The organism is Aquabacterium sp., from assembly GCF_016195855.1.
GTDB lineage: Bacteria > Pseudomonadota > Gammaproteobacteria > Burkholderiales > Burkholderiaceae_C > Aquabacterium.
Genome location: NZ_JACPYU010000002.1, coordinates 173014 through 285663, shown reverse-complemented (window position 1 = coordinate 285663; position 112650 = coordinate 173014). Strand labels below are relative to the sequence as shown.

Annotated in this window: 106 protein-coding genes and 1 pseudogene (2 of these 107 cut by a window edge); 48 read left to right on the top strand and 59 right to left on the bottom strand. The window is 64.9% G+C overall.

All coding sequences use genetic code 11. The features are described from left to right. The 10 genes in view from HY019_RS01430 to HY019_RS01385 are tightly spaced (at most 32 nt apart) and all read right to left on the bottom strand, a layout consistent with a single transcriptional unit that may run on beyond the window. Positions 1 to 238, bottom strand: the 5' portion of a protein-coding gene (locus tag HY019_RS01430) for a GPW/gp25 family protein (protein ID WP_290687772.1). It extends 194 nt beyond the left edge of the window; only the first 238 of its 432 coding nucleotides appear in the window; the start codon lies at positions 236 to 238; the stop codon falls past the left edge of the window. Between the two features lie 18 nt (positions 239 to 256). Then, on the bottom strand, positions 257 to 529 hold the full coding sequence (locus tag HY019_RS01425; protein ID WP_290687770.1) for a PAAR domain-containing protein: 273 nt from the start codon (positions 527 to 529) through the stop codon (positions 257 to 259). Between the two features lie 32 nt (positions 530 to 561). After that, positions 562 to 2319, bottom strand: a complete 1758-nt coding sequence (vgrG, locus tag HY019_RS01420) for a type VI secretion system tip protein VgrG (RefSeq protein WP_290687768.1) — start codon at positions 2317 to 2319, stop codon at positions 562 to 564. Positions 2320 to 2321: 2 nt separating this feature from the next. Then, complete coding sequence (locus tag HY019_RS01415; protein ID WP_290687766.1) at positions 2322 to 2993, bottom strand: hypothetical protein; 672 nt, start codon at positions 2991 to 2993, stop codon at positions 2322 to 2324. Further along, positions 2993 to 3154: a DUF5908 family protein gene (locus tag HY019_RS01410; protein ID WP_290687764.1), complete on the bottom strand. Its 162-nt coding sequence runs from the start codon at positions 3152 to 3154 to the stop codon at positions 2993 to 2995. The genes HY019_RS01415 and HY019_RS01410 overlap by 1 nt, the downstream gene beginning before the upstream one ends. A gap of 30 nt (positions 3155 to 3184) precedes the next feature. Beyond that, positions 3185 to 3628, bottom strand: a complete 444-nt coding sequence (locus tag HY019_RS01405; RefSeq protein WP_290687762.1) for a phage tail protein — start codon at positions 3626 to 3628, stop codon at positions 3185 to 3187. 9 nt (positions 3629 to 3637) lie between these two features. Continuing rightward, on the bottom strand, positions 3638 to 4072 hold the full coding sequence (locus HY019_RS01400; RefSeq protein ID WP_290687760.1) for a phage tail protein: 435 nt from the start codon (positions 4070 to 4072) through the stop codon (positions 3638 to 3640). 32 nt (positions 4073 to 4104) lie between these two features. Next, the gene (locus tag HY019_RS01395) at positions 4105 to 6066 is read right to left on the bottom strand and encodes a phage tail sheath C-terminal domain-containing protein (protein ID WP_290687758.1); all 1962 of its coding nucleotides are present in this window, start codon (positions 6064 to 6066) and stop codon (positions 4105 to 4107) included. Positions 6067 to 6081: 15 nt separating this feature from the next. Continuing rightward, on the bottom strand, positions 6082 to 7089 hold the full coding sequence (locus HY019_RS01390; protein ID WP_290687756.1) for a hypothetical protein: 1008 nt from the start codon (positions 7087 to 7089) through the stop codon (positions 6082 to 6084). Then, on the bottom strand, positions 7086 to 7658 hold the full coding sequence (locus HY019_RS01385; RefSeq protein ID WP_290687754.1) for a DUF4255 domain-containing protein: 573 nt from the start codon (positions 7656 to 7658) through the stop codon (positions 7086 to 7088). The genes HY019_RS01390 and HY019_RS01385 overlap by 4 nt, the downstream gene beginning before the upstream one ends. A 330-nt stretch (positions 7659 to 7988) precedes the next feature. Between HY019_RS01385 and HY019_RS01380 the strand changes: the two genes are divergently transcribed. Beyond that, positions 7989 to 8123, top strand: a complete 135-nt coding sequence (locus HY019_RS01380; protein ID WP_290687752.1) for a hypothetical protein — start codon at positions 7989 to 7991, stop codon at positions 8121 to 8123. A 17-nt stretch (positions 8124 to 8140) separates the two neighbouring features. Here the strand turns inward: HY019_RS01380 and HY019_RS01375 are convergent, their stop codons facing one another. The 3 genes from HY019_RS01375 to HY019_RS01365 all read right to left on the bottom strand — a co-directional run bounded on the left by HY019_RS01375 (position 8141) and on the right by HY019_RS01365 (position 9405). After that, complete coding sequence (locus tag HY019_RS01375) at positions 8141 to 8458, bottom strand: Rieske 2Fe-2S domain-containing protein (RefSeq protein ID WP_290687750.1); 318 nt, start codon at positions 8456 to 8458, stop codon at positions 8141 to 8143. A gap of 11 nt (positions 8459 to 8469) precedes the next feature. Next, positions 8470 to 8937 (bottom strand): hypothetical protein, encoded by a 468-nt coding sequence (locus tag HY019_RS01370; RefSeq protein WP_290687748.1) that lies wholly within the window; start codon positions 8935 to 8937, stop codon positions 8470 to 8472. A 132-nt stretch (positions 8938 to 9069) separates the two neighbouring features. Continuing rightward, positions 9070 to 9405 carry a hypothetical protein gene (locus HY019_RS01365; protein WP_290687746.1) on the bottom strand — a complete coding sequence of 112 codons (336 nt, stop codon included), beginning with the start codon at positions 9403 to 9405 and terminating at the stop codon, positions 9070 to 9072. 83 nt (positions 9406 to 9488) lie between these two features. Here HY019_RS01365 and HY019_RS01360 point away from each other — a divergent pair, with 83 nt between their 5' ends. Then, on the top strand, positions 9489 to 10175 hold the full coding sequence (locus tag HY019_RS01360; protein ID WP_290687744.1) for a protein-L-isoaspartate(D-aspartate) O-methyltransferase: 687 nt from the start codon (positions 9489 to 9491) through the stop codon (positions 10173 to 10175). On the opposite strand, the gene HY019_RS01355 is transcribed toward HY019_RS01360, so the two are convergent. After that, positions 10172 to 10531 carry a nucleotide pyrophosphohydrolase gene (locus HY019_RS01355; protein WP_290687742.1) on the bottom strand — a complete coding sequence of 120 codons (360 nt, stop codon included), beginning with the start codon at positions 10529 to 10531 and terminating at the stop codon, positions 10172 to 10174. The two genes, HY019_RS01360 and HY019_RS01355, sit on opposite strands and share 4 nt — an antisense overlap. A 136-nt stretch (positions 10532 to 10667) precedes the next feature. Here HY019_RS01355 and HY019_RS01350 point away from each other — a divergent pair, with 136 nt between their 5' ends. Continuing rightward, positions 10668 to 11243 carry a hypothetical protein gene (locus HY019_RS01350; protein WP_290687741.1) on the top strand — a complete coding sequence of 192 codons (576 nt, stop codon included), beginning with the start codon at positions 10668 to 10670 and terminating at the stop codon, positions 11241 to 11243. A 39-nt stretch (positions 11244 to 11282) separates the two neighbouring features. Here HY019_RS01350 and HY019_RS01345 read toward each other — a convergent pair whose 3' ends face one another. Further along, the gene (locus HY019_RS01345) at positions 11283 to 11516 is read right to left on the bottom strand and encodes a hypothetical protein (protein ID WP_290687740.1); all 234 of its coding nucleotides are present in this window, start codon (positions 11514 to 11516) and stop codon (positions 11283 to 11285) included. A gap of 170 nt (positions 11517 to 11686) precedes the next feature. On the opposite strand from HY019_RS01345, the gene HY019_RS01340 reads away from it, so the two are divergent. Then, positions 11687 to 12028 (top strand): hypothetical protein, encoded by a 342-nt coding sequence (locus HY019_RS01340; RefSeq protein WP_290687738.1) that lies wholly within the window; start codon positions 11687 to 11689, stop codon positions 12026 to 12028. Between the two features lie 15 nt (positions 12029 to 12043). On the opposite strand, the gene HY019_RS01335 is transcribed toward HY019_RS01340, so the two are convergent. The 6 genes from HY019_RS01335 to HY019_RS01310 all read right to left on the bottom strand — a co-directional run bounded on the left by HY019_RS01335 (position 12044) and on the right by HY019_RS01310 (position 17518). Further along, positions 12044 to 12475 carry a hypothetical protein gene (locus HY019_RS01335; RefSeq protein ID WP_290687736.1) on the bottom strand — a complete coding sequence of 144 codons (432 nt, stop codon included), beginning with the start codon at positions 12473 to 12475 and terminating at the stop codon, positions 12044 to 12046. Positions 12476 to 12538: 63 nt separating this feature from the next. Further along, positions 12539 to 13525: a DUF2145 domain-containing protein gene (locus HY019_RS01330; protein ID WP_290687735.1), complete on the bottom strand. Its 987-nt coding sequence runs from the start codon at positions 13523 to 13525 to the stop codon at positions 12539 to 12541. Next, a complete protein-coding gene (locus HY019_RS01325; protein WP_290687733.1) occupies positions 13522 to 13989 on the bottom strand; it encodes a hypothetical protein in 468 nt (155 codons plus the stop codon). The genes HY019_RS01330 and HY019_RS01325 overlap by 4 nt, the downstream gene beginning before the upstream one ends. Positions 13990 to 14073: 84 nt before the next feature. Beyond that, complete coding sequence (locus HY019_RS01320) at positions 14074 to 14898, bottom strand: acetoacetate decarboxylase family protein (RefSeq protein WP_290687730.1); 825 nt, start codon at positions 14896 to 14898, stop codon at positions 14074 to 14076. After that, positions 14895 to 16325 (bottom strand): acyl-CoA dehydrogenase, encoded by a 1431-nt coding sequence (locus HY019_RS01315; RefSeq protein WP_290687728.1) that lies wholly within the window; start codon positions 16323 to 16325, stop codon positions 14895 to 14897. The genes HY019_RS01320 and HY019_RS01315 overlap by 4 nt, the downstream gene beginning before the upstream one ends. Beyond that, positions 16322 to 17518: an acyl-CoA dehydrogenase family protein gene (locus tag HY019_RS01310; RefSeq protein ID WP_290687727.1), complete on the bottom strand. Its 1197-nt coding sequence runs from the start codon at positions 17516 to 17518 to the stop codon at positions 16322 to 16324. The genes HY019_RS01315 and HY019_RS01310 overlap by 4 nt, the downstream gene beginning before the upstream one ends. Before the next feature lie 113 nt (positions 17519 to 17631). Here HY019_RS01310 and HY019_RS01305 point away from each other — a divergent pair, with 113 nt between their 5' ends. Beyond that, positions 17632 to 18711 (top strand): AraC family transcriptional regulator, encoded by a 1080-nt coding sequence (locus HY019_RS01305; RefSeq protein WP_290687725.1) that lies wholly within the window; start codon positions 17632 to 17634, stop codon positions 18709 to 18711. 1 nt (position 18712) lies between these two features. Here HY019_RS01305 and HY019_RS01300 read toward each other — a convergent pair whose 3' ends face one another. Next, a complete protein-coding gene (locus tag HY019_RS01300) occupies positions 18713 to 18943 on the bottom strand; it encodes a 4Fe-4S binding protein (protein ID WP_290687724.1) in 231 nt (76 codons plus the stop codon). A 36-nt stretch (positions 18944 to 18979) separates the two neighbouring features. Here HY019_RS01300 and HY019_RS01295 point away from each other — a divergent pair, with 36 nt between their 5' ends. From HY019_RS01295 to HY019_RS01285, 3 genes and pseudogenes are all read left to right on the top strand, one after another. Beyond that, on the top strand, positions 18980 to 19585 hold the full coding sequence (locus tag HY019_RS01295) for a DNA-3-methyladenine glycosylase I (protein WP_290687722.1): 606 nt from the start codon (positions 18980 to 18982) through the stop codon (positions 19583 to 19585). Positions 19586 to 19819: 234 nt separating this feature from the next. Beyond that, positions 19820 to 20329: a hypothetical protein gene (locus tag HY019_RS01290; RefSeq protein ID WP_290687721.1), complete on the top strand. Its 510-nt coding sequence runs from the start codon at positions 19820 to 19822 to the stop codon at positions 20327 to 20329. A gap of 118 nt (positions 20330 to 20447) precedes the next feature. Further along, positions 20448 to 23139: pseudogene (locus HY019_RS01285) on the top strand (bifunctional acetate--CoA ligase family protein/GNAT family N-acetyltransferase). 45 nt (positions 23140 to 23184) lie between these two features. Here the strand turns inward: HY019_RS01285 and HY019_RS01280 are convergent. Further along, positions 23185 to 24120 carry a LysR family transcriptional regulator gene (locus HY019_RS01280; protein WP_290687720.1) on the bottom strand — a complete coding sequence of 312 codons (936 nt, stop codon included), beginning with the start codon at positions 24118 to 24120 and terminating at the stop codon, positions 23185 to 23187. Between the two features lie 96 nt (positions 24121 to 24216). On the opposite strand from HY019_RS01280, the gene HY019_RS01275 reads away from it, so the two are divergent. Then, positions 24217 to 25449, top strand: a complete 1233-nt coding sequence (locus HY019_RS01275; RefSeq protein WP_290687719.1) for an MFS transporter — start codon at positions 24217 to 24219, stop codon at positions 25447 to 25449. Positions 25450 to 25454: 5 nt separating this feature from the next. On the opposite strand, the gene HY019_RS01270 is transcribed toward HY019_RS01275, so the two are convergent. Continuing rightward, complete coding sequence (locus HY019_RS01270; protein WP_290687718.1) at positions 25455 to 27464, bottom strand: response regulator; 2010 nt, start codon at positions 27462 to 27464, stop codon at positions 25455 to 25457. Positions 27465 to 27625: 161 nt separating this feature from the next. On the opposite strand from HY019_RS01270, the gene HY019_RS01265 reads away from it, so the two are divergent. Together HY019_RS01265 and HY019_RS01260 are read left to right on the top strand one after the other, a co-directional pair. Next, entirely contained in the window at positions 27626 to 29653 is a 2028-nt protein-coding gene (locus tag HY019_RS01265; RefSeq protein ID WP_290687716.1) for an ATP-binding protein, read from the top strand. A gap of 29 nt (positions 29654 to 29682) precedes the next feature. Then, positions 29683 to 30885: an aminotransferase class I/II-fold pyridoxal phosphate-dependent enzyme gene (locus HY019_RS01260; protein ID WP_290687714.1), complete on the top strand. Its 1203-nt coding sequence runs from the start codon at positions 29683 to 29685 to the stop codon at positions 30883 to 30885. Between the two features lie 17 nt (positions 30886 to 30902). Here the strand turns inward: HY019_RS01260 and HY019_RS01255 are convergent, their stop codons facing one another. Beyond that, positions 30903 to 31724, bottom strand: coding sequence for an ABC transporter substrate-binding protein (locus HY019_RS01255; RefSeq protein ID WP_290687837.1), 822 nt, complete (start codon positions 31722 to 31724; stop codon positions 30903 to 30905). A 51-nt stretch (positions 31725 to 31775) separates the two neighbouring features. On the opposite strand from HY019_RS01255, the gene HY019_RS01250 reads away from it, so the two are divergent. After that, positions 31776 to 32675 carry a PEP-CTERM sorting domain-containing protein gene (locus HY019_RS01250; protein WP_290687712.1) on the top strand — a complete coding sequence of 300 codons (900 nt, stop codon included), beginning with the start codon at positions 31776 to 31778 and terminating at the stop codon, positions 32673 to 32675. Positions 32676 to 32736: 61 nt separating this feature from the next. Here HY019_RS01250 and HY019_RS01245 read toward each other — a convergent pair whose 3' ends face one another. Beyond that, on the bottom strand, positions 32737 to 33849 hold the full coding sequence (locus tag HY019_RS01245) for a 6-carboxytetrahydropterin synthase (protein ID WP_290687711.1): 1113 nt from the start codon (positions 33847 to 33849) through the stop codon (positions 32737 to 32739). A gap of 192 nt (positions 33850 to 34041) precedes the next feature. On the opposite strand from HY019_RS01245, the gene HY019_RS01240 reads away from it, so the two are divergent. Continuing rightward, positions 34042 to 34914, top strand: coding sequence for a Sir2 family NAD-dependent protein deacetylase (locus HY019_RS01240; protein ID WP_290687710.1), 873 nt, complete (start codon positions 34042 to 34044; stop codon positions 34912 to 34914). A 54-nt stretch (positions 34915 to 34968) separates the two neighbouring features. On the opposite strand, the gene lldD is transcribed toward HY019_RS01240, so the two are convergent. Beyond that, complete coding sequence (lldD, locus tag HY019_RS01235) at positions 34969 to 36123, bottom strand: FMN-dependent L-lactate dehydrogenase LldD (RefSeq protein WP_290687709.1); 1155 nt, start codon at positions 36121 to 36123, stop codon at positions 34969 to 34971. Positions 36124 to 36298: 175 nt separating this feature from the next. On the opposite strand from lldD, the gene HY019_RS01230 reads away from it, so the two are divergent. Next, complete coding sequence (locus HY019_RS01230) at positions 36299 to 37033, top strand: hypothetical protein (RefSeq protein WP_290687707.1); 735 nt, start codon at positions 36299 to 36301, stop codon at positions 37031 to 37033. A 52-nt stretch (positions 37034 to 37085) separates the two neighbouring features. On the opposite strand, the gene HY019_RS01225 is transcribed toward HY019_RS01230, so the two are convergent. The 7 genes from HY019_RS01225 to HY019_RS01195 all read right to left on the bottom strand — a co-directional run bounded on the left by HY019_RS01225 (position 37086) and on the right by HY019_RS01195 (position 45942). Further along, positions 37086 to 37460 carry a hypothetical protein gene (locus HY019_RS01225; RefSeq protein ID WP_290687705.1) on the bottom strand — a complete coding sequence of 125 codons (375 nt, stop codon included), beginning with the start codon at positions 37458 to 37460 and terminating at the stop codon, positions 37086 to 37088. A 43-nt stretch (positions 37461 to 37503) separates the two neighbouring features. After that, positions 37504 to 38148, bottom strand: a complete 645-nt coding sequence (locus HY019_RS01220; protein ID WP_290687703.1) for a hypothetical protein — start codon at positions 38146 to 38148, stop codon at positions 37504 to 37506. A 45-nt stretch (positions 38149 to 38193) separates the two neighbouring features. Next, positions 38194 to 39894 carry a cellulase family glycosylhydrolase gene (locus HY019_RS01215; RefSeq protein WP_290687701.1) on the bottom strand — a complete coding sequence of 567 codons (1701 nt, stop codon included), beginning with the start codon at positions 39892 to 39894 and terminating at the stop codon, positions 38194 to 38196. 619 nt (positions 39895 to 40513) lie between these two features. Further along, positions 40514 to 41551 (bottom strand): RNA 3'-terminal phosphate cyclase, encoded by a 1038-nt coding sequence (rtcA, locus tag HY019_RS01210; RefSeq protein WP_290687699.1) that lies wholly within the window; start codon positions 41549 to 41551, stop codon positions 40514 to 40516. A gap of 24 nt (positions 41552 to 41575) precedes the next feature. Next, positions 41576 to 42391, bottom strand: a complete 816-nt coding sequence (locus tag HY019_RS01205; RefSeq protein ID WP_290687697.1) for a nucleotidyltransferase domain-containing protein — start codon at positions 42389 to 42391, stop codon at positions 41576 to 41578. 58 nt (positions 42392 to 42449) lie between these two features. Then, the gene (locus HY019_RS01200) at positions 42450 to 43676 is read right to left on the bottom strand and encodes an RtcB family protein (protein WP_290687696.1); all 1227 of its coding nucleotides are present in this window, start codon (positions 43674 to 43676) and stop codon (positions 42450 to 42452) included. Between the two features lie 691 nt (positions 43677 to 44367). After that, positions 44368 to 45942 (bottom strand): VWA domain-containing protein, encoded by a 1575-nt coding sequence (locus HY019_RS01195; protein ID WP_290687694.1) that lies wholly within the window; start codon positions 45940 to 45942, stop codon positions 44368 to 44370. Between the two features lie 206 nt (positions 45943 to 46148). On the opposite strand from HY019_RS01195, the gene rtcR reads away from it, so the two are divergent. Then, a complete protein-coding gene (gene rtcR, locus HY019_RS01190; RefSeq protein ID WP_290687693.1) occupies positions 46149 to 47762 on the top strand; it encodes an RNA repair transcriptional activator RtcR in 1614 nt (537 codons plus the stop codon). Here the strand turns inward: rtcR and gyrB are convergent. Further along, positions 47759 to 50287: a DNA topoisomerase (ATP-hydrolyzing) subunit B gene (gyrB, locus tag HY019_RS01185; protein ID WP_290687692.1), complete on the bottom strand. Its 2529-nt coding sequence runs from the start codon at positions 50285 to 50287 to the stop codon at positions 47759 to 47761. The two genes, rtcR and gyrB, sit on opposite strands and share 4 nt — an antisense overlap. A gap of 292 nt (positions 50288 to 50579) precedes the next feature. Here gyrB and HY019_RS01180 point away from each other — a divergent pair, with 292 nt between their 5' ends. Further along, positions 50580 to 51602: a GGDEF domain-containing protein gene (locus HY019_RS01180; RefSeq protein WP_290687691.1), complete on the top strand. Its 1023-nt coding sequence runs from the start codon at positions 50580 to 50582 to the stop codon at positions 51600 to 51602. Here the strand turns inward: HY019_RS01180 and HY019_RS01175 are convergent. The 4 genes from HY019_RS01175 to dnaA form a co-directional block, all read right to left on the bottom strand. Continuing rightward, positions 51590 to 52534 (bottom strand): PEP-CTERM sorting domain-containing protein, encoded by a 945-nt coding sequence (locus HY019_RS01175; RefSeq protein WP_290687690.1) that lies wholly within the window; start codon positions 52532 to 52534, stop codon positions 51590 to 51592. The two genes, HY019_RS01180 and HY019_RS01175, sit on opposite strands and share 13 nt — an antisense overlap. Before the next feature lie 101 nt (positions 52535 to 52635). Then, on the bottom strand, positions 52636 to 53595 hold the full coding sequence (locus tag HY019_RS01170) for a PEP-CTERM sorting domain-containing protein (protein WP_290687688.1): 960 nt from the start codon (positions 53593 to 53595) through the stop codon (positions 52636 to 52638). Positions 53596 to 53682: 87 nt separating this feature from the next. After that, complete coding sequence (dnaN, locus tag HY019_RS01165) at positions 53683 to 54825, bottom strand: DNA polymerase III subunit beta (RefSeq protein ID WP_290687687.1); 1143 nt, start codon at positions 54823 to 54825, stop codon at positions 53683 to 53685. A gap of 603 nt (positions 54826 to 55428) precedes the next feature. Next, entirely contained in the window at positions 55429 to 57018 is a 1590-nt protein-coding gene (gene dnaA, locus HY019_RS01160; RefSeq protein WP_290687685.1) for a chromosomal replication initiator protein DnaA, read from the bottom strand. 349 nt (positions 57019 to 57367) lie between these two features. On the opposite strand from dnaA, the gene rpmH reads away from it, so the two are divergent. From rpmH to yidC, 4 genes are all read left to right on the top strand, one after another. Beyond that, positions 57368 to 57502: a 50S ribosomal protein L34 gene (gene rpmH, locus HY019_RS01155; RefSeq protein WP_035037398.1), complete on the top strand. Its 135-nt coding sequence runs from the start codon at positions 57368 to 57370 to the stop codon at positions 57500 to 57502. A 368-nt stretch (positions 57503 to 57870) separates the two neighbouring features. Further along, positions 57871 to 58302: a ribonuclease P protein component gene (locus HY019_RS21500; RefSeq protein WP_363302051.1), complete on the top strand. Its 432-nt coding sequence runs from the start codon at positions 57871 to 57873 to the stop codon at positions 58300 to 58302. Further along, positions 58299 to 58595, top strand: coding sequence for a membrane protein insertion efficiency factor YidD (yidD, locus tag HY019_RS01145; protein ID WP_235333903.1), 297 nt, complete (start codon positions 58299 to 58301; stop codon positions 58593 to 58595). Before HY019_RS21500 ends, yidD begins: the two co-directional genes overlap by 4 nt. Beyond that, positions 58592 to 60307, top strand: a complete 1716-nt coding sequence (yidC, locus tag HY019_RS01140) for a membrane protein insertase YidC (protein ID WP_290687680.1) — start codon at positions 58592 to 58594, stop codon at positions 60305 to 60307. The genes yidD and yidC overlap by 4 nt, the downstream gene beginning before the upstream one ends. A gap of 190 nt (positions 60308 to 60497) precedes the next feature. On the opposite strand, the gene HY019_RS01135 is transcribed toward yidC, so the two are convergent. Further along, on the bottom strand, positions 60498 to 60629 hold the full coding sequence (locus HY019_RS01135; protein WP_290687678.1) for a hypothetical protein: 132 nt from the start codon (positions 60627 to 60629) through the stop codon (positions 60498 to 60500). Positions 60630 to 60739: 110 nt separating this feature from the next. Further along, on the bottom strand, positions 60740 to 61726 hold the full coding sequence (locus HY019_RS01130; RefSeq protein WP_290687676.1) for a sterol desaturase family protein: 987 nt from the start codon (positions 61724 to 61726) through the stop codon (positions 60740 to 60742). A gap of 201 nt (positions 61727 to 61927) precedes the next feature. Between HY019_RS01130 and mnmE the strand changes: the two genes are divergently transcribed. The 3 genes from mnmE to HY019_RS01115 all read left to right on the top strand — a co-directional run bounded on the left by mnmE (position 61928) and on the right by HY019_RS01115 (position 65185). After that, a complete protein-coding gene (gene mnmE, locus HY019_RS01125; RefSeq protein WP_290687674.1) occupies positions 61928 to 63358 on the top strand; it encodes a tRNA uridine-5-carboxymethylaminomethyl(34) synthesis GTPase MnmE in 1431 nt (476 codons plus the stop codon). Between the two features lie 219 nt (positions 63359 to 63577). Next, complete coding sequence (locus HY019_RS01120; protein ID WP_290687673.1) at positions 63578 to 64045, top strand: cyclic nucleotide-binding domain-containing protein; 468 nt, start codon at positions 63578 to 63580, stop codon at positions 64043 to 64045. A gap of 75 nt (positions 64046 to 64120) precedes the next feature. Then, entirely contained in the window at positions 64121 to 65185 is a 1065-nt protein-coding gene (locus HY019_RS01115) for an HD domain-containing phosphohydrolase (protein ID WP_290687672.1), read from the top strand. A gap of 27 nt (positions 65186 to 65212) precedes the next feature. Here HY019_RS01115 and HY019_RS01110 read toward each other — a convergent pair whose 3' ends face one another. Both HY019_RS01110 and HY019_RS01105 read right to left on the bottom strand, forming a co-directional pair. After that, positions 65213 to 69337, bottom strand: a complete 4125-nt coding sequence (locus HY019_RS01110; protein WP_290687670.1) for a response regulator — start codon at positions 69335 to 69337, stop codon at positions 65213 to 65215. A gap of 117 nt (positions 69338 to 69454) precedes the next feature. Further along, positions 69455 to 71470, bottom strand: a complete 2016-nt coding sequence (locus tag HY019_RS01105; RefSeq protein ID WP_290687668.1) for a monovalent cation:proton antiporter family protein — start codon at positions 71468 to 71470, stop codon at positions 69455 to 69457. A gap of 51 nt (positions 71471 to 71521) precedes the next feature. Between HY019_RS01105 and HY019_RS01100 the strand changes: the two genes are divergently transcribed. From HY019_RS01100 to HY019_RS01085, 4 genes are read left to right on the top strand one after another with little or no spacing between them, the layout of a single operon-like run. Further along, a complete protein-coding gene (locus HY019_RS01100; RefSeq protein ID WP_290687666.1) occupies positions 71522 to 72535 on the top strand; it encodes a KpsF/GutQ family sugar-phosphate isomerase in 1014 nt (337 codons plus the stop codon). Further along, positions 72535 to 73122: an HAD hydrolase family protein gene (locus HY019_RS01095; protein ID WP_290687664.1), complete on the top strand. Its 588-nt coding sequence runs from the start codon at positions 72535 to 72537 to the stop codon at positions 73120 to 73122. The genes HY019_RS01100 and HY019_RS01095 overlap by 1 nt, the downstream gene beginning before the upstream one ends. Next, a complete protein-coding gene (lptC, locus tag HY019_RS01090; RefSeq protein WP_290687663.1) occupies positions 73119 to 73736 on the top strand; it encodes an LPS export ABC transporter periplasmic protein LptC in 618 nt (205 codons plus the stop codon). Before HY019_RS01095 ends, lptC begins: the two co-directional genes overlap by 4 nt. After that, a complete protein-coding gene (locus tag HY019_RS01085) occupies positions 73733 to 74521 on the top strand; it encodes an SDR family oxidoreductase (protein ID WP_363302045.1) in 789 nt (262 codons plus the stop codon). Before lptC ends, HY019_RS01085 begins: the two co-directional genes overlap by 4 nt. A 41-nt stretch (positions 74522 to 74562) precedes the next feature. Here HY019_RS01085 and HY019_RS01080 read toward each other — a convergent pair whose 3' ends face one another. Together HY019_RS01080 and HY019_RS01075 are read right to left on the bottom strand one after the other, a co-directional pair. Further along, positions 74563 to 75060 carry a hypothetical protein gene (locus HY019_RS01080; protein WP_290687661.1) on the bottom strand — a complete coding sequence of 166 codons (498 nt, stop codon included), beginning with the start codon at positions 75058 to 75060 and terminating at the stop codon, positions 74563 to 74565. A gap of 190 nt (positions 75061 to 75250) precedes the next feature. After that, on the bottom strand, positions 75251 to 75739 hold the full coding sequence (locus HY019_RS01075; RefSeq protein WP_290687659.1) for an RNA-binding protein: 489 nt from the start codon (positions 75737 to 75739) through the stop codon (positions 75251 to 75253). Between the two features lie 262 nt (positions 75740 to 76001). On the opposite strand from HY019_RS01075, the gene HY019_RS01070 reads away from it, so the two are divergent. Beyond that, positions 76002 to 76991: a hypothetical protein gene (locus tag HY019_RS01070; protein WP_290687657.1), complete on the top strand. Its 990-nt coding sequence runs from the start codon at positions 76002 to 76004 to the stop codon at positions 76989 to 76991. A 32-nt stretch (positions 76992 to 77023) separates the two neighbouring features. Here HY019_RS01070 and HY019_RS01065 read toward each other — a convergent pair whose 3' ends face one another. Continuing rightward, positions 77024 to 77833, bottom strand: a complete 810-nt coding sequence (locus HY019_RS01065) for an SDR family oxidoreductase (RefSeq protein ID WP_290687655.1) — start codon at positions 77831 to 77833, stop codon at positions 77024 to 77026. Positions 77834 to 77851: 18 nt separating this feature from the next. Between HY019_RS01065 and HY019_RS01060 the strand changes: the two genes are divergently transcribed. Then, positions 77852 to 78256, top strand: coding sequence for a YchJ family metal-binding protein (locus HY019_RS01060; protein WP_290687653.1), 405 nt, complete (start codon positions 77852 to 77854; stop codon positions 78254 to 78256). Between the two features lie 147 nt (positions 78257 to 78403). Next, positions 78404 to 79432 (top strand): sterol desaturase family protein, encoded by a 1029-nt coding sequence (locus tag HY019_RS01055; RefSeq protein WP_290687651.1) that lies wholly within the window; start codon positions 78404 to 78406, stop codon positions 79430 to 79432. Here HY019_RS01055 and HY019_RS01050 read toward each other — a convergent pair. Next, the gene (locus HY019_RS01050; protein ID WP_290687649.1) at positions 79404 to 79655 is read right to left on the bottom strand and encodes a YkgJ family cysteine cluster protein; all 252 of its coding nucleotides are present in this window, start codon (positions 79653 to 79655) and stop codon (positions 79404 to 79406) included. The two genes, HY019_RS01055 and HY019_RS01050, sit on opposite strands and share 29 nt — an antisense overlap. A 241-nt stretch (positions 79656 to 79896) precedes the next feature. After that, entirely contained in the window at positions 79897 to 80427 is a 531-nt protein-coding gene (locus HY019_RS01045) for a PEP-CTERM sorting domain-containing protein (RefSeq protein WP_290687647.1), read from the bottom strand. A gap of 299 nt (positions 80428 to 80726) precedes the next feature. Here HY019_RS01045 and mnmG point away from each other — a divergent pair, with 299 nt between their 5' ends. The 4 genes from mnmG (at position 80727) to HY019_RS01025 (ending at position 85732) form a co-directional block, all read left to right on the top strand. Further along, positions 80727 to 82808 carry a tRNA uridine-5-carboxymethylaminomethyl(34) synthesis enzyme MnmG gene (mnmG, locus tag HY019_RS01040; RefSeq protein ID WP_290687646.1) on the top strand — a complete coding sequence of 694 codons (2082 nt, stop codon included), beginning with the start codon at positions 80727 to 80729 and terminating at the stop codon, positions 82806 to 82808. Between the two features lie 119 nt (positions 82809 to 82927). After that, entirely contained in the window at positions 82928 to 83758 is an 831-nt protein-coding gene (gene rsmG / locus HY019_RS01035) for a 16S rRNA (guanine(527)-N(7))-methyltransferase RsmG (protein WP_290687644.1), read from the top strand. Positions 83759 to 83930: 172 nt separating this feature from the next. Next, positions 83931 to 84872 carry a hypothetical protein gene (locus HY019_RS01030; RefSeq protein WP_290687642.1) on the top strand — a complete coding sequence of 314 codons (942 nt, stop codon included), beginning with the start codon at positions 83931 to 83933 and terminating at the stop codon, positions 84870 to 84872. 29 nt (positions 84873 to 84901) lie between these two features. After that, positions 84902 to 85732, top strand: a complete 831-nt coding sequence (locus tag HY019_RS01025) for a ParA family protein (protein ID WP_290687641.1) — start codon at positions 84902 to 84904, stop codon at positions 85730 to 85732. Positions 85733 to 85734: 2 nt separating this feature from the next. On the opposite strand, the gene HY019_RS01020 is transcribed toward HY019_RS01025, so the two are convergent. Then, entirely contained in the window at positions 85735 to 87408 is a 1674-nt protein-coding gene (locus HY019_RS01020; protein ID WP_290687640.1) for an ATP-binding protein, read from the bottom strand. Positions 87409 to 87473: 65 nt separating this feature from the next. Continuing rightward, positions 87474 to 88706, bottom strand: a complete 1233-nt coding sequence (locus HY019_RS01015; RefSeq protein ID WP_290687639.1) for a nucleotide disphospho-sugar-binding domain-containing protein — start codon at positions 88704 to 88706, stop codon at positions 87474 to 87476. A 69-nt stretch (positions 88707 to 88775) separates the two neighbouring features. Between HY019_RS01015 and HY019_RS01010 the strand changes: the two genes are divergently transcribed. Genes HY019_RS01010 through HY019_RS01000 form a run of 3 tightly spaced genes read left to right on the top strand, consistent with a single transcriptional unit; the run spans position 88776 to position 91042 of the window. Beyond that, positions 88776 to 89678, top strand: coding sequence for a ParB/RepB/Spo0J family partition protein (locus tag HY019_RS01010; RefSeq protein ID WP_290687638.1), 903 nt, complete (start codon positions 88776 to 88778; stop codon positions 89676 to 89678). Between the two features lie 24 nt (positions 89679 to 89702). Further along, positions 89703 to 90524: a class I SAM-dependent methyltransferase gene (locus tag HY019_RS01005; RefSeq protein WP_290687636.1), complete on the top strand. Its 822-nt coding sequence runs from the start codon at positions 89703 to 89705 to the stop codon at positions 90522 to 90524. Next, positions 90521 to 91042, top strand: coding sequence for a flavin reductase family protein (locus HY019_RS01000; protein WP_290687634.1), 522 nt, complete (start codon positions 90521 to 90523; stop codon positions 91040 to 91042). Before HY019_RS01005 ends, HY019_RS01000 begins: the two co-directional genes overlap by 4 nt. Before the next feature lie 45 nt (positions 91043 to 91087). On the opposite strand, the gene HY019_RS00995 is transcribed toward HY019_RS01000, so the two are convergent. The 3 genes from HY019_RS00995 to HY019_RS00985 all read right to left on the bottom strand — a co-directional run bounded on the left by HY019_RS00995 (position 91088) and on the right by HY019_RS00985 (position 95155). After that, on the bottom strand, positions 91088 to 92710 hold the full coding sequence (locus HY019_RS00995; protein WP_290687633.1) for a PAS domain-containing hybrid sensor histidine kinase/response regulator: 1623 nt from the start codon (positions 92708 to 92710) through the stop codon (positions 91088 to 91090). A 121-nt stretch (positions 92711 to 92831) separates the two neighbouring features. Then, complete coding sequence (locus HY019_RS00990) at positions 92832 to 93983, bottom strand: GGDEF domain-containing protein (RefSeq protein WP_290687632.1); 1152 nt, start codon at positions 93981 to 93983, stop codon at positions 92832 to 92834. Next, on the bottom strand, positions 93980 to 95155 hold the full coding sequence (locus HY019_RS00985; protein ID WP_290687631.1) for a GGDEF domain-containing protein: 1176 nt from the start codon (positions 95153 to 95155) through the stop codon (positions 93980 to 93982). Before HY019_RS00985 ends, HY019_RS00990 begins: the two co-directional genes overlap by 4 nt. Positions 95156 to 95359: 204 nt before the next feature. Here HY019_RS00985 and HY019_RS00980 point away from each other — a divergent pair, with 204 nt between their 5' ends. From HY019_RS00980 to HY019_RS00935, 10 genes are all read left to right on the top strand, one after another. Beyond that, positions 95360 to 95923: a cytochrome b gene (locus HY019_RS00980; RefSeq protein WP_290687629.1), complete on the top strand. Its 564-nt coding sequence runs from the start codon at positions 95360 to 95362 to the stop codon at positions 95921 to 95923. 41 nt (positions 95924 to 95964) lie between these two features. Continuing rightward, entirely contained in the window at positions 95965 to 96549 is a 585-nt protein-coding gene (locus tag HY019_RS00975; RefSeq protein WP_290687627.1) for a YceI family protein, read from the top strand. A gap of 71 nt (positions 96550 to 96620) precedes the next feature. Next, positions 96621 to 97196 carry a YceI family protein gene (locus HY019_RS00970; protein WP_290687625.1) on the top strand — a complete coding sequence of 192 codons (576 nt, stop codon included), beginning with the start codon at positions 96621 to 96623 and terminating at the stop codon, positions 97194 to 97196. Positions 97197 to 97401: 205 nt separating this feature from the next. Next, entirely contained in the window at positions 97402 to 98457 is a 1056-nt protein-coding gene (locus HY019_RS00965; RefSeq protein WP_290687623.1) for an ABC transporter ATP-binding protein, read from the top strand. A 56-nt stretch (positions 98458 to 98513) separates the two neighbouring features. After that, on the top strand, positions 98514 to 99845 hold the full coding sequence (locus HY019_RS00960) for a PotD/PotF family extracellular solute-binding protein (protein ID WP_290687621.1): 1332 nt from the start codon (positions 98514 to 98516) through the stop codon (positions 99843 to 99845). Positions 99846 to 100078: 233 nt separating this feature from the next. Then, complete coding sequence (locus HY019_RS00955; RefSeq protein ID WP_290687619.1) at positions 100079 to 101125, top strand: porin; 1047 nt, start codon at positions 100079 to 100081, stop codon at positions 101123 to 101125. A gap of 36 nt (positions 101126 to 101161) precedes the next feature. Continuing rightward, positions 101162 to 102040, top strand: coding sequence for an ABC transporter permease (locus HY019_RS00950; protein WP_290687617.1), 879 nt, complete (start codon positions 101162 to 101164; stop codon positions 102038 to 102040). A gap of 144 nt (positions 102041 to 102184) precedes the next feature. Next, positions 102185 to 103054: an ABC transporter permease gene (locus HY019_RS00945; RefSeq protein ID WP_290687615.1), complete on the top strand. Its 870-nt coding sequence runs from the start codon at positions 102185 to 102187 to the stop codon at positions 103052 to 103054. Positions 103055 to 103063: 9 nt separating this feature from the next. Continuing rightward, positions 103064 to 103861: a GntR family transcriptional regulator gene (locus HY019_RS00940; RefSeq protein WP_290687613.1), complete on the top strand. Its 798-nt coding sequence runs from the start codon at positions 103064 to 103066 to the stop codon at positions 103859 to 103861. Between the two features lie 28 nt (positions 103862 to 103889). Then, positions 103890 to 104630, top strand: coding sequence for an aspartate/glutamate racemase family protein (locus HY019_RS00935; protein WP_290687611.1), 741 nt, complete (start codon positions 103890 to 103892; stop codon positions 104628 to 104630). An 18-nt stretch (positions 104631 to 104648) separates the two neighbouring features. Here HY019_RS00935 and HY019_RS00930 read toward each other — a convergent pair whose 3' ends face one another. The 5 genes from HY019_RS00930 to HY019_RS00910 form a co-directional block, all read right to left on the bottom strand. Further along, a complete protein-coding gene (locus HY019_RS00930; protein ID WP_290687609.1) occupies positions 104649 to 105692 on the bottom strand; it encodes an ATP-binding protein in 1044 nt (347 codons plus the stop codon). 41 nt (positions 105693 to 105733) lie between these two features. Further along, on the bottom strand, positions 105734 to 106570 hold the full coding sequence (locus HY019_RS00925; protein WP_290687608.1) for a histidine kinase dimerization/phospho-acceptor domain-containing protein: 837 nt from the start codon (positions 106568 to 106570) through the stop codon (positions 105734 to 105736). A gap of 78 nt (positions 106571 to 106648) precedes the next feature. Next, positions 106649 to 107479, bottom strand: a complete 831-nt coding sequence (locus tag HY019_RS00920; protein WP_290687607.1) for an HDOD domain-containing protein — start codon at positions 107477 to 107479, stop codon at positions 106649 to 106651. Positions 107480 to 107633: 154 nt separating this feature from the next. Beyond that, positions 107634 to 108722: an AraC family transcriptional regulator gene (locus HY019_RS00915; RefSeq protein ID WP_290687606.1), complete on the bottom strand. Its 1089-nt coding sequence runs from the start codon at positions 108720 to 108722 to the stop codon at positions 107634 to 107636. Between the two features lie 109 nt (positions 108723 to 108831). Next, the gene (locus HY019_RS00910) at positions 108832 to 110034 is read right to left on the bottom strand and encodes a class I SAM-dependent methyltransferase (protein WP_290687605.1); all 1203 of its coding nucleotides are present in this window, start codon (positions 110032 to 110034) and stop codon (positions 108832 to 108834) included. A gap of 197 nt (positions 110035 to 110231) precedes the next feature. On the opposite strand from HY019_RS00910, the gene HY019_RS00905 reads away from it, so the two are divergent. Then, positions 110232 to 111941: a PAS domain-containing hybrid sensor histidine kinase/response regulator gene (locus HY019_RS00905; protein WP_290687604.1), complete on the top strand. Its 1710-nt coding sequence runs from the start codon at positions 110232 to 110234 to the stop codon at positions 111939 to 111941. 26 nt (positions 111942 to 111967) lie between these two features. On the opposite strand, the gene HY019_RS00900 is transcribed toward HY019_RS00905, so the two are convergent. After that, positions 111968 to 112650, bottom strand: the 3' portion of a protein-coding gene (locus HY019_RS00900; protein WP_290687603.1) for a tyrosine recombinase XerC. 325 nt of this gene lie beyond the right edge of the window; the window shows 683 of its 1008 coding nt (coding positions 326-1008); the start codon falls outside the window, past its right edge — the gene reads right to left on this strand; it ends in the stop codon at positions 111968 to 111970.

Sequence of the window (112650 nt, the reverse complement as noted above, 5' to 3'; positions counted from 1 at the left end):
CGGTGCGGATGCGGTCCAGCAGCAGGCTGCGCAAGGTGGTGCTCAGGGGCTCGAACATCAGCTCGCTGAGGTCCAGGCCATAGGTGGGGAAGAGCGGGCGCTCGCCGGGCTTGGTGCCAAACAGGATGCGCAGGCTGGCGTCGATGTCGGCCTCGTCCTGCGTCATGCGGGCGCCGGCCGAGCCAAAGGCGGGCGGGAAGGCCCAGCCGCGGCCGAGGAAGGGAGGGGTGTCGTTCATGGTGTGTGCGTCCCGGGCTCAGCCGATCATGACCGTGGGGGCGCCCACCGCGGGTGAGGCCCCGCAGGCGCTGCTGTCGCCCACGCGCAAGGCCGGCTTGCCGCCGATCAGCACGGTGGCGCTGCCGGCCACGAACGGCGTCACCGGGGGGTGGGGGGGCGGGATCACGCAGCTGTGCATGTCGCCCAGCACGGCCGCCGGCATGCCCCCGATCATCACGGTGGGCACACCGGGGCCGATCACGGTGCCCCCGTGGGTGCTGACATCGCTGACGCGGGCGGCGGCTGGCATGGTGGTGGTCCCTTGTGGTGGTGTGGTCAGCGTCAGTTGATGTTCACCAGCGAGCCGGCCACCTTGACCGTGGCCGCGCTTTGCAACTCGGCGCCGGCGCTGCCGCTGAGCTTGAGCTGGGTGCCCGCCTCGACCTTGAAGTCGGTGCTGGTCTTGATCTCACCCGCACCGCCGATGTCGTACTTCGTGTCGCCCGCGGTCTTCACCTTCAGGTCCTTGCAGCTCTCGATGGTGATGCCCTTGTCGTCCAGCACCAGGCTGTTGCCGTTGCTGTCCTTCAGGCTGACCGACGCCTTGTCGTCGTCCAGCACGAAGGTGTGGCCACCGGGTGTGGAGATGGTCAAGACGATCTTGTCGTCGTTGAAGTGCAGCTTCATGCCGCTGCGGCTGGTGTAGCCCTTTTCATGGTTGTCGTTGCTGCCGGCAATCGGCGCGGGCTTGGCGCTGCTGTGCAGCATGCCCAGCACCACAGGTGTGCGCGGGTCATCGTCCAGGAAACCGACCACGACCTCGTCGCCGATCTCGGGGCGCACCACGAAGCCGCGGTCCTTGCCGGCGTCCAGGCTGGCCAGGCGCGCCCACACGCCGTCGCTGCTGTCCACCAGGGGCAGTTGCACGCGGATGCGGAACTCGCTATCGGGGTCCTCGTTGTCGGTGACCACGCCGATCTGCAGGCCATGCACGGGCGCCAGCAGGCTGGGGGTGCGGGCCTGCGCCAGGCGGGCGCGGCGCTCGGGGTCTTCGGGCACGCCACCAAACTGGATGTGGGTCTTCCAGCCTTGCACCAGGTCCATCTCGTGGCGCACGCCCGTGACCAGGATCTGGCCATTGAAGCGCTCGCCCACGCCGGCCAGCTCGACCACGTCACCGGGTTGCACCTGGCCCAGGCCTTCGCACTTGGCGCGGCCCGTGGCCTTGCACAGGCGGGCCTGGGTGAAACGCGCATCGGCGGCCGCGGTGGCCTCGTCGTCGCTGAGCATGGCGTGGCGCAACTCCAGCGCGTCCACGGCCACGGCATCGGCCAGCTCATCGGGCGTCAGGTTGCCCGGGCCGGTGAAGGAGGGCGCGCTGCCATCCAGCGTGTGCACGGCCTGGTCGGCGGCGTTCCAGGTCAGGGTCTTGACGGCCTTGGTCTGCTCGCGCGCGTCGATCTCGGCGTCCAGCTCGATCAGGGTCGAGCCGTATTGCAGCGTGACCACGGGCGAGCCCTTCAAGGCCAGCTTGCGGGTTTCGATGGCTGCGCCGCGTGTCAGCACCAGGTGGCCATTGGCCTGGGCGCGGGTGACGAGGAAGTCCCAGTCCGTGGTGTCGTATTGCACCAGGTGCTTGTGCTGGTAGCTGGTGGACTCGACCGTGGCCTGGATGCCACCCAGCAGCGCAGTGATGACGTCGCTGTCGGTCTTGTCCAGGTGGTTGGCGCTGTGACGCTTGAGGCTGAGCTTGGTGGCCGCGTGGCGGCACTCCACGATCAGCTGCGAGGCGCCCTGCTCACGCACCTTCAGGCGCTGGCGCACCACGATGCCTTTGAACAGCGTGTCCATCTGCGAGCCGGCCCCGGCCTGCACCTCGATCTGGGCACCGGGCACAAAGAGGCTGTCGTTGCTGAGCGTGAAGTCGCTCACATCGGCCGTGCCATCGCGGTACACCAGGCGCGCCGACGCGATGTGGTTGGCGGTGTTGACCACGCTGGCCGCCAGCAGCTGGTGCGTGCGGGGCACGACCGTGCCGTTCACCTTGACGGCGAACTCGCGTTGTTCGATCGGCGTGGGGAGGGTGCGTTCGGCAGGCATGCCTACTTCTCCAACGGGGGGAACACCACGCGCGTGCCGGGCGGCAGTTGCCGAAAGCCACTGAGGCCATTGGCGCGCGCCACACGGGGGGCATAACAGGGGTCACCGTAGATGGCGGTGCACAGGCTGTAGAGCGTGTCGCCGGCCTTGAGCACGCGCACATGGGTGAGGTCGGGAGACGAGTCCTGGGCCAGCGCCACGCGGGTCTGATCATCAGACGCATCCGAGAACACGGCCGTGATCACGGCCCGCAACGGCTCGCCCGTGGGCTTGAACAGCTTGTAGACGATGGACGCGCTCTTGAGCACGCAACGCTTGACAGCGATCTTGCCCCAGGCCACCTTGAGGTAGTTGGGGCGGTGGATGTCGCCGTTGTAGCCGGTCACGGTCTGGAAGGAGGCGATCTTTTGCTGCACATCCAGGGCCACGCCATTGGCCCCGGTGCCATCCAGAAAGAAGTTCAGGCTCAGGTCGCCCGGCTTGACCTTCTTGAAGTCCATGCGGCTGCCCGTGGTGCCGGCACCTTGGGCACTGTCGTACTCCATCTCGTAAGACAAGGTCAGCTCGGCCGGGTTGACATAGGCCTCGAAGGTGCCGATGGCCGAGCCGCTGTAATCCGGCTTGGTGAAGGCCTGGATCAAGAGCTTCTCAAGCTGGCCGGATGCACCGCTCATCAGGCCTCCTTCTGCTCGCGCAGGATCTCGAGCACGCGCTCCACGCACTCGCTGACCAGGGCCTGGCGGTCCTGCAGGGCCGGCGGCGGCGTGGCGCTGCCACCCGACTCCTGGTTGCTGACCTCGACCGAGATCACGACTTCATCAACGATCAATGGCATGACGGGCTCCGCACAGGTTCAAGGTGGCGATCAGGCTTTGTCCAGCGTGAAGTACTGGTAGGCCAGTTGCAAGGACTCGACCACATAGGCATTGGCCGAGGCATTGAAATCACTGACCGACCACTTCACCGGGTAGGCCCCCACGATGCGCCAGGTCATCAAGGGCTCACGCTGTTCGTTGAGCAAGGTGACGATGACGTTGTGGGGCTGGATGTCCAGGTTTTCGATGCACTGGCGCACCCAGTCCCAGATGGCGGACTGTTTCATCAGCCCCCGCTTGAGCACCAGGTCCGGGAACTTGGCGCGCACGGGGTAGCGCTGCACAAAGCGGTTCTCGCCACCTTCGGGCACTTCTTCGGTGGCGATGTCCACGCTCAGGCCGCCGACGTCGGTGAAGCGGGTATCCCCATCCTCCGAAGGCGACAGCCCTTGCACCTCGACCTTGAAGTGAAAGCCTACGGGTGGTGTGTACATGGGCCCGGCTTACTCGTTCTGCACTTCCATGCCCTCGTGCGCGATCTCGATGGACTCGATCGCCACCTCGTTGGCCGCGGCCTTCAGTTGCGGCCCTTCCACCTTGACGGGGAAGGCGTTGTGGATCTTCCAGACCATCACGGGCTCGTGCGATTCGTTGAGCAGGCTGATGGTGAGGTCACGCCGCTCCACGGTGTTGAGCTTGATGGTGGTGAGCCATTTGTAGAAGTCGTTGTCCGACTTGACCACACCGCGCTTGAGCGTGATGTTGCTGAACTTGCGCAGGCCGGGCATCTTGATGGACGAGTACTCCGGGAAGGAGCCGTCGCGGTATTCGATGACCTGGTTTTCTTGTGTGAGACCTGTCACCTCGGAGAAGCCAAGGCGGTTGCCGCCCCACTGAACAGAGAAGTGGAAGACGGGCAAGGGATATTGACCGGGCATGTCGATTCCTTCGGATGTGGTTCAGTGTGGGATCAGGAGGTCTGCAGCTTGTGCGAGAACTTCAGGATGATGAATTCCGCGGGGCGGACCACGGCCATGCCGATCTCGACGATCAGGCGGCCTTCCAGGATGTCCTGGCTGCTCATCGTGGTGCCCAGGCCGCAGCGCACGAAGAAGGCGTCCTTGGTGCTGGCGCCGGCCAGCGCGCCTTCGCGCCACTTCTGAGTCAGGTAGTTCTCGATCATGCCGCGCACCTTGACCCAGGTGTTGGCGTCATTGGGTTCGAACACGGCCCAGTAGGTGGACTTCTTCACCGACTCCTCGACCATGTTGTAGAAGCGGCGCACCGAGATGTAGCGCCACTCGTTGTCGTTGCCGGCCAGCGTGCGTGCACCCCAGACCAGCGTGCCCTTGCCCGCAAAGGCGCGGATGGCGTTGACCGACTTGCCCGAGTTGGCGTCGATGTTGAGGTTGTCGGTGTCGTCACTGTCAAACAGGTAGGTGGGCGCCAGCACGCCATTGAGGCTGACGTTGGCCGGGGCCTTCCACACGCCACGCTGGTTGTCCACCAGGGCGTAGATGCCGGCGATGGCACCAGACGGTGGGCACACGGTGACGGCGCCGTTGACGCCCTTGAGGATGGCGCGGTAGAGGCTGAAGTTCTCGCCCAGATAGGCTTCGTCGTTGCTGCGGTAGGTGGTGGCCGCCGCCGCGATCTGCGACAGCGCGGTGCCGACTGCGGCCAGTGCCGCCAGCACGGTGGGCATGGTGGCGTCCAGCTGCGCGGCCAAGGTGGTGCCCGGCGCGGTGGGGACCTTGCCCGTGCTGGCGGCCACGGCCGTCCAGGTCGTGCCCCAGGCGGTGGCCGAAGGCGCCGTGCCCTGGTCCTGCTGCACGGTGTAGGCCGGTGCGGCCAGGGCCAGTTCCTTTTCAATGGCCAGCAGCGGCTTGTAGACCGGCACCAGCACGTCGGTGATCTGGCTGTTGACGATGGTGACCAGCTCGGCACAGGTCAGCTTGACGGCAGCGCTCACCAGGCCATCCACCGCGCGGGCGGCGTCCATCAGGAAGTCGAACACCGCCTGCGCCGTGCCCACGGTCTTGCCGCCCTTGTAGGCCATCAGCAGCGCATCCTGCTTGCCCGAGAAGCTGGTTTGCGGGTCGAACAGATTGGCCTTGGTCGTGGCGATCAGGGGCAGGTCGGCCAGCACCTTGTCCAGGCGCGCGAGCTTGTCCTTGATGGCCTGCTCGGAGGTCAGCGTGGACAGGTCCACGGGCTGCGAGCCCTTGTACAGCTTGGTGGCCGGCTTGGTCAGGTCGGCGTAACCCACTTGCTTGGGATAGTTGATCTTGAGCCAGGGCGCGTAGGCCGTGCCGTACTTCAGGCTGTTGATGCCGACCTTGCTGCGGAAGTTGTCGATGGCGGTGCCGTGCGCGGTCTTGTTGTCGTAGTAGCTCGTGTCCATCAGGGCCACGCGGTCACCCAGCTTGCCGGCCTGGGCCAGCGTGGCTTGCTGGAAGGCGGCCAGGCCGTCCGCGTCCAGCGAGGCCGCATCGGGCGACAGCAGGATGGTGGGCTCGTCCACCGTGGCCACCTTGGCCAGGCCGGCAATGAGCTGGTCCTTGTCGATGCTGTCCGTGTGCTTGCCCACCGACACGATGTAGCAAGGGCCACCGCCGTTGTCGAAGAACAGGCGCATGCTGTCGTACAGGTGCTTGGTGTTGCCCGTGCCCAGCTCGGCGCGCAGGAAGTTGCCCGCGTCGTCCAGCAGCACCTTGCTCACGTCCAGCGTGGGCACACCGCCGAAGAGCTGCTCGAACTCCAGCAGCGAGGTCACGCGCGTGGGCACGTTCTTGAGGTCGCCCTCGACATCGCGGGTGGCTTTGGCGGTGTAGCCAATGAAGGCAGGCACGGCGGTCGCCACCTCGGCCACCGAGGGTGGGAACACCGAGATCTCTTCGACATACACGTCAGGCGTGCGGTAGGTTGGCATGGCGGATTCGCTCCTCTACGGTTTACTCAGGTGGACGACAAACTGGGCATCGCCGCGATCGGCCCCGGGCTGAGGCAGATCGCCGATGAGCACTTCACCCAGCCTTTGCAGTGCGATGCCATGCGGGCCCCGGGCCTGGCGGGCAATGGGCGCATTGGCTTCAAACAGCACGAGCTGACGGGTGTGCCCCGGATCGAGCAGATCAGGGGAAAGGTGACCCTGGCCGAAAGGCGGCACGTGGCGGGTGAAGGTGACGGGGTTGCGGCTGTCGGTGGCCGCGCCCTGGTCCTGGATCTGGATGCTGTCGAAGTCCGCCTGGTTGGCGGGCTTGACCAGCACGTAGTAGCGCAGCACGTCTTCGCGGGCGGGCAGCGTCAAGGTGAAGTCGTGGCCGTGCAGCACGTGGTCTGCGGCGATCTGGAGCGTCAACACGCCCCAGCAATCGGCAAGGCCCGGCGCGATGAACAGGCGCTGCTGCGCCAGCACCATGCCGGGCTGCGCTTCTTCGGTGATCTGCACCTCGCCTTGCAAACCGCCTGCGTCCCACTGCCAGCTGGCATCGGTGGGCGACAAGGTGATGCTGGCTTTGGGCAGGCCACCAGCGGTGACCGCACGCAGCGTCAAGGGGCGCTCGTCTCGCTTCGGCGTGATGGTGATGCGGCTGCCGCTGATGCGCACCCCGGTGGGTTGGGCATCAATGGCATCGATGGATACCGCATTGGCGAACAAGGCCTGCTGGCCTTTTTGCAGACCCAGGTCGCCCGTGTACTGCACGAAGGTGGCGCTGCGTGGGGCCAGGCCGAACACCAGGGTGCGGCCCGTGCTGTCGATCAGGGCATGGCCATCGGCGTCTTCTTCGATCAGCACATGCAGGCGGCCGTCGATCTCGCGCGCCATGGCCCGCATGGCCTTGAGCGCATCCTGCGTGGCCGGTGGCACCACAAAGGCCAGGGCGTCGCTCATGCCGCCATGAAAGGCGTGCGACAGGGCGATGGTCCACAGCGTGCGAAAGCCTGTGTTCATCGCATCTCCATGCGCGTCTGGATGCCGGTGACGGGCGAGCCCGTGCCTTGCGGCTCGGCGTCCTGCAGCCACAGCATGCGCACGCGGTAGACCATGGCCGGCAGGTGCTTGCTGCCGATGCAGGTCCACAACTGGTTGAGCTGCTCGGGGCCGTAGTTCAGCAACTCGACCGACAGGCGCTCGATGCCGGCGGGCATGCCGGGGTAGTCGGTGGGCGTGAAGACCGGGTGCGACTGGAAGAAGGTCAGCAGCAGCGACAGCTGGCGCAGGCACTGGTCGTAATGCTGAAAGCGCCCGCTGACCACCACGATGAGGTTGACCTTCAAGGGCGGCGGCAGGGTCAATTCACGACCGGCCACGATCTGGCGCACGGGCAGCTGCTCGCGCATCACGCGCTCTTCCTCGATCTGGAACAGTGTCATGCGGGTGGTGTCCACACCGATGGCCAGCGCGCCGGTTGTGTAGTCCACAAAGGGGCCGACATCCAGCTTGCCCAGGTCCAGGCCCAGGCGACGCGCCATGAAGCCGTTGGCCTCGTCGCTGAGGAACTTCAAGGCGAGTTCGATCAAGACCGAGCCCCCCTCAAGCCGCGTACACCCCACTGCATGGATTGCCTTGTTCTCAGAAGTGAAATCTGATTTCAGTTTATGGGAACAAGGGTTTCAAAACGGTGAAGGACTACGTTCTAGGGGGGTGTGCAGTTGACTCAGGTCAAGGGTCAAACGCCTGGTGACGCGCCCTGCGGGCCCCTTGCCGCAGGGTGGCGCAAGCGTGACCAAGCTCACAGCCTGATCGACCAGGGGTTCATGCCCCCTGCATTCCAGGGTGTCGACCCTGTAGCGCCAAAACGCCGCAGTGACTACGCTACTTACATCCGCTTGCACTGCAAGGAGAGCAGCATGAGTGTCCGTCTGTCCATCGCCCTGATCGCGGGCGTCGTGATCGCACAAGGTCTGTTTGCCACGCATGTGAAAAGCGACCTGGTCCGTGTGTGCAACCCCGACACCAAGGCCTGCCAGTTCGTGCACCGCTGACACGCGCTGACACGCGTTCAGCCCTCCAGGTCCACCTCGACCAGGCCCCCATCCACCAGGCGCAGTGGGTACTCGCGGATACGGCAACCTTCGGGCCGCAAGCCCTCGCCATTGCGCCCATCGAACACCCAGCCATGGACGGTGCAGATCAGCACGCGGCCATTGAAGTCCGAGTTGTTGACCAGGCTTTGGCCCTCATGCGGGCACACCCCATGGAAGGCCCGCGGCTGGCCCCCATCAGGCCACAGCACCAACACCTCGCGCCCGTCGAGCATGAAGGGCGTGCTCTCGCCCTCACCCAGGTAGCGCTGCTTGCAAAGCGTCTGAAAGGTCATGGTGCAACCGCTCAGGCGATGCAGCGCACGTCATCGGCTTGCGCCACGAAGTGCAGGCGGTCCAGTTGGTCGAACACCTCGTTGCTGATGTCGGCGGCATAGCGGTTCTCGTACCAGGCGCAGGCATAGGGCAGGAACAAGCTGCCCAGCGGCAAGTCCTGCAGCGCCCGCTCGCCGGCATGCAGCACGGCGGCCACGCCCTGGTTGCCCACCACCGGCACGTTGTCGTCACCAAAAACCTCGAAGGCGACGATGAGTTTGGATGCCTGGACACCACCTTCCGTTGTCTTGACGGCGGTCACGCGGATGTTCTGAAAGCGGCGGCCCACCTTGCCGCTGTCTTGCGATTGCGCGAACTCTGCGAGCTTGCCCTTCTTGACGAGCGTGGCCTCGGTCAAGGGCACACCCAGGTCGGCCAGGCCATGGGGCTTGGCGGGCTTGATGTCGATGGCGGTGGTGGACAGCAGCAGGGCAGGCATGGCAGTGAGGGGATCGGGATGATGACCACGCCATTGAAAACCCATCGGGCAAGGCCACGCTTGTGCTCGGGTATGAGACCGAGTGCGGCAGTGGGGGAAGCCGCGGGGCAGGTGCAGATGCTCAGATTCAGGTCAGATGGCCGAGTCCAGCAAAGGCCGGGTCAGCATGTAGATCGAGAAGGCCAGCGAGAGTGCGCCCATCGACCAGATCGCCGCGATCACCAAAGAGGCATCCCGCCGTTTCAGCAAGGCCAGTTTGATCAGCCCCGCGATCATCGCCAGCAAGGCCATGGCGGTGCTGGCCATCACCGCACCACGGGCCATGGTGATGGCGCCCGCCTGCACGCTTTGCAAGGTGATGGGCGTGTTGACCAGGAACAGCGCGTAGGCCAGCCAGGTCAGCCCCAGCCAGATGGCGCCGCCCACGGCCAGCTTGAAGGACGGGGGTTTGGGGGAAGGCGAAGTCATGGTGGCCATGATACGCACTGGCATGCACGCGCAGCCGGGGCTATGCTGGTAGCCACGACAGGCTGACCAGGGGGACCGCAGGCATGAGCACCCACCACCGCCAGCAGGCCATCGACGCCTTGCTGGATCACATCCGTGCCGAGGCCTTGTCATGCGGCGCCTGTACCGGCCGCCCCATGCTGTCTGACCGGGTCATGCGGGCCATGGCGGCCGTGCCCCGTGACGCCTTTGTCGACCCCGATCTGCAGGACGAGGCCTGGCTGGACGCGCCCCTGCCCATCGGCCACCAGCAGACCATCTCGCAACCCTTCATCGTGGCCTTGATGACGGACCTGATCGACCCCAAGCCCGATGACGTGGTGCTGGAGATCGGCACCGGCTCGGGCTACCAGGCCGCGGTGCTGGCTGGGCTGGTCAAGCAGGTGCAATCGGTGGAGGTGATCGGGGCCCTGGCCCGCATGGCCGCACAGCGCCTGCAAGGCATGGGCTTGCACAACGTGCATGTGCACCACAGCGATGGGCACAGCGGCTGGCCAGCGGGTGGGCCTTATGACGCCATCGTGGTGACGGCCGCTTCGCCCGTGATCCCGCCAGCCTTGGTTGAGCAGCTCAAGCCCGGGGGCCGGATGGTGATCCCGGTGGGGCCGCAGCATGGCCGGCAGGAACTGGTACTGGTCAGCAAGGATGCGCAGGGGCAGGTGACCGAGTCGGGCTTGCTGCCGGTGGCGTTTGTGCCTTTGACGGGCGGCGCGCCCGCCCTTCGCGCTTAACCCAGCTCGTCGTACTTGCGGCTGCTGCCGCGGGCCTGGTCCACCGGGTAGCGGCTTTCGTTGATCGCCATCTTCTCGCGCGCCGCTGCCATCAGGTCCACGCCCAGCGCGGACGACAGCTGCACCAGGTAAAGCAGCACGTCGGCCATCTCGTGGGCCACGGCCTGCTTCTTGTCGGCATCCAGGTTGCGGCTTTGCGCTTCGGTCATCCACTGGAAGTGCTCCAGCAGTTCACCGGCCTCCACGATCAGGGCCGAGGCGAGGTTCTTGGGCGAGTGGAAGGGGCCCCAGTCACGCGCGTCGGCGAACTGTTGCAGGCGCTGGGCGAGTTGGGGGATGGAGTCGTCTGGCGGCACGGCATGAACCCATGTTGTTCAGCCCCGATTAGACGGCAAAACGCCGGTGCGCCATTGACGCTGTACGAGCCCCGTTAAAGAATGGGCTGACTCAGCCGATAAACCGCTCAACGTGCAAGCGCTCTCAGGAGGCCCCATGTTGCAAGCTTCGTCACCCATCCTCAAAGGCACCCTGGTTGTGCTGCTGGCTGTGGCCGGCGTGAGCCCCACCCTGGCGGCCTCCGTCAAGGACCCGGGCCCTGTCCCGACGGCATCGCGCCATGTGCAGGAGTTCGCCGCCGGCGAAGGCTTGTGCGATGGTGACCGGGTCAAAGAGGCCGTGTCCCTGATCTACGAGCAGGACGACATGAGCGCGGCGGCCAACATCGCCTTGCGTTGCGAGTTGCTGGCCAACACCGAAGGCCGACCCTTCAACCGCACGATCGCCTCGCGCATCAAGGCCCTGATCGCCATGCGCACGCGCGACATGGCGGCGCTGAAGATGGCCGGTGAATCGCTGGTGGCCGAAGCCCAGGTGCCCGAGTACGTGGCCGATGGGCACCTGTTCATCGCCTTTGCCTGCCTGTTTGGCGGCAACCCCAAATGCGCCCGCGAGCACGTGGACCAGGCCAAGGCCATGTTCACCGAGCTCAATGTGGCCGACGCCCTGAACCAGTTGCGCCCGCTGGAGCAGACGCTCAGCAAGCTGGAGCAGCAGGGCGACGGGCGTTGAGGCCCTGGCCGAGGCAGGCGGGCCGGTTCAGCTTGGTTTTCAGGGCGCGTCAAAGCGCTCGATCAGGCCTTGCGCTTCCAGGGCGTGCAGCATCTCCAGCACCTCGAACAAGGTGGTGCCCGACAGCTCCGACAGCACGCGCGCACTGGTGAAACCGGTGACCATGCGCAACAAGGAAAACCGACGCTCGTCCACAAAGGCCTTGCGTGAGGTGGCCACCACTTGCCCTTTGTGGGTGCGTTTGAAGACGGTCTCTTCGAGCGGGTAGGGCATGGCTGACATCTCACGGCTACAAGGGCCTCGCCAGCTTAACCAGGGTCTTTGAATCCCGCTCGGTCTGATCCCTTGACCCCATGAGGCATTCGGATCATGGTGGCCGCACCGGAAACGCCATCTCGCCCTGCTTTGTGCATTTGCGCATACCGGGCGAGAAGAAATCATCCTTGGTCACGCACCTGTCAAGCAAGGCGCCTAGCCTGCATCTGGCATACCTGATGGAGACCATGATGGGGCTGGCGGCCGAGTATCTGGAGACATATCCCAAGCTGCAAAGGCTGGTGGAACAGGTCGAGGCCAGGCAACTGCATGTGCAGACCGCCGGCCCCCGCCTCAGCCCCAGCGCCTGGCTGGCGCGCTGGTTGTCCACACCCTTTGACGACCTGGATGGGCGCCAGCCCGCGTATTTCCTGCCCTACGCGGACTATGACCTGATCCTCATCGGCCTGCTCATCAAACTGCAGACCAGCCTGATCTGGCAAGACAGCATGGCCGGCATCGAGTGGTGAATGCGCAGGCGGGATTCACTTCTTGTCGTTCTTGTCGCCCTTGTCACTCTTGGGGCGACCGGGCTTGAGTGGCAACAGGCTGTCCAGCGCGGCCTTGAGCTTGGCATCGGGCAGCGCGGCCAGGGCTTGCAGGCCCGCACGCAGCAACTCGCTCTTCTTGGCAGGCCGCTTGAACGCCAGTGCGCGCTCCTTGAGCTGGGCGATCAAGGCCCAGTCGTCTGCGGGCATGGTGAAGCTGTCACGCACCAGCTTGATCTTGATTTTCTCGACCTTGGCCACGGGGGGCAGCGCCTTCGCCGTGGCGGTCACGGGTGCGGCCACGGGGGCCTTCACGGGCTTGGGTGCCGGGGCCTTCTTGGCGGCGACCTTGGTGGGCGCTTTGGCGGCCGGGGTTTTCTTGATGGCTGGCTTTTTGACAGCGGCTTTTTTGACTGCGGTGGCGTTCATGGTTTGACCTTGTAAATCGTATAAACGATTTATACCAAATAAGTCAGCTTGGTCAAGCCGCACCTAGTCCAGACGGATCACCTCATCCTCGCCACCCGGCACGCAGCCATCAGCCAGATCGCCCCAGCCCCGGTGGATCACCACGTGGTCTTCGGTGTGGCAGAACTCCACGCGGGTGGCCTGCGGCACCGCCTGGTGCACAAAGGCTTCGATGGCGGCGGGCATGCTGACGCGATAACGCCGGGCGTCGATGTCCTGCTGGGGATGATCGTCACTGTGCACGAAGGGGATGAAGCGGCCCGCCCACATGAGCAGCCGGGAGCCGACGTCGATGTCGGTGGGCGCGTAGGCCTGGTCCTTCAGCCAGGCCTGGGCCTGGCCGCGCAACCCATCCATGCCGCCAGGCTCACCCGGTTGGGTCGAATCGGGCATGCCTTGCGGCAGATCCAGATGCCCCCAGGCCGTGGCCAGCAGCTCGATCAACCACTGGTTGCAGTTCTGGTAACGCGTGCTGAAGGGGTAGGCGTTGGCACTGTAGGTGGCGCCCAGCACGCTCAGGGCCTGGCGTTTGTCCAGCGCGGCGCGCGCCAGGTCGGCGGCCTGCTCGTCGGGCAGGAACACCACCGAGATGTAGCCCACGTTCGGGTTGTCCGTGCCCAGCAGGAAACCCGATATGCCCTGGTCATACACCCGGGGCTTGCGCTCGTCACAGGCGTAGTAGAGCTGGCGCACCGACCACGGTGTGTTGTCGCTGTCCTGCAGGCTGACACCGGCGTGCGAATAGCGGATGCCAAAGCGCTGCAGGTCCAACCCCGAGCGCGCCATCAGGGCCGCCTTGTGGCCGGAGCGGTCCAGCTCGGCCTTGATGATGGCGCCAAAGCGAAACAGCTTGTCTTGCTGGCTGGCGCTGACCTTGGCCTGCCTGTCGCACAGATTGAGCCATTCGGCGTGGGCCGTGCCCCCGCCCACCAGGGTCAGGCCGGCCAGGCCCATCAAGCCGACCAGACCGTTCAGGATGGCCCGGGGGACCGCCCTGAGCTGCGCGTTCAAAGCACCACGGGCCTGGTTGCCAGTTCGCGGAACCACTGGTCTTGCAGCACCAGGAAGAAGTCCTGGCGGGCTTCACCGGTGGCGAAGGCCATGCCGTAAGGGCGGTTGCGGGCCGTGACGATGGCACCCTTGGCCACCTGGTTCAGCTCGACGGTCTTTTGCGGCAGGATCAGGTCGAAGCTTTCATCAGGCCCCGCATCGGCCAACGCCTGCAGCTTCAAACGCACCATGCCGGGCTGGTCCGCCTCGGCGGTCACTTCGATGACCTTGTAGTCCCCTTCGGCGACCTTGTCGTCCTTGGTGGAGCTCTGGCTGGATTTCTTGAGCGAGGTGGACACGCTGCCCACTGCCGTGCTGATGCTGTCGGACACCGAAGCCGACAGCGTGGTGTCGGCCAGGGCAGGCAGGCTGATCATGCTGGACAGCAAGGCGGCGGCCAGCAAAGTGTGTTGAACAGGGCGCATGGTTCTCAGATCCTGATGGAAACGCCGTGAAGGCGGACACCCGATTCTCTTTCAAAAGCGCAGGCCCTGCGCCCTATCCCCTGTTCACGCCATCACCTGCCCCTGGTTGAGGCGGGACTGGAAGCTGTCCGTGTCGGTCAGGCACACAGGCCGGGCGCCATCCAGGCCCAGCTGGCGCAAGGTGTGGGCCATGGGGTGCTGGCTGAGGCCCACGCGCAGGCGCACGGCCCCCGGTGCGTGCAGGCGCTGGCCGCCACGCACGTTCACGGTCGTGCGCAGCCAGTCGCGCTGCACTTGCGAGTACAGCACCAGGCTCATCGAGGGGCCAGGCAAGGCCGCCCCCATCTCGCCGCTGAGCGTGAGGATGGCCGAGCCGGGCTGGGTGGGCTGCTCCGGGTCACTCAGCACCACCTTGACGCCCGAGCCGGCGCGCTCGTACTGCATGGGTGCGATGAACTTGGGCAAGCCCCAGATCTCCCGCCCGGCCGCACAGGCGGCGGCGGTGCTCACGGGCAGGTGCAGCACGTAAAAGCCCAGCTCGCGCTGCGGCTTGTCGACATCGCTCAGAGCCTGCAGCCAATGGCCCAGGCGCGGCTTGACCCCACGGCGCACCACCGGCACCGCCAGGCCGATCTCGTGGTACGGGCCGATGCTGGTGTCCTGGTACTCGTAGCAGGCCAGGGCCACCATGGCCTGGCCGCGCCACAGGCAGGCGGCTTGCAGCTCGTCCCCGGCGGTCTGGCGCAACACAGCCTGTACCTGGCCGGTGTCGGCCATGAAGAAGGCATTCACATTGCGCGTCTTGCGGTAGAGGATGGGCAACTGCACGGGGCCCTGGCTGGTGCTCACGCTGGTGCGCGGCACATCGAAAAAGGGCTCGTTGCCGACGAAGCTCAGGGTGCTGCTCATGGTGCGGGTCTCCGGGTGGATGTGGATGTGGGTTGCGCAGCGCGGGCCAGCAGGTCTTCCTGCAGGTCCTCGATCACCGACAGGCGGTTGATCTGGTTGGTGCCTTCAAAGATCTGCGTCAGGCGGGCGTCGCGGTAGAGCTTTTCCAGCCGCGCGCCGTGCAGGATGGCGCGCTCGCCCATCAGGTCCATGGCCTGGTGGATCACGCTGATGGCGGTGTCGGTGCAATGGAACTTGGCCATCGAGGCCACGCCCTGCCGGGGCGACCAGGTGCGGGCGCCTTGCCAGACCAGGGCGCGTGCGGCGCAGGTCTCGGCGATCATCTGGGCCAGGGTCAGCTGCACATCCTGGAAGTCGATCAGGCGCTTGCCACCCAGGTGGGTCTGGCAGGCGTAGTCGGTGGCGATGTCCACCGCGGCCTGGGCCAGGCCCACGCCCATCGAGGCCACGGGCAGGCGCGACAAATTGAGCGTGCTGCGGTTGAGTGACCAGCCCTGGCGCAAGCCACCCACCACGGCCCGGTCACTGACCCAGACCTGGTCGAACGACAGCTGCGCCGCGCCCGAGGCCCGCATGCCCATCTTCAGCTCCGTGCGCACCGGCCTGAAGCCCGGCGTGCCCTTGTCGACGAGGAAGCAGGTCCAGGACTCGAAGCCCTCGCCTTCCAGGGCGGCAAACACCGTGACCTGATCGGCCAGGTCACCACCGCTGATGAAGACCTTGTCGCCATTGAGCACCCAGCCATCGCGCTCGCGCCGCGCGGTCACACCGGGCTTGCAGACGGCCGCGCCATGGCCGTCTTCGGCGTCCGAGCCTGCACCGGGCTCGGTGATGGCAAAAGCAAACAGATGCGGGCGCCCCTGGCGTGTGGCCCGGGCGGCGGGCGCGAAGCTGCGCCAGATCAAGGGCAGGTCGCCCGAGAGCATGATGGGGGCCATGCCCAGCTGGTGCGCGCACAGCAGCAGCATCTGCCCGCCGCAGGCACGCGAGAACTCCTCCACCTTCAGGCAGGCGCGCCAGGCCAGCGGGTAGGGCGTTTGCAGCCACGCGCCCGAGCCCAGGGGCGGCGGCAGCATGTCGTACAACCAGCCTTCCTGGCCCGCCAGCGCCAGCAACTGCTGCACCTGGGGGTGCGCCTCACCGGCGGGCAGATGGGGCAGCGCATCAATGGCCAGGGCCTGGGGCTGCAGTTGCGTTTGCGCAAAGGCCCGCGCACGGCGCCTCAAGGCCTGCAAGGGCCGTGGCAGGCGGGCGGTTTCCAGCTCCCAGATTGATTGGGGGTTGTAGGCCAGCAACTGGTGGGTGATCGGGGGCAGGCCGGCCATGGCGGCCCTGGGGGACAAGGGGTGGGCGGCGGCTACGTGGCCTTCGAGGTGGGTGCCCAGCAGATGGCCAACAGGCCCGGGCGCGGGAAAGACATGGCTCATGGGGTGGGCTCCTCCTGCAAGGCCTCGGGCCAGGGGCTGCACAGCGTGTCCCAGCAAGCCACGCACAGCGCCAGCTCGGCCGGGCTGCCACCCAGCAGGCGCAGGTGATGGGTCTGGCGCAGCAGGCGCTCCAGGCCGGTGTCCTTCATGTAGCCCATGCCGCCAAAGACCTGCAACGCGGCGCTGGCCCCCATCGACAGGCGCACCTGGTGCCGCGCCCGCAGGCGCCACAGCTCGCGCAAGGCCGGCCAAGGGGCATCGGGCCGTGTCAGGGCTTGCAGATCACGGGCCGCCTCACTGGCTGCACCGCGCGCCAGGCTGAGCAACTGCTGCACGGCGGCATGTCGGGCAATGAGCTGGGCGCCTTGGCGACGCAGGTGCGCTTGCTCAAAGGCCATTGCGCCAGCCCTATGCACACCCGCTTGCGTGATGGCCAGCAGGCCCATGGCGTGCACGGCCTGCAAGGTAGACCAGGCCGATGCGGCCGCCGCCCCGCTCACGCAATGCGTGGCCGCGGTTTCAGTCAGACTCATCCCCTGCAAGGCATGCACGGCTTCGATCTGCAACTCATCCAGCCCGAAGCCTGTTGCCATGGGCGTATGGCCCAGGGCCTGGCGGTCCAGCCTGTGCCAGCGCCAGCCCTCGCCCACATCCCAGGTGCACAGCCACAGCGCCGTCCAGTCGGGCAAGGCATTGAGCAGGCGGGCTTGCCCGGCATCGGGCCAGGCCCAGTTGTCGGCCAGCATGGCAGCCTGATCCGGCGCCAGGGCCTGGCCTGTGAGCAGGTGAACCAGGGCCTCGCGCCCCAGGCCCAATTTGCCTTGCATCAAGACCAGCGGCAGGCCCTGCGCATCGTGCACGCCGGCCAGCCGATCCAGATGGCGCGCCATGGCCTGCAGGTGCATCTGGTAGGCCAGCGCCGCCGATGTCTTCGCCACCACCTGCAGATAGCTCAAGGACAGGCGCCGCCCCAAGGCCGATTTCGGCAAATCCCACAAGCCCAGGCCCGCATCCGGGCCGTTGTTGAGCACACCCAGGTCCACCAGGCCATCCAGCGCACGGCGGCAGTCTGCAGGGGTGGTGATGCACTCGGGCCGCTCAAACAGCGGCGCGATCACCTCCTCGGTGAAACGCGCCACGGCATCGGTCCAGGCATGGGCTTCGTCGGCTTCCAGTTCGATCACGGTGTCCATGCCCTGATGCTAGAAACCAAGGGCCTCAAAACCAATGACGAATGCGGCTGGCGATTGACCATTGTGGCCATCCCTCCTTGCAGCCGGGGCCCCTTGGGCTATCCTCTGAAGCCATGTCACCCCAAGCCCTCCAACGCGAGCGCTCGCTGTCCATCATGGCCGTGGCCGACCTGCTGAGCTGGCAGGCCGAGCTGGGCCAATTGCCGCAAGACATGCTGCGGGGCACCGGCATCACGCTGGATGAACTGCATGACCCGAACGCCTGCATCACCCCGCTGCAGGAGCAGGCCTTCTTTCGCAACTGGCTGGCACGGGACGGGCGCCCACACCTGGGCTTGTACATCGGGGCCCGCTACCGCCTGATGCACTTCGGCCACCTGGGCTTGATCGTGCCGCACGCGGCCACGCGCCGCCAGGCCATCGAGCTGTTTCTGCGCTTCATCAACCTCAGCTACACGCACCTGTCACCCGAGGTGGACTTCAGCAGCGGCACGCTGACCCTGCGCGGCGGCGAGCACCTGGGCGACCTGCGCCGCTTCTACCTCGATCGGGACGCGGCCTTTGCGATCGGCCTGGTCAAGGTGTTCTTTCCGGATGCGCACGCGCCCTTGTTGCGGGTGCGCTTTGACTACACGCCCCAGGACCCCGGCGAGGCCAGGCTCTATGAAGCCGAACTGGGCGCCCCGGTGAGCTTTGGCGCGCCCCTGACCCAGGTCCAGTTTGACCCGAGCTCGCTGGACGAGCCCATGCCCGAGGCCAATGCCCTGCTGGTGCAGATGCTGGAGCCGCAGTGCGAAGCGCGTGAGGCCGCCATCCTGCCCTCCAGCCCGGTGACCTGGCACCAGCGTGTGCGCGAAGCCTTGTCACGCCATGGCGACGACGGGCCCTGGCCCGATGCCGCTGACATCGCCGAGCGGCTGCGCTGCAGCAAACGCACGCTGCGCCGCCACCTGGCGGATGAAGGGGTGAACTTTCAGGACCTGTCGGATGCCGAACGCGCGCAGCGCGCCCAACACTGGCTGGCGCACACGGACCACGACCTGGCCGACATCGCTGCCGCGCTGGGCTACAGCGAAGCGGCTGCCCTCATCCGGGCCTACAAGCGCTGGTTCGGGCACACGCCCCGGCACGCACATGGGCACACAAACACGAACATGCCCGGGCATCCACCCGGGCCCAGACCACCAGCCTGACTCAGGCCTTCGCCTTGTTCACCCTTACCATCTCGATGGCGTCAAAAGGGCAGACCACGGCGCAGCGGGCACAACCCGTGCACCCGGCCTCGTCGTGCAGCACCGAGCGCTTGGGGCCCCAGCCGTTCTCGCCTTCGGCCTCCAGCCACAGCACGTGCGGGCCACAAACGCTGACACAACGGCCACAGCCCGTGCAACGGCTTGGGTCGATGACAGGCAGGGCGCTGGGCATGGGGCTTTTAGTGGATGGCTTTCTGGGAGGATAGCGATGAACGATTTGTTTGTGGGCCCGGACGGCTTATCACGCTGCCGCTGGTGTGGCAGCGCACCCGAGTTCCTGGCCTACCACGACCAGGAATGGGGCTTCCCCGTCAGCGATGAACACCGCCTGTTTGAAAAGCTCTGCCTGGAGGGCTTTCAGTCGGGCTTGAGCTGGCGCACCATCCTGGCCAAGCGCGAGCACTTCCGTGCCGCCTTCCACGGCTTTGACTTCAACCGCGTCGCGCGCTTCAAACCGGCCGATGTCGAGCGCCTGCTGCTCAACGAGGGCATTGTCCGCCACCGCGGCAAGATCGAAGCCACCATCAACAACGCGCAACGCGCCCAGGAACTGGTCCAGCAAGAAGGCTCGCTGGCCGCTTTCATCTGGCGGTACGAGCCCGATGCCGCCAATCTGGCCACACCTCAAACGGCGTCGACCTCGGCGGCGTCCGTGGCCTTGTCCAAAGAGCTGAAGAAGCGAGGCTGGAAGTTTGTCGGGCCGACCACGGTGTATGCCTTCATGCAGGCCATGGGGCTGATCAATGACCACGCCGAGGGCTGCGCCCTTCGGGCCAAGGCCGAGCAGGCGCGAAAGCGCTTCAAGCGGCCTTGAAACCAAGGGCCTGGCGCCTGACACGCCACCAAAAAGCGGCCGCCCAGCCCTCCAGAATATAGGCGATATCGGCCCATTGCGGGCACCGTTGCATGAAAGCCCCGAACCGGTAATTCGGTATCAATTTGGCCCACCAAAAGCGCGCGGTTTCTGCATGATGGTCACCAGTGACCTGTGCTGTACCGCTGCAGGCCACCTTCTCTGAAACCGCAAGTGCTTCACCGGAGGATGGCGATGAATTGGTTCGACAACGTTTCTTCGGACTGCGATCAGCCGATCGCCCCGGCCCGCCTCGTGCAGGGCCACTGGCGACACGCGCTGCATGCCTACGCCGAGCCGGCGCTGTGCCGCGTGGTGATCGATGTGGCCGAACCGCGCGTCGTCGCGGCGCAGGTGATCGAAAACGGCCTGAGCCGGGACCTGGGCGCCAGCGTCCTGGAGGAGCTGACCCAGGCCATCCTGGCCCAGGAAGTGCACCACCACCCCTCGGCCTGGGGCCTGAGCGAATGCACCATGTTGCCCAACTGGGCTCGCCCCACCTTCAGCGAACGCCAGATCGAAGAGCTCGAGCGCATCGAGGGCTACCTGATCGAGGCCTCGGAAGACACCGTCGACTCGGTGCTGAAATTGCGTGACGAATTCCTCAAAAGCATCGGCTTGACGGACCTGGACATCTACCGGGCCGTGCGCCAGCCTCAGCAAGGTCAGGTCGTTCGCAAGAGCAGCCGCATGCTGATCAACTGATTCGCGTCAAGCCCGTGCGTCTGCGGGCGTGGTGCGCATTGCATTTCACAGGCCGGCTTCCTACACTGGCCGTGGAAGGCCATTGCCGAGATGGCCGAGCCTGAGAAAGCACCCATCCATGGACGCGCACTACCTGGCCCCGCTGTTCGCACCGAGGGCCATTGTGGTCTTTGCCGGCTCCTCGAACCCCGAGGAGGCCACCAGCCCCCACGCCACCACCTTGTTGCAGGCGCTCAAGGCCCAGCGCTTCAAGGGCACCTTGCAGTTCGTGAGCACCCAGACCAGTGGCACGCTGGCCGACCTCATGGAGATCAAGGCCGACCTGGCCATCATCGCCCTGCCCCCAAGCGAGGTGCCGGCTGCCATCGAGCTGGCCGCGCGCATGGCCTGCCGGGCCGTGATGGTGCTCTCCAGCGGGGTGGACAGCGAGCAGGCCGCGGCCTGGCACAAGCAGGCGCGCCGCGAAAGCCTGTACCTGCTGGGCCCCAACTGCCTGGGCCTGCAGCGGCCCGCCCTGGGGCTGAACGCCAGCACCTTAGGGCCGCTGGCCGAGCCTGGCCCACTGGCGCTGATCTCGCAATCGGGGTCGCTCACGGCCTCCATGCTGGACTGGGCCGCCAGGAATGCCGTGTCTTTCTCGTCTGTGGTGACGCTGGGCCCGCATGGCGGCGTCAGCATGGCCGAGGCGCTGGACTTCCTGGCCAATGACCCGCAGACCCAGAGCATCCTGGTCTACATGGAAGGCATCTGGGATGCGCGCCGCTTCATGAGCACCTTGCGCTCGGCCGCCAATGCCAAGCCGGTGATCGTGCTCAAGGCGGGCCGGCACTCGGCCGGGCAGGCCGCTGCGCGCACCCACAGCTCGGCCATGGTGGGCAACGACGAGGTCTTTGATGCGGCCTTGCGCCGCGCCGGCGCGGTGCGGGTGAGGTCCTTTGTGGAAATGTTCTCGGCCGCCAAGTGCCTGGCCTCGCGCTTTCGCCCCGCGGGCAAGCGCCTGGCCATCGTCACCAATGGCGGCGGCCCAGGCGTGCTCGCGGCCGACCGCATCAACGACATCGACCTGACCCTGGGGCGCTTGTCGGCCGACACGGCCAAGGCCCTGCAGGCCGCGCTGCCCCCCACCGCCACGCTGGTCGACCTGATCGACCTGTCTGAAGACGCCACCCCCGCGCACTTCAAGGCCGCACTGGAAGCCGCCAACCGCGACACCACCATCGACGGCGTGCTGGTCATCTACTCGCCCAAGCCCGGTGCCGCCCCCCGATGCCTTTGCACAAGCCCTGGTGGCCTGCAAGCCTGGCATGTCCAAGCCCTTGCTGACCTGCTGGATGGGCGACGCCACCGTGGGTGATGCGCGCGTGGCGCTGAACGACGCCAACATCCCCACCTACCGCACGCCCGAGTCCGCCGTCGGGGCCTTTGGCTACCTCAGCTCGTTCTATCAAAACCAGCAACTGCTGCAGCAAACGCCGCCGCCGCTGTCCACCCTGGCCAAGCCCGACATCGAAGGCGCCCGCCTGGTGATCGAAAGCGTGCTGGCCGAGCGCCGCAAGGTGCTCACGGAGATGGAGTCCAAGAGCCTGCTGTCGGCCTTCCACATTCCGGTCACCGAGACCATCCTGGCACGCAGCGCGCACGAGGCCATGATGATCGCCACGCAGCTGGGTTTCCCGGTGGCGCTCAAGATCGATTCGCCCGACATCTCGCACAAGTCCGATGTGCAGGGCGTGGCGCTCAACATCATGAACGGCACCGGCGTGCGCGACACCTTCAACGACATGATGGAGCGGGTCAAACGCCTGCGCCCCGATGCCCGCATCAACGGCGTGACGGTGCAGCAGATGGCGCGCACCCGCTCGGGCCGCGAGATCTGCATCGGCGTGGTCACCGACGATGCCTTCGGCCCGGTGATCGCCTTTGGCGCGGGCGGCACCATGATCGAGCTCATCAACGACCGCGCCATGGAGCTGCCACCGCTCAACCAGTACCTGGCCCACCGCCTGATCGAGCGCGCACGTGTGGCCGGCACCCTGGGTGACTGGCGCGGCCTGAACGCGGTTGACCTGGATGCGCTGGAGCGCGTGCTGCTGCGCGTCTCGGAAATGGTGTGCGAGCTGCCCCAGCTGCGCGAGATGGACATCAACCCCATCATCATTGACGAAGACGGCGCCGTGTCGGTGGACGCGCGCATCGTCATCGACAGCGGCCCGCATGTCATCGGTGGCCGCGCCGGCGCTTACAGCCACCTGCCTATCCTGCCTTACCCCGCACGCTTCGAGCTGGTCTGGCCCTTGCGCGGTGGTGGCGAGTACACCGTGCGCCCCATCCACACCGACGACGCGCAGATGCTGCAGGAGCTGGTGCAAAGCCTTTCGCCCGAAAGCCGCTACTTCCGCTTCGTGTCCAGCATGACGGCGCTGCCGCCCACCATGCTGGCCAAGCTGACCCTGATCGACTACGACCGCGAGATGGCCCTGGTGGCCGTCTACAAGGAACGCCAGGCGCAGGCCAATGGCGAGATCATCGAGCGCGAACGCATCATCGGTGTCTCACGCTACATCACCAACCCGGACCAGGCCAGTTGCGAGTTCTCGCTGGTGGTGGCCGATGACTTCAGTGGCAAGGGCCTGGGCTCGCGCCTGATGGAGAGCATCATGGACGTGGCCCGCGAACGCGGCCTGAGCGAAATCATCGGCCTGGTGCTGACCAACAACGACGGCATGCTGCGGCTGATGCGCAGCCTGGGCTTCACGGTCAAGGCCTACCCCGAAGACCCGGACTTCCGCCTGGTGACGCATGCCTTGTGAGGGCGGCCAGTGACGTCGCGCGGTGTTGTCGAGCGGTGATCCCGATCAAGGCCCACTGATCGCCCCCGGCACCACCTCGCGCATCTTGGCCACGAAGCGCAACAGCCTGGATGGATAAAAGCGCGCATACGGGTAGGTGATGTACACCGGCAGCGGCGCGGCACACCAATCGGGCGCCAGGCGCACCAGGCGCCCTTGCTGGATGTCATCGGCCAGCAACCAGGTCGAGCCAATGCACACGCCCAGGCCCTGCAAGGCCGCACTGCGCAGGGCGTACAGGCTGTCCGTGCTGACACGCGGGCGGATCGCGATGCGCCGCTGCTCGCCACGCTCGATGTGCTTGAGCAGCACCTCGTTGCGGTAGTAAGTCTTCAGGGCCAGCCAAGGCAATGAGGCCAGCTGGTCTTCACCGTCATCGGATACGGGGTGCTCGCGCAGCAAGGAAGGTGCGGCCACCACGATGCGCGGCACCTCGGACAACTTGATGGCCACGACGGCAGGGTCCAAGGGCTCACCCACCACGACGGCGCAGTCCACCCCCGCCGCGATGAGGTCGCGCACATCGTCCTGCAGCAACCATTCGATCGACACCTTGGGGTGCGCGCGCAGAAAATCCGCCATCGGCAGCACGAACTTTTCCTGGCCAAAGGCATGCGGCACCACCACGCGCAGCATGCCGTCGGGCTCCTCCTGGGCGCCACGCACATCGGCCTCGAAGGCCGCCCAGCTGGCCAGCAGCTCCTTGGCCCGCTCGAAGCAGCGGGCGCCGTCATCCGTGAGCCGCATGACGTGGGTGGAGCGCTGCAACAGGCGCACACCGAGCGAGCGCTCCAGCGCCAGCAAACGGCGACTGACCGTGGGCTGGGTGGTGTGCATCTGCGCTGCGGCCGCAGACAGGCTGCCCGCCTCGACGATGCGCACAAAGGTCTCCATCAACTGAAGCCGATCGCCTGTGGCGCCGGGAAGATGCGGCTCTTTCATACGCTCAGCGTATATCAAATGTGCGGCGCAGGCCACTACCACCGACCCACCCTTGCGGGCAAACTCGGTTCACCCCTCTGAAATCGGTGAACGACCATGAGCAGCATGCAAAAAACGAATGAATCCACGCTCTCCGGCGCCCTGGTGCTGCTGATGGCCAGCGGCACCGGCCTGGCCGTGGCCTCGCTCTATTACAGCCAACCCATCCTGGGCGTGCTGGGCGCGGACATGGGCGCCTCGCAGCGCGAGGTGGGCTGGCTGCCCACGCTCACGCAACTGGGCTACGCGCTGGGCATCCTCTTGCTGGCCCCCTTGGGTGACCGCTATGACCGCCGCCGCATCATCGTGGGCAAGGCCGTCGCCCTGGTGGCGGCGCTGCTGCTGGCAGCCACGGCGCCCAACATCGGCATGTTGATGCTGGCCAGCCTGGCCATCGGCCTGAGCGCCACCATGGCGCAAGACATCGTGCCCGCGGCCGCCACGCTGGCGCCCGAGGCCCATCGCGGCAAGATCGTGGGCACGGTGATGACCGGGCTGCTGATGGGCATCCTGCTGTCTCGCGTGGTCAGCGGTTTCGTGGCCGAGCAGTTCGGCTGGCGCGCGGTGTTCTTCGCCGCTGCAGGCAGCGTGGCGCTGATCGGCCTGGCTTCCTGGCGCGGGCTGCCCCATTTTCAGCCGGCCACCTCGCTGTCCTACACGGCGCTGTTGCGCTCGCTGACCACATTGTGGTCACGCCATGGCGCCTTGCGCCGCGCGGCCCTGGCGCAGGGGCTGCTGTCCGTGGGCTTCAGCGCCTTCTGGTCGACCCTGGCCGTGATGCTGCACGGCGCCCCCTTCCACCTGGGCAGCGCAGCCGCAGGCACCTTCGGCCTGGCTGGCGCAGCCGGCGCCCTGGCGGCCCCCCTGGCTGGCCGGCTGGCCGACCGCCACGGCCCTGAACGCGTGACCCGCCTGGGTGCGATCCTGACCTTGAGCGCCTTCGCCTTGATGGCACTTGCCCCGCTGGCCTCGCCCCACGCGCAACTGGTTTTGCTGGCCCTCGGCGCCATGGTCTTTGACCTGGGCGTTCAGGCCGCCTTGATCGCCCACCAGACCATCGTCTACGGCATTGCCCCGCAGGCGCGCAGCCGCCTCAACGCCATGCTGTTCGTCACTGTCTTCATCGGCATGGCCACCGGTGCGGCCATTGGCAGCCAGTTGCTGGCGCAGTGGGGGTGGTCAGCCGTCATGGTGATGGCCGCCCTGGCTGCGCTGGGCGCCTTGCTTGTGCGCATGTGGCCGCAGGGTCAAGCTCAAAACGCGGCGTGCAATGCGACGGGGGCCGCGTAGCCCGGCTAGGCCGTCTGCTCGCCACCGTCCGGCAGCCATGTCAGGATCGTCTCGAACAACTTGTCGAGCTTGAAGGGCTTGGAGATGAAGTCGTTCATGCCCACGGCCAGACAGCGTTCACGGTCTTCCGAAAACGCATTGGCCGTCATCGCGATGATCGGCACCTTTGTGCCGGTGCTCAAGGCCCGGATGCGCCGGGTGGCCTCGATGCCGCCCATCCTGGGCATCTGCATGTCCATCAGGATCAGCGCGTAGGCCTGGCGGGCCACCATCTCGACGGCGACATCGCCCGTCTCGGCCATGTCCAGCGCCAGCCCGGCACCTTCCAGCGACAGGCGCAGAACCTCCTGGTTCAGGCGGTCGTCTTCCACCACCAGGACGCGCTGCCCCAGGCAGGCCGCTTTCAGCATCTGCTCGGCCTGGGCGCCAGGCAGCTTCAACACAGGTGTCGCAGGGGTGAACGCCCCCTTCTTGAGCCGCGCAGTGAACCAGAAGGTGCTGCCTTGCCCCAGCACACTCTCGACACCCGCGCTGCCGCCCATGAGCTCGGCCAGGCGGCGGGTGATGGCCAGGCCCAGGCCCGTGCCCCCATAACGGCGGGTCATGGAGTTGTCAGCCTGCTCGAAGGGCGTGAACAACCTGGGAATCGTCTCGGCGGGGATGCCGATGCCATGGTCCTGCACTTCAAAGCGCACCAGCACACTGTCGCTGTCTTCATGCTCGATGCGGCTGCGCAAGGCAATGCTGCCCTGGTCCGAGAACTTGATGGCGTTGGTGAGGTAGTTGAGCAAGGCCTGCTTGAGCCGCGTGACATCGCCCAGCAAGCGCAGCGGGATGGCCTGGATATCCTGGATAAGCGTGAGCTGCTTTTCCTGCGCACGCTCGGCCACCATGGCCATGACCTCACCGGCCATCTTGCCAATGTGGACCTCGGCCTCGTCAAACACGAACTTGCCCGACTCGATCCGGGACAGGTCCAGGATGTCATTGAGGATGTCCAGCAGGTGGGCGCCGGCCGCGTCAACGTGGTCCAGATACCGGGCCTGCTCGGGCGTGACACCCGAGCGCCGGACCAGGAAGCACATGCCGTTGATGGCATTGAGCGGGGTGCGAATCTCGTGGCTCATGTTGGCCAGGAAGGCGCTCTTGGCCACATTGGCCGCTTCGGCCAGGTTGCGGGCCTCCACCAGCTCGCGCGTGCGCTCGGCCACCCGCCGCTCCAGGCTCTCATTGGCCTCGCTCAAAGCCTCTTGCGCCAGCCTGCGTTCGGTGATGTTGTGCGAGATGACCATGCCCGCCACGATGGCCCCCTGGTCATCCCGCACAGGGACCACCTGCTGGCGGTAGTAGTCGTCCTTGTAGCGGTGCTCGAACTCGGTTTTCTCGCCTTGCAGGGCTTTGGCGTAGATCGGCGCGAACAGCGCCACCACGTCGGGCGGAAAGGCCTCGGCCAGCGTATGGCCTTCCACCTGGCTTTTGTCGAACCCGCTTCGGAACAGCTCCTCGCCGCCAGCCACCTGGAAGCGGAAGTCCTGATCAAACAGGAGCACCGCGGCACCAGGCAGGCTGTCCACCAGGAAGCGGTAGCGGGCCTCGCTGCGCCGCAGTTCTTCCTGGGCCTTCTTGCGGTCGGTGATGTCTTGCAGCGAGCCGGCCAGGCGCACGATCCGGCCGCTGGCATCGCGCTCGGGGAAGCCCAGGATGTGGCAATAGCGCTTTTCACCACTGGGCCTCACGCCGCACAACTCAATGTCATAGGGCAGCCCGTCAGCCAGGGCCTTGGCCACCGTGGCGTGCAGGCGCGCGGTGTCTTCGGGCGTGTAGAGCTCCCTTTGCCCCTCCAGGTTCGGGATGCCCAACGCGGGGTCGCGCCCAAAAAAGCGGTAAGTCTCCTTGGACCAGGTCACCGTGTCGGTGATCGCATCCCACTCCCAGCTGCCCGTTTGCGCGATGTGCTCCGTGCGCTCCATCATCATCTGGATGCGGCGCATCTTTTCCTCAACATCTTTGTGCATGCGCCCTCTCCGTTTGCGTTCACCACCAGCACCAGGCTCGCGTTTGATCTCAATTTTCATTGCGCGAATCAGTCTATACCTGCGCTGAAAAATGCCGATCAGGGCCAGCCATCACCACCAAGATGGTGCACGCCAGGTGCCCTGCACGTAAGATTCGCCCCATGAACCCCGCGCCGTCTCCCGATCAGCCTGCGGCCTTGGCCACGCCCCCGTCCACCGAGCCGGCCCAACTCGCCGAACTTGCTGCGCTGCGCGCCCAGGTGGCCCGTTACCGCGCCGCGTTTGAATTGTCCGCCCCAGGGCAGGCCGTGGTGGGCCTCAATGGCCGCTTCATCGAGGTCAACGACAGCTTGTGCCAGATCCTGGGCTACCCGATGCAAGACCTGCTCCAGCGGCGCTTTCAAGACATCACGCACCCTGACGACCTCGCCCGCGACACCCAGGCCGCGGCCGATCTGAAGGCCGGCATCCTGGATGAATACCGCCAGGAAAAGCGCTACCTGCGCCCCGACGGCACCACGATATGGGCGCAAGTGACCTCGCGGCTGGCCCGCGACGAGCAAGGCCAGCCGCTGTACTTCGTGTCCGTGACCGACGACATCACCGAGCGCAAGGCCTCCGAGCTGGCCCTGCGCGAGCGTGAAGCCCTGCTCAGCAGCATGGGCAAGTTCGTGCCTGGCCTCATCCACAAGATCGGCTTTGACGCGGAAGGCCGCGCGCGCTTTCTCTACCTCAGCGACCGCGCCATGGAGATGTTCGAGCTGCCGCACGAGCTGATGGAGCGCGATTACTACGCCCACCACATCCGCGTGCACCCGGACGACCTGGCCTACGCCCGGCGCCTGGCCATGGCCCCCAAGCCCGGCGCCCGGCTCAGGCCGGTGGACTTTGAATACCGCGTGATCCTGCCCAGCAAGGGGCTGCGGGTCTATGGCGGCCACGCCATCCCCGTCACCGAAGAAGATGGCAGCGTGGTCTGGTACGGCCACACCGCCGACCTGACCGACAAGAAGGCCTTGCTGGACGCCCGCATGGCCGCCCAGGTGGCCCAGGACGCCAACCGCGCCAAGAACGAGTTCCTCTCGCGCGTGAGCCACGAACTGCGCACGCCGCTGAACGCCGTCATCGGCTTTGCCCAGCTGCTGCGCCTGAGCTCGGCCGGGCAGCTCAATGCCGACCAACTGCAGCAAGTGGCGCACATCGAGAACGCCGGCTCGCACCTGCTGGGCATCATCAGCGACGTGCTGGACCTGTCCCGCATCGAAGCGGGCAACCTGCCGCTGGCGGCCGAGCCCTGCCGCCCCTCGATGCTGCTGTCCGAAGCCTGCCACCTGGTGGGTCCGCTGGCCAGCGAGCGCAACATCGCCATCTGCCCGCCCCAGGTCAGCGAAGACCCGGTGGTGTGCGTCGACCCCATCCGCTTGCGGCAGGTGCTGGTCAACCTCTTGAGCAACGCCATCAAGTACAACCGCCCCCACGGCCAGGTGAGCCCGCGCATCTGGCGCGAGGGCGAGCAGGTGGCCATCGCCATCGACGACACCGGCCTGGGCCTGACGGCCGAGCAACAAGCCCACCTGTTCGAGCCCTTCAACCGCCTGGGTGCCGAATGCACCAGCGTGGAGGGCACCGGCATCGGCCTGGTCATCGTGCGCAAGCTGCTGGAGGCCATGCACGGGCGGCTGGAGGTGCGCAGCCAACCCGGGCAGGGCTCCAGCTTCATCGCCTGGGTGCCGCAAGCTGACGCCGTGGACTTGCCCGCCGCGCCTGCGCCATCAGCCAGCCCCACGGCCCGGCCTGCCACTGAAACCGAGCTCGTGGTGCTGTACGCCGAAGACAACGATGTGAACATCGAGCTGGTGCGCGAAGTGCTCAAGCTGCGGCCCGGCTGCCAGCTGCTGGTGGCGGGCAACGGCGCAGAAGCCCTGCGCATGGCCCACGCCCACGTGCCCGACCTCTTCCTGCTGGACATGCACCTGGGTGACATGACCGGCTTCGAGTTGGCCCACCAACTGGCCCAGGACCCGCAACTGGCCGATGTACCCCGCGTCGCCTTCTCGGCCGATGCCATGCCCGACCAGATCCACCGCGCGCGGGAAAGGGGCTTCAACGGCTACCTGACCAAACCGCTGGACATCCGCGCGCTGCTGGCCTGCATTGACGAGCACATTGAACGCATGCGTGGGCAGTAAGTGCCCATTCCCGTGTGCCCACCCCCACCATGAAGATCTCCCAACGCGCCCAGGCCATCAGCCCCTTCCTCGCCATGGAGTTCGGCAAACACGCCGCCGAGCTTGAAGCCGCCGGGCACCATGTGATCCGCCTCAACCTGGGCGAGCCTGACTTTGGCGCACCACCCGCCGTGCGGGCCGAGCTGCAACGCATCGCGGCCGACACCGCCATGCCCTACACCGGTGCCCTGGGCCTGCCCGCCTTGCGCGAGGCCATTGCCGGCTTCTACCAACAGGCCCACGGCCTGAGCCTGAACCCCGAGCGCGTGGTGGTCACGGCCGGGGCCTCCGCCGCCTTGCTGCTGCTCACCGCCGCCCTGGTGGACCCCGGCGACGAGGTGCTGGTGGGCGACCCCTCCTACCCCTGCAACCGGCAGTTCCTCAGCGGCTTTGGCGCCGACGTGCGCCTGGTGCCCACCGACGCCCGCTCGCGCTTCCAGCTGGACCTGGCCGCCGTGCAGCGCCACTGGCGCGCCCGCACCCGCGGCCTGATGATCGCCACGCCCTCCAACCCCACCGGCACCTCGGTGCCACCGGCCGAACTGGCCGCCATCTGCGACTGGGCCCGCGCCCACGGCGCCTGGCGCATTGTGGACGAGATCTACCTCAACCTCAGTGATGCCGATGCGGACTCGGCATCGGCAGGCCATGCGGCGCCACCCACCATCCTCGCGGCCGACCCCGGCGCCTGCGTGATCAACAGCTTCTCCAAATACTTCGGCATGACGGGCTGGCGCCTGGGCTGGGCCGTGGTGCCCGACGAGCTGGTGCCCGTGATGGAGCGCCTGGCGCAGAACTACTACATCTGCGCCTCCACCCCCGCACAGATGGCCGCGCTGGCCTGCTTCACACCCGACTCCATCGCGGTGTGCGAGGCCCGCAAGCGGGAATTTGGCGAACGCCGCGCACTGGTGCTGCAAGGCCTGGCCGACATCGGCCTGCACGTGCCCGTGCCACCCGATGGCGCCTTCTACGTGTACATCGACGTCAGCTCAACCGGGCTGGATGCCATGCAGTTCTGCGAGCGGGCCCTGCAGGAAGCGCATGTGGCCTTGACGCCAGGGCATGACTTCGGCGTGTGCAGTGCAAAAGCGCATGTGAGGTTGTCGTATGCGGCATCAAAGGCCGATCTGACTGAGGGCCTGGCGCGCTTGACGGCGTTCCTGAAGCGGCTCCGCGACGACCAGCGCTGAAAAGAAGCGAGCAGGCCTTACTGGTATCTCGCCTGGATCTGCGCCAACTGCCCGGACGCCTTCAATTGCAGCAGGGCCTTTTGCCAGGCCTTGATCGTCGTGTCATCCGAGTCGGCGCTGAAGGCGATGTACAGGCTGGAGCGAAACACCTCGATTGGGATCTTTTCCAGCTGTGACTGCTTGACACCCAGCACCCCCAGGTAGTACCTGACACCCAGTTCGGTATCGCCGACGATGACGTCCGCGTGTCCGGCCAGCAGCATCCTGTAGAGCTGGATGCTTTCCGTCGCGGCCATATCGAGGTTCTCGAACCCCATGGACTGGAGTTTGGCGGGTATGACGCCAGCATGGCGACAGGTGATGCGCTTCAATCGCTTGAGGTCATCGACAGACTTGATCACCAGAGATGCACCCCGACGCTTGTAGGGGAAGACCGACTCCTCGATGATGGGGCCGACCCACTTGTAGCTGCTGTTGCGCTCCTCGGTTCGAAAGAGCGAGTACATGATGGTCCTGGGGTGCCGACTCAAGACCGCTCCTGCGCGCAGCGAAGGCAAGACATGGATGGGGAACCGGTCTCCGGTCAGCGCCATGATGGCCATGACGATGTCTGTCGAGAGCCCTTTGAGTTGGCCCTCACACGTGTAGTTGTACGGCGCCCACTCCTCCGTCACGATCTCGTAAGGCACGGTTGAGCGCGCCATGCACAAGGTGCTGGCTGCAAGCAAAGAGGCAGCAATGAAGCTGGTGCTCAGGCGCATCACAAAGTCCTGGCCTTCTTTCGACTTGACCCAAATCAGTTGTGTCAAATATTCGCTGGCTAACATGATAAATGGCATCGACAAATTGACGCCATTTATAAATCTCACAGACAGGATTGCATCATTGTGATGAGAAAGACAACATTGGCCGTTGTGGCGGCCACATTCTCGTGTGGCGCCATCGCCGCGGTGGACAGCGCTGCCGCAAGCTCCACCCTGGTCATCAGTGGGCCTGATTTCCTTCCTCTGAAATCGCGCTCGGTAGATTTTGGGCCTGATGTCGTATTTGTGAACGGCGCCAAAGTCTCTCGATCTATTGGTGCGGTTTCCGGTGCGGGCGTCGTCGGCGTATCGGCCATCACCAATAACACGTCCGAGGCACTTGTGGGGGGTGACGCCAGCCTGGCTTATTTCTGGAAAATATCGAGCAACCATCCGGGCGACAAAAGCCCCGTCCTCGCGCACGTGTCCACGTCCGGCTCGATTGACGCCACGTATGGCTACATCCCGCTCAAGCAGGGGCTCAATTTCCAGACGGCCAACCCCACCAGCGTGGGCGTCAGCGTTGATTTCCTGACCGCGACCCCGACCGGTACGAAAACCTTGTCCTACGGCGTGGAAACTGGCGCGCTTCACCTGGGTGCCGCGCCCGGTGTCGAATACATTTCCGCTGCCCCATTGCCTGACGCGCACAATGGGGCTGAAGTCAACACGCATCGAGATTTCAACCAATCGTTTGACATATGGGTCATGCCAGACGTTCAAAACAAAATAACCTTGCAGGCGGTTATTCAGGCAATACCATTGAACTTCGTCATGTCAGGCTCGCTCGCCAGGCAATATTATCAAGCCAGCGCATTCATTGACCCCATCATAGAAATTGATTCGACCTACGCTGGCAATTACAAACTGGAAGTCAGCCCCATTCCAACGGTGGCCGTACCTGAGCCCGACACCCTGTTGCTGACCTTAGCCGGGGCCGCCACGGTGCTGCTTGCCACGCGACGAACGCGGCCGTCGGCCCCTTGAATGGGCGCAGGTGCCCAGTCGGGATGATGTGGGTTGGCTTGCCTGGGTATGCGACCGCTCATCACACAGGCAATGCCGGGCCTTCCTGATCGCAAAGTGCGATCGCACCGCACCCCCGGGTTTCATACAGGTCCACCCGATCAAGCTGAGGCAGACTGCGCCGCCCCTGTGCCAGCCCCCATTGCGCCAGTGACGCGGCATCACAGTCATCCAGGCCCGGCAACTCATGCAGCGGGTGGTGGTCCAGCGCCTTGAAGATGGGGTTGAAGCGATCCTTCACATCACCAAAGTCCACCGTCCAGCCCATCACCTCGTCCAGCGGCGCAGACAGGTGCAAACGCAAGGTGTAGGTGTGCCCATGGATGTGGCTCAGCGGGTCTGAATCGGGCGCATGGCGCAGGAACAAGGCGCTGTCCAGTGTCATTTCCTTCCAGATCCGGTACGCGCTGCCATTGAAGTTGGCACCGCACGAGCCCGTCTCGTACACCGTCACCCAGGACAACTCGGGCAAGACCGCCTTCAAGCGATCCCACAACCAGGCGGCGATGACTTCGCTCGTCGGGTTACTCAACCCCTCAATCGCATTGAGGTACTTGTGGTTGAGCTGGTAGTGGAAGGGCGCCCAGATCTCGTCCAGATGGTCGTAGTCGATGCTGATGTCACGGCCGCCTGCGTCCTGGTTGGCATGCACGATCACCTCGAAGCCATGCCCATGCAAGCGCCCGCATTTGTGGCCGATTGGCACATTGGGCAGCTTGTGCGCCGATTGAAAGCGGTAACGGCGCCAGACATGCGCCTGGTCATGGCGATCCAGGTCCACCCCCTGGTCAGCCGTGCTCTGGATACCGACTTGCTCCAGCCCAGGCACGCCCTGCTGGCTCACCAGTTGATCACGCAGCCAACGGGCGATGTTTTCATCGGTTGGCGCCTGGCTGCCCAGCACCTCGTTGATCAAACGGTAGTCCAGCTGCCCGGTGCACGCGGCCAGGCGCTCACCCAGCGTGTGGACTTCTGCGCCAGGGAAGGGCGCCCAAGCAGCCGGAAGGTCTGCGCGAATCTTCGCCAAAAAGCTGTGGCCGTGCAGGCCATGCGCCTTGTGCCCACTCGGCAGCAAGCCAACCTGGCGCGCCGACTCGAAGTTGCACGAAGCCGTGAAGAGGGTGTGGGGTGACATGGTCAAGCCTGCAGGTGGCAGCACAAAGGGCGAAGCAGGCCATTTTGCGGCGCCCTGCGTGGTCTTGACTTGTTGACGTGAGAGGATTGCATTGAATGTTGATGTGCATTCAGATCAGCAACGCACGTCAGCAAAAATGGCGCGGCCACCTACAATTTGGCGGATCAAAACAAGCGGCTGTACTGAGTGCCCATGCCCCATCAAGCCGCAACACCCGATGACATCCCCGAAGCACTGCGGGGCCTCATCCGCCACGCGGCCGAGATCATCGACCAGGCCGACGGCCTGATCGTGGCAGCGGGTGCCGGCATGGGGGCTGACTCCGGCCTGCCGGACTTCCGCGGGCCCGAGGGCTTCTGGCAGGCCTACCCCGCACTGGGCCGCGCCGGCCTGGGTTTCATGGACGTGGCCAACCCACGGGCCTTTGGCCGCTCACCCGAGCTCGCCTGGGGCTTTTACGGCCACCGCCTGGCGCTCTACCGCGCCACCCAACCCCATGCCGGCTTCGGCATCCTGCAACGCTGGGCCAAAGGCATGAACGCTGGCGCCACCGTGTTCACCAGCAATGTGGACGGCCAGTTCCAGAAAGCCGGCTTCGACCCCGATCGGGTTTACGAATGCCACGGCTCCATCCACCACCTGCAGTGCCTCAACACCTGCACCGAGGCCATCTGGCCGGCTGACGACTTCGTGCCCGATGTGGATGAGGTGCAGGGCCTGCTGCGCAACGACGCACCCCGGTGCCCGCATTGCGGCGGCCTGGCGCGGCCCAACATCCTCATGTTTGGTGACCCGCTGTGGCTGCCTGCGCGCAGCGAGGCACAGTCCATCAAGCTGGAGCGCTGGCTGGCGATGGTGCGCAAGCCCGTGGTGATCGAGATCGGCGCAGGCACGGCTGTGCCCTCGGTACGCAACTTCAGCCATCAGATGCTGATCTATGCGGGCGCCAGGCTGGTGCGCATCAATGTGGATGAGGCGCAGGTGCCGAGCCGGGATGATGTGGGGTTGGCGTTGGGGGGAATGCGGGCTTTGCAGCTGATGGATGAGGCATTGCAAGCCCTGTAAAGATCACGAATGAGACACGCCCCAGACTCTGGTGAGCATGGTGGCGAGGGTGGCTCAATGGACCTCGTTGCCCCGGTCTCGCACCAGCAGGTCGCCCGTGATGTCCGCCACACGGGCGACGCTGGTCAGCGTCATGGCCACGCGCATTTCTTTTTCGAGCAGCTCCAGCAGGTGTGACACGCCGGCCTCACCGGCTGCGGCCAGTGCATAGATGTAAGCCCGGCCGATCATGGCCGCGTCGGCGCCCAGTGCGATGGCGCGCACCACATCCAGGCCGTTGCGGACACCCGAATCGACCAGGATCTTGATCTGGCCCTTCACGGCATCGGCAATCGGCGGCAGCGCACGGGCTGACGACAACACGCCATCCAGCTGACGGCCACCATGGTTGGACACCACGATGCCATCGGCACCAAAGCGCACGGCATCCTTCGCATCCTCCGGGTCCAGGATGCCCTTGATGACCATCGGCCCCTTCCAGAAGGCCCGGATCCACTCCAGGTCCTTCCAGGAAATGGACGGGTCGAAGTTGGCCCCGAGGTAGCCCATGTAGTCGGCCAGGCCGGTGGCCTTGCCCAGGTAGGTCGAGACATTGCCCAGGTCGTGCGGGCGCCCCCACAAGCCCACGTCCCAGGCCCATCGCGGATGCGTCACGGCCTGCGCATAGCGGCGCAGCTCGGCATAAGGCCCGCTCATGCCCGAGTGCGCATCGCGGTAGCGCGCACCCGGCACCGGCATGTCCACCGTGAAGACCAGCGTGGAGCAACCCGCCGCCTGCGCGCGCTCCAGCGCGTTCTTCATGAAGCCGCGGTCCTTGAGCACATACAGCTGGAACCACATCGGGCGGCCCAGCTTGGGCGCCACCTCCTCAATGGGGCAGACAGATACGCTCGACATCGTGAAGGGGATGCCACGCGCATCGGCCGCACGGGCCGCCTGCACCTCGCCGCGGCGGGCATACATGCCAGTGAGGCCGACTGGTGACAAGGCCACGGGCAAGGCCAGCTTTTCGCCGAACAACTCAATGCTGGTATCGAGCCGGCTCATGTCCTTGAGCACGCGCTGGCGTAAGGCCACGGCGGCCAGGTCCTCGACATTGCGACGCAGGGTCTGCTCCGCGTAGGCACCGCCATCGATGTAGTGAAACAAGAAAGGCGGCAGACGCCTGCGCGCGGCTTCGCGGTAATCGGCGGAGGATGAAATGATCATGGTGGTCTCGTCGCGTCTGCACCCATGGCGTCTGCACGATAGCACTGATCCCCCCTGCAGAGACGCCCCCCACAGGCAGGGGTCTCCTAGGGAAAGTGCCGAAACCGAGGCGCGTTCATCCCCGATCAAATAACAGCGTTTTTTAAAGATGCTGCGTTTTGATTGGAGAGCCATGATGAAGAACACGATCGGCCTTGGCCTGCTTGCCGCAGCGCACATGGGTGCCATGGCCGGCACCACCACCTTGTTTGAAAGCACCGGCACCAACTGCCGCGACTTCGCCGTGGTCGCACCCGTGGACGCCAAGGTGGCACGCAGCCTGGTGCCCGCCAAGTACGTGCTGCCCAAGACCGTTTACGGCCTGGTCGAACTGGCCACCTGCGACAGCGGCACCGTAGGCCAGGTGAGCACCGGCGCCTTCAAGATTGCCGAAGTGGGCATCATGCTGCCCACCGCCAAAGGCAAGGCCGCCTTCCCGCTGGGCGGCCCCAACCTGTACATGCTCTGGCTGCTCGACAGCGATGCCCAGCAGTCCGCCGCCAAAGTGGCTGCGGGCTACCCTGGCGGCGTGGTCGGCATCGAGTTCGAGCCACCCACCACCGGCCTCATCCGCAAACAACGCGCGCAAGTGGCCTATGACGGCGGCTACAGCATGAGTGGTGATGACCTCACGCTCAAGATCAACGTGGGCAAGAAGGTGACGGACCAGTACGTCGAGACACCGGCTGGCACCGTGCACACGGTCAACGTGATCGATGGCTCGACCGAAGGCGGCTTCTCAATTGGCACGATGACCTTCGCACCAGACAGCATGCTGGCCAAGTTGTTTGGCAAGACCAAGGTCAGTGGACTGGCGTTTGGGGGGCAGGGGAACTATCACAACGCGACAGAGTTGATCGCCAATCCGTGAGGGGTACTGATCGCTCGTCCAGGGTCCCCATGCCCGGGTCCGGTTGGCCCGCTCAATGTTCTTCGTGTTCGTCGTTCTCTTCGCCCAGCGGCTTGTCTTGCATGGCCCGGCTGACGGCCTCTTCGATGGCATCCAGCACATGTGCCTGCACCCGATCGGCATAGCGCTTGCGCCGGTTATTGGAAAGCGTGCCGCCATTCTGGAAGATCGTCACGATCAGGTTGGCGAGGTCACTGCCGCGCAGATCATGGCGCTCATTGATGTGGCGCTTCACCCGGTCGAACAAGCCCAGGAAGGCGACCTCCTGACGCATGTGCGTGTCCAGCGAGGCTTGCGCCATGGCCAAGGTGAAGGTCACCGCCTCGGTCAGGTCCATGTGGCGGAACCAGGTGTCGGCCTCCGCCATGTTCGAAGACACCGACCGCAAGGAGCTGGTCTTGCTCAGCGATGATAGCGATGAGCGTGCGCTATCAGGCCATCCAGGCCGCCGTCTCCTGACGGAAAGCGGTGGCCAGCGAGCCGTCCAGACGCAGCGCGCGTGTGGCGGCGTTGCCTGGAGAGATCGTCGTCGAGGTCGGTGAGCCCTGCACGTTGGTGAAGCTCATCGTGGCCTTGTTGGCCGTGGTGTCGTAGGCCGTGAGCTTGATCGTGCCCGAACTCAGGATGTACTCGTAATGCGACCCGCTCGTGCCGTCGTTGACCACCACCATCGCGTCGCCCGCGGTGAGCGCGGAGACGGTGTAGGACGTGTTCAGCGCTGGCGCGGCCAGCTTGAGGATCACGGAGCGGCGGTAGCCGCGGATCTCTTCCGTCAGCGTCACGTACAGCGTGGTCCCGTTGAGGCAAGCCTGGCAGACGGGCGTGGCATCGGGCACGATGACCTTCAGGTCCGAATAGGCCGTGAAGACGCTGTCAAGCTTGTACCAGATCGAAGGCTGTGTCACCTTCAGCCCCAGGCCGTTGACGGTGCCAGCGGCCATCGCCTGGGCACGCCCGCCGGCAGTGGCCTGCGACGTGTCGCTTGCGCCTTCGCCTTCGCCGCTGCCGCAGGCCGAGAGGCCCACGAGCGGCACCAGCGGTACGGCTGTCACGATCTTTCTGCGGATTTCATTCATTGCATCTCTCCCGTGTTTCTTCCCATTGTTTCTTGCGAACGCACCTCACTTGTAGAGGCGTCGCCCCATGGCCGCCTGACGCATCACGTTGTTCACCGCGGGACCGGCTCGCCAGCCCACGAAGCCGCCGGTGTTGAGGTCGTCGGCGTGCCAGGACCAGGACAGGCGCGACTTCTGGCACATCGAGATCACGTCGGTGGCGAAGGCCACGCGGCTGGCGTTCATTGCCGTAGCCGACGTGGCAGGCTTGATACTCAGCGTGGCCACGGCTGGGAAATACATCTCACCATTGGCTTTGGTGGCCAGCGCGCGGCGCGCCACGGTGGTCACGGGCTTGGACGCGGTGAACACGTATTTGCTGTCGATACGGGTGATCTTCACCGGCTGATCGACGATGTTGAGCGCGTTCACGGCATCGGCCTCGGGCGAGCCGGGAATGGGCTTCACGGTCAGCAGCACGGTGTTGGTGAAGTAGGGATTGATGTCGATGCCGTTGTCTTGCCACTGCTGGAGCTGGGCGGTGGTGGCCGCGTTCGTGACACCAAAATTGAAGCCACCGGCCCCACGGTCCTGAACCTGTTTCTGCCAGCCAAACAGCGCCCAGCTGATGTTTTCCACGTTGACGGTCACCGTGTTGCCGTCCGCGGTGATGGAGGTCACTTGGCGGTGATAGTCGTCCTCGTTCACTTCGGAGATGCGCGTGTCGGCCGGGTTGAGCGTGGAGTTGATATCGAAGTAGGGATCCAAGTGCGAGAACTCGCCCACGAAGATCGGCACGTTGTACTTCTGTTTGAACGACAGCGCGATCTGGCAGTTGGTCGCCATGTCGGTGGCGGTGTTGAAGGGCTCCAGCTTGGCCGAGGTGATCTGGCCGTTGTACCAGTACCAACGCCAGCGTGTACCCACCGGGTAGGTCAGGCCCAGCCCCTCGTAGCACCAGTTGGCCACGCCCTGCTGCGTCACCTCGCCCGGTTCGTAGAAGTGGAAGGAATAGACCACCTTCGCGTCCTGCACCAGCCATTTGTTGGGCGTGGCGGTGCCGGCCATGCCGTCATAGAAGATGCCAAGGCCATTCGGCCCACCCCAGTAGATGCCCTGCACCACCAGCGGTGTGGCGGTATCCAGCGCCTGCGTGCGAATGGCGGCCGCGATCTTCGACGCCAGGCCCGGCCAGTTCATCGTCGGGTGAGCGTTGAGATCCGCGAAGCTCATCGTTTGACTGGGCGCGGGCTCGTTGAGGATGTCGTAACCGATCACCGCCTGGCGGGTCTTCCAGCGGTTGGCCGTGGCGACCCAGAACTGGGTCAGCTTGTCCTGCATGTCCAGCGCGGTAGTGGCCAGCGGGTAATCGTCTCCCGCGACCTTGTCCACCCACAGGCGGTCGCCTTCGGTCTTGAAGAAGTCAAGCGTGAAGATCACGCCCAAGCCCAGCGATTCGCAGACATCGAGGATGTGGTCAACCTGCTTGGCGATGGTGGCCAGCGGTAGCTTGCCAAGCGCATTGAGCGTAGGGGTGTCCCAGCCCTCCTTGGCGATCGTGATGAAGTCACTCGGGCTGAGCGTGTAGTCATTGCCCCAGGCGAACCACAAGCGGATCGCGTTGATGCCCCGGTTGGCGGCCAGATTGGCCAGGATCTGCGGCTGGCCGGTCGACTCAATGTTCAACCCACCGACATTGGTTGCAGTGATGAGCCCCTGGTTCCAGCGCTCCCAGCAATTGGACTTGTTGACTTTGGATATCGGCATGCGAACAGCCCTCCTTGATTTTCTGTGTTTTGATGAATGCAGCGCGTTGTATACGCCTCAGGCGCCTGAAAGTTAACGGCGAGCATCACATCCGTCAAGAACCACGCAACACCGATGAGGTATGTACGCCACGCCTGGCGCGTGGTGCACGTTGTTGCCAATACACGTGGCCTCCACGCCTGCGCCCAGAGCGCTGCACAGGTCAGAAGAGCGTCATGTGACGGCTTCGATCACGTTGAAGTTGAGTTACAAAGAAGCGAACTGTTTCAACGAGCGCGGTCGCGCCGACTTGCTCAAGGTAAGGGGTTCATTCACCAAGAATGACAACGGCATACCAGGTCGACTTCATGATGGCCGATGGCCTGCTGCAAAGCAGGCACCCCCAAGGGCCCCGTGAAAATTGGTTTCCACTGGACACCTTGGGGGTGCTGTTTCCGAATCTGTATCCGGAGGAGGCGTCTTCGACGTGTAGGTTCTCATTGAACCTGCAAAAGTGCGCCCATGTGAATCAAGGCTCTTCGCATCTTCAATGAGAACGACCGGCCTCTGGATTCTCACCGACTTACGAATTTCCTACACGCTCCTTTGCTGCATGCAGGTGCAAGGATAGCCGATACAACTAAACAGGCTCAACGACGATTTGCCAACCGGCACTCCACACCGATGTCGAGAACTTCAAAGGCAAGAACCGCTCAATGACCTCAAAATTGGTCTTTGCATGATCCGTCAACTCCGTGCAGGTAAAGGTCGCCTCGCGTTGACGCTTCCATACGGCCAAGGCCAACGGTAGCGACCACTGGTCAGCCAGGTGCGGGCCCAGCGCAGCCCCAGCCACCTGATATGCCCTCACTTCGCGCACAAGGTCGCGCGCGACCTTCTCCGAGCTCACGCCCTTTTCGCCGAACTCGGTGAAGACTTCACTGAGGTTCTCGTACACCAAGGTGGCCAGCAGTGCATTGCCAGGCCCTTCGTGCTGACGGGTTGGCGCCTCACGCAATTGATCTCCGCTCCAGCCAAGGGCTGCGCCAAGTTGCTCCAGTTCGCGCCGGGCAACGGAGCGCGGGAGCGCCGGCGCAAAACATTCGGCGTAGCCTTCCACCTTGGCGCCGCGGTCGTTCAAATCGAAAGGCTGCAGCGCGTCCTTGGCTGGCCAGATCGTCACCTCGATTTCGCCGCCGCCCGCCGGGTAAAAACCCAGTCGACGCAGCTTCAACTCAGCATTCGCACCCAGCTTTTTCAGCAAAGGCGCATAACTGCGCTCCAGGAAGTGAAAGGGCGGCGCCATGGGGTTGTGGGTGCCGCCACCCAGCTTCAGGCGGCTGGGCGCATCGGCCATCAGCAATGCCGGCCACACCGTCTGCAGCACCAGCGTGCAGCTGCCCGCTGTGCCAACGTTGAAGTGGTAGTCGCCAGCGCGCACCTGGCCCGGCGTGAAAGTCAGAGACTGCGAGTTCAGCTCGGCCCCAAGAACCTCGGCGCCGCTAACCTCCTTTGCAGCGTTGACGCAGGTCAGGTGCTGACGCATCAAGCCAGGCTTCGCGCGGCCGGCGCGAACCTTGGTCAGGGAAAAGGGCTGGCCCGTGCACATGGACAGGGCCAGCGAAGTGCGAAGGATTTGTCCTCCGCCTTCGCCAACGGAGCCATCAATTTCAATCATTTTCTTGCTTCTTCTTTTCTTGTTCTAGGCACGGGTATCGAAGTGCAGCACGGCCTCATGCAGATACTGGTCGAGCAGTCTCTCGTCCGCCTTCGGACCCTTGTCAAGTGAGTGGGCCAACGCAAGAGCCAATTCCGCTTCTAGGAAGTCATGGATGCCAACCCAGCGCGGGCTCGTCGCTGACTCGCCCGCACGCATCTTGACCTCCAACAGGGCGTTCACCTCGTCCAGCACAGCCCGGTCTGTCAAGGTCTCGCTGGCCAGCTCCGCAAAGCGCATCGGCGGAACACCCCGCCCTTCACGTATCCAGCGTGCGGCCAGCAACGGCCGCAAGACATAGAGGTACTTCTTGTACCGGACGACCTCGCCATAAAGGTGCTCACGCAGGTTCTTCCTGGCCATCGACACATAGTGGTGATAGCCCCGCACCGGCGAGAAGCCGTCTTCTGCGAGCACGCGAAGGCGCTCAACCCAGTGAGCCTCTTGCTGGTAAACGACGGGCGAGCGCAACCACTCAAGCAGCGTCGGGTTGGACTCCCGCAGCAACTGCAGTGTCTTGCGCAGATCCCAACCATTGATGTCCAGGTCCCCGCTTATGGGCTGCTCGATGACATCGCGATCAGGCTCGACGCTCAAGTACCAAGACAATCGATTGACGTAGACGAAGCGCACGTCATAGTCGCTGTCAGGTGAGGCAAAGCCCCATCCACGGCTACCTGATTCGCAAGCGAACAGCACCTTGACCTGGTGCGTTCGCTCCAGCACTGCCAGGTTCTCCACAACAGTGGCACGCATGTCGTCTGACACGGGATGCGCACTCAAAAAGGTTTCTTCCTTCATGCTCTCTCTCCCCAAGTTCATTATCCTGGGCAGGTGAGAGCACGAAGCCCTCATCCGCTCAGCCTTTCACGCAGACCACCTGCTTCAAGGTGTGCACCACCTCGACCAAGTCGCCCTGCGCTGCCATGACAGCGTCAATGTCCTTGTAGGCCATTGGAATTTCATCAATGACGTCTGCATCCTTGCGGCATTCGACGCCAGCGGTGGCCTTGACCTGGTCCTCAACGGTGAACATCTTCTTGGCCTTGGTACGGCTCATCACACGTCCAGCACCGTGGCTGCAGCTCTCGAAGCTTTCCGGATTACCCAGGCCGCGCACGATGTAGCTACGCGCACCCATGCTGCCCGGGATGATGCCCATCTCGCCGCGCTTGGCGCTCACCGCACCCTTGCGGGTCACGAACACGTCCTGGCCAAAGTGGCGCTCCTGCTGCACATAGTTGTGGTGGCAGTTCACGGCTTCGACACGCGACTCAAACGGCTTGTTGATGACCTTGCGAACCGTGGCGATCAGGTTGGCCATCATCACTTCACGGTTGCGCATGGCGAACTTCTGAGCCCAGGACACGCCACGCACGTAGTCACCAAAATACTGGGCGCCTTCCTCGAAGTAAGCCAAGTCCTTGTCTGGCAGGTTGCGCTGATTGCGCTCCGCGTCCTTCTTGGCCAGCTCGATGAAGTGCGTACCGATTGCATTGCCCACACCGCGCGAACCCGAGTGCAGCATGAACCACACGAAACCGGTTTCATCTAGGCAGACCTCGATGAAGTGGTTGCCCGTTCCCAGCGTACCCAGGTGCTTGCGGTTGTTCGTGTTCTTCAGGCGCGGGTGCAATTCACACAGCGCATCGAACTCGTCGACCAGCGTGGCCCAGACCTGGTCCACCGACACAGGGGGGTTCTCCCAGCTACCTGGGTCACGACCACGGTGCTTGGGTGCCGAGCCGTGCGGTACCGCCTGCTCAATGGCCGAGCGCAGCGGGCCCAGGTTGTCCGGCAAGTCTTCCGCACGCAGCGTGGTCTTGGCAGCCATCATGCCGCAGCCGATGTCCACACCCACTGCAGCCGGAATGATGGCCTTGAGGGTCGGGATCACCGAGCCGACGGTAGCGCCAATACCCAGGTGCACGTCGGGCATGGCCGCGATGTGCTTGAACACGATGGGCAGGCGAGCCGCATTGGCAAGCTGCTTCTTGGCTTCGTCCTCGACGGGGACACCTTTGGTCCACATCTTCACCGACACACCGCCGGGGATCTCTTCAACGTTGTAGTTCTGACCTGACATGTTCTTCTCCATCAAAAATGCGGTGACAAGGGGCGATGAAATCTTTACTCCGCCATCCATTGCTGGACCGGGACTTGAACCCGGGCGCCCCGCGATCACTCGTATGACTGCTCGCAGGGAACGCAGCCGTTGCTGCGTGCGTCTACCTGTAATTCCATCCGCATTCACCGCCAAACAGGTGATGTCATGCTGCGACAAGAAGTTGGTGAAACGTCGTGCTCTACCACTGAGCTACGGTCCCCCTGATTTGGGACCGGCGGGACTCGAACCCGCGACCACGAGATTAAGAGTCTGTAGTTCCACCTGCATTCGCAGCAGGACATCTCAACAAAAGTGCGTGACAAGGGTCGGCAAGACGTAGCCATTACCAGTTTCCCGGCCGGGGATTCGAACCCCAGGCATCCGATGTAGTCCTGCCAGCATTCACGCGAATCAATTCATGGGCCAGTGTCCTTGCGGGTGACGACTAAGCGTTGATGAGACGTTAACAATCTGAATGTAGTCTCATCGGCATTCGTCCAACAAAGATGCTCACTGGGGGGATGCCGCAAGCGACAAGATTCACAAGAGTTGCCGGCCACCGTCGCAAGCTCGGGCGGCTGCGGGCTTGCAGGCCCGCGTGGCGAGTTGGTGCTGTACTCCTGTGGGCATTCGCAAGCGACACCCCTTACTGCTTCATCCTTCTTTCTACTTACTGCGGGGCCAGCGAGACCTTCTCGATCTCACCCACCCAGTGCTCGGCGTCCATCTTGCCTTGGGCAAAGTTCGCCACCATCGTGAACACCGCATCCGAGAAGCCGCCGACATTCAAGATGTCATGGCGCTCCGCCGCCTGCGTGGTCGAGGTCGGCTGTATGTCGATGCACACCAGACGCGCAGCCGGGTTGCGCTGCTTCAGCACTTCCCACTCGCGCATGGTCTGCGTCGCACCGCGCCGGTTGGCATCAACCCAGGACTCGTTGTCCGAGACCAGGATCACCAGGTCCACCATGGCGCGCTCCTGGTTCAAAAGAGCCAGAGGCGCGCTGCAGTTGGTCCCACCGCCACCGATCTTGGCCAGCGCCTGCGCGTTGGTCATGACCGAGTCACGAGCGTTCAGCGACAGCTTCACCACATCCTGCTCGAACGGCAGCACACGTGCCCGCTGATTCTTGCGAAGCACTGCCGCAGCCACCAGGGCAGCGAGGTCAATGCAACGCACGCTGGACGTGGCCGAACCACGATAGCCAGTGACCGCAGAGCTCATCGACCCCGACACGTCCGGGCAGACCACCACACGGCCGTCCAGGCTGGGCACATTGGCCAGCGAGAGTTCCATCGCATCTTGCAGCGCTTCGCGAACCACCACAGGCACAGCATCACCCGTTGCCTTGAAGGCCGCCATCAACTGGTAGGGCATCACCCGAGCCTTCGCCACGGCTTGCGCGTCATTCAGCTTGGTCGCAACCACCTCGGCCATGCCGGGGATGGCGAACACGCCATGTCGTGCAAAGGTGTTCAGGTTTTGACGCACCATCTGCCAGGAGCCCGAGCGAGCGATTTGCGCCCACTGGGTTGAAGTCAGCTCCAGCGCGGTCAGCATCTGGAACGGCACGTCCGGCACCTCGGTGGCCACGCCTTGGGCGCTCTCGCGCTTGAAGCGCTCGAATGCCTGGGTGATGGGCGGCAGTGCCGCCTCATCGACCGGTTTGCCGATCAGCCATGCGAACCACGCTGCACGCCAGGCCTCTGCAGGCTTGGGGTGAACCATCTTGACCACATCGGCCAACGAAGGCGTGTTGCCCACAGCCGCGTTGAGCAACTGCTTCTCGGAAGCCGTCAGCAGCCAGTGCTGCACCAGCTTCTTAGGACGAGTACCCAGGGACTTTCGGCCCACGGCGCCGCTACGCAGAATCTGCACGAAGTTGCGCAGCATCTTGCCGTTGTCGATCACACGAGAGAACACCTGGCTCAACAGGACGACATCACGCACAGCCAGACTGGCAGCCAGCAGGGCGGGCATGTCCTTCATGTGCCCAGACTCGCGACCGTAGATCGCCGTCTTGGCCACAAAGGATGCATCCAGTTCCTTGGTCAGCGCCACAACCTGGTCAAGCTGGTCTTCAGCGTTCGCGTAGAACGTGCGGCTCAGGCAGCCCGTGGCTGCGAGCTGCGCCAGCTGATGCTTGGCGCTGAAAGCGTAGGCCGGTGCTTGCTCGGCATTGCGTGCCGTGGCAGCGGGCAGCAGGGCGCCCTTGAGCGTTTGGAAAAGCGTTGTGTTGACCATAGGGTTCTCCTTTTTTGCATTCAACATCTTGTTTGTGCCTTTCTATTCGCAATGGACGTGCCAGCTCATGCCGCCATCAGCATCATGTTTATTAAGTCATTGATTTACATAGATAAATTCTTCTATCTGGCTGTATGCTGCAAAATTCCAAGCATCAAATCAGGCCAATAAACTAGAATATGAGCTAGTTAATTAGCTATACAGATATGGCAAAGAAGAACGTGGTCATTGGGTTCATGGGCACCCAACTCGACTCTGGGCAGGGGGCTGGCCGCTGGGAGAAGTGGCGGCCCACGATTTCTCTGGTCCAGCATGAAGACACACTGATTGATCGGCTGGAGCTGCTCTACGCTACCAAGTACGAGGCCTTGGCCCAGACCTTGGTGCGCGATATCGCCAATGTGTCGCCCGACACGACCGTGAATCTGATTCCCATGGATGTCGAAAACCCATGGGACTTCGGCGAGATGTACGCGGCGCTCTATGACTGGGCTCGCAGCTACCGGTTCGATCCAAGCCACGAGCAATACTGGGCTCACATCACCACCGGCACGCACGTGGCGCAAATCTGCATGTTCCTGATGGTGGAGTCGCGCTTCATTCCAGGCCTGCTGCTGCAAACCGCGCCACCTAAGAAGCAGGAGAGGGGCAATCCAGGCAGCTACACCTTGATTGACCTGGACCTGTCACGCTACGACGTGCTGGCCCAACGTTTCAGCCAGGCGCATGCCGAAGCCCTGGAGTTCTTGAAGAGCGGCATCCCCACCCGCAACAAGCGCTTCAACGCCCTCATCGAGGAAATCGAGCGCGTCGCTGTTCGCTCGCAAGCGCCCATCTTGCTGACCGGCCCCACCGGCGCGGGCAAGTCACATCTGGCAAGGCGCATGTACGAACTCAAGAAGTCACGGCACCAGGTGCAGGGCGACTTCGTCGAGGTGAACTGCGCCACGCTGCGCGGCGACGGCGCGGCATCAACGCTCTTTGGTCACAAGAAAGGTGCCTTCACAGGCGCGGCAACCGACCGTGCGGGCTTGCTGCGCACGGCGCACCAAGGCGTGCTATTTCTCGACGAGATTGGCGAGTTGGGGCTGGACGAGCAAGCCATGCTGCTCAAGGCCGTAGAGGAAAAGCGCTTCCTGCCCATGGGCAGCGACCGCGAGGTCAGCAGCGATTTCCAGTTGATCGCAGGCACCAACCGTGACCTGCGGATCGACGTAGCACAGGGACGCTTTCGGGAAGACCTGTTCGCGCGTATCAACCTCTGGGCCTACACGCTGCCCGGCCTGGCGCAACGCCCAGAAGACATCGAGCCTAATGTGGATCACCTTTTGGCGCGGGCAACCGCAGAGGTGGGCCAAGCCGTTCGCTTTAATGCCGAAGCCAAGTCGCGCTACCTCCAGTTCGCCAAGTCGAAGGAGGCGCTTTGGAGTGGCAACTTCCGAGACCTGTCTGCCAGCGTGACACGCATGGCAACGCTGGCCGATGGGGGGCGAATCTCGACAGGCTTGGTTGATGCGGAAATCCAGCGCTTGCAATGGCTTTGGCAACCTACTGAGCAGGCTCAGGCGCGGGACGTCGACCTCGACGCTCTGCTACCAGCCGATGTGGCCGGCAAGCTGGACTTTTTTGACCGCCTGCAACTCGAAGCGGTGGTTCGGGTGTGCCGGGAATCGCAAACACTATCTGACGCGGGCCGCAGGCTGTTTGATCAGTCACGCACCCAGCGCTCCGTTGTCAATGACGCCGATAGGCTGCGCAAGTACCTGCTCAAGTTCGGCCTGACTTGGGATGAGATTACCGCGGCGGCTGACAAGGTTTAAACGTCGATGTTCGCCGCCCTCAAGGCATTCGTCTCAATGAAATCCCGACGCGGCTCAACCTCATCACCCATCAACATCGTGAAGACCTTGTCCGCCTCGATGGCGTCTTCGATCTGCACGCGCAGCAGGCGGCGCACGTTCGGGTCCATGGTGGTTTCCCACAGCTGCTCGGGGTTCATTTCGCCCAGGCCCTTGTAGCGCTGGCGGCCCACGGCGTTTTCGGCCTGCTGGATCAACCAGGCCATGGCGGCGCGGAAGTCCACCACCTTGCAGTCCTTGGCCTTTTCGCCTTCACCGCGGCGCACCACGGCTTCGTCGGTCAGCAGGCCCTTGAAGGTCAGGCCGGCCTTGCTCAGGGCTTCGTAGTCGGCACCGTGCACGAAGTCGGGATTGATGATGCTGTACTTGGTGTTGCCGTGGTAAATGCGGCTGATGCGCAGGATGTGTTTGTCCGTGCGGGCATCGAACTCGGCTGTGACTTCGGCGTTGTGCAGCGCGGCCTTCATGGCCACGGCACTGGCTTCGGCATCGGCCAGGGTGTCGAGGTTCAGGGTGAGGCCATTGGCGATCGCGCGCAGGGCTTCGATGTCCATCCAGTTGCCCAGGCGTTCGACCACGCTGTTGGCGGTCACGTAGGCCTTGGCCAGCTCGGTCAGGGCTTCACCGCTGATGGCGGGCTTGCCGGCACCGGGCTCGACCACGGCGCCATCCAGGGCCACCTTCATCAGGTACTCGTCCAGCGCGTGCGAGTCCTTGAGGTATTGCTCGTGCTTGCCGTGCTTGACCTTGTACAGCGGCGGCTGGGCGATGTAGATGTGACCACGCTCGCACAGCTCGGGCATCTGGCGGAAGAAGAAGGTCAGCAGCAGAGTACGGATGTGCGCGCCGTCCACGTCGGCGTCGGTCATGATGATGATGCGGTGGTAGCGCAGCTTGTCCGGGTTGAAGTCGTCGCCACCGGCGCCACGGCCGATGCCGGTACCCAGGGCCGTGATCAGCGTGAGGATTTCGTTGCTGGTCAGCAGCTTTTCGTAGCGGGCTTTTTCAACGTTCAGGATCTTGCCGCGCAGGGGCAGGATCGCCTGGAACTTGCGGTCACGGCCCTGCTTGGCAGAGCCACCGGCGGAGTCACCCTCCACGATGTAGATCTCGCACAGGGCGGGGTCTTTTTCCTGGCAGTCGGCCAGCTTGCCGGGCAGGCCCAGGCCGTCCAGCACGCCCTTGCGGCGCGTCATGTCGCGGGCTTTGCGGGCCGCTTCACGGGCACGGGCGGCTTCCACGATCTTGCCGCAGATGATCTTGGCGTCGATCGGGTTCTCCAGCAGCCAGTCGGTCAGCAGGCGGCCCACGATGTCTTCCACCGGGGCGCGCACTTCGCTGGAGACCAGCTTGTCCTTGGTCTGGCTGGAGAACTTGGGCTCGGGCACCTTGACGGAGACCACGCAGGCCAGGCCTTCGCGCATGTCGTCACCGGCGATTTCAACCTTGGCCTTCTTGGCCAGCTCGTTGTCGTCGATGTACTTGTTGATGACGCGGGTCATCGCGGCGCGCAGGCCGGTCAGGTGGGTGCCGCCGTCACGCTGGGGGATGTTGTTGGTGAAGCAGAGCACGTTCTCGTTGTAGCTCTCGTTCCACTGCATGGCCACTTCCACGCCCACGTTGGTGCCGTGTTCGGACACCTTGTCGCCCTGGGCATGGAAGATGTTGGGGTTCAGGGTGGTCTTGCCCTTGTTGATGAACTCCACGAAACCCTTGACGCCACCGGCGTAGGCGAAGTTGTCTTCCTTGTTGTTGCGCTCGTCGACCAGACGGATCTTGACGCCGTTGTTCAGGAAGCTCAGCTCGCGCAGGCGCTTGGCCAGGATGTCGTAGTGGAACTCGTTGTTCTGGGCAAAGATGTCCGTGTCGGGCAAGAAGTGCACTTCGGTGCCGCGCTTGTCGGTGTCACCGATGATCTTCATCGGGCTGGTCTCGAAGCCATCGCGGATCTCGATCACGCGGTCTTGCGGGATGCCCTTGCGGAATTCGATGTGGTGGGCCTTGCCTTCGCGGCGCACCGTCAGGCGCAGCCAGCAGGACACGCCCACGCCGTGCAGGCCGCCGGACACCTTGTAGCTGTTCTGGTTGAACTTGCCGCCGGCGTGCAACTCGGTCAGGGCGATTTCAGCAGCCGAGCGCTTGGGCTCGTGCTTGTCGTCCATCTTCACGCCGGTGGGGATGCCGCGGCCGTTGTCGGTCACCGAGATCGAGTTGTCGGAGTGGATGGTGACGACGATGTCATCACAGTGGCCAGCCAGCGCTTCGTCGATGGAGTTGTCGACCACTTCGAACACGAGGTGGTGCAGACCGGTGCCATCGGACGTGTCGCCGATGTACATGCCCGGGCGCTTGCGCACGGCTTCCAGACCTTCGAGGATCTGGATGCTGCCTTCGCCATAACCGGCCGCGATCTGGGCCTCGGTCTGCGGCGCGGGTTGCTCAGGCTGCTGTTCGGGCTGTTGATCGGGGTTGATGGCGTCGGTCATGGGTTACAAGCGCTTGGTTAAGGTTGGACCAGCGATGTGGTTCCGAAAAAGGAAAAGGGCCCCGAGCATTTGACAATGCGGGACCCTTATTCTACTCCTCGTGACAAGGGCGACCTGGCCAGCCCAGGCTGGGCACAACCCTGACCCCACACCGGGCGAGCCAGGGCTCGTCCGCCCACGTGCGCACGTGCGCTGCAGCCCTGCGCACCATTGCACACTTTGGGCCAGCCCGTGATGCAGGCCCGGGCAGGTCTGCCCTATAACGGCAGCAAGACCAACCAAGCCGCCGTTGATGGAACAAGCGATCACATGCGCTGGTGAGGACGCACCAGCCCCGACCCTCAACCAGGCGCTGGCCGGGCACCAACAGCGCATCGGCCTGTCCTTTGTGGCCTACCTGGCCAGCAGCGCCGTGGTGGCGCTGGCCTGGCTGCAGCAATGGCTGCCCTGGTATGTGCTGGCGATGTACGTGGCCACCGGGGTGCTGATCCACAGCGCCTTCATGTTGCTGGCGATGCTCGACGCCAGGCTGACACGGCGCGATGCGGTGTTGACCACCTCGCTGCTCGTGGCCTGCATCGCACCGCCTTTGATCGCCACCTCGCTGCTGGAGGAGGGGCAGGTGCAAGGCATATTCCTGTTGCTCGCCACGGCACCCCTGCTGGCTGGCCACTGGTATGCGCAACACCTTCAGCAGGAAAGGCTGCGGCGTCATCACGAGGCCCTGCAGCAAACCGTGGCCACGCTGCAGGCCGAGCTGGACGACGCCCGCTGCCTGGTCAACCGCGATGCCCTCACGGGCGTGTTCAGCCGGCCCCACCTGTTCGAGACCTTGTCACGCGAGGCCGCCCGTCAGACGCGGGCCAAGGGCGTGTTCAGCATCGCGCTGCTGGACATCGACCACTTCAGGCAGGTCAACCAGCAACATGGCTACGAGGCGGGTGATGCGGTCTTGCGGGCCATCGCCTCGGACATCAACGGCAAGCTGCGTGCTGCCGATGTGTTCGGGCGCTACGGCGAAGAGACCTTCCTGCTGATCATGCCCAACACCGCGCTGGAAGGCGCCTTGATCAAGGCCGGGCGCATGCGCGAACAGATCGCGCAGTTGACGGTGAAGACCAAGGGAGAGAGCAAGGAAAATGACGCCTTGCTCAAGGTGAGCGTCTCCATCGGCGTCACCACCTTCTGCCAGAGCGAATCTGTTGACATCACCCTGGCGCGGGTTGAATCAGCCCTGCAAACGGCCCGGGCTGCGGGCCTCAACCAGATTGCGTCACAGCCCCAGGTGGATGAGCCTGCGCTTCAAGACGCCTGACAGGCCGTGTCTGGCCCGAAACGGCGACGCTTACCTGCGGCAGCAACCACACCCAGCAGGCCCAGGCCCATCAGCGCCCAGGTTCCTGGCTCGGGCAACGCGGTTGTTGTGGACACCTGCCCATAGGAATAGCTGTTCAAACTGAAGGCAATCTGGGCATTGGAGTTATTGGTGATTTCCAATTGAATCTTCCCGCCGGGCACATTGTTGCTGGCGGACAAGACGCCCGCGCCCGACGCATTGAAAGATTGATATGCGGTGTCAGCCCAGAGCCACTGTTGATACGTCTTGAACTGGTCTGCTGTCACCTTGCTGGCATCCGATGCAAGCTGAGTACCTGCATCGGTGCTGAGCAACACCACAAAGCTCGCGGCGCTATTGACGGTCAAGGTTCGCCCGTCCGAATTGGCAGGCAGGGCACTGATGGCAGCTGAGTCGATCCGCGTTGTCAGGATGAGGTCACCCGATATGACCAACTTGCTGTGCGCACTGAGCGTGAAATACCCCTCGGTGGACACGCCGGACTGGCCTTTGAGGGAATAGCCCTGAACACTCCTCAAGGAGGTCAATGCACCGGTCGTCAACAAGGTATCGGCATGTTGAGCATTGCCATTCTTGGCGGCACTGCCTTGTCCATTCGACAAGGCGACACTGGCCGAGGAGCTATCAAATTGATTACCAGCCTGGCGGTCCGAACTATCCGAAAAAATCGACTGGGACTCGTCCGGTATCGCATACGTCCAGAAATTTGACTCAGGCAAAGACGTCAGGTTGGGCTTCACGCCATCGGTTGTACTGAGATCGGTCAGCTTGTAGCTGAGGTTGGTCAGGTTCACGCTTGCCTGAACGGGTGCTGCCTCGGCCCATGCCGCTTGAGTGACAAGCGCCAATACACCCGCCACACCTGCCATGCGGCAAATGATCTTGTTCATACTTTGATTCCCTGTGATTCGTATAAGACTGTCATACCTTGCCCGCGCGCGCCATGCTGCTGTCGGTGATGCTCAAGCTCGACGAGCGCGCTTGAGGCCCGTCAGGCCAAATCCCGACCGCGGCGCGCCACCGCCCCGATGCCCACCAGACCCAAGCCCATCAAGGCCCAGGTACCTGGTTCCGGCACGGCCACCGAAACGGTGTAGTCGGCTTCCGCACCCAGGACCAGCATGCCGTTGACCGAGGACGCACTGGCATTGTTGATTTGCACGCTGAAGGGCGCATCGGACTGGTCAGCATCCCGTTGCGTGAACAATTCACCCGGGCCATTGCCATCCAGGGTTTGGCTGTACTGAACGGAGTTGTAGGCAAAAACGGAGTCCACGCCATCGAGTGCCAGGGCAACACCCGCCGCCACATGGTTGACAAAGTAAGCGTTCCAGGCATTGGCCTGGATGCTGTCCAGAAACGCGCCGGGCGCCAACTGGCTCAGGTCCAGGCCCGCATTCACATGCCACTGGCCATCAACGACCAAGGCCGTGTTGGCCGACAAGGTGAATGCCGACTGCCCAGGGTTATAAGCGATCAACACGCCCGGATAGTCAGGGAACTCATCCTTGCCATAGAACATGCCTGAAGCAGCGGTCACGGTGACGCTATAGCCATCCCCACCGAAGCGCGTCGCCATGGCATTGAGCTCCTGCCCACGCAAGCTCGTGTTGATGGCCGCGCTGTCCGTGTTGTAGCTGCCCGTGACGTTGCCACCCGATGACACCAAGCTGGCTGGGGCCGAGGTAAACAAATCGCCTGGCGTGCGCACCCACTCGCCTACGGGGGCAATGTTGTTGGCCCACGCGCTGGTGACAGCCGCGATACCCACATAGCTGTCGTTGAAGGTGATCGAAGGTGCGACCCCATCGTTGGGATCCAGGTCGATCAGGTGGTAGGACAGGCCGGTGACCGACGCGGAACCCGATGCGATCGCATCGGCCGCAGAGGCCGTTGACGTCATGATGGCCAGGGATGCCAGAAGAACGGGCAGGGCAAAGCGTTGGATCATGAGATCTCCTCCGTGTTTATGTCGTGTGCACGGAGGATAGTCAAACACGCCTTGTTTGACACCCCCTGTTTGGATGCCTGACGGACGTCAGATGCGCATCGGCATCACCACGTACTTGAAGCCTTCGAACTCGGGGTTGGTGATCAGCGCCGAGCTGTTGGAGTCCTGCAGGGACACGGTCACCATGTCCTGGCTCATGTTGGCCAGCACGTCCATCAGGTAGCCCACGTTGAAACCGATCTCGAAGCTGTCGCCACCGTAGTCGATTTCGAGTTCTTCTTTGGCTTCTTCCTGCTCGGCGTTGCTCGAGGCAATGCCCAGCACGCCGGGCGCGAAGTTCATGCGCACGCCCTTGAACTTTTCGGACGTGAGGATGGCCGCACGTTGCAGCGAGGCCAGCAAGGTGGTGCGGCCCAGGGTGATGTGATTCTTGTGGTTCTTGGGGATGACGCGGTTGTAGTCGGGGAACTTGCCCTCGACCAGCTTGGTCACGAACTCCAGGCCGCCAAAGGTGAACTTGGCCTGGTTGCCGGCAAAGCGCATCTCGATGAGCTGTTCGCTGTCATTTCCATTGGTGCCTTCCTTGCCCTTGCTGTCGTCCTTGAGCAGGCGCTGCAGCTCCAGCACCGTCTTGCGCGGCAGGATGACTTCCTGCTTGGGCATGTCCACGTCCAGCGTGGCCTGGGCCAGCGCGAGGCGGTGGCCGTCGGTGGCCACCAGGGTCAGGCTGTTGCCTTCGGCCACGAACAGGATGCCATTGAGGTAGTAGCGGATGTCGTGCACGGCCATGGAGAAGTGCACCTGGCCGATCAGCATCTTCAAGGTCTTTTGCGGGACGCTGAAAGCGGGGCCGAAGTCAGCAGCCTCTTGCACCAGAGGGAAGTCTTCCGCAGGCAAGGTCTGCAGCGTGAAGCGGCTCTTGCCACCTTGCAGCGTCAGCTTGTTCTGGTTGGCCGTGAGCGAGACGATCTGGTCGGAAGGCAGGCTCTTGAGGATGTCACCGAGCTTTTTGGCGCCCACGGTGGTGGCGTAGTCGCCTTCGTCACCGTCGAGTTGCGCAGTGGTGCGGATCTGGATTTCCAGGTCGCTGGTGATGAGTTCGAGTTGACTGCCCGTCTTCTTCATCAACACGTTGGCCAAGATGGGCAAGGTGTGGCGTCTCTCGACGATACCGGCCACGGATTGCAGGGCGGCAAGAACTTTTTCTTGGGCTGCTTTCAACACAATCATCTTAGTCTTTCAAATTAGTCGTTGTAGTAGAGGACGACCTTTTCTGTGAACAACGCTATTTTGTCCTGATCCATCAAGGATTTAGCCCTCGTACAAGCCTGTGGATCGTACCGCGGTTCGTCATGGGGCCAACAGACAACAACTTTGGAAATACCCGAGGGCCTGTGGACAAGCCGGTACTTGTCCTTTTTTTGTCCACAAGCTTGTTACTTGACAAGGTGGCGGGGCGCTGGCAGAGGGGGTCAAGAGGGCATCAAGGCCACCCCAAAGCCACTGAAAGCCGCCTGGAGCCCTCGGACAACCCTGTGAACAAAAAAAGGACAAGCGGCCCTTTATCCACAAGGCGGGGCCGTTTTGGGAAGTTGTTGTCTGTTGTCCCCAAGGTGAACAGGCTGGCCATCCACAGGCTTGTCCTTGCGCTAAATGCCTGAGGGCATTGAAGGAAATGCACTTGTCCACAGCAAAAGGCGCCCTCTACTACGACTACGACCTTTAAAAAGGAATACAGGTATGTGAAGAGAAATCAGGCGCTTTAAAGGCCAAGCGAAAAAAAGGAGGCTTGAACAGCCTCCTTTTGATCGGGTTGCCCCGGTGGGTGCCAGGTCAGCCTTTGAGCGTCTGCTCCAGCACGTGCAACTGCTGGTTGAGCTCGGAATCCTTGCCGCGCTCGCCCATGATCTTGCGCACCGCGTGCAGCACCGTGGTGTGGTCACGGCCACCAAAGAGCTCGCCGATCTCGGGCAGGCTCTTTTGTGTCAGCTCCTTGGCCAGGTACATGGCAATCTGGCGCGGGCGGGCGATCGAGGCCGGGCGCTTCTTGCTGTACATGTCGGCGACCTTGATCTTGTAGAAGTCGGCCACCGTCTTCTGGATGTTCTCGACGCTGATCTGGCGGTTCTGGATGGACAGCAGGTCCTTCAAGGCTTCACGCGCCAGGGCGATCGTGATCTCCTTGTGGCTGAACTTGGCAAAGGCTAGCACCTTGCGCAGCGCGCCTTCGAGTTCACGCACGTTGGCGCGCACGTTCTTGGCTACGAAGAAGGCGACGTCCTCGGGCATGTCGATGGCTTCCAGCGCGGCCTTCTTGATCAGGATCGCCACGCGCATTTCCAGCTCGGGCGGCTCGATGGCCACCGTCAGGCCGGAGTCAAAGCGCGAGGTCAGGCGTTCATCGATGTTGGCCAGGCCCTTGGGATAGGTGTCGCTGGTCATGATGATGTGCGCCTTCTTGGCCAGCAGGGCCTCGAACGCGTTGAAGAACTCCTCCTGCGTGCGGTCCTTGCCGGCGAAGAACTGCACATCGTCGATCAGCAGCAGATCAAGCTGGTGGTACTTGGCCTTGAGCTCGTCGAACGTTTTGCGCTGGTAGTTCTTGACCACGTCGGAGATGAACTGCTCGGCGTGCAGGTAGAGGATGCGCGCATCGGGCTTGTCGGCCAGCAGGGCATTGCCGACGGCGTTCATCAAGTGGGTCTTGCCCAGGCCGACGCCGCCGTAGATGAACAGCGGGTTGTACATCTGGCCGGGCGCGCCAGCCACGTGCAGCGCGGCGGTGCGGGCCATCTGGTTGGCGCGGCCGGGCACGAGGTTGTCAAACGTCAGGGCGGGGTTCAGACCCATGACCTGGGGCTGGCTGCGCGCGCGGTGGGGCGCTTCACTGGCCTGGTGCTGCGGCAGGTTGACCACGCCAGGGCCACCCATCACGCCGTTCTGTGGATAAGCCACTGGCTGGGCGTAGGGCTGGGCTGGTGCGGCGTAGGCACCTTGTCCTGTTTGTGCGGCTTGCCCGGCTTGGGCATTGGGCGGCAGCGCGCGGCTGGGCATGGCCATGCCGGGTGGGCGCAGGGGTTGGGTCGGTGCGGGCATGGCCGCACGGGGTGCCAGGGCGATGTCCATGCGGACCTCGCCACCTTGCAACTCGGTGAGGATGCCTTCCAGGCGGGCGCTGTACTGCGTGCGGATCCAGTCCAGCATGAAGCGGTTGGGCACGCGCACGCAGACCGAGGTCACGCCATCGGCCAGGCCGACATCGGCGGGCGGCAGGGGGCGGATCCAGGTGTTGAACTGTTGCTCGGGCAGTTCCATGGCCAGGCGCTCACAGGCGCGCTGCCACAGGCTGGCGGTGTCGTGCGGGGAAACGGCGGCGTCTGCAGCCAGTGGACGGCTGGATGCAGGCAATTCGGCGGCGCTCATTTGTGGACAAGTCCTTCCTTGGGAGGCGAATTCTAAGCGCGTTGGGGCCTGAAATTGACAGGTTATCCACAGATTTCTACCCAGCGTGAATTGGTGTAGAAAAGGGCCCCAGGGCTCACTTGGGCGGCCCCTTGATTCAAGGGGCATTGACCGATGCACTAAAAGCTGTTGTAATCGCGGGTTCGTCCGGTTGTGTGCCGGATGTTCAACCGATTGCCCGGCTTTCAGAGAGTTTTTTGAGAAGCCGGGGCCCTGTTGGCAATTGCATCAACAGGTAGACAAACACAAGAATGAGCCGCGGCAAGCTTTGTGCACAGCACCAGGGTTGCGGGCCTCATGAAGGACCATCATGAAACGCACTTACCAACCTTCCAAGACCCGCCGCGCCCGTACCCATGGTTTCCTGGTGCGCATGAAGACCAAGGGTGGCCGCAAGGTCATCAACGCCCGCCGCGCCAAGGGCCGCAAGCGTCTGGCCCTGTAAGGCAGGCCAGCAAAAAGCTGGCTGCGTGCGCCCCGGCTCAGGCCTTGGTGCGTGGCGGTCGGCTGTGGTCCAGCCTGGGTGTGCATCAGCTGATCCATCCGGTGCTGGCATGAATGAAGCCGGGCGAAGTTCTTTCGTGCCCGGCTTTGTTTCGACTTGACTCCCCTCATACCGTGCGTCCACCGAGTCTGAAAGCTGCTGATTTTCAGAGGGCTTTGGGCTCGCGTCCGGTCTCGCGTACGGCCCATTTTGTCCTGCATGTGCTTGCGCGTCAGGCGCCGGCACCTGTTCACCTGGGTGAACCGGCAGGCGAACACGCGGGTGATGCGCCCTCGGCGGTTTTGGCGGCCCAGGCTGAATTGACCGAATTGACCAAGTTGTCAACAGGCGAGGGTGGCGCGGCCGATGTGCTTGTGGATGACTTTGTCGCCGAGATCCCCGAGGCGGGCCGCCAGGCCTGGCGCCTGGGCTTGGTGCTGCCTAAAAAACAGGCAAAACGCTCGGTGACCCGTTCGCTGATCCGCCATCAGGCCCGCGAGGCCTTGCGTCGTCATGCGCCCGCTGTGTGGGCCCAGGGGCGCCATGGTGACGAGGTCGATGGCTGGGTGGTGCGCCTGCGTGCGCCGTTTGACCGAAAGCAGTTTCCCAGTGCCGCATCGGACGCCTTGAAAGCCCTGGTGCGCCAGGAGCTGGACGAACTGTGGCTGCGTCTGGCGGCGCCTGTCTCTCCATCTTCGGGAGCCCGCTTTACAAAGGATTCGCCCGCGCCCGTGGCGGACAACTCCCGAGGTGCGGCATGATGCGCGCTGTGCTGTGCCGTGCCGTCAATGCGGTGCTGATCGGCCTGGTGCGTGGCTACCGTTTCTTTCTGAGCCCCTGGCTGGGTTCGGCCTGCCGGTTCACACCCACTTGTTCCCAATATGCCTTGCAGGCGCTTGAGCGTCATGGCCCGGCTGCCGGTTCTTACCTGGCGGCCAGGCGTCTGCTGCGTTGTCACCCGGGCTGCCCGGGTGGCCATGATCCGGTGCCCGATGTGGCGCCGGGTCTCTTGTCCCGTTATTGCAACCCTTCGTCGGATTCAACTCGCTCATGAATGATCTGCGTCGCACCCTGCTGTGGTCGGTGTTTGCCGTCTCACTGCTGATGTTGTGGGATGGCTGGCTGCGTCATACCGGCCAACCTTCCATGTTCTCGCCCGCGCCTGCCACCACGGTGGCGGCGGCTTCTGGTGCCGATGGCACCGTGCCGCAAGCCAGTACCCAGCTGGTGGCCAATGGGGCAGCCAATGGGGCGGCACCAGCAGCGGCCCAGGCTACAGCAGCCAGTGGTGCTGCCGCGGCGACCGCGCCGGCGCAAAGCGAGCAGGTCACTGTCACCACGGATGTGGTCAAGGCGACCATCGACACGCTGGGCGGCAGCCTGGTCAAGGTCGAGCTGCTCAAGCACCAGGACCAGGACGACCGCAGCCACAACATGGTGGTGCTGGACCAGTCGCCCACGCACACCTATGTGGCCCAGTCCGGCCTGATCGGCACCAATGCGGGCGAAGGCCAGCTGCCCACGCACAAGACGCCGTTCACGGTGCTCAGCAGCGAGCGCCATCTGGCTGAAGGCGCCAAGGAGCTGGTGGTCAAGCTGGAATCGGCACCGGTCAATGGCGTCAAGCTGGTCAAGACCTATACCTTCAAGCGCGGTGACTACGCCATCGACGTGAAGCAGGACGTGGTCAATGCCTCGGCCGCGGCGATCAAGCCCCAGCTGTATGTGCAGCTGCAGCGTGATGGCTCGGCACCGAAGGCGCCGTCTGGCCCGGCCTTCATGGGTGGCCCGCAGGCTTACACCGGCATGGCCGTGTTCAACCAGAAGGGCAAGTACCAGAAGGCCGACTTCAAGCACATTGATGAAGGCAAGGTCGAGTTCGAGAAGGTGGATGACAACGGCTGGGTGGCCATGGTGCAGCACCACTTTGCATCGGCCTGGTTGCAAAACGACAAGATCACCCGCGAGTTCTTCGTGCAGAAGGCCGCGACCAATCTGTATGCCACCGGCATGTTGTTCCCGCTGGGCGAGATCGCACCGGGCCAGAGCAAGTCGCTGGATGCCAAGCTGTTTGTGGGCCCCCAGGAAGAGAACAAGCTCAAGGAACTGGCCCCTGGCCTGGAGTACACCAAGGACTACGGCTGGACCCACATCATGGCCGCGCCGCTGTTCTGGCTGCTCGACAAGATCCATGGCCTGATTGGCAACTGGGGCTGGGCGATCGTGGCCCTGGTGGTGCTGCTCAAGGCGGCCTTCTACTGGCTGAACGCCAGCGCCTACCGCTCGATGGCCAAGATGAAGGCGCTGAACCCGCGCATCCAGACCATGCGTGAGAACCTCAAGGACGATCCGCAGAAGATGCAGCAGGAGATGCTGAAGATCTACCGCGAAGAGAAGGTCAACCCGATTGGCGGCTGCCTGCCCATCCTGATCCAGATCCCCGTGTTCATCGCCTTGTACTCGGTGCTGTCGTCCTCGGTGGAGATCCGCAACGCGCCTTGGATCGGCTGGATCACCGACCTGTCGGTCAAGGACCCGTTCTTCGTGCTGCCTGCCCTGATGACGGCTTCGACGCTGCTGCAGACCTGGCTGAACCCCACGCCGCCGGACCCTGTCCAGGCCAAGATGATGTGGATCATGCCCCTGCTGTTCAGCGTGATGTTCTTCTTCTTCCCTGCTGGCCTGGTGCTGTACTGGCTGACCAACAACGTGTTGTCGATTGCCCAGCAGTGGATGATCAACAAGCAACTGGGTGTGGCGAAGTAAGCAGAGCCTTGCTCCCAAAAGAAAAGCCGCCTGTGCGTGATGCCAGGCGGCTTTTTTATGGGGCTCTGGTGAAGGGAAGACAGAAGCGCCGGGCGATCACCTTCGCTCATGTCCCCCGGTCCGGGCGGAGCCCGTCCCTCCTCCTTTACTTCGCTGCGGTGACCGCCCAGCGCTTCTGTCTTGCGCGTATTCAGTCGTCGGATTGGCGTTTGAGGATCATGGCGGCCACCAGCGCGGTGGCCACGGCCAGCGGCCAGACGGATGAGGTGCCCCCGGCGTTGTCGACGCCGAGTTGGAGGTAGTCGTTGATCAGGTCCAGCATGGTGCAATCTTTCCAATGTCGCGATCAGTCAATGGTGCGATGCAACATTGGTGCCAGTGTCGAACGGCCCGGTGACAAAGCTGTGAAACCGGACATGCACCATTGGAGGATCAGGCTGGGCGTGCCAGGGTGCTGGACGCCGCTGCTGGCTGGCTGCCTCCCCCATGCGCAGGCTCGGCATGGACGGCACCGACGCCCTGCTGCGCTTCGAGCGCGGCCTGCCGGGCTTTCATCTGCTTCCACTTCCAGGGAATGAAGAACTGGCCCAGGTAGGCGTGCACGGGGTAGTAGTGCTCGTTGAACAGGCCCATTTTCGCGGGCTTGACCTGGCCTTGCGGGCGGTAGACGAAGGTGCCGAACAGGTGGTCCCACAGCATGAAGACGCTGTAGTTCTTGGCCTCTTCGATCATGTTGGAGTGGTGCCAGCGGTGCTGCTCGTTGGTGCCGATGATGTAGTTGAGCGGGCCGAAGCTGAAGGCCACGTTCATGTGGGTGATGGTGGCCAGCACGCTGCCGATCACGCCACTGAGGATGAAGGCCTCCTGGCTGACGCCGGTCTGGAAGGTCACGAAGATGGGCAGCAGGCGGCGCCAGATCAGGTCCAGCGGGTGGGCGCGGCTGGCGTTGAGCACGCTCAGGCGGTGGGCGCAGTGGTGCACGCTGTGCAGGCGCCAGAAGAAGTCGATCTCGTGGCCCATGCGGTGGGTGACGTAGAACATGAAGTCGAACGTCAGGTAGGCGATGGCGACCTGGCCCCAGAAGGGCAGGTTGTGGGCCGCCATGCTCTCGGGCAGCACGCCGTACTTGAACAGCAGGCCCGATCCCGTCAGGGCCACCAGGGTGTGCACGAAGAAGTTCTGGAAGGCGGTGATGGCCATCAGCACGCCGTTGTGCAGCCAGTCGTTGAGCACCTCGCCCTTTTCAAAATCGTTGGGCTGCTCGGGCCAGATGTACTGCATCACCGTGGCGGTGATGTAGTAGGGCGCCAGGAAGTAGGTGAAGATCTTGTTCGGGTCGAAACCGTAGTGCAGCACGGTGTAGATGCCCAGTGCCAGCGAGCCAAACAGAAACAACCAGCTTGAAAAACGCTTCAACATAAATGAACCCCGTAATGCGGAGCGAGGTTATGGCCGCGCGTCAAGGCCGTCTACGGGGTTTGTGCCCAAACTCCCGCAGGTGAGGGTGTTCGCAAGAGACAATCGGGGCAAGTTGTTGATTCAAGGCAATGCCAGGGCGAGGTGTCAGGGTGTGCGCGTCCGGTTTGCGCTGGTTTTTGAAGTTGAAAGGTGTCTGTTTGCATGTCATGGCGTGAGCGCAATGTCCCCATCGTGGCTGTGGCCACCGCGTCTGGCCGCGGTGCCGTGGGCATCGTGCGGGTATCGGGCAGGGGCTTGATGCCGCTGGCGCAGGCCTTGTGCGGGCGTGAGCTGCAGCCGCGCATGGCCACTTATGGGCCGTTCAAGGACGCCCATGGCGAAGCGCTGGACCACGGCCTGGCGCTGTATTTCCCGGGCCCGCACAGCTACACCGGCGAGGACGTGCTGGAGCTGCAGGGCCATGGCGGCCCGGTGGTGATGCAGCTCTTGCTGGCGCGCTGCCTGGAGGTGGCGGCCGAGCTGGACGCCGATACCGGTCGCGCGCGCTTGCCGGGCCTGCGGCTGGCCGAACCGGGCGAGTTCACGCAGCGGGCCTTCCTCAATGACAAGATCGACCTGGCCCAGGCCGAGGCGATTGCCGACCTGATCGACGCCAGTACCGAGGCCGCGGCGCGTTCGGCCAGCCGCTCGCTGGGCGGGGCGTTCTCCAAGGAGATCGAGGCCCTGCGCGATCAGCTGATCAACCTGCGCATGCTGGTCGAGGCGACGCTGGACTTCCCGGAAGAAGAAATCGACTTCCTGGAAAAGGCCGATGCCCGCGGCAAGCTCGACCGTGTGGCGGCCACGCTGGACAAGGTGCTGGGCCAGGCCCGTCAGGGTGCCTTGCTGCGCGAAGGCCTGCAGGTGGTGCTGGCCGGCCAGCCCAACGCGGGCAAGAGTTCGCTGCTCAACGCGCTGGCCGGCGCCGAGCTGGCCATCGTCACGCCCATTGCGGGCACCACGCGCGACAAGGTCAGCGAGACCATCCAGATCGAAGGCGTGCCCCTGCATGTGATCGACACGGCGGGCTTGCGTGCCGACCATGAGGCGTCGGATGAGGTCGAGCGCATCGGCATGGCGCGCAGCTGGGAGGCGATCGGGCAGGCCGACGCCGTGCTCTTCCTGCATGACCTGACGCGGGTGGACAACCTGGCTTATGCCCAGGCCGATGCCCAGATCGCCACGCGCCTGCCCGAGGGCGTGCCGGTGGTGCATGTGTTCAACAAGGCCGATGCGGGCAGCCTGTCGCCTGCCGTGCAGGCAGGGGTGCAGCCGGGTGGGCCCGTGCTGGCGCTGTCGGCGCGCACGGGCGAGGGCCTGCAGGCCTTGCGCCACACGCTGCTGGAGATCGCTGGCTGGCAGGCCGCGCAGGAGGGGGTGTTCATCGCCCGCCAGCGCCATGTGCAGGCGCTGCGGGTGGCACGCGAGCACCTGCAGGGCGCGCAGGCGCATGCGGCCTTGAACGACGGCGCGCTGGATTTGCTGGCCGAGGAATTGCGCCTGGCGCACAACGCGTTGGGCACGATCACCGGTGCATTTTCTGCCGACGACCTTTTAGGTGAAATATTCACGCGTTTTTGCATTGGCAAATAGGGCCAGGCGCCATGCCGAAACAGGGCGTGGTATGACTGCCCAGCCGCGCCACAGACGATATTCAGGCCGCATGCCGGCCATATGCAGCCAATAGACGTCATGACCAGGCAACAAAAAGGGCGCTTCGCTTGAAAAGGCGCCCACTGCCAGGCCTTGATGGATTAAATTCATAAGCTCGCGCTGCAGGGCGCCGATACAGCGAGCGAACTTGAGGCACCGATGGATTCCACAGCACTGATTCAGGCAATTCAGACGCTCAACACGGAAGATGCATTCCGTCCGCGTCTGGATCCTCAGCAATGGCGGACGTTTTGCCAGTACCTGACACGCCATGAACTGCGTTCGGGTGATCTGCTGGTCAAACAGGGTGACCACGACCGCACGGTCTATTTCCTGGGGCAAGGCTCCTTGCAGGTGTTTGTCACGGGTGGCACGCCGGGGGCATCGCGCATTGCGATCCTGCGGCCGGGCTCCATCTGTGGCGAGCCAGGCCTGTTTGCCGACGGCCCACGCATGGCCAATGTCGAGGCCATGACGCCGTGCGTGATCTACGCCTTGCGCCTGCCGCGTTTTGAAGAACTCGCCGCTCGCGTGCCCTCTGTGGCCGTGGAGGTGGTGAGGGCAGCGGGCTCGGTCATGGCCCAGCGCATGCGCGCGAACATGACCCGTCAGATTCCGGCAGCTTGAAGCCGTCAGGTTTCAGGTTGGTCTCGGTTACCGTGCCAGCTATAAGAAGAACATTGACCAGCGGAGTAATGCAGGATGTCAGCGAGCCTGGGTTTACGTAGGCCCACCATTCTGGTGGCGGATGATTCGCCTCAGAACATCGAGTTGTTGTCCAAGGTGCTTGGACAGGATTACCGCATCAAGGTGGCCACCTCGGGCGACAAGGCCCTGGCCATCGCCTATTCGGAAGATCCACCCGATCTGATCCTGCTGGACATCATGATGCCCGACCTCAGCGGGCATGAGGTGTGTCGGCGCATCAAGGCCAATCCGGATCGGCGCCGCATCCCCATCATCTTCGTGACGGCCATGAGCACGGTCGAGGACGAGAGCCTGGGCCTGAGCCTGGGCGCGGTGGACTACATCACCAAGCCCATCAGCCCACCGCTGGTGCAGGCCCGCGTGCGCACGCACCTGGCGCTGTATGACCAGTCACGCGAGCTGGAGCGCATGGTGGCGCAGCGCACCAGCGAGCTGGTGGCCACGCGCCAGCAGATCATCCGCCGCCTGGGCCGCGCTGCCGAGTTCAAGGACAACGAGACGGGCAACCATGTGATCCGCATGAGCCACATTGCCCGCCTGGTCGCGCAGCAAGCCGGCCTGGGGCCCGAGTCGGTGCAGTTGCTGTTCCAGACGGCGGCCATGCACGATGTGGGCAAGATCGGGGTGCCCGATCAGATCCTGCTCAAGCCGGGGCCGCTCAACCCGGAAGAGCGCAAGATCGTGCGCCAGCACCCGCAGATCGGCGCCGACATCATCGGCAAGCACGACAACGAGTTGCTGGCCACGGCGCGCACGATCGCGTTGACCCACCACGAGCGCTGGGATGGCGCAGGCTACCCGCAAGGCCTCAAGGGCGAGCAGATCCCGCTGTTTGGCCGCATCGTGGCCATTGCCGATGTGTTCGACGCCCTGATGAACCGCCGGCCCTACAAGGAAGCGATGAGCGCTTCGCAGGCCCTGGCCGTGATGGCTGAGGAGCGGGGTGGTGCGTTCGACCCGACCTTGCTGGATTGCTTCTTCCAGCAGCAGTTCGAGATCCTGCGCATCATGGACCTGTACGCCGACGAGCGGGGCACGGTCGCCGAGATGGCGAGCTGATCGGCTGCCTGCCGGTTCAATGCCGATTCAGCGCTGGGCCGTGAGGCCCAGCAGCACTTTCTCGGCTTCTTCGAAGTCGTAGCGTTCCAGGGCCTTTTGCAGGGCCTGCACCAGTGGATGCTGGCGCAGCGCCGTGCGGGCCTGCATCATGTCGTGCAGCATGTCGCGCGACTGGGCATCGTTGTCTTCGATCAGGTGGCCCAGCCTGATCCACAAGGGATGCAGGGCGCCGTCGTCCAGGCTGGCCTGGTGCTGGTCGGTGACTTCAGTGCGGGGCTTGTTGAGCCGGTCGATATCGGCGAGCACGGCTTGCAGGGCATCCAGCGTCTTGGCGAGCTGGGTGTGCACCTGGGCGCGATGCTGTTCAGTCGTTTCATCCGCAATCTTGGTCTGCATGAGGGCTTCCAGTTGGGTGACGTCGTGAAGGAGCCCGGTGGCGCCGATGTTGCCGGCCAGGCCTTTGAGGGTATGGGTGATCAGCAGGGCCGCGTCCTCATCGGGGGCGGCGGCGAACTGCTCGGCAAAGTCATGCTGGGTCTTGGCAAAGCCTTTGAGCAGGCGCAGGTAGAGGTCCATGTTGCCCATGCAGCGCGACAGGCCGTCTGCGGTGTCCAGTGAGGGCAGGCTGTGAGAGGCTTCGTGGGGCGTTGGCCGGCTGGCTCTGGCGGGGGTGGCCCGGGTGGTGGCCGTGCCCATGGACGCCGTGGAGGCGGCGCTGGCCGGTGCCGAGGGGCTGATCCAGCGGGCCATGATGGTGAACATGTGGCCCAGGTCCAGCGGCTTGGTGATGTGGTCGTTCATGCCACAGCCCAGCACACGCTCGCGGTCGGCGGCCATGGCGCTGGCGGTCATGGCGATCACGGGCATGCCGTGCCACTCCGGCCGGGCGCGGATGCGTTCGGTGGCGGTGTAGCCGTCCATCACGGGCATCTGGCAGTCCATCAGCACGCCGTCGAAGGGGCCTTCTTTGGCCAGCTTGTCCAGGCATTCCTGGCCATTGGCGGCAGTGACCACGCTCATGCCTGCACGTTGCAGCAGGTCGCAGGCCAGCTCCTGGTTCATGGGCTGGTCTTCCACCAGCAGCACGCGGGCGCCGGCCAGCTGGCGCTGGGCCTGCTTGATCACCCGGCTGGTGCCGCCGGGCGCGATGGGGGTGGCGCTGGCGTGGCCCATGGCGCGCGACAGGCTGTCCAGCAGGGTCGAGGGGGTGACGGGCTTGTTGATGATGCCTGCCAGCCCCACGCCATCGGCGGCCTTGAGGGCTTCTTCACGGGCGAAGGCGGTGACCAGCAGCACGCAGGGGCGTTGCTCGGGTGGGATGGACAGGGCGTGGCGCGCAAAGGCCAGGCCGTCCATGCCGGGCATCTTCCAGTCGGTCAGCAGGATGTGGTGGGGCTGGCCATCGGCCAGGCCTTTGTGCATGTGGGCCAGTGCCCGTTCGCCGCTCTCGGCCGTGTCCACATCCAGGCCCAGTCTGCGGGCCATGTCGCCCAGCACCTCGCGTGCAGTGGCGTTGTCATCGACCAGCAGCAGGCGTTTGCCTTGCAGCTCGCCTGCGGTCAGGGCGCGGTGGGCGCCGGGCTGGGTCTGCAGGCCAAAGCGTGCGGTGAAGTGGAAGGTCGAGCCCTTGCCAGGCTGGCTGTTGACCCAGATGCGGCCGTTCATCATCTCCACGAGCTGGCGTGAGATGGTCAGGCCCAGGCCGGTGCCGCCGTACTGGCGCGTGGTGGAGTTGTCTGCCTGGGTGAAGGGCTGGAACAGGCGCTCGATCTGCTCGGTGCTCATGCCGATGCCGCTGTCGCGCACCCAGAAGTGCAGCACCACATCGGACGGGTCCATGCGCTGGACTTCGCAGCCGATGAGCACCTCGCCCTTGCTGGTGAACTTGATGGCGTTGGTGCCCAGGTTGATGAGGATCTGGCCCAGGCGGATGGGGTCGCCGATCAGGGAAGTGGGGATGTCGGGCGGGGCGGTGAACAGCAGCTCGAGGTTCTTTTCTTCGGCGCGCATGCCCAGCACATCTGCCATGTGGCTGATGACGTTTTCGAGCTGGAAGTCGGTGTATTCGAGCTCCAGCTTGCCCGATTCGATCTTGGAGACATCCAGCACGTCGTTGAGGATCTGCAGCAGGTTGCTGGCCGAGCGGTGTGCCTTTTCCACGTAGTTGCGCGCCTTGGCAGGCAGCTCGTCCATCAAGGCCAGGTGCGTCATGCCCATGATGGCGTTCATGGGGGTGCGGATCTCGTGCGACATATTGGCCAGGAAGCGGCTCTTGGCCTGCGTGGCGGCCTCCGATGCCTGCTTGGCGTTGCGCAGTGCGGCCTCGGTCTGCTTGCGCGCGGTGATGTCCTGGATGATGGCGCAGAGCTGGCGGCGGCCGTCGTGTTCAAAGGGGATGAGCACGACTTCGGCATCGAAGACCTCGCCATCCAGCCGGGCGTGACGCCACTCCATCGTGACGTGCTGCCCTTTGGCAATGGCTTCCTGGGGGATGCCGCGCACTTCGGCGTCTTGCACATAACCGGCGGGTGACAGGGGTGGCTTGTTGGGTTGCAGGCCTTTGAGGGCCTGCTCGCTCTCGCCACCAAACAGCTGCACGGCGCTGGGGTTGCAGCGCGTGATGCCCTGGTCATCATTGAAGAAGATGAAGGCAAAGGGGGCGTGCGTGAAGACGGCCTGGGAGCGGGCTTCGACTTCCTTGCGCGCCGTGACGTCGGCCCAGTAGCCGTTGTAGGTGCGGCTGCCATCGTCATGCGTGACGCACTGGCTGTCGCAACGCAGCCAGCGGCGCAGGCCGTTGAGGTTGAGCGGGAACTCGACGGCGCTCAGGGGGGGGCGCGTCATGGTGGTTTGGTCGGCGGGCTGGTCCGGGCTCTGGTTCATCAGTCGCCAGGGCAGGTGGGGGTCCTGCATCAAGGTCTCGGGGGAGACGCCCAGCAGGCGCTCGGCGCCTTCACCGATGAAGCTGAAATAGGGCAGGCCGCGTGCCGGTTGCCGGTAGCAGAACACCGTCAGCGGCAGGGCGTGGGCCATGTCGTTGAGTTCCTGCTTGGCCCGCAGCAAGGCGGCCTGGCGTTGCAGGCGCTGCGCGCGCATGGTGATCAGCCAGTAACCCATGATCAGGGCCAGCGCCGTGGCGGTGCCCCAGCCCGCGATGATGGGGGCTTCACCGCTGATGGGCACCAGCGACCAGGCGGTGAGGTTGCCGTAGTTCAGGGGGCTGGACAGGGCCATGAAGCGGCCATCCGCGCGCTGTACCTCGGTGACGTTGCGGCTGCCCACGTGCATCGTGCCGATGCGCCAGCCCAGGTCGGCGGGGATGCGCTGGTAATTGCGCCGCAGGCTGTCCTCGTCCAGGCTGACGGGGCCGTGCAGCATGGTGCGGCCCAGCAATTGGTCGACCTGGTTGCCGATCAGCATCACGCCGTGTTCGTCGGTGACGAAGAGCTGGTGGGTGGTGTCGTTGAACAGGCGTGTGAGCGAGGCCGATTCCTGCGCGACCACGATGGCACCGACCGTGCCTTCGGGGCCATCAACCCGCGCCGAAAAGTAGAAGCCGGGGATCTTGTTGATGCGGCCTACGGCGAACTGCGAGCCATGCCCGTTCTCAATGGCGTCGATGTAGTAGCGGCGGGTGCGGAAGTTGCCGCCAATGGCGCTGGTCGTGGTGTCGATGCTCGCGTCGGCCAGTACCGTGCCGTAACGGTCCATCATGAACAGGTGGTCAAGCCGGAAGTCGTGCGTGGTGTCCAGCAGGGTCTGGCTGGTCTTGCGCACGGCTGGCAGGCGGCTGAGTTCGTCGCGCACGCGTTCGCGGCTGGCTTCGGTCAGGCCTTCGCTGCCCGGGACCTTGACCTCGTGCAGGAAGCGCACGACATCGGTCTGGCGGCTCAAGGCCAGGGGCAGGGCCGCGTATTGCTGGAAGCTGACGTTGAGGGTTTCGTGCAGGCTGTTGAGCCGCAACTGGGCGCTTTCGAGCTGATCCAGGCGGTGCTCGGTGAGCTCTCGCTGAATCATCCAGGCGCCCAGGCCACCAATGACCACGGTCCAGACCACCGCCGCCCGCCATAAACGGGGGTTGGCACGGAGGCTGGCCAAGTAGCCCTGGGGCTGATCGCGTGGTGGATGAGGCTCGGTGGACGCGGGGCCCATGCAGGAAGCTCCTCTGTGGCCGATACCCGGGACCCTACCCGGGTAAACAGTGGCCACCGAGTGTGCACGGTCTTGGGGCTTCAGCCTAGGGGGGCAATGCGGTCATCCGTGCGGTTTTCAGCCTTTGAGCAACAGGCTTTCTGCCCGGGAGAGGTCCTGGGGGCGCCCGGAGAGCACCAGGGTGTCGCCCACATGCAAGATGATGGCCCCGTCGGGGTTGACCACCTTGCCCTCGGCTCGCCGCACCGAGACCACGGCCACCCCGCTGGCCTCCTGGTCCAGGCTGGCACTCAGGGGGTGGCCGATGCAGTCGGAGTCGGCCGTGAGCGTGACCGACATCAGGCGCTGCAACTCCAGCTCATCGACGCTGTCATCGTCGGCGCCGTGGAAGTAGCCACGCAGCAGGCCGTAACGCGCCACCCGCTGGTCCTGCACCAGCCGGATCACGCGGCGGATGGGCACGCCCACCAGGGCCAGGGTCTGCGAGGCCAGCATGAGCGAGCCCTCGATGGCTTCGGGCACCACCACGGTGGCCCCGGCCGCGCGCAAGGCGTCCAGCCGCGCATCGTCGATGGTGCGCACGGCCACCGGGACAGCCGGCGCATGTTCGCGCACCAGGCTGAGGATTTTCTTGGCCGAGGGCGTGTCCGGATAAGTGATGACCAGGGCCGAGGCGCGCGACAGGCCGGCAGCGACCAGGCTCTGCAGCCGGGTGGCGTCACCAAAGGACACGTTCTGTCCGGCGGCGGCGGCCTGTTGCACGCGGTCGGGGTCCAGGTCCAGTGCCACATAAGGGATGTGCTCCTGCTCCAGCAGACGGGCCAGGTTCTGGCCGCTGCGACCGTAGCCGCAGATGATCACGTGGCGCTCGGTGTTGATGGACTTGGTGGCGATCTTGGTCATGGCCAGCGACTGCATCAGCCAGTCCGACGAGGACACGCGCATCACGATGCGGTTGCTGTACATGATGATCAGCGGTGTGGCCAGCATGGACAGCACCATGGCCGCCAGCAACGGACTCTCGACCTGACGCGGGATGAGGTGCTCGGCCGTGGCCAGCGACAGCAGCACGAAGCCGAACTCACCGGCCTGGGCCAGGTACAGGCCCGTGCGCAGCGCCACGCCGGTGCTGGCCCCGAACACCTTGGCCAGGGTGGTGATCAGGCCCAGCTTGAACAGCAGCGGGCCGGTGGCCAGCAGCAGCACCAGGGCCCATTGTTCATACAGGCTGCGCCAGTCCAGCTTCATGCCGATGGTGATGAAGAACAGGCCCAGCAGCACGTCATGGAAGGGGCGGATGTCGGTCTCCACCTGGTGCTTGTATTCGGTCTCGGCGATCAGCATGCCGGCCACAAAGGCACCCAGCGCCAGCGACAGGCCGAAGTGCTCGGTCAACCAGGCCAGGCCCAGTGTGACCAGCAGCAGGTTGAGCATGAACAGCTCTTCGCTCTTGCGGCGCGCGACCATGTCCAGCCACCAGTGCATCACCTTCTGGCCACCGGCCAGCAGCACCGTCAGCAGGGCGCCGGCCTTGAGCGCGGCCAGGCCCAGGGTGCGCGTCATCTCGGAGGCCGAATCCCCCAGCGCGGGGATCAGCACCAGCAGCGGCACCACGGCCAGATCCTGGAACAGCAGGATGCCGATCACGCGGCGCCCATGCTCGCTCTCCAGCTCCAGCCGGTCGGCCATCATCTTGACCACGATGGCCGTGCTGCTCATGGCCAGCGCACCACCGAGCGCCACCGCGCTTTGCCAGTTGATGCCCCAGCCCAGCAGGCCGCCATGGTGGCCCAGCCAGGCCAGGATGGCATTGAGGGCCACATGGCCGACCAGGGTGGCCAGGACCGTCAGGCCCACCTGGCTGAAGCCCAGCCCGAACACCAGCGAGCGCATGCTCTTGAGCTTGGGCAGGTTGAACTCCAGCCCGATCACGAACATCAGGAAGACCACACCGAACTCGGCCAGGTACTGCACGCCGGCCGAATCCTTGGCCAGCGCCAGGGCATTGGGCCCGATCACCACGCCCACGGCCAGGTAGCCCAGCATCGGGGGCAATTTCATCAGCCGGCACAAGACCACACCAATCACGGCGGCAAACAGATACAGCAGTGTCAGATCGAGCGTGGTGGCCATAGAGTCCCTAGAATCACCCGATCGTACCCGCCCTTGACTTCTGACCTGTCCATGTCCGCCTCCTCACATCAACAAGACGCCGTTCAACAAGAGGCCGTCGTGGCGCTGGCCCGGCAGGCCTTTGACATCGAAGCGCGCGCGCTGCTGGACTTGCGCGAGCGTCTGCAAGGCCCGGCCGGCCAGGCTTTCACGCAGGCGGTGGACACCATGCTCGCCTGCCAGGGCCGCGTGGTCGTGATGGGCATGGGCAAGAGTGGCCATGTGGGCCGCAAGATCACGGCCACGCTGGCTTCCACCGGCACACCGGCCATGTTCGTGCACCCGGCCGAAGCCCACCACGGCGATCTGGGCATGGTCCAGCCCGGTGATGTGGTGCTGGCCATCTCCAACTCGGGCGAAAGCGAAGAGCTCACGGCCTTGCTGCCCGTCATCAAACGCCTGGGCGTGCGCCTGCTGGCCATGACGGGCCGCCCGGGCTCCTCGCTGGCACGCCATGCCGACATCGTGCTGGACTGCGCTGTGGCCCAAGAGGCCTGCCCGCTCAACCTCGCGCCCACCGCCTCCACCACCGCGCAGATGGCCCTGGGCGACGCCCTGGCTGTGGTGCTGCTGGAGCTGCGTGGCTTCAAGGCCGAGGACTTTGCCCGCTCCCACCCCGGCGGTGCGCTGGGCCGCAAGCTGCTGACCCATCTGCGCGACGTGATGCGCTCGGGCGATGCCGTGCCGCGCGTGCCACCCGATGCGCCGTTTGGCGAGGTCATGCGCGAGATGAGCGCCAAGGGCCTGGGCTCGACAGCGGTGGTCGACGCGGCGGGCCGCATCCTGGGCGTGTTCACCGACGGTGACCTGCGCCGCAAGATCGAAGCGGGCATCGACCTGCGCACCACCAATGCCGCACAGATGATGACGCCCAATCCGCGTACCATTCGCGATGACGTGCTGGCCGCGCAAGCCGTGTCCCTGATGGAAGCCCACCGCATCACGACCCTGCTGGTGGTCGATGCCCAAGGGGTGCTGGTTGGTGCCGTCAACACGAACGACCTGATGCGGGCAAAGGTGATCTGATGCGAAACCTGGTCTCGACCCTGACTTTCTCGGCCGCCCTGCGCCACCATGCGACGGGCGTGCGCGCCGCTATCTTCGATGTGGACGGCGTGCTGACCGATGGCACGCTCTACATCAGCGAGGCGGGCGAAACGCTCAAGGCCTTCCACGCGCTGGATGGCCATGGCCTGAAGCTGCTGGCGCAAGGCGGCATCACCCCCATCGTCATCACCGGGCGCGATTCACCGGCGGTGCGCCGGCGCCTGAAAGACCTGGGTGTGACGAATGCCGTGTTCGGCGCGCATGACAAGCTGGCCGCGGCCGAGCCGCTGCGCGAGGCCATGGGCCTGCGTTGGGACCAGCTGGCCGTGATGGGCGATGACTGGCCCGATCTGCCCCTGATGGTGCGCGCCGGGCTGGCGGTGGCGCCGGCCAATGCCCATGCCGAGGTCAAGTCCATTGCCCACCACGTGAGCGCCTTGCGCGGTGGCGAGGGCGCGGCCCGTGAATGCTGTGACCTGCTTTTGTGGGCCACCGGCAAATACGATGGCCTGCTGCATGGCCACTTGCAGACGCTGGACACCACCGCAGCGGGAGCGCGCGCATGAGCCAGCGTTGGTGGTTGCTGCTGGAGCGGGCCCAGGCCAGCTTGCCCTTGCTGGCCGCTGCAGGCCTGGCAGGCTTCACCTGGTGGCTGGTGCAATCGTCGCCCAAAGAAGGCGGTGCGGCGCGCCCCGCGCTGGCCGCGTCCGTGCCCGACTTCGAGTTGAACAAAGCCCGCGTGGCCCGCTTTGATGCACAAGGCCGCATCGAGGCCGTGCTCGATGGCCAGACCATGCGGCACTTCCCCGATGCCGATCGCCTGCAGATCGACCAGCTGACCCTGTCGGCCCGCGATGAAAAAGGGCAAGGGCTGCGTGCGGTATCGCAGCGCGGCGACGCCGATCGCAAGGCCGAGGTGGTGACGCTCAGCGGTGGCGCCAAGGTCACGGCCTTGCCCGCCACCGATCCCGGCACCGGCTTGCGCGCCGCGCCCGCTCACTTCACGGGTGAGGGCCTGCGCATCGACACGCGCACCCGCGTGGTCACGGCCGATCAGCCCGTCTTGCTGCAACAACAAGGCAGTGAAGTGCGCGCCCAGACCATGCGCTACGACGATCGCACCGGCATCACCGACCTCGGTGGCCGTGTGCACGGGCAGTACGAGGTGCCCTCACGATGATGGAGCCCGGCACCAGGCTGGTGTTCATCACGGGGGCCTCCAGTGGCATTGGCCAGGCACTGGCCGCGCGTTATGTCTCGGCCGGCTGGCGTGTGGCACTGGTGGCCCGGCGCGTGACCGACATGCGGCAGTGGGCCATGGCACAGGGCTGGCCCGCCGAGCAGTGGGCGGTTTACGAGGCGGATGTGCGCCATGAGGCCGCCGTTGCTGCCGCCGCGCAAGCCTGCCTGCAATCGCAAGGCCTGCCCGACGTGGTGGTCGCCAATGCCGGCATCAGCGTGGGCGTTGACCTGAGCCTGGCCGAAGACCTGCCCGTGCTGCGCGACCTGATGGACACCAACGTCATCGGCCTGGCCGCCACCTTCCAGCCTTTCATCGAGCCGATGAAGCGGCGTGGGCACGGCATCCTGGTGGGCATGGCCAGTGTGGCGGCCATCCGGGGCATGCCCGGGCACGCCGGCTATTGCGCCGCCAAGGCCGCCGTCGTGCAGATGTGCGAGACCTTGCGGGGCGAGTTGCGCGGCCATGGCATCCGGGTCGTGACCCTGGTGCCGGGCTACATCGACACGCCCATGACGCGGCCCAATACCTACCCCATGCCCTTCCTGATGAAGGCCGAAGACTTTGCCGATGAGGCTTTCAGGGCCATCGAGCGTGGCGTGCGCTGGCGGGTCATCCCCTGGCCCATGGCGGTGGTGACCACCATCCTGCGCTGGCTGCCACGCTGGTTCTTCGACGCCGTGGCCGGCTCACAGCAGCACCGCAAAAAGCAACGCCGCACATGAGTGCGGCGCGGTGCTTGAGCCAGCTGGCTCAGGCGTGAAGGTCAGTGGCCTTTGCCATGACCGTGGCCGTGACCATTGCCATGACCGCGGCCACGGTCGTCGTCACGGTCATCACCCCGACGGTCGCGGCGATCGTCATCACGGCGGTCCCAGTCTCGGCGGTCATCACGGTCACCGCCGCGGCTCCAGCCATCACGGCGATCGTCGTCGCGCACGAAATAAACCGGTTGCCCGCATGCGCGGTACTGCGCGCAATAGCGTGCCCAGTTCTTGGAGTGGCCGGGGGGCACACGCATGTAGATAGGGCGCTGGTGAACGGCCACCGGAACCTGCTGGATGATGACCGGCTGGGGGTAGATCAGCGTGGGTTGCTGGTCGCCGATGTCGACACGGCCATAAAAACCGGGTTGGGCCACGCTGACGCTGACGCCGACATTGGTGGAGCCTGCCCAGGCACCCTGGCTGGTCAGGGCCGCCAGTCCGAGGGCGGAAAGGCCGAGACGAAGGGCGCGGCGAAGAGAGAAATGATGCGATGACATGTTCAGGTCCTGCAAAGGGTGAGCTGGAAAACGCTCACGCGTCTTTACATTGTGCCCGCACCAGGGTGGTCAGGCGTGTCCACTTGTGTCCGTGGTTCGGCCATGAAAAAAGGCGACGCCGTGTAGCATCGCCTTCCTTGGTACTTCGGAATTTGTCAGGCCCGAGGGGTTCAGGCCTGTTGCTGTCCGATTAGTAGCCGCCGCCGTAGCCGCCGCCGTCGCCGCCACGGCCACCGCCGTAGCCGCCACCGCCTTCACGACGGCCACCGCCGCCGTAGCCACCGCCGCCGCCTTCACGACGACCGCCGCCGCCGCCACCACCGTAGCCACCGCCGCCGCCTTCGCGACGACCGCCGCCGAAGCCGCCGCCGCCATTGCCACCACCGCTGTTACCGCCGCCGTAAGGGCTGCGGAAACCAGCGGGACGCTCTTCACGGGGGCGAGCCTCGTTCACGACCACGGCGCGACCAGCCACAGGCTGACCATTCAGGCCGTTGATCGCAGCTTGCGCTTCTGCGTCGTTGCTCATTTCAACAAAACCGAAGCCCTTGGAGCGGCCGGTTTCGCGGTCCATCATGACCTTGGCGGAGCTCACGGCTCCATATTGCGAGAAAGCATCCTGCAGATCCTGATCGCGCACACTGTAGGCGAGATTGCCCACGTAAAGTTTGTTGCCCACGAGAGAGCCCCTTTCAAAGTAACCATGTGGAGCTTCAACCCATCAGGACCCATTCCAACGACGGTGCCGCTTCCAGACACAGACGAGAACATTATGGGTGAAGCAGCCACATTCATCCAGCGTTTTCAACCCTTATTTAAGCGCTGCTGTCAACCATCCGCATGCGGTGTTGCACGCTTTCCTCAAATTTACCTAGGGGCTAGCCCCTATGATCAGCGGACATTCAGCGCAAGATGGCACGCCGTGCCCATGGACTTTCAAGATGCCCGACCAGCCGAATTTTCTGACTTCCGATGCCGTGGAACCCAGCGAAAGTCGGGCTTTTCCTGGCGCGGGCGCGCGTTTTGACTGGTGGCAGGCCCTGGTTCGGGTGCTGTCGAGCATCGAGGCCGTGCGCGATGGCCGGGCCATGTATGTGCTGCTGGCGGCGTTTTCCGGGGCCGGCCTGACGCTGGCCATGGCCCAGTCCTCTTTTGGCCGCGGCCAGATGAACTGGGCGATCGGGCAGGGCGCGGCGGCCTTGTTCATCGCGTTTTATGGCTCCAGCGCGGCGGGCCTGCTGCTGATGGACCGCGCCATGGGCCGCCCCAGCCGCGATGTGGTGCAGGCCGTGGAAGACGCGCTGGGCATCGGGCACCGCGTGCTGGCCATCCTGCTGGTGATGGGCTTGAGCGCGACCGCGCTGGCCGGCGGGCTGTTGGGCCTGTACTGGTTGAGCGGCCTGCCCAAGATCGGTCCCTGGTTGTTCGTGCTGGTGGTGCCGCTCACGGTGCTGGTGATCGGGCTGGCGCTGATGGCCGGCGTGGCCGTGGTGGCGCCCTTGACCGGGCCCATCGTCTGGGCGGGGGCCACCTCCTGGGAGGGCGTGCGCCTGGTGTTTCGGCTGATTCGTGAGCGCCTGCTGCAGGCCGGCGTGCTGATCGGCGGCCTGAGCCTGGCCACCGGCCTGGTCGGTGCGGCCTCCAGCGTGTTCGTGATGGTGGGTGGGCGCGTGATGGCCGAGGCCTCGGTGTTCGTGCTGGGTGTGCAGGTCAACCCGGAGGTACTCATGGCCGGCCTGTTCGGCTACGGCCTGCACAGCATCAACGCGGCGGGCATCCCGAAAGAAGCCTACCCCTATATCTCGGCGGCCACGGTTGGCGGCGGGGTGGTGTTCGCCCTGGCGCTGGTGATGCCCACCCTGGTCTACCTGCGCGGGGTGTGCGAGGTCTACCTGGCCCTCATGGCCGCCGACAAGCTGGACGAAGTCTGATCCGGGGCTCGGGTTCAGTCGGGCCGGCTTGATTAAAAGTGCGACAGGTAACCGCCGTCCACGGCCAGGGTCTGGCCGGTCACGTAGCTGGCGGCCGCGCTGGCCAGGAACACCACGGCCCCGGCGATCTCCGGTGGCTGCCCCCAGCGGCCCAGTGAGGTGCGGTGCGACAACCAGTCGGCCACCTCGGGGTTGTGCACCATGGCGTCATTGGCCTCGGTGGCGAAATAACCTGGTGCCACGGCGTTGACCGTGATGCCGCGCGGGCCCAGCTCGGCCGCCAGTGCGCGGGTCGCGGCATCCAGCCCGCCCTTGGCCACGGTATAGGCGACATCCCCTGCGCGTGAAATGGGCCCCGCGATCGAGGTGATGTTGATGATGCGTGCCCGCCCGGCGGTCGTGGCACCGGTTTCCAGCATCAGTTGCGCGGCCTCGCGTGCCAGCGCCAGGGGGGCGACCAGGTTGACATCCAGCAACTGGCGGATTTCGTCGAGCGGGAAGTCGTCCAGGGCGCGGCGCTTGCGCTGGCCCACGTTGTTGACCAGGATGTCGAGTTGGCCGGATTGGGCCTGCAGCCTGGCCAGGGCCGCCTGCCGGGCGGTGTCGTCGGCGATGTCGAAGGGCAGGGCGTGGACTTGCAGTGTCGAGGCTGCAGGCCGATGTGCCTGACTGTGTGCGTGGATGCGCGCCACCGCTTCAGCCAGCGCCGCGGCATCACGCCCGTTGAGCCAGACCTGGGCGCCTGCTTGCGCCAGGGCTTGGGCGATTTCAAAACCCAGGCCACGTGCGGCGCCGGTCACCAGGGCCACGCGGCCATCGAGCTGGAAGGGGTGCATGCTCATGTCATCATTGTGCCCCTCATGAGCCGACGCACCCCCGCTCCCCTCCTTGATGCCTGCCCCTGCGGGCGGCCCGCCACGTATGCCGATTGCTGTGGCCGCTACCACGCCGGGCCGCTGGCCTTGATGGCGCCCGATCCCGAATCGCTCATGCGCTCGCGCTACAGCGCCTTCGTCAAGGATGAGCGTGATTACCTGCTGGCAACCTGGCACCCCTCAGCGCGCCCGGCCGTGATCGAGCCGCCCGAGCCAGGGCTGCAGTGGCTCGGGCTGGACGTCAAGCGCGCCGAGATGCGGGGGCCTGACCGCGGGCTGGTCGAGTTCGTGGCGCGCAGCAAGCTGGGTGGGCGTGCGCACCGCCTGCATGAAATCAGCGCGTTCGTGCGCGAGGGCGGGCGCTGGTTTTACCTGAGGGCGCAGATTTGACCTGACGCAAGCGCGCCGCAGACGGTGGCGTGCCACGCCCCCTCAGGCGAGGGGTTTAACGGCCGGCGAAAGGGCTTCCCCGGGCGACAAGTTCGGGTTAAGCCTCTATGGTTGAGCCCATTGTCAATGCATGTAACGAAGTACATCATGTCGTTCAATCTCGCACAGTTCAACCCCGTCCAGATCATGATGGGGCTCATGGGGGTCTCGGCCGTCGTCATCACCTTCATCGAAGGTGTGATGATCAGCAAGCGCACCGACCGCGAGCCCTACGACTGGCGTGCGTTCTGGACCACCGTGCGCATCAACCTGTTGCGGCTGCTGGTCGAGGCCATCCCCATGGGGGCGGTGATGGGCGTGGCCCTGCCGTTTGGCCAGTGGATGTACGAGCACCGTTTCTGGACGGTGCCCATGGACACCTGGTGGGGCTGGGTGGCGATGTTCTTCTGCACCGAGTTCTTCTATTACTGGCTGCACCGCGCAGGGCACCGCATCCGCTGGTACTGGGCTTCGCACGCCATCCACCACACAGGCAACCAGTACAACCTGGCGGCGGCCTTCCGCCAGTCCATCACGGGCAAGATTTCGGGCGGCTTCGTGTTCTTCGCGCCGCAGTGCCTGTTCGGCTTCTCGCCTGACGCGGTGCTGCTGTCTTACGGCGTGAACCTGGTCTACCAGTTCTGGATCCACACCGACCTGATCAGCAAGATCCCGATGATGGAGGGCATCTTCAACACGCCATCGGCCCACCGCGTGCACCACGCCGCCAATGTCGAGTACCTCGATTGCAATTACGGCGGCACCATCTTGCTGTTCGACCGCCTGTTTGGCACCTATGTGCCCGAGAAGGACGGCGTGCCGATCCGTTATGGCCTGGTCAAGACCATGACCAGCTACAGCGCGCTCAAGACCTGCCTGTTCGAGTGGGGCAACATCTTCAAGGATGTGGGCCGTGCCTTGAAGGGCGGCCACCCGCTGGACGCGCTGGGCTATATGTTCGGCCCACCGGGCTGGGCCCCCAACGGCCAGGGCCTGACGACCGACCAGCTGCGCGCCCAGATGACGCGCCTGACGGGCTCGGCCACGGGCGCGCCGCCTGTCGAGTTGCTGGACAACTGGGCCGGCGTGCCGCCCGACGAGCAAGCGCTCAACGGGTCGCCTGCTCCAGTGCGCTGAGCCAGCGCATCGCGTGTTCGCGGCTCTCGCCGCACATCTCTTCGCTGGGCTGGAGCGAACCGCAGACCGCGGGGCGCTCAGGCCGGCCAAACAATCGGCAGCGCAGGGCCTCGTCCAGATGCGGACAAGGCATGCCTGCCGGTTTGCCATGGGGCAGGCCAGGCAGGGGGGAGGAGATGGAGGGGGCGGTACAACAAGCCGCGCAGCCGGGTCTGCAATTCATGGGGCGCCTACTGGGAGGGGCCTGATTGTCGCGCGCTATCTCAGCTTGGATGGGGCGCGCGTGTTGTTGGATGCAGACCGTGGCGCTGTCGTCCGGGGAAGAAGAAACCCTGTTTTATTTTTGGTGACGACAGCGAATAAGCCGACTCTAGACAAACGCCGGCCCGGGCGCCATCCCTAACTTTTAAATGGCAGCGAGGTGCTGGCCTGTTCCGTGAGGGATGCACGTCGGGGCGATGGCATCAACTGGGGTGCTGGTTCTTTCGCTGTCGACACAAGGTGGTGATCAGAGCAGCCAGCCCAAGGCTTGTAAGCGCAAAGGTCGATGGTTCAGGGACAGCGGTGAGGGTGCCCACCACGATGCCAGGCTCGTTAAAGGCCACAGCGCTATTCACGATACTGACTTGGTTATCACCGTCGATCACCATATGGGCCCAGCCATACCGTAGCGCAGTAGCTTGTCCGTTGGCGGCCTCTTGCGGCAGGAGTTGGGAGGTGTGGATCACTCCGGCAACGTAGAAATCTTTGCTCAAATTGGGGTTGTCGAAGAAGCTAGGCAATGCACCCGGAGCGTCCACCGTCTGGCTGGAGAAATAGTCCCCAGGCTGTGCTACGGCAAGTTGCGTTGTGGCGTTTGCCGAACTCCACCCCAGATCGGTGAATTTGCCATCTGCATAGGTGATGACTTCGAAGTCAGGTTGCGTGCCAAAGCTCAGCACATAGCCATCTAGGGCTGTCTGCCCGTCGAAAATGACTGCTGCAGATAACATCATGGAGCCTGACTCCACGTACGCGTGAGAGGCCGTAGAAGCCATCAGGCAAAGTGCGGCTGTCGCCAAGTATCGCTTTACACGTGTCAAAGCCATATGTTGTCATCCCTGTGATGCGTTGAGTTGGTTTTGTCGCTGCACGTTATTAAGCCATGGTTTAAATGCGGTGCGGCTTCAGTGTGATTCCCCCGGGCACGCACAATCTCATTAAAATGGAAAGTTGCTCAAAAATGCGGCAATCTGGTAGCGTTAACTCGCCTCTTGCCGTGTAGTCTTTCTGGCCTTTGAGGCGCGCTGCTCCCATGCTTTATCCCCAAGAATTTGACGTGATCGTGGTCGGCGGTGGCCACGCAGGAACCGAGGCCGCGCTGGCTGCGGCCCGCATGGGCTGCGCCACCTTGCTGCTGACCCACAACATCGAGACCCTGGGGCAGATGAGTTGCAACCCGTCTATCGGGGGCATTGGCAAGGGCCACCTGGTCAAGGAGGTGGATGCGCTGGGTGGGGCCATGGGCGCCGCCACCGACGAAGGCGGCATCCAGTTCCGCATCCTCAATTCGAGCAAGGGTCCGGCCGTGCGGGCCACCCGCGCCCAGGCCGACCGCATCCTGTACAAGGCCGCCATCCGCCAGCGCCTGGAGAACCAGCCCAATCTGTGGCTGTTCCAACAGGCGGTGGACGACCTGATGGTGGAGGGCGACCGGGTGGTGGGCGCCGTCACGCAGGTGGGCATCCGCTTCCGCGCGCGCACCGTGGTGCTGACGGCCGGCACCTTCCTGGACGGCAAGATCCACGTGGGGCTGAACAACTACAGCGCCGGCCGGGCAGGGGACCCGCCCGCCGTGTCGCTGTCGGCTCGATTGAAAGAGTTGAAGCTGCCGCAGGGCCGCCTCAAGACCGGCACCCCGCCGCGCATCGACGGCCGCAGCATCGACTTCAGCAAGCTGACCGAGCAACCCGGTGATGGCGTGGGGCTGGTGGGCTCCTGGGGGGAATCGGCCCCGACCGGGCCGAAGGTGCCGGTGTTCAGCTTCCTGGGCACACCTGACCAGCACCCTCGCCAGCTGCCTTGCTGGATCACCCACACCAACCAGCAGACGCACGACATCATCCGCTCCGGCTTTGACCGCAGCCCGATGTTCACCGGTGTGATCGAAGGGGTGGGGCCGCGGTATTGCCCGAGCATCGAAGACAAGATCAACCGTTTTGCCGACAAGGACTCGCACCAGATCTTCCTGGAGCCCGAAGGCCTGACGACCAACGAGTTCTACCCCAACGGCATCAGCACCTCGCTGCCCTTCGATATCCAGCTCAATGCGCTGCGCACCATGCCGGGCCTGGAGAACGCCTACATCCTGCGCCCGGGTTATGCGATCGAGTACGACTACTTCGATCCGCGCGAGTTGAAGTCCACCTTCGAGACCAAGGCGATCCAGGGGCTGTTCTTCGCCGGGCAGATCAATGGCACCACCGGTTATGAAGAGGCTGCGGCCCAGGGCTTGTTCGCTGGCTTGAACGCCGCGTTGCAGGCGCAGGGGCGCGAGGCCTGGATGCCGCGCCGGGACCAGGCTTACCTGGGCGTGTTGGTGGACGACCTGATCACCAAGGGCGTGACCGAGCCTTACCGCATGTTCACCAGCCGCGCCGAGTTCCGCCTGCAGCTGCGCGAGGACAACGCCGACATGCGCCTGACCGAAATCGGCCGTGAGCTGGGCTTGGTGGACGATGTGCGCTGGGCGGCTTTCAACCGCAAGCGCGACGCTGTTTCACGTGAAACAGAGCGGCTGCGGACGACCTGGGTGCGCCCGGCCACGCTGCCTGCTGCCGATGCGGAGCGTCTGCTGGGCAAGGCCCTGGAGCGGGAGTACAACCTGGCAGACCTGTTGCGTCGCCCCGGGGTGGACTACGACAAGGTGTGCGAGGCTGGTGCGATTGCCGCTGGTCGGCATGCGGCCATCCGGGCCGAGGCGGGCAAGACGGCGTCAACAGAAGGCGCGGTTTCACGTGAAACAGATGGCGCCGTTGACCGTGCGGGCATGCATGTCGAACTGGGTGAGGCCCTGGCCGAGTCGGTGATCGAGCAGGTCGAGATCAGCATCAAGTACGCCGGCTACATCGACAAGCAGAATGACGAGGTCGAGCGGGCCGCTTATTACGAGGGCCTGAAGCTGCCCGGGGATCTGGACTACATGCAGGTCTCGGCGCTGAGCATCGAGGCCCGCCAGAAGCTGAGCAAGCACCGGCCCGAGACCCTGGGGCAGGCTTCCCGCATTTCGGGCATCACGCCGGCGGCGATTTCGCTCTTGCTGATCCACCTGAAAAAGGGGCGCTTCAAGGGCTTCGCGGCCAACGACAATGCAGGGGCGGGGACCGAGGCGGCCTGATCGCCTATGGGTTTGATCTGGGCTTGATCCGGCCGAGCTCGGCTGAACACCGCAAGGGTTTTTGAGTCAGTGGCTGTACGCCGATGGTGTGCGGCCACTGCTGTTTTTCTGGAGTGGGGATGGCATCTCATCACAAGCGGGGCCCGCAGCGCGGGGCTTATTCGTCTGGCCTGCACCTCTTGCACGGGGCGGGGGCGGCCAAGCCCGCGAGCAAACCGGTGCACAAGCCTGCACCCCGGCCAGCCGTTGAGGTCTGGTCGCAGGCGCAGTGGGAGGCGGCCCTGCCGCCGGTGTTGGCGCAACTGACCTTGCCCGTGGCGGGCGTGGGTGCCGAGCAGGTGCAAAAACTGGCCGCCTACATGGTGATGCTGGCGCACTGGAACAGCACCTTCAACCTCACGGCCCTGCGTGATCCGCAGGACATGCTCACGCATCACCTGACGGATTGCCTGGCGGTGCTGGCGCCTTTGGCCCGCCATCTGGACACGGTGCGAGCGGGCAGGGCGGCCGATGCGGGCCCGATCAAGCTGCTGGATGTGGGCAGCGGCGGCGGCCTGCCCGGTGTGGTGCTGGCGATCTGCTGCCCGGATGTCCAGGTCAGTTGTGTCGACACGGTGGGCAAGAAGGCGGCTTTCATCCGCCAGGTGGCCGCCGAGTTGCGCTTGCCCAATCTGCGTGGCGAGCACGCGCGGGTCGAGCAACTCAAGGGGCGCTACGACCTGATCACCTCGCGGGCGTTTGCCTCGTTGGTGGATTTCGTGTCCCTGACGCGGGCCATCCTGGCGGAGGGGGCGGAGTGGATGGCCATGAAGGGCAAGCATCCGGATGAAGAACTGGCGCAGTTGCCCGCTGACATCGATGTGTTTCACGTGGAACAACTGCAGGTGCCAGGGCTGGATGCCGACCGCTGCCTGGTCTGGATGCGGCCTCAAGGTGGTGTTCCGGGCTGAGGTTTGGGCTGAATTCTGGGCCGAGTTGGGGCTGCGTCGGGGCGGCGATTGGTTGAATCCAAGCCACAGCGCACCCAACTTTCTTGATGCGCCTCGTGCATCTCCCGTCAACCGCATGAGATGCTCAAGTATTGAACATCCATTCCACATGGCCTTTGCAGGAGACAGACAGATGAGCGTTCGAGTTTGGAAGAGGATCGCGCTGACCGCCGCCTTGTTGGTTTGGGGCGCAGCGAGCCAGGCTCAGACGACCAGTGGGGTGACGGGTGGTGCGACACGTGATGCCTCTGGCGGGCCGGGCGCGTTGCCTCAGACCTTGCCTCAAGTGCGGCCCGCACCGGTGACGGGCCGCGTGGCCACCGACCCCGCGGCCGTGGCCTTGCGCCCCGCCGGGCAACAGCCACTGACCTCGACCGCCAGGCAAGTGCCCCCGCCGGTCAACCCCAACGAGCCCTTGTTGACGCCGGAGTCCGAGCAGGTGAAGGCGCCTGCAGCCTCTGGTCGTGCCACGCGTCAGGCCCAGCGCGCCGAGCATGCCCAACCAAGTCAGGACGCCACCGCACCCGTGGCCACACCGCCCCGGCAGCATGTGGACCGCACCCGTGGCGTGAAGAAAACGAACGAGACCCAGCCCCGGCCGCATGAGCGCAAGACCAAGGGCAAGCCGCACCATGCGGGCCAGAAGGCCTCGTCGGTAGAGCCCAAGGATGCGCGCCATAAAGGCAGCAAAGGCGCGGGCACACGACACGGCGCACCACAAGGGCAAGCTGTCGGCCAGGTCGCAGGGCAGCACGTGGCACCCGATGCGGTGGCCACCAAGCATCGCTTGAAGAAGCCTGCCGCGTCCGGCAAGCAGGGCGCGTCGACCTCGGTGGGCACAGCGGGGCGCGTGGCCCGGCGCCACAAGCAGCCGATGACGACCCACGGCCTGCCCGCAGGCACACCGGCTGCAGGCACGCAGGCCGGTGCGCAGCCGCCCCATCAGGCCCGCAAACCCGCCCACCTGAAGCAGGCCACCGCGGCCAGCAAGACCCGCCATGCCCACACTGCAGCGGCCAAGGCCTCCGCACCTGTGGCCAAAAAGCCCGTGCGCCGCCAGCACCCCCATGCCTGATCCCGGATCACGGCTGAGATAATCAAGCCATGCCGCACATCTTCTGTATTGCTAACCAAAAGGGCGGGGTGGGCAAAACCACCACCACGGTCAACCTGGCTGCCGGTCTGGCCCAGATCGGGCAGCGCGTGCTGATCGTGGACCTGGACCCGCAAGGCAATGCCACCATGGGCTCGGGTGTGGACAAGCGCACCTTGCCGCACAGCGTGTACGAGGTGCTGCTGGAAGAAGTGTCGATTGCCGATGCGCGCGCGCGCAGCCCCAAGGGCGGCTATGACGTGCTGGGCGCCAACCGCGAGTTGGCGGGCGCCGAGATCGAGCTGGTGACGCTGGAGCGGCGTGACCGCCGGCTGAAGTCGGCCATCGAGGCGGCGGCCAACGATTACGACTTTGTGCTGATCGATTGCCCGCCCTCCCTGAGCCTGCTGACCTTGAACGGCCTGACCTGTGCCCATGGCGTGATCGTGCCCATGCAGTGCGAGTACTTCGCGCTGGAAGGCCTCACCGACCTGGTCAACACGGTCAAGCAGGTGCACGCCAACCTGAACCGCGAACTGCAGCTCATCGGCCTGTTGCGTGTGATGTTCGACCCGCGCATCACCCTGCAGCAGCAGGTGAGCGAACAGCTCAAGACCCACTTCGGCGACAAGGTGTTCGATGCGGTGATCCCGCGCAATGTGCGCCTGGCCGAGGCGCCCAGCTATGGCGTGCCCGGCGTGGTGTTCGACCCGGCCAGCAAGGGCGCGCAAGCCTTTGTCAGCTTTGCCCACGAACTGGTCAAACGCGTGGCGCCGAACATCAAGATCAGCAAGCCCAAGAAGGTGGCGTCGTCGGCCAGCGCGGGCACGGCAGACGCCTGACTTCAGCTTGAGCCAGGTAGAGCGGGCCCATCCATGGGCAGCGCCTCTTCCAGGCAACGCAGCAGCGCCATCACGTCCAGCGGTTTGGTCAGGTAGGCCTTGAAGCCATGCGCCTTGGCCGCGTGGATGCGGTCGGGCATGGCATCGGCTGAGAGCGCCACCCGCGGGATGTCACGTGTGGTGTCTTCGCTGTCCAGCGCGGCGGCCAGCTCCAGCCCGGTCATGTCGCCCAGGTGCATGTCGATCAGCATCAGGTCGGGGTGGTGGCGGCGTGCCACCTCCAGGGCCCGCTTGCCGTTCATGGCCACCAGCAGGCGCCAGTGCGGGCGCAGCTTGATGACCTGGTGCACCAGGGCCACGTTGACCTCGTTGTCCTCGGCGTACAGGATGGTGGCGGGGCGGGCGAACAGGTCGCCATCGGACAGCGGGATCTGGTCGGAGGGCTCGGGCTCGCTGTCGGCCGCCGGCAGGACAATGCGAAAGCAGCTGCCCGTGCCAGCCTGGCTCTCTACCTCGATACGCCCGCCCATCAGCGACACCAGCTTGTGCACGATGACCAGACCGATGCCGGTGCCCTCGATGCCGCTTTGCTCCACGCCCAGGCGGTTGAAAGGCTGGAAGAGCTGGGCCTGTTGTTCAGGGCTCATGCCGATGCCGCTGTCCTGCACCTCGATGAGCACCTCGTTGCCGGCCCGGCGGGCGCGCAATTGCACCGTGCCGCCTGCGCGGTTGTACTTGATGGCATTGCTCAGCAGGTTGACCAGCACCTGGCGCAAGCGCACCCGGTCCGCCTGCGCATAGACGTGGCTGCCCACGCCATGCGTGTCGATGCGGATCTGGCTGTGGCGGGCTTGCGCACCGACCATGCTGAGCGCGTCGTCGGCCACGAGATCGACGTCCTGGGCTTCGATGGACAGGGGCAGGTCACCGGCTTCGATGCGCGAGAGGTCCAGCACGTCACCCAGCATGGACAGCAGGTGCTGGCCGGCCTTTTCGATCAGGTTGACACGGCGGCGTTGCTCGTCGCCGAACACGCTGCTGCGGTCCATCTGCAGCAGCTGGGCAAAGCCGATGATGGCGTTGAGCGGGGTGCGCAGCTCGTGGCTCATGCGGGAGAGGAACTCGCTCTTGGCATGGTTGGCCCGCTCGGCGGTCTGGGCCGTGATCAGGGCTTCTGCATAGAGTTTCTGCTCGGTCACGTCCTGCGTATAGCCATACCAGGCTGTGCTGCCATCCGCCCCTTCGCGCGCAGCGAAGGCCTGGCCGGCCATCCAGCGCAGGCCCTTCTTGGGCAGGATGGTGCGGTACTCGAACTGCTGCAGCATCCCCTCCTCGTCCGCCACTTCGCGACTGAGTTGCAGGACCATCGGGAGGTCGTCGGGGTGGATGCGCTTGTAATGGGCGCTCCAGTCCAGGCCGGTGGCTTGGGGGTCCAGCTCATACAGCTCGGCCGCGCGCTCGCTGATGTAGTGCAGTTGCGCTTCGCCGCCGGGCGGCACCACCACCTTGTACAGCACACCCGGGATGTGCCGGCTCAGGCCCTGGAGCAAGCCCTCGCGGGCTTTCAGGCGTTTTTCGGTCTTGGCCAGCTGGGCGCGTGTCTGTGCCAACTCTTGCTGCAGTGCAGCAAGCGCATCGTCGCCATCGGGCGTCGGGGTAGGAGGCGTGGCGTCCATATCTGTGGGTTATCGACCGGCGGGCAAGGGCGTGTAGTGAGGGGGGGGGCCTGAGGATGCCCATTTCAGTGATCATTCAACAGCGACTCGCAGGCGGCTGTCAAAGTCTGGTTCAAGGCGCTGGGCAGGAAGTCACGATAACGGTGGGCCATGGCCTGTGCGGCGGCCCGGTAGCTGTCTGTGTGCAGCAAGGCGTGCAGGAGCTGCGCATAGGGCACGGGCTGGCCATGCGTGGCCGCGTTCAGCCCCGCGCCCAGTTGCACCACGCCCTGGGCATTGAGGAACTGCTCGGCCTGGGTGGGCAGCAAGAGCATGGGCACGCCCGCCAGCAGCGCCTGGGCCAGGGTGGCTTCGCCGGCATGGCTGATCAGCAGGCTGGCCTGGGGCAGGGCTTGCGCCAGGTCCACAGGGCGGCCGGCATAACGGATGCGCGGCGAGACCAGCGGGGCGGGGCGCCCGGCGGCCACTTCGGGCAGGTAACACAGGGTACGGCAGCCCGCTTGGTCCAGCGCCTGCAGCAGCGCCAGCAGGTCGCCATGGGTGCTGCGCACATAGGCAAACACGCAGGGGCCATCGCCCTCGGGCCATTGCGGTGCTTCGCCGCCTTCGTTCAGGAAGGTCGGGCCCAGCCCGGGGTCGACCTCGCCAGAGCCGGCGGGCAGGGCGTGGCGTTGGTCATGACGCTGATAGGGATCCAGCTCGGGCCAGCCGCACAGCAGGGGCTTGTCGCCACGGAAGATGGCGCTCAGGCGGGGCACGGCGGGCGCGCCATGGCGGGCCAGCACGGTGTTGACCGTGTTCGTGACGCGTTGCTCCCAGTAGTCGATGCGGCCGGGCTCGATGGGCTCCCAGGTGCGAAACGGGGGCAGGGGGCAGGCGTCAGGGGGCAGGTAGAAGCCACCCCCCACCGTGGCCACCGGGATGCCCTTGATGCGTGCGGCGATGGTGGCCGTGGGCGCGTAGTCGGCCACCAGCACGTCGGGGCGGATCAGGTCGAGCGCGGCCAGCCAGCCTTCCACCAGGCCATCGAGGTGATCGGCCTGCAGGTAGCCATTGCCCACCAGGATCTCGGTGAGGCTGATGGTGGGGTGGGGCCCGCCCACGGTCTGGTGCATCCAGAAGGGGGCTTGCAGCACACGCAGGCCCAGGTCACCCAGCACGCTGCGGGCATGCACGATCTCGCGCAGCATGAGGTCGACCTCGTGGCCACGCTGGCGCAGGCTTTGCGCCAGCGGCCTGAAGCGGCTTGCATGGCCCAGCCCGTCGCCAAATTCCCAGGCCAGTAAAAAGCGCGCCATGCCGATCGTCTCCATCCAGGTGTTCAAGGGATTGTAGAAACATCGGCTAAACAACGGACAATGGCGCCCATGGCGACGAAAAAATCCAAAGGCCTGGGCATGGGCCTGGAGGCCCTGCTCGGCCCCAAACTCAGCGATCAACCTGCGGCCACGCCGGAGGGCGGTGCGCCGTCCGTCCTGCGTCTGGACCTGATGCAGACGGGCAAGTACCAGCCGCGCACGCGCATGGACGAAGGCTCCTTGTACGAGCTGGCCGAGAGCATCAAGGCGCAGGGCATCATGCAGCCCATCCTGGTGCGACCCGTCGGGGGCGGCAAGTACGAGATCATCGCGGGCGAACGCCGCTCGCGTGCGGCCAAGCTGGCCGGCCTCACCGAGGTGCCCGTGCTGGTCAAGGATGTGCCGGACGAAGCCGCCGCCGCCATGGCCCTGATCGAGAACATCCAGCGCGAGGACCTCAACCCGCTGGAAGAGGCCCAGGGCCTGCAACGCTTGACCAGCGAGTTCGGCCTGACGCACGAGCAGGCCGCGCAGGCCGTGGGGCGCTCGCGCAGTGCTGCCTCCAACCTGCTGCGCCTGCTGAACCTGGCCGAGCCCGTGCAGGGCATGCTGATGGCCGGCGACATCGACATGGGCCATGCCCGTGCGCTGCTGCCGCTGGACAAGGCCGTGCAGATCACCACCGCCAACGAGGTGGTGGCCCGCAAGCTCAATGTGCGCGAGGCTGAAAAGCTGGTGGCCAAGGTGCAGGGCGCCGGGCGCCAGGCCCCGCTGCTGCGCGTCAAGTCAGAGAAGTCGCGCGATCTGGTCCGCCTGGAAGAGGCGCTGTCGGACATCCTGACCGCGCAGGTCGAGATCAACGTCAAGCGCAAGACCAAGCGCGGCGAACAAGGCGAGATCACCATCCAGTTCGGCAGCCTTGACGAGCTCAATGGCCTGATCGACAAGCTGCGCGGCGGCGCAGCCGAGTAAGCCCCCACGAGGACGCACCCAGGCATGCGCACCTGGCCTTTGCCGGCCTTGCTGACCTGGGCCCTGGCCTGGGGCCTGGCGCTGGCCTTGCGGGCCGTGCAGGCCCCTTTGTGGGCCGTGCTGATGCTGCCCACGGCCCTGGGGGTGTGCGCCACCTGGTTGCCCTTTGTGGCCTCGACCACCTGGCGGCGTGCGTTCGTGGCCGCCGGCTTCCCCTTGAGCGTGCTGGCGCTGGGGCAGGGCGCAGGCCTGCCCGCCTGGTTGTGGCTGGCGCCGCTGGCCTTGCTGTTGCTGGCCTACCCGGTGCATGCCTGGCGTGATGCGCCCGTGTTCCCGACCCCGCGCGGCGCGCTGCGCGAGCTGCCGCAGCATGCGCCGCTGGCCCCGGCGGACGCCTCACCTGAGGCCGCACCGGCCCGCATCCTGGACGCCGGCTGCGGGATGGGCGACGCCCTGGTCGAGCTGCATGCCGCTTACCCGCAGGCCCGCATCCACGGCATCGAGTGGAGCTGGTTGTGGCGCGTGGTGGCGGCCTTGCGTTGCCCCTGGGCCCGTGTGCGCCAGGGTGACATGTGGGCGCAAAGCTGGGCCGACTTTGACCTGGTCTACCTGTTCCAGCGGCCCGAGACCATGCCCCGCGCCATGGCCAAGGCCTGGCGCGAGATGCGCCCGGGCAGCTGGCTGGTGAGCCTGGAATTTGAAGCGCGTGATGACCGGGATCGGGCCTGGAAGCCGCATGCACGCTTGAGTTTGGAAGGCGCACGCCCGATATGGGTGTATCGCCTCGACCAACGTGAAACGGGGCGCCCGACTACACTGTCGGGCTCCAGTGAAAGCCTTGAATGACCCTGCCGACCGACTCGGTGCCCACCACCGAGACCCTGCCCTTCACCTCTGATGAGCTGCGTGCCGCCCTGGGCCAGTTCGCCACCGGGGTCACGATCGTGACGGCATGCGATGCCCAGGGGCGCCTGGTGGGGCTGACGGCCAATTCCTTCAACTCGGTGTCGCTGGCGCCACCGCTGGTGCTGTGGAGCCTGGCGCGCCAGTCGTCCAGCATGGCGGGTTTTCTGAATGCACGGCACTACGCCATCAATGTGCTGGCGGCCGACCAGCGCCCCCTGGCCGAGCGGTTTGCCCGTCGGGGCATCGACCGTTTCGAGGGCGCGCCCTGGCGCCCGGGCCTGACCGGCGCGCCGGTGATCGATGGCGCTGTGGCGGTGTTCGAGTGCAGCCACCGCAGCCAGTACGACGAGGGTGACCACGTCATCTTCGTGGGGCAGGTGGCGCATTGCCGCCGCCGCGTGGGGGCGACCCCGCTGGTGTTCCACGGCGGCCGCTTCTTCACCGACCTGCCGATCTGAGCCGGGGCAGGTTGGCCTCACTCAAGGCCTCACACTAGGCTTCACTCAGCCCAGATCCGGCGCCGCGCAGCGGTCCAGCAGCTTGAGAAAGCGGGCCACGTCCAGAGGCTTGGTCAGGTATTCCACGAAACCCCGCTCGCGCGCCTGGCTGATCTGGTCGGGCATGGCATCGGCCGACAGCGCCACCCGCGGGATGCTGGCGGTGGTCGCGGTTTGCGTCAATGCGTCAGACACGTCCAGCCCGCTCATGTCGCCCAGGTGCATGTCCAGCAGCAGCAAATCGGGTGGGCTGGACTGCGCCATGGTGATGGCCTGCTGGCCGCTGTGGGCCACCTCCAGGTGCCATTGAGGGCGCATGCGCATGACCTGGCGCAGCAACTCCACATTGATCACGTTGTCCTCGGCGTACAGCACGGTGCGTTGCGCCGCGCCGAGCTCATCGAGCGCGCCAAAGCCCGAGCGTGAGCCCAGCTCGGCGCATTCGGCATCCAGGGCCAGGGGGCGCGCCAGTGGCAGCCAGACCCGAAAGCTCGACCCATTGCCCGGTGTGCTGCTGACCTCGATGCGACCGTCCATCAGGTCCAGCAGGCGCTTGACGATGACCAGGCCGATGCCCGTGCCTTCGATGGCCGTGCGCTCTGCACCCAGGCGGTTGAAGGGCTCGAACAGGTGGTTGATCTGCTCGGGTGTCATGCCCTGACCCGTGTCGCTGACCGTGATCAGCACCTGCTCGTTGAGCGCCATGGCCTCGACCTTCACCTGCCCACCGGCGCGGTTGTACTTGATGGCGTTGGACAGCAGGTTGCTGAGCACCTGGCGCAGGCGCACCCGGTCGGCCTTCACATACACACCGGCATCGGGCAGGTGGTGAACCAGCTTGAGCCCGGCCGCCGCCGCCTGGTTGCTCAGCAGCGCCAGCGTCTCTTCCATGACCTTGCTGACGGCCAGGGTCTCGATCGACATGGGCAGGCTGCCCGCCTCGATGCGCGACAGGTCCAGCACGTCGGTCATCATGGCCAGCAGGTGCGCGCCCGCCCGCTCGATGTGCTCGACCTTCTGGCGCTGCACATCGTTGAGCGGGTTGCGCGGGTCCACGCGCAGCAGTTGCGCAAAACCCAGCATGGCATTGAGCGGGGTACGCAACTCGTGGCTCATGCGCGAGAGGAACTCGGTCTTGGCCTTGCTGGCGCGCTCGGCGGTCCGGGCCGAGCTCAGCGCTTCCTGCATGCGCACACGCTCGCTGATGTCCTCGATCACCGACACCATCTGCACGGGGCGGCCATTGCCGTCGCGCAGCATGACGCTGTTGAGCATGGCGTAGACGATCTGGCCGTCCGGGCGCACGTAGCGCTTCTCGCGCGCCATGCGGTCCTGACGGCCCGCCAGGATGCCCTCCATGGCGGCCAGGCTGCCCGCGGCATCATCGGGGTGGGAGATGTCCTGGTAGTGCAGGCCAATGAGGTTGTCGCGGCTGCGGCCGGTGATGTCCGCAAAACGCTGGTTGACCTCGACGAAATGGCCGCTTGGGGTCAGGCGGGCGATGCCCACGCCAGCGGCCTCGAACATGGCACGGTAATGCTCGTCGCCCGAGAGGGTGTCGAGACTGGGCGTCTGGCTCAGGTCGCCAGAAGACAGGGGGTCGGTTCCACCGTAGGTAGGGCTGGACATGGGGACAGCGTCAATCGGACACCACCCCTCAAGGCTTGCAGCTCATGGTGCTGCAGGACCTCGGCTCCTCCTCGACATGGACCGGACGGTGGTGACTTCCGGTGCATTACCGGCAACTGTCTCACACTTGATCGTCCTCGGCCAGCGGTGTGCGGGCCGAGTGACTTTGGTCGGCTGGTGGCAACACCAGCTCGACCCGGTTGCGGCCGTGAGCCTTGGCCTGATAAAGGCCACGGTCGGCGCGCTCCAGCGTCTCGTGCAGGGGCTCGCCCGGCGGGTGTTCCGTCAGGCCAGCCGAGAAGGTGATGCGCACGCCGTTGCCCACCACCACCTGCTGCAGTGCGGCCTGGAAACGCGCCAGCGAGGCCTGCGCACCGTGCAGACCCGGATCGGGTGCGGTCAGCATCAGCAGGAACTCTTCGCCGCCCCAGCGGGCCAGCACGTCGGTCTGGCGCAACTCCTTGCCGATGGCCTCGGCAAAGGCCTTGAGCACCGTGTCGCCCATCTGGTGGCCGAACTGGTCGTTGACGTGCTTGAAGTGGTCCAGGTCGATCAGGGCCAGGCAGAAGCCCTCGCCGCTGCGCAGCTGGCGCTTGAACTGCTGCTCCAGCAGCTGGTGCATGTGGCGGCGGTTGTGCAGGCCCGTGAGCTCGTCGCGGGTGGCCACTTCGTGCAGCATCGACAAGGCGTGTTGCAACTCCTGCTTCTGGTCAACCAGCTTGGTGCGCAGCTTGGCCACATGCGAGGCCACGGTCGAGATCACGGGCAGGGTGCAGGCGGCCAGCACGAACTTCATCACTTCCATGCGCACGTCGACCTGACCGGGCTCGTGCAGCGTCAGCCAGGCCATGGCCAGGCCCAGGCAGCCGAAGGTGCTGACACCCATGATGCGCACCTGGCGCGGGGTGAGCGTGATCATGCTGAAGACCATGACCAGGGCGATCAGCAGCAGCACCGCGTTGCGCAAAGGGCCCACGATCACATAGGCGATCAGGATGGAGGCCATGGCGAACAGGCATTGCGGCAGGTCCATGCCGGGGCTGCCCAGCCGGTTGGAGATGCCCGTGCGCACCAGCAGGTAAAACAGCGGCACGCCGGTCCACATGAAGGCCACCAGCGGCATGGCGGTGCGCGAAGGCACCTCCTGGATGTGCACGAGGTAGAGCAGGATGCCGGTGCAGGCCGCATAACCATAAAGCGCCAGCAACGTCATGGCGACGCGGGCGCGCAGTTTTGGTTCGGTCCCCAGGACGAGGTCGCTCAGTTTGCTCATTCTTGTAGCGTGCTCGGTTCGGTCGGGCTGCGGTAGGTGGCGTCGGCCGCGTTCAGGCCCATGCGGATCACCGTGCAGTTTCTGCCACCATCCTTGGCCTTGTACAGGGCGCGGTCTGCGCGCTCGATGCAGACATCCAGTGCCTCGCTCAGGTTGTAGGCGGTCAGGCCGGCAGAGAAGGTGGGCTTCAGATCGGGCAACGCCGGCACCAGGGTGGCTTCGGCCAGCAGCATGCGGGCGCGCTCCAGGCCCACATTGGCCAGCTCGGGTGAGGTGTCGTTGAGCAGCACGAGGAATTCTTCGCCGCCCCAGCGGGCCAGCACATCGGTGTCACGCAGGCCACTTTGCACCACTTTCGAGAAGTTGCGCAGCACCTCGTCGCCCACGGCGTGGCCATGGGTGTCGTTGATGCGCTTGAAGTGGTCGATGTCCAGCAGGGCCAGGCAGAAGCGGTGGTGGCCCGAACGCTCCAGGCGCTTCTTGTGCTGGCTGAGCACATCCATCATGTGGCGGCGGTTGACCAGGCCGGTGAGCTCGTCACGCGTGGCCAGGATCTGGATGCGCACCAGGGCGTTGGCCAGCTCGTCCTTCTGGGCCTGCAGCTTGGCGCGCAGGCTGCTGAGCTGGGCGGCCAGGCCGGAGATGGTGGGCACGATGGCCGCCGTCAGCACGAAGTGCGCGATCTCCAGCTTGAAGGGGTAGTTGTGCGGGTCCGTGCGGATCTTGATCAGGATGGCGACGCCCATCAGCACGACGGTGTAGCCGCCCGCGACGATGGCGCCTTTTTGCTTCATGTTGAAGATGCCGAATACCAGCACCAGCGCCAGCAGCATCATGGTCGAGCCGTGCACGGGGCCGGTGACCGAGTAGGCGCCCACGATGATGGTCAGCGCCGACAGGATCTGCGGCAGAGTCATGGCCGGGTCGTCAAAGCGCAGGTTCAGGCCCGTGCGCAGCACCACGTACCACAGCAGGATGTTGAGCAGGATGACGCCGCACAGGCGCTTGACGTCGTCCAGCTCCATGTAGCCGACCGACCAGGCGTAGATCTGCAGGAAGCAGCACGCGATGAACACATTGGCCGCCATCAGCGAGCGTGTGATGCGCAGGCGCTGTTTGCGGTCTGTGGTCAGCAGCAGGTCGTTGAGGCGTGAAATGAGGGGGGCGTACATGGTTGTGTCACGGCTTCATCTGGCTTTCGGCGGATTGCCTTGGCAGCTTGAGGGATTTGTCGCAATCTCCCCCCTCTTTCGGGCAGGGTTTGCGCATTTATCCGTTCGAAATTTTTGAACTGATGCATCAAGCCACTTCACCCAACTGGGTGCACAGTTCGTTCACCATTCAACTATTGCGCAATGCGGCAGGAGCCATCCACCATGAAAACCGGACAAAACCCCCCAATCCAGCGTTACAGCCTGGTGGCCATCGTTTTGCACTGGGTGCTGGCGCTGGCCATCCTCACCGCCTTCGTGGTGGGCGTGACCGTGGAGGACATGCCCTTGAGCCCCAGCAAGATCAAGCTGATCAACTGGCACAAGTGGGCCGGCATCGCCATCCTCTTGCTGTCGGTGCTGCGCCTGGTCTGGCGCCTGACGCACCGCCCGCCCGCCTTGCCCGACCGCATCCAGCAAGCCATGCCCGGGTGGCAGACCAAGGCCTACCACGCCACCCACCACCTGATGTACGCGCTGTTCTTCGTGGTGCCGCTGCTGGGCTGGGCCTACAGCTCGGCCAAGGGCTACCCCATCGTGTGGTTCGGCGTGCTGCCCCTGCCGGACCTGATGCCGGTCAACAAGGAGTTGGCCGACAGCATCAAGGAGGCGCATGGCGCCGCGGCCTTTGCCCTGATCGGCCTGGTGGCCCTGCATGTGGCTGCCGCGCTCAAACACCAGTTCATCGACAAGGACGGCCTGCTCGATCGCATGCGTCCTGGCCGGTGACCCTTCGCCGCTTCCTCTTTCGCTCGTTGAAAGGCACAACCATGTCTGCTTCTTTTGTTTCTCGCCGTGCGTTGCTGGCGCTGACCCTGACGGGCGCGGCGCTCTCGCTGCCCGCTCTGGCTGCCGAGCCGCAGGCCCTGGTGGCGGCCAAAAGCGAGGTCACCTTTGTGGCCAAGCAACTGGGCGTGCCGCTGGACGGCCGTTTCAAGACCTTCAGCGCCCAGACCGCGTTCGACCCCAAGGCCCCGCAGACCAGCAAGATCGCCTTCACGGTGGACCTGGGCAGCGTGGCGCTGAACCCCGATGCCGACACCGAGCTGGCCAAGCCCGAGTGGTTCAACATCGTGAAGTTCCCCAAGGCGAGCTTCCAGTCCACGGCCATCAAGGCGCTGGGGGCAGGGCGCTTCGAGGTGGCCGGCAAGCTGGCCATCAAGGGCAACGCCCGTGATCTGGTGGTGCCGGTGCAGGTGACGCAGGCCGGTGGCCTGAGCACCGCCACGGGTACCTTTGCCCTCAAGCGGCTGGACTTCAAGGTGGGTGAGGGCGATTGGGCTGACACCTCCGTGGTGGCCAATGATGTCCAGGTCAAGTTCAAGCTGGTGCTGCAAGGCGTGCCGGCGCTGTGATGCCCTTCTTTCCTTTGTTCCCTTTTTTGACAGGGCGCCCATTGGTGCCCGCCTTACCCAGGAGCCCTTCCATGAACCGTACCGCACTTGTTTCCTTGCTGGCCACCGCTGCACTGAGCGCCGGCATCGCCCACGCCGAACCCGCCACCTACACCGTGGACCCGACGCACACCTTCGTGACCTTCGAGGCCAAGCACTTCGGCACCTCGACCAACCGTGGCCGCTTCGACAAGAAGAGTGGCTCGGTCACCATCGACGCTGCAGCCAAGACCGGCAAGGTGGACATCAGCATTGACATGGCCTCGATCAACAGCGGCACCGACGCCTTCAACAATCACCTCAAGAGCAAGGACTTCTTCAACGTCGAAGCCTTCCCCAAGTCGACCTTCGTGAGCGACAAGGTGATCTTTGAAGGCGACAAGGTCTCGGCCGTGGTCGGCACGCTGACCCTGCTGGGCAAGAGCCAGACGGTGACCCTCAAGGCCAACAACTACGGCTGCTACCAGAACCCCATGCTCAAGCGTGAAGTGTGCGGCGGTGACTTCGACACCACCATCACCCGCAGCGAATACGGCATGAACTACGGCCTGCCTTTCATTCCTGACAACGTGCACCTGATCATCCAGATCGAGGCCGTCAAGCAGTAAAGCTGCACGGCTTGCACGCATGCCCGAGCGGGGTGCGTGCACCTTTTTGTATGCAATTTGCACCAGATTTTGTATGCAATCTGGTGCGTCTTCCCAGGGTAGCGCCCCTTCAGCGCGCGTTTTGAGCTGCTGAGCTGGCATTTTCGGCTGGCACACGCTTTGCACTGTGAAACCCCCGTTGGCGCAAGCCGGATGGAGGTGGGTGATGAGCGTGATGTCCTTGCACGAGCAGCGTGTGGCCACGATGGCCGCACAGGCTGATCTGGAGCTGCATCAACTGGTCAAGCGCTATGGCATGGGGCCGCGTGCACCGATGGCCGTCGACCACATCGGTCTGACGGTCAAGGCCGGTGCCTATTGCTGCTTGCTTGGCCCATCGGGTTGTGGCAAGACCTCGACCTTGCGCATGATCGCCGGCCACGAAGAGGTGAGCGAGGGCGACATCGTGCTGGGCGGTCGCAACATCACGCACCTGCCTGCCTCGGCGCGCGGCACGGCCATGATGTTCCAGAGCTATGCGCTGTTCCCGCATCTGAGTGCGCTCGACAACGTCGCCTTCAGCCTGAAGATGCGTGGTGTGGACAAGGCCACGCGGCAAGCCAAGGCCATGGACCTGCTGCAGCGCGTGTCCCTGGCCCATCTGGCTGAACGCAAGCCCGCCGAGATGTCGGGTGGCCAGCAGCAGCGTGTGGCGCTGGCCCGTGCCCTGATCACCGAGCCGCGGGTGCTGCTGCTCGACGAGCCGCTGTCTGCGCTCGACCCTTTTCTGCGCATCAAGATGCGCGCCGAGCTCAAGGCCTGGCAAAAGAGCCTGGGCATGACCTTCATCCATGTGACGCACTCGCAGGAAGAGGCCATGGCCCTGGCCGACCAGGTGGTGGTGATGAACGCAGGCCGCATCGAGCAGCAAGGCAGCCCGCATGCCGTCTTCAATGCGCCGCGCACCGAGTTCGTGGCGCGCTTCATCGGTGGCCACAACGTGATCCCCCAGGGCGAGGCCAAGGTGGCCGTGCGCACCGACAAGTCACAGCTCAGCCGCCAGCCCGTGTCGGGCGACGTGGGTCAGTTGAGCGCCACCGTGACCGGTGTCGAGTACCAGGGCACCTACGTGCTGCTGACCCTGCACAGCCCGGCCTTGCCCGGTGAGGGCGAGCTCAGCGTGATGCTGGGCGAGGCCGCCTTCGACGCCGCCCCCTGGCAGCCCGGCGAAGCCGCCCATGTGCACTGGCGCCTGCAGGACGTGCACGCGCTGGCCGCCTGAGGCGCGGCCGCCATCTTCCCTTGTTTCTGTCCAACGTGTTCCCAATGGAGAGTCCCATGTCACAAGCTTCTGATTGCCCTGAGAACAGTCACGTGCCGAGCGATGCGGCCCATGACAGCGTCACCCTTGACAGCGGCCTGTCGCGCCGCACCGTGATCAAGTCCGGCTTGCTTGGTGCCACCGGCATCCTGGCCAGCGGCTACGCGCCTTTCGTGCGTGCCGACGAGAAGATCACCCTGCGCTACCTGGGCACGGCCGTGAACCAGGACAAGACCATTGCCGACAAGTTCGAAGCCGACACCGGCATCAAGATCCAGTACATCCCCGTCACCACCGATGACGTGACCAAGCGCGCGGTGACCGCGCCCAACAGCTTCGACCTGATCGACACCGAGTACTTCTCGCTCAAGAAGATCATCCCCACCGGCAACCTCAAGGGCATCGACGTCAAGCGCATCAAGCACGCCGACAAGATCACCTCGTTGTTCACCAAGGGCGAGGTCAACGGCAAGAAGGTGGGCGACCAGGGCACCGCGCCCAAGAAGGTGATGTACCTCGAAGGCGAGAAGAGCAAGGCCTTCGCCAAGAGCCCCACGCAGTTCATGACCTTGATCCCCACGGTCTACAACGCCGACACGCTGGGCATCCGGCCCGACCTGATCAAGCGCCCCATCGAGAGCTGGAAGGAGTTGCTCAACCCCGAGTTCAAGGGCAAGGCCGCCATCCTCAACATCCCCTCGATCGGGATCATGGACGCGGCCATGGTGGTCGAAGCCATGGGCCTGTACAAGTACCCCGACAAGGGCAACATGACCAAGAAGGAGATCGACCTCACGATCAAGACCTTGATCGAAGCCAAGCGGGCAGGGCAGTTCCGCAGCCTGTGGAAGGACTTCAACGAGTCGGTCAACCTGATGGCGTCGGGCGAGGTGGTGATCCAGTCGATGTGGTCGCCTGCCGTGACAGCGGTGCGCACCAAGGGCATCGCCTGCACCTTCCAGCCCTTGAAGGAAGGCTACCGCGCCTGGGCGGCGGGCTTTGGCGTGCCCGCCACCTCATCGGGCAAGAAGCTCGATGCCACCTATGAGTTCATCAACTGGTTCCTTGATGGCTGGGCTGGGGCCTACCTCAATCGCCAGGGCTATTACAGCGCCGTGCTGGAGACGGCCAAGGCCAAGATGGAAGCCTATGAATGGGCCTACTGGATGGAAGGCAAGCCCGCCTCGCAGGACATCAAGTCGCCCACCGGCCAGGTGCTGGCCAAGAAGGGCGAGTTGCGTGACGGCGGCAGCTACGAAGCCCGCATGGGCGGCATCGCGTGCTGGAACGCGATCATGGATGAGAACACCTACATGGTCAGTAAATGGAATGAATTTGTAGCTGCGTAGTTGTTGCCCCCCCTACGCGCTTCGCGGGCTTGCAGCCCGCGCCCTCCCGAGGACGGGAGGGCCCTTCGCCAGGCTCGTTCAGTCCTCAAGGACGGTACGAGTCCGGGCTCAGCCCCCCAGGGGGCGACACCGATGGCCCGGCGGAGCCGGATCCATGGTGTCCGCTGGATCTGATGGTGACGCGCCAAGGGCTGCGCGTCATGGCTTGAAATTTTTTATCGGAGTACCTTCACATGAGCACACCTTTCTCTCGTTCTTCGCTGCGCTTGTCCACCATGGCCCTGGCTGTCCTGCTTGGCCAGGCCGGCATGGCCCAGGCGCAGTCCAACGTGACCATCTACGGGGCCATTGGCCTGGATGTGATCTCGGCCACGCATGTCTACAACGGCACGGGCAGCGGCTCGGTCGTCAAGATCGATGACAACGCCATCGTCAACTCGCGCATCGGCATCAAGGGCAGTGAAGACCTGGGCGGCGGCCTCAAGGCCGTGTTCGATCTGGAGTCGTCCATCAACCCTGACACCGGCACGGCACGCAGCACCTTCTGGAACCGCGGCGCCTATGTGGGCCTGACGGGCGGCTTGGGCTCGATCAAGGTCGGGCACCAGTGGAACGTGGCCGATGACTACATGGGCAACTACTTTGTCTTTGGCTACTACGCGCCCTTCTTGATGAGCGGCTTTTATGCCTTGAGTGATTACTACGACAACGCCATCAAGTACAACTCGCCCAATATCGGCGGCTTTGAAGGTGGCGTGTATTACGCGGCGGGCGAGAAGGCCGGCATGCACTCGGCGGGCCAGAAGTTCCAGGTGGCCGGTACCTATACCGGTGGCCCCTTCAGCGCCGGCCTGGCCGCCTTCTCCGAGAAGAACCCGCTGGGTGGCACCGATGGCAACACCATGTATGCCGCTGGCGTGAGTTATGACTTCGGCGTGGCCAAGGGCCGCCTGGGCCTGGCCACCGCCGATGTGCGCTACACCACCCCGTTCAAGGCCAAGCTGTATGACCTGGGTGTGGACGTGCCCATCAATGCGGCGCTCACCACCTCGCTGGACTACGTCAAGAAGGACGTGACCGACAGCCCCGATGACACCTACTACGTGCGTGGCCGCGCCAGCTATGCCTTGTCCAAGCGCACCAGCCTGAACTTCAACCTCATCTACCTGAAGAACAAGGGCAACGCCAACTTCGCCTTCATCTCCGAGCTGCCCGGCTTTGCGGGTGAGGCGGGCCAGTCGCAGACCATCGTCACCGCTGGCATCACGCACAGCTTCTGATGGCTGTTTGAGCGCGTGCGTCACGAAGGACCCCACATGAAGAAAGCATTGCCTTCCTGGTTGCAGGCCTCGCCCATGGGCGCGGTCTTCCTGGTGTTCTTCGTGATGCCGCTGCTCTTGATCGTGGCCGTGAGCTTCTGGCCGCAAAACGAGTACACGCTGGAGCCTGGCTTCACCCTGTCCAACTACACCTCGCTGTTTGACGGGTGCTTTGGCGGTGGTGAGGCCGGCGAGTTGTGCACCACCTTCAAGACCTACCTGTCCACCTTGAAGTTCTGCGCGCTGGTGTGGGCCATCACGCTGGTGCTGGGCTTCACGCTGTCTTACTTCGTGGCCTTTCACGTGCCCAGCCTGGGCGCGCAGACCGTGCTGTTCACGGTCATGACCATCCCCTTCTGGACTTCCAACGTGATCCGCATGATCTCGTGGATCCCGCTGCTGGGCCGCAACGGCTGGGTCAACCAGACCTTGATGGACCTGGGCCTGATCCGCCAGCCGCTGGAGTGGTTGCTGTACTCGGACTTCTCGGTGGTGCTGGCTTTCGTGCACCTCAACACCACCTTCATGATGGTGCCCATCTTCAACTCGATGATGAAGATCGACCGCGCCTTGCTGGAGGCGGCCAACGACTGTGGCGCCAGCGCCTGGCAGACCTTGTGGAACGTGATCGTGCCACTGTGCCGCACCGGCATTCTGATCGGCTCTATCTTCGTGATCACACTGGTCATGGGCGACTTTGTCACCGTGGGCGTGATGGGTGGCCAGCAGATCGCCTCCGTCGGCAAGACCATCCAGGTGCAGACCTCTTACCTGCAGTTCCCGCTGGCCGCCGCCAATGCGGTGGTGCTGCTGGGCGTGGTGCTGCTCATCATCGTGGCGCTCAACCGCCTGGTTGACCTCAGAAAGGAGCTTTGAAAATGGCTCACCCCCTACGCGCTTCGCGCGCCCCCTCAAGGGGGCACCACCAGTGGCCCGGCCAAGCCGGATCCACGGTGGTCGCTGGATTTGTTGATGGTGCTCTGCCAAGCCTCAAGCGCGCTGGAGCAAGCGAGGTGTCACATGAATAGACGTGGGTTCTGGCCCCTGGCCATCGTGTTCGCGCTGTACGTGCTGTTCCTGTACGGCCCGGTCATCACCATCTTCGTGCTCAGCTTTCAAGGGCCTGAAGGCGGGCTGACCTTCCCGATGCGGGGCGCGTCGCTGCACTGGTACCACGAGCTGTTCAAGGGCCTGGGGGTGGTGGACATCGGGGCGGCCATCCGCCGCTCGCTGGGGCTGGGCCTCGTGGTGATGGCGCTGACCGTGTTGCTGTCGCTGCTGGCGGGCCTGGCCTTTCGCAAGGGCTTCAAGGGCAGCGGGGTGCTGTTCTACAGCTCGGTGGCCAGCCTGATCATGCCCTCCATCATCATCTCGCTGGGCATCGGCCTGCAGTTCCGCCTGTTCGACACGCTCATCAAGGGCGTGCTGGAGGCGCTGGGCTGGACGGCCACCCTGGAGGGCTACAACACGCTCATGGGCCTGTACACCTCGGGCCTGGGCGCCCACCTGACCTGGACGCTGCCCTTTGGCATGCTCATCATGTTTGCCGTCTTCAACCGCTTCAACCCGGCTTACGAAGAGGCCGCGCGCGATCTGGGCGCCACGCCCTGGCAGGCCCTGCGCCATGTGGTGCTGCCCTTGATCGGCCCATCGCTGGTGGGGGTGGGCATGTTCGGCTTCACCTTGAGCTGGGACGAGATCGCGCGGTCTTCACAGGCCATTGGCGATGTCAACACCCTCCCGCTGGAGCTGCAGGGCCTGACCACCACCGTGACCACGCCGGCCATCTATGCACTGGGCAGCATGACCACCCTGGTGTCGCTGGCGGTGATCCTGTTCGCGCTGGGCGCCGCCGCCTTGATGCGCCGACGCGCCGCAGCCCGCCTTTGAAACCACCGCATGACCATGCCCCCAAGCAAGAAGACCGACCCGGTGGCCGAACCCGAAACGGGCGCGGCCCCCAGCCCGTCCGCGCTGTCGGACGAGGACATCCACCGCCGCCTGATCGAGGCCATCGTGGACCAGCGCCTGCTGCCCGGCACCAAGCTGGTGGAGGACAAGCTGGGCCAGCTCTTTGGCGTGTCTCGCACGCGCATCCGCCAGGTGCTCATCCGGCTGGCGCAAGAGCAGGTGGTCACCATCCTGCCCAACAAAGGCGCCAGCATCGCCGAGCCCACGGTGGCCGAGGCGCGCGAGGTGTTTGAAGCGCGTAGCGTGATCGAGGCCGTGCTGGTGCGCCGTTTCATCGAGCGCGCCCGACCTGCCCATCTCAAGGCCCTGGCCGCCTGCATCGAGGCCGAGGAGGCCGCGCGCCAGGCGGGTGACCACGCCATGGCCTTGCGCCACTCCGGCCAGTTCCACCTGCTGCTGGCCGAGGCCGCAGGGCACAAGACCTTCGAGACCTTCCTGCGCAAGCTGGTGTCCCGCACCAGCCTGATCCTGATGAGCTACGCGCCGGTCGAGCGCCATCGCACGCAGCCGCAAGGCGCGCCGGTGCGCTGGGTGCAGGCTTGTCGTTGCGACGAGCACCGCGGCCTGCTCGCGGCCTTGCGCTCGGCCGTCAAGGGCAAGGCGCCAGCCGATGAGTCCATTGCCTTGATGACCTCGCACCTGGCCCACATCGAGGCGGGCCTGTGCTTCAACCAGCCCCAGTCGCCGCCCGGTGATGTCTGGTCTTCCCTGGGCCTCACGGGTTGATCACCGCACCGCATCCGGAGACCCGCCCATGCGCCATGTGTTGATCATCAACCCCAATACCCGCCAGGCCTTGACGGCACAGCTGGTCGACCAGATCGGCCAGGTGCTGGCCGACACGGGGCTGGCAGTGATGGGCGTGACCGCACCCTTCGGATCGGACTACATCGCCAGCGAGCAAAGCTATGTGGTGGCGGCCCACGCCGTGCTGGACGCCTGGCAGGCCCATGTCATCGAGCATGGCCCGCCGCGCGCCGTGCTGGTGGCCTGCTTCGGGGATCCGGGCGTGTGGGCGCTGCGCGAAACCACCGGGGTGCCCGTGATGGGCCTGGCAGAAGCCGCCATGCGCGAGGCCGATGCGCTGGGCCCGTTTGCCATCGTGACCGGCGGTGCCGCGTGGGGGCCGATGCTGGAGCGGCTGGCGCGTGGCCTGCAGCTGGCCGGGGCAGGGCGCCTGCGCTGGGTGCGCACGGTCGATGCTTCGGGCAGCCAACTGGCAAGTGACGCCGATGCGGGTCTGCGGGCCATCGCGATGGCCTGCGAGCAGGTGATGGCTGACGATGCCGCACACCTGGCCGCGCACCGGATTGCACTGGGCCAGACACCCTCCGGGCAGGCCGTATCTGTGCGTGCCGGCCAGCCCTTGGCCAGCATCATCGTGGGTGGGGCGGCGCTGGGGGGCTGGGTACCAGCCTTGTCCTCATCTTGCAGCGGCGCAAGCCTGATCGACAGCGTGCAGGCCGGTGCGCGCTGGTTGCGCCAGCACGGTTGAGCCCGTGGTGTCTGGCGCTCAGGCCGGGTTGCCGACCTGGTCCAGCGGCTGTGCTTGCAGCGTCTGAAGGTGGCGCATCAGCACGGCTTGCAACTCGTCCTGCCTGAAGGGTTTGGCGAGGTGCTCGTTCATGCCCACCGCCAGGCAACGCTCGCGGTCGCTGCTCATGGCATTGGCCGTCAGGGCCACCACGGGCACCGGGGGGCGGCCATGGTGGTGTTCCCAGGCCCGCAGGCGCCGCGTGGCCTCGATGCCGTCGAGCTCGGGCATCTGGCAGTCCATCAGCACCACGTCATACGGGTGGTCCAGGCGTTGCAGCTCGGCCAGGGCCTGCAGGCCGTTTTCCACGCGGGTCACGACCACGTCCAGTTTGGCCAGGATGGCTTCGGCCACGATGGCGTTGACGGGGTTGTCCTCGGCCATCAGCACATGGCCTCGCGAGCCGGCGACGGGCAAAGGGCCGAGCGTGACGTGGGGTGTGATGGCTGGCAACTCGCGCAGGTCGGACAGATCCAGGTCCACCTGCTCGACCTGTGCGCCGGGCAGGGGCACGGTCAAGGTGAAGGTCGAGCCCTGGTCCAGCACGCTGGTGCACACGATGTCGCCGCCCATGGCGCGGGCGATCTCGCGGGAAATCGTCAGGCCCAGGCCCGTGCCCTTTTGTTTGCGGGCAAAGGTGCCGTCCACCTGGTGGAAGGCATCAAAGATGCGCGGCAGGTGCTGGGGCGAGATGCCCGCGCCGGTGTCCTCGATCTGAAAACGCATCACCTGTTGGTCTTCGGCGCCGGGAGCAGCCTGGCGCGCGACCTGGAGTCTGACCTCGCCTTGCTCGGTGAACTTGATGGCATTGCCCACCAGGTTGAGCAAGACCTGCCGCACGCGGGCCGCGTCGCCCCTGACCCAGCACGGGGAGGGCAGGTCCAGCGAGGTGCGCAGCCGCAGGCCCTTCTCGGCCGCTGCCACATTGAGCACGGACAGCACCTCGTTGATCACGCCATGCAGCTCGAAGGCGCTGGGGTTGATCTGCAGCTTGCCGGCTTCGATGCGCGAGAAATCCAGCACGTCGTTGATGATGCCCAGCAGGTGCTCGCCCGTGCGCTCGATCAGCTCGACCTGCTGGCGCGCTTCGGTGAGCGGGCCCAGCTTGCCGGGCAGGGGTTGTGCACCAGCCGCGCCAGGCCCAGGATGCCGTGCAGCGGCGTGCGCATCTCGTGGCTCATGGTGGCCAGGAACTGGTCCTTGACGGCGCTGTGGCGCTGCGCGAGTTTCAGGGCCTCGGCCCGCTCGCGCGCGATGCGGTCGGTCGTGAAGCGCAGCCACAGCAACTCGGTGGTGCGCCGCTCCACGCGGCGGCTCTCGAACATCATCAGCGCCAGCAGGGACAGCAGGCCCACGCCACCGTACAGGCCATAGGCGTCCATGCGGGTGAACAGCTTGAGGCTGGCGGGCAGCAGCAGCGGCAGGTTCATCAGCATGCTGGGCACGATGTGCGCCTGCAGCGTGAAGGTGCACACCGCACAGGCCCCGATCAGGGTGGCCACGATCATGACGGTGGTGACCATGTCCTGCACGGGCAGGAAGGCGCCGGCCAGGCCCCAGAGGCTGCCATGCAGGGCGCACACCACATTCAGGCTGGTGAGCCAGCCCGGGCTGGCACGGTTGCGCGAGCCCAGGTAGGCACTCAGGTGCACCACCCTCATGATGGAGCCCAGCACGCACAGGCCGGCCCACACCATCGTGAGGGTGCGGCCCATTTGCGGCGCCACCAGCAAGGCCAGCGCCACCGCGAAGATGCCGCTGAACAGCGCCACCGGCACCGTGGAGGCGAACAGCATGCGGATGCGCTCGGCACGGATCAGCCGAGACAGCTCGGGGTCGTCCGGCGAGACCCGCGTCCGGTCCGGATCGGGCAGCATGAGGGCGTGGCAATTGAACCGCATCCGGTTCTTATCGTCGTGGGGCCCAAAAGACTTGAGGCCCGCATGAGCGGGCCTCGTTCAATGTGGGTCGGTGAGGGTTCAGCCTTCGCCCTGGGACAGGTTCAGCCGTTCGCACACGCGCATGGTGGCCAGCTTGAAGGCCTCGAAATGCAGGCCCACCTGGTGGGCGATGGGCTCCAGCTCGGTCCAGACAGCCTGCGGGTCATTTGAGCGGTCCGGGTGCAGCAGCAGGGCGTCCACGGCCGCGCCGATGGTCAGCAGCTTTTGCACAGCCGGGCGCTCTTGCGCCCATTGGCTGGGGGTGTTGGGGCGGGCGCGCACGCTGTCAGACACGTCGCGCGACAGGCCCCAGGACTGGCACAGGGCCGCACCCAGCGCCGAGTGACTCACGCCAAAGGCTTCGATTTCGGCGGCGCACAGCAAGGCTTCGTCGTGGGTGTCTGCCTCCAGGGCCTGGTAGCGCTGGCGGTCATAGGCATACAGCACGGCGCGGCCCGTTTCGGCGAACAGGCCCGAGGTGTGCGCTTGCCAGGGGTCCACATCCAGCTGGCGGGCGATGCGGCCCATGGCCAGGCCACGGATGCCGGCGCGGTCCCAAATTTGTTGCAGCAAGGGGCTGGGCGGGAAGGCCCCGCGCAGGCCGATCTCGTAGGTCAGGCCGGCCACCTGGGCCATGCCCAGATAACGGATGCCTTCGTGCACGGTCTCCACCCGCTTGAGCAGGCCGAACAGCGCGGAGTTCACGGTGCGGACCACGGCCGAGGACAAGGCCATGTCGGTTTCGATCAGCGAGGACAGCTGGTCGATGGAGCTGTCTTCTTCTGCCATCAGCAAGGACAGCTTGACCAGCGTGCTGGGGCAGGCCGGCAGGTCGATGTTGAGGTTGCGAAGCTGGGGGGCGATGGTCATGACGGGCTCTCATCCAATGATGCCAGGCCAGTCTAGGCTTTTGCCCCGCCAGGGAAAAGCAGAAGTGCCTCGTGAAGCCGAGGCTTTAACGGGTTTTGCCCGTGAAGGATTGCCGCTTTGGCCTGCTTGGCCCTCAATGGCCCTTAATGGCGCTTCAGCGCACGGCAAAGCGCCGGCGCGGGATGCGGGCGGCCTGTGCGGTCAGGCCATTGCTGCGGCGGAACTCGCTGGGCGGCATGCCCTTCCAGCGGCGGAAGGCTTCGATGAAGGTGGTCACGTCGGCATAACCCAGGCGCTCGGCGATCTCGCCATGCGTCAGGCTGGCCGAGGCCATCAGCTCTTCGGCCAGGGTCGAGCGCACCTCTTCGAGCAGGGCGCGGAAGGTGGCGCCTTCGGCCGTCAGGTGGCGACGCAGCGTGCGCGAGGTGATCTTCATCTCGCTGGCGATCTCTTCCATGTCGGGGATGTGGCCAGGTGTGCGCAGCAGGCGGTCGCGCACGGAGGCCGACACGCCGGTGCGGGCCTTGCGGGCTTCGACCAGCTTGCGGCACATCTGCTCGCACAGGGCGGCGGTGTGCGGGTCGGCCTGGGGCAGGCGCTCGTGCATCACGGCGGCGTCGAACAGGGCGCAATCGCGCGCCTGGCCGAACATCGGGCGGATGCCGAACAGGCTGGTGTAGGCCTCGACGATGTCGGGTGTGGGCTCGGGCCGCCGCATGTGGATGGCGCGGAAGGGCAGGGGGTGGCCCAGGATTTCGCGCTGCAAGGTGATGACGGCGGCGCGGTCGCGGTCCAGGATGAACTGGCGCACGTCGGGGGGCAGGTGGTCGCTCTGGAAGGAGGACTGGATCAGGTCACCGATTTGCTCGATCTCGTTGATCGTCAGCGAGAAGGTCAGGTTCAGCATGCGCGAGGCCATGCCGACGCCGGCGCCCAGGGTCGGGCTGCTCATCACCGCGTAGCCCCACAGGCCGTAGGTGGTGACGTGGTAGCGGGTGCCGGCCTGCAGGCCCAGCGTGGGGATGTGGGGCAGCGCGTGGATCAGGTTGCGGATCAGCTGCACTTCCTGATGGGCTTCGATTTCACCCTTGGGGTCGTCCAGCAGGGCGCGTGTGATGCCGGTGTGGCGCAGCATGTTGTCCACGCTGACGCCGTGATCGAAACCAAGCTGAGTCAGGACCCGGGCGGTGGCGATGCCTCGCCTGAAGTCCCAGATGGATTTGGCAGATGCTCTGGCGCTCATGATGTTCCCCACGCTCCCTGCGCGATTTGACAAGGGATTATGTCTGTCTTAGTTACATGTGTGTCCTTAAAACTGTCACCTACTATGACATTATTTCAAACTAGGGATGTTATTTCCGGACAATGACCAGGCCCTTGAGGTACTCGCCCTCCGGGAAGGTGATCGTCGTGGGGTGATCCGGGGTGGCTTCCAGGCGTTTGAGCAGGTAACCGTCCACGCCCGCGTCCAGGCCGGCGCCGGCCACGATCTTGTGGAACAGCTCTGCACCGATGCCCCCCGAGCACGAGAAGGTCAGCAGCAGGCCACCCGGGTTGAGCAGCTTGAAAGCCAGGCGGTTGATGTCCTTGTAGGCGCGCGAGGCCCGGTCCGCATGGGCGGCGCTGGGGGCGAACTTGGGCGGGTCCAGCACGATGGCGTCAAAGGTGCGGCCGGCCTGGATGAAGGCGCGCAGGCTGCCATTCACATCCGCGTCCAGCGCCGTGTGCGCCCCCGCTTCGTAACCGTTGAGCGTGACATGGGCGCTGGCGCGGGCCAGGGCCGGGCCGGAGGAGTCCACGCTGGTCACCTCGGTGGCGCCGCCTTCGAGCGCGGCCACGCTGAAGCCGCCGGTGTAGCTGTAGCAGTTGAGGACCGTCTTGCAGTTGAACTGCCTGACCAGTTTGGCGAACAGGCCGCGGTTGTCTCGCTGGTCCAGGTAGTAGCCGGTCTTGTGGCCCTCGGCCACGTCCAGCGTGAGCTTCCAGCCGTTTTCGTGGATGGTGACCTCGGTCGAGCGGCGCGCCCCATCAGCGGTTTCCGGATGGCGCAACCAGCCGGTGACCTGTGGCAGGCCTTCCAGCGCGCGCACGCTGGCATCCGAGCGTTCATACAGGTAGGGGCATCCGGTGGCGGCCACCAGCGCATCGGCGATCACATCCTTCCAGCGCTCGGTGCCGGCGCTCAGGAACTGGGCGCTGAGCAGGTCGCCATACTGGTCCACGATCAGGCCGGGCAGGCCATCGGCTTCGCCGTGGATCAGGCGGATGCCGTCGGAGTCGATGGCCAGGCGTTGGCGCACGGCCACGGCTTGCTGCACGCGGCGCTGGAAGAAGGCGGCGTCGATGCGCTCGGCTTCGTCAAAGCTCCAGGCGCGCACCCGGATCTGCGAGCTGGGGCTGAAGGCGGCCCAGGCCAGGAATTGCCCCTCGTGTGACTGCACGCGCACGGTTTCACCGGCATCGCCGCCGCCCTTGGCCACGCTGCCCTGGAACACCCAGGGATGACGGCGCAGCAAAGCGCGTTCTTTGCCTTCGCGCAGGGTGATGACTTTCATGATTATTTAAGAGGCAAGGTGGTCGAGCGAAGGCAACATTGTCGTACCTGCCCGCTTTGAACAGGCTGGGCAGGCAGAAAGTGGCATTGCACCTTGGTTCTTTCGCAATGCAGTAAACATGGGGTTTGAGCAGTTTGTGCAAGGCTTGTCAGCCGGTCACGCGCCGGTGTTGCATGACGCGTCCATGAAGGTCAGTGATGTCGCGTGATTCGTCTTCCGTCTTGCAACTGGATTCGGCCTTGCCGGACATGAACCCTTCCTTCCGCGACCACGAGCACGACCGCGACCGCGACCACGCCGCCTTGCAGGCAGAGCTTGCTCGTCTCAAAACCCAATTGCTGGAGCAGCAAGCGCAGAACGAGCGCCTGCAGCAACGCTGCCTGGAGGCCGAGTCCGGCCTGATTGCCGCGCGCGTGTGCCTGCCCGACCGCCGCCTGGAAAGCATCCTGGACGCCATGCCCGGCGCCGTGGCCTACTGGGATTCGGGCCTGGTGCTGCGCTACTGCAACCGCCGGCTGCGCCAGCACTGGCGGCACAAGTCGGAGTCCCTGGTGGGGCGCCACATGGCCGAGTTGCTCTCGCCCGAGGGCTTTCAGCGCACGCTGCCCTTCGTGCAGGCGGTCCTGCAAGGGCAGGAAACCACCGGCGAGCACCAGGAAAGCAATGGACTGTTTGCCCAGGTCAGCTTCACCCCGGACATGCTGGACGGCGAGGTCAAAGGCTTTGTCGTGCTGGCCATGGACGTCACCGAGCTCAAGGCGGCCCAGGCCGTGGCCGAGCAGGCGGGCAAGGTCAAAAACGAGTTCCTGTCTGGTGTGAGCCATGAAATCCGCACCCCGCTCAACGCCGTGCTGGGTTTTGCCCAGGTCGGGGCCTTGCGCTATCCGGACCATGCGGCAGCCACCCACTTCGGCCATATCCTGCAGGCTGGCCAGCACCTGCTGGGCCTGATCAACGACATCCTGGATTTCTCGCGCATCGAGGCGGGCAAGCTCGACATCCACATCGGTGAGATGGTGCTGAACACCTGCATCGAACAGGCCCTGGCGCCCGTGCGCGAGCAGGCCCGGGCCAAGGGCCTGCGCCTGGAGGTGCTGCGTGCGCCCGGTGTGCCCGAGCGTTGGCGTGCCGACGCCCAGCGCGTGGGCCAGATCCTGGGCAACTTGCTGACCAATGCGGTGAAGTTCACCCAACAGGGCGAGGTGCGCCTGACCATCCGCGCCGACGACACCGGCCTGAGCCTGGTGGTGCAAGACACCGGGCCCGGCATGGACGCGCAGATGCGGTCGCAGCTGTTCAAACCCTTTGTGCGCGGTGACGGCAGCTCGACCCGGCGGGCCGGTGGCACGGGTCTGGGCCTGTCCATCTGCAAGCGCCTGGTGGACATGATGGACGGCCGCATCATCGTGGACAGCACACCCGGACTGGGCTCGCGCTTCGAGGTGCGGCTGCCCCTGGCCTTGCTGCCCGAGCCGGCACCCCAGGTGCCCCCGCCTGCCGAGGCCACCCGCTGGGAGACGCAGGGCCTGGACGGTGCACGCGTGCTGGTGGCCGAAGACCACCGCGTCAACCAGTTGCTGCTGGAGCAACTGCTGCTCAGCGTAGGAGTGCATATCACCATGGTGAACAACGGGGTGGAGGCGGTGGACGCCGTCAAGCGGGCCGGGCAGGGGGCGTTCGACCTGCTGCTGTGCGACATCGAGATGCCCTTGATGGACGGCTACCAGGCCACCGAAGCCATCCTGCAGCTGGACCCGGGCCTGCCCGTGCTCGGCCTGACCGCACACGCCTTCGAGGAGGCCCGCGCCAAGGGGCTGCGTGCCGGCATGGTGGACTACCTGGTCAAGCCCTTCGTCCATGATGAGCTGATGCGCCTGATGGCGCGGCACGCACGCCGCGTGGCCTGAGCCATCAGCCTGAGCCGGACAGGGGCTTACGGCTCGTCCGGGCTGTCTTTTCCGCCCTTGCTGTCCTTGCCACCCTGACGTTTGGCGCGCGGGTGCGCGGCGTCATACACCTTGGCCAGGTGCTGGAAATCCAGCTTGGTGTAGACCTGGGTGGTGCTGATGTGGGCATGGCCCAGCAGTTCCTGCACGGCCCGCAGATCGCCGCTGGATTGCAGCAGGTGGCTGGCAAAGCTGTGGCGCAGCATGTGCGGGTGCACATGGGTGGGCAGGCCTGCTTGCTGGGCCAGCTGCTTGAGCCGGTTGCGCAACTGCATGGGCGTCAGGCGCGTGCCCAGCCGGCTGATGAACAGGGCCGGGGACGCGAGTGGCGTGAGTTGCTCGCGCAGATCCAGCCAGGTGCGGATGGCCTGCAAGGCCGCCTGGCCCACCGGCACGATGCGCCGCTTGCTGCCCTTGCCCAGCACATGGGCCTCACCGGCTTGCAGGTCGAGCCAGCCTTGTGCACCGCCGCCGGCGCTCACATCCAGGCCCAGCAACTCAGCGCTGCGCAGGCCGCTGCTGTAGAGCAGCTCGATCATGGCGTGGTCACGTGCGTGCAGCCAGGGCGCCTCCCTGGCCTGGCGCTTGGCAGCGGCGGGCGAGGCGGCCTCGTCATCGGCAGGTTCGTGCACGGCCAGTGCCACGGCCTGGTCCACCGACAAGGCCTTGG

Bases quoted from the DNA above. Each gene is read 5' to 3' on its own strand.
- HY019_RS00915 (WP_290687606.1), bottom strand. From the start codon at position 108,722: ATGAGCGCCAGAGCATCTGCCAAATCCATCTGGGACTTCAGGCGAGGC.
- HY019_RS01240 (WP_290687710.1), top strand. From the start codon at position 34,042: ATGCCCCATCAAGCCGCAACACCCGATGACATCCCCGAAGCACTGCGG.
- HY019_RS01305 (WP_290687725.1), top strand. From the start codon at position 17,632: ATGTCACCCCAAGCCCTCCAACGCGAGCGCTCGCTGTCCATCATGGCC.
- HY019_RS01325 (WP_290687733.1), bottom strand. From the start codon at position 13,989: ATGCGCCCTGTTCAACACACTTTGCTGGCCGCCGCCTTGCTGTCCAGC.
- HY019_RS01110 (WP_290687670.1), bottom strand. From the start codon at position 69,337: ATGGGCCCCGCGTCCACCGAGCCTCATCCACCACGCGATCAGCCCCAG.
- HY019_RS01050 (WP_290687649.1), bottom strand. From the start codon at position 79,655: ATGAATTGCAGACCCGGCTGCGCGGCTTGTTGTACCGCCCCCTCCATC.
- HY019_RS01275 (WP_290687719.1), top strand. From the start codon at position 24,217: ATGAGCAGCATGCAAAAAACGAATGAATCCACGCTCTCCGGCGCCCTG.
- vgrG (WP_290687768.1), bottom strand. From the start codon at position 2,319: ATGCCTGCCGAACGCACCCTCCCCACGCCGATCGAACAACGCGAGTTC.
- HY019_RS01320 (WP_290687730.1), bottom strand. From the start codon at position 14,898: ATGAGCAGCACCCTGAGCTTCGTCGGCAACGAGCCCTTTTTCGATGTG.
- HY019_RS01300 (WP_290687724.1), bottom strand. From the start codon at position 18,943: ATGCCCAGCGCCCTGCCTGTCATCGACCCAAGCCGTTGCACGGGCTGT.
- HY019_RS01170 (WP_290687688.1), bottom strand. From the start codon at position 53,595: ATGATCCAACGCTTTGCCCTGCCCGTTCTTCTGGCATCCCTGGCCATC.
- lldD (WP_290687709.1), bottom strand. From the start codon at position 36,123: ATGATCATTTCATCCTCCGCCGATTACCGCGAAGCCGCGCGCAGGCGT.
- HY019_RS00940 (WP_290687613.1), top strand. From the start codon at position 103,064: ATGACCATGCCCCCAAGCAAGAAGACCGACCCGGTGGCCGAACCCGAA.
- HY019_RS01415 (WP_290687766.1), bottom strand. From the start codon at position 2,993: ATGAGCGGTGCATCCGGCCAGCTTGAGAAGCTCTTGATCCAGGCCTTC.
- rpmH (WP_035037398.1), top strand. From the start codon at position 57,368: ATGAAACGCACTTACCAACCTTCCAAGACCCGCCGCGCCCGTACCCAT.
- HY019_RS01175 (WP_290687690.1), bottom strand. From the start codon at position 52,534: ATGAACAAGATCATTTGCCGCATGGCAGGTGTGGCGGGTGTATTGGCG.
- HY019_RS01390 (WP_290687756.1), bottom strand. From the start codon at position 7,089: ATGAACACAGGCTTTCGCACGCTGTGGACCATCGCCCTGTCGCACGCC.
- HY019_RS01085 (WP_363302045.1), top strand. From the start codon at position 73,733: ATGATGGAGCCCGGCACCAGGCTGGTGTTCATCACGGGGGCCTCCAGT.
- rtcA (WP_290687699.1), bottom strand. From the start codon at position 41,551: ATGATTGAAATTGATGGCTCCGTTGGCGAAGGCGGAGGACAAATCCTT.
- mnmE (WP_290687674.1), top strand. From the start codon at position 61,928: ATGTCATGGCGTGAGCGCAATGTCCCCATCGTGGCTGTGGCCACCGCG.
- HY019_RS01345 (WP_290687740.1), bottom strand. From the start codon at position 11,516: ATGCCCTACCCGCTCGAAGAGACCGTCTTCAAACGCACCCACAAAGGG.
- HY019_RS01220 (WP_290687703.1), bottom strand. From the start codon at position 38,148: ATGAATGAAATCCGCAGAAAGATCGTGACAGCCGTACCGCTGGTGCCG.
- HY019_RS01425 (WP_290687770.1), bottom strand. From the start codon at position 529: ATGCCAGCCGCCGCCCGCGTCAGCGATGTCAGCACCCACGGGGGCACC.
- gyrB (WP_290687692.1), bottom strand. From the start codon at position 50,287: ATGACCGACGCCATCAACCCCGATCAACAGCCCGAACAGCAGCCTGAG.
- HY019_RS01410 (WP_290687764.1), bottom strand. From the start codon at position 3,154: ATGCCATTGATCGTTGATGAAGTCGTGATCTCGGTCGAGGTCAGCAAC.
- HY019_RS01105 (WP_290687668.1), bottom strand. From the start codon at position 71,470: ATGGCCACCACGCTCGATCTGACACTGCTGTATCTGTTTGCCGCCGTG.
- HY019_RS00905 (WP_290687604.1), top strand. From the start codon at position 110,232: ATGTCGCGTGATTCGTCTTCCGTCTTGCAACTGGATTCGGCCTTGCCG.
- HY019_RS01260 (WP_290687714.1), top strand. From the start codon at position 29,683: ATGAAGATCTCCCAACGCGCCCAGGCCATCAGCCCCTTCCTCGCCATG.
- HY019_RS01180 (WP_290687691.1), top strand. From the start codon at position 50,580: ATGGAACAAGCGATCACATGCGCTGGTGAGGACGCACCAGCCCCGACC.
- HY019_RS01045 (WP_290687647.1), bottom strand. From the start codon at position 80,427: ATGATGTTATCTGCAGCAGTCATTTTCGACGGGCAGACAGCCCTAGAT.
- HY019_RS00990 (WP_290687632.1), bottom strand. From the start codon at position 93,983: ATGAGCAAACTGAGCGACCTCGTCCTGGGGACCGAACCAAAACTGCGC.
- HY019_RS01405 (WP_290687762.1), bottom strand. From the start codon at position 3,628: ATGTACACACCACCCGTAGGCTTTCACTTCAAGGTCGAGGTGCAAGGG.
- rtcR (WP_290687693.1), top strand. From the start codon at position 46,149: ATGGCAAAGAAGAACGTGGTCATTGGGTTCATGGGCACCCAACTCGAC.
- HY019_RS01130 (WP_290687676.1), bottom strand. From the start codon at position 61,726: ATGTTGAAGCGTTTTTCAAGCTGGTTGTTTCTGTTTGGCTCGCTGGCA.
- HY019_RS01280 (WP_290687720.1), bottom strand. From the start codon at position 24,120: ATGAAAGAGCCGCATCTTCCCGGCGCCACAGGCGATCGGCTTCAGTTG.
- HY019_RS00950 (WP_290687617.1), top strand. From the start codon at position 101,162: ATGAAGAAAGCATTGCCTTCCTGGTTGCAGGCCTCGCCCATGGGCGCG.
- HY019_RS00920 (WP_290687607.1), bottom strand. From the start codon at position 107,479: ATGACCATCGCCCCCCAGCTTCGCAACCTCAACATCGACCTGCCGGCC.
- HY019_RS01290 (WP_290687721.1), top strand. From the start codon at position 19,820: ATGAATTGGTTCGACAACGTTTCTTCGGACTGCGATCAGCCGATCGCC.
- HY019_RS01315 (WP_290687728.1), bottom strand. From the start codon at position 16,325: ATGAGCCATGTCTTTCCCGCGCCCGGGCCTGTTGGCCATCTGCTGGGC.
- HY019_RS01360 (WP_290687744.1), top strand. From the start codon at position 9,489: ATGAGCACCCACCACCGCCAGCAGGCCATCGACGCCTTGCTGGATCAC.
- HY019_RS01195 (WP_290687694.1), bottom strand. From the start codon at position 45,942: ATGGTCAACACAACGCTTTTCCAAACGCTCAAGGGCGCCCTGCTGCCC.
- HY019_RS01245 (WP_290687711.1), bottom strand. From the start codon at position 33,849: ATGTCACCCCACACCCTCTTCACGGCTTCGTGCAACTTCGAGTCGGCG.
- HY019_RS01375 (WP_290687750.1), bottom strand. From the start codon at position 8,458: ATGACCTTTCAGACGCTTTGCAAGCAGCGCTACCTGGGTGAGGGCGAG.
- HY019_RS00910 (WP_290687605.1), bottom strand. From the start codon at position 110,034: ATGAAAGTCATCACCCTGCGCGAAGGCAAAGAACGCGCTTTGCTGCGC.
- HY019_RS00935 (WP_290687611.1), top strand. From the start codon at position 103,890: ATGCGCCATGTGTTGATCATCAACCCCAATACCCGCCAGGCCTTGACG.
- HY019_RS01115 (WP_290687672.1), top strand. From the start codon at position 64,121: ATGTCAGCGAGCCTGGGTTTACGTAGGCCCACCATTCTGGTGGCGGAT.
- HY019_RS01395 (WP_290687758.1), bottom strand. From the start codon at position 6,066: ATGCCAACCTACCGCACGCCTGACGTGTATGTCGAAGAGATCTCGGTG.
- HY019_RS01335 (WP_290687736.1), bottom strand. From the start codon at position 12,475: ATGAACGCCACCGCAGTCAAAAAAGCCGCTGTCAAAAAGCCAGCCATC.
- HY019_RS00985 (WP_290687631.1), bottom strand. From the start codon at position 95,155: ATGTACGCCCCCCTCATTTCACGCCTCAACGACCTGCTGCTGACCACA.
- HY019_RS01005 (WP_290687636.1), top strand. From the start codon at position 89,703: ATGCGCACCTGGCCTTTGCCGGCCTTGCTGACCTGGGCCCTGGCCTGG.
- HY019_RS01070 (WP_290687657.1), top strand. From the start codon at position 76,002: ATGCCCGACCAGCCGAATTTTCTGACTTCCGATGCCGTGGAACCCAGC.
- HY019_RS01230 (WP_290687707.1), top strand. From the start codon at position 36,299: ATGAAGAACACGATCGGCCTTGGCCTGCTTGCCGCAGCGCACATGGGT.
- HY019_RS01025 (WP_290687641.1), top strand. From the start codon at position 84,902: ATGCCGCACATCTTCTGTATTGCTAACCAAAAGGGCGGGGTGGGCAAA.
- yidD (WP_235333903.1), top strand. From the start codon at position 58,299: ATGATGCGCGCTGTGCTGTGCCGTGCCGTCAATGCGGTGCTGATCGGC.
- rsmG (WP_290687644.1), top strand. From the start codon at position 82,928: ATGGCATCTCATCACAAGCGGGGCCCGCAGCGCGGGGCTTATTCGTCT.
- HY019_RS00980 (WP_290687629.1), top strand. From the start codon at position 95,360: ATGAAAACCGGACAAAACCCCCCAATCCAGCGTTACAGCCTGGTGGCC.
- mnmG (WP_290687646.1), top strand. From the start codon at position 80,727: ATGCTTTATCCCCAAGAATTTGACGTGATCGTGGTCGGCGGTGGCCAC.
- HY019_RS01365 (WP_290687746.1), bottom strand. From the start codon at position 9,405: ATGACTTCGCCTTCCCCCAAACCCCCGTCCTTCAAGCTGGCCGTGGGC.
- HY019_RS01205 (WP_290687697.1), bottom strand. From the start codon at position 42,391: ATGAAGGAAGAAACCTTTTTGAGTGCGCATCCCGTGTCAGACGACATG.
- HY019_RS00945 (WP_290687615.1), top strand. From the start codon at position 102,185: ATGAATAGACGTGGGTTCTGGCCCCTGGCCATCGTGTTCGCGCTGTAC.
- HY019_RS01265 (WP_290687716.1), top strand. From the start codon at position 27,626: ATGAACCCCGCGCCGTCTCCCGATCAGCCTGCGGCCTTGGCCACGCCC.
- HY019_RS00965 (WP_290687623.1), top strand. From the start codon at position 97,402: ATGAGCGTGATGTCCTTGCACGAGCAGCGTGTGGCCACGATGGCCGCA.
- HY019_RS01055 (WP_290687651.1), top strand. From the start codon at position 78,404: ATGTCGTTCAATCTCGCACAGTTCAACCCCGTCCAGATCATGATGGGG.
- dnaA (WP_290687685.1), bottom strand. From the start codon at position 57,018: ATGAGCGCCGCCGAATTGCCTGCATCCAGCCGTCCACTGGCTGCAGAC.
- HY019_RS01250 (WP_290687712.1), top strand. From the start codon at position 31,776: ATGAGAAAGACAACATTGGCCGTTGTGGCGGCCACATTCTCGTGTGGC.
- HY019_RS01000 (WP_290687634.1), top strand. From the start codon at position 90,521: ATGACCCTGCCGACCGACTCGGTGCCCACCACCGAGACCCTGCCCTTC.
- HY019_RS01380 (WP_290687752.1), top strand. From the start codon at position 7,989: ATGAGTGTCCGTCTGTCCATCGCCCTGATCGCGGGCGTCGTGATCGCA.
- HY019_RS01295 (WP_290687722.1), top strand. From the start codon at position 18,980: ATGAACGATTTGTTTGTGGGCCCGGACGGCTTATCACGCTGCCGCTGG.
- HY019_RS01310 (WP_290687727.1), bottom strand. From the start codon at position 17,518: ATGGACACCGTGATCGAACTGGAAGCCGACGAAGCCCATGCCTGGACC.
- yidC (WP_290687680.1), top strand. From the start codon at position 58,592: ATGAATGATCTGCGTCGCACCCTGCTGTGGTCGGTGTTTGCCGTCTCA.
- HY019_RS00955 (WP_290687619.1), top strand. From the start codon at position 100,079: ATGAGCACACCTTTCTCTCGTTCTTCGCTGCGCTTGTCCACCATGGCC.
- HY019_RS01080 (WP_290687661.1), bottom strand. From the start codon at position 75,060: ATGTCATCGCATCATTTCTCTCTTCGCCGCGCCCTTCGTCTCGGCCTT.
- HY019_RS00995 (WP_290687633.1), bottom strand. From the start codon at position 92,710: ATGTCCAGCCCTACCTACGGTGGAACCGACCCCCTGTCTTCTGGCGAC.
- HY019_RS01270 (WP_290687718.1), bottom strand. From the start codon at position 27,464: ATGCACAAAGATGTTGAGGAAAAGATGCGCCGCATCCAGATGATGATG.
- lptC (WP_290687663.1), top strand. From the start codon at position 73,119: ATGAGCCAGCGTTGGTGGTTGCTGCTGGAGCGGGCCCAGGCCAGCTTG.
- HY019_RS01065 (WP_290687655.1), bottom strand. From the start codon at position 77,833: ATGAGCATGCACCCCTTCCAGCTCGATGGCCGCGTGGCCCTGGTGACC.
- HY019_RS01015 (WP_290687639.1), bottom strand. From the start codon at position 88,706: ATGGCGCGCTTTTTACTGGCCTGGGAATTTGGCGACGGGCTGGGCCAT.
- HY019_RS01095 (WP_290687664.1), top strand. From the start codon at position 72,535: ATGCGAAACCTGGTCTCGACCCTGACTTTCTCGGCCGCCCTGCGCCAC.
- HY019_RS01200 (WP_290687696.1), bottom strand. From the start codon at position 43,676: ATGTCAGGTCAGAACTACAACGTTGAAGAGATCCCCGGCGGTGTGTCG.
- HY019_RS01135 (WP_290687678.1), bottom strand. From the start codon at position 60,629: ATGCTGGACCTGATCAACGACTACCTCCAACTCGGCGTCGACAACGCC.
- HY019_RS00960 (WP_290687621.1), top strand. From the start codon at position 98,514: ATGTCACAAGCTTCTGATTGCCCTGAGAACAGTCACGTGCCGAGCGAT.
- HY019_RS00975 (WP_290687627.1), top strand. From the start codon at position 95,965: ATGTCTGCTTCTTTTGTTTCTCGCCGTGCGTTGCTGGCGCTGACCCTG.
- HY019_RS01100 (WP_290687666.1), top strand. From the start codon at position 71,522: ATGTCCGCCTCCTCACATCAACAAGACGCCGTTCAACAAGAGGCCGTC.
- HY019_RS01350 (WP_290687741.1), top strand. From the start codon at position 10,668: ATGTTGCAAGCTTCGTCACCCATCCTCAAAGGCACCCTGGTTGTGCTG.
- HY019_RS01030 (WP_290687642.1), top strand. From the start codon at position 83,931: ATGAGCGTTCGAGTTTGGAAGAGGATCGCGCTGACCGCCGCCTTGTTG.
- dnaN (WP_290687687.1), bottom strand. From the start codon at position 54,825: ATGATTGTGTTGAAAGCAGCCCAAGAAAAAGTTCTTGCCGCCCTGCAA.
- HY019_RS01400 (WP_290687760.1), bottom strand. From the start codon at position 4,072: ATGCCCGGTCAATATCCCTTGCCCGTCTTCCACTTCTCTGTTCAGTGG.
- HY019_RS00925 (WP_290687608.1), bottom strand. From the start codon at position 106,570: ATGCGGTTCAATTGCCACGCCCTCATGCTGCCCGATCCGGACCGGACG.
- HY019_RS01010 (WP_290687638.1), top strand. From the start codon at position 88,776: ATGGCGACGAAAAAATCCAAAGGCCTGGGCATGGGCCTGGAGGCCCTG.
- HY019_RS00970 (WP_290687625.1), top strand. From the start codon at position 96,621: ATGAACCGTACCGCACTTGTTTCCTTGCTGGCCACCGCTGCACTGAGC.
- HY019_RS01370 (WP_290687748.1), bottom strand. From the start codon at position 8,937: ATGCCTGCCCTGCTGCTGTCCACCACCGCCATCGACATCAAGCCCGCC.
- HY019_RS01215 (WP_290687701.1), bottom strand. From the start codon at position 39,894: ATGCCGATATCCAAAGTCAACAAGTCCAATTGCTGGGAGCGCTGGAAC.
- HY019_RS01060 (WP_290687653.1), top strand. From the start codon at position 77,852: ATGAGCCGACGCACCCCCGCTCCCCTCCTTGATGCCTGCCCCTGCGGG.
- HY019_RS01120 (WP_290687673.1), top strand. From the start codon at position 63,578: ATGGATTCCACAGCACTGATTCAGGCAATTCAGACGCTCAACACGGAA.
- HY019_RS01255 (WP_290687837.1), bottom strand. From the start codon at position 31,724: ATGCCATTTATCATGTTAGCCAGCGAATATTTGACACAACTGATTTGG.
- HY019_RS01020 (WP_290687640.1), bottom strand. From the start codon at position 87,408: ATGGACGCCACGCCTCCTACCCCGACGCCCGATGGCGACGATGCGCTT.